This is a genomic window from Cedecea sp. (assembly GCF_036500665.1).
Taxonomy (GTDB): Bacteria; Pseudomonadota; Gammaproteobacteria; order Enterobacterales; family Enterobacteriaceae; genus Cedecea.
Genome location: NZ_DASYBS010000096.1, coordinates 1 through 115,343, shown reverse-complemented (window position 1 = coordinate 115,343; position 115,343 = coordinate 1). Strand labels below are relative to the sequence as shown.

Sequence of the window (115,343 nt, the reverse complement as noted above, 5' to 3'; positions counted from 1 at the left end):
GGCGAATGCATCGATGAACAGAACATCACCATCGACAGCTATGAATTCAACGCTGATTACCTGGAACATGCCGCAGGCGATCAAATCGTGGAAGAGACGCTGGTCAGCCACCTGCTGAAGTCCAACTGCCTGATTACCCATCAGCCGGACTGGGGTTCCGTGCAAATTCGCTATCGCGGCCCGAAAATCGATCGTGAAAAGCTGCTTCGCTATCTGGTTTCCTTCCGCCATCACAACGAGTTTCACGAGCAGTGCGTGGAGCGCATCTTTAATGACCTGCAGCGCTTCTGCCAACCGCAGACGCTCAGCGTCTATGCGCGCTATACGCGTCGTGGCGGCCTGGACATTAACCCTTGGCGCACCAATACCGATTTCCATCCCGCTTTTGGCCGCCTGGTTCGTCAATAAGTGCGAAATAGCTCCCAGCACCAAAAGTGAATACGGTTTACGGGTTGTTAAAGTGAACAAGCCAGGGCTATTGTAATCTGTGAGAACGGCACTTTTCGTTCCGTAAGGAGTTCACTTGATTACACATATTAGCCCGCTTGGCTCAATGGATATGTTGTCGCAGCTGGAAGTCGATATGCTTAAACGCACCGCCAGCAGCGACCTTTACCAACTGTTTCGTAACTGCTCACTGGCGGTCCTTAATTCCGGCAGTCAAACTGACAGCAGCAAAGAGCTACTGTCCCGCTATCAGAACTTTGACATCAATGTGTTACGTCGTGAACGTGGCGTAAAACTCGAACTGATTAATCCCCCTGAAGACGCCTTTGTCGACGGTCGCATCATTCGCGCGCTGCAGGCTAACCTGTTTGCCGTGCTACGCGATATTCTGTTTGTTAACGGCCAAATCGCTAACGCAGGCCGTTTCCAGCACTTAAATAAAGAAAACTCCATTCATATCACAAATATGGTGTTTTCTATTTTGCGAAATGCCCGTGCGCTGCACGTCGGTGAAGCGCCGAACCTGGTGGTTTGCTGGGGCGGCCATTCCATTAACGAAAATGAATACCTTTATGCTCGCCGCGTGGGCACTCAGCTTGGCCTGCGTGAGCTGAACATCTGTACCGGCTGTGGGCCAGGTGCGATGGAAGCCCCGATGAAAGGCGCCGCCGTTGGACACGCGCAGCAGCGCTACAAAGAGGGGCGTTTTATTGGCCTGACAGAACCCTCGATCATCGCCGCAGAGCCACCGAATCCGCTGGTCAACGAGCTGATCATCATGCCGGATATTGAAAAACGGCTTGAGGCATTTGTTCGCATTGCCCACGGCATCATTATCTTCCCTGGCGGCGTCGGCACCGCAGAAGAGTTGCTGTATCTGCTCGGCATCCTGATGAATCCGCACAACCACGATCAGGTTCTGCCGCTGATTCTGACCGGGCCGAAAGAAAGCGCCGACTACTTCCGCGTGCTGGATGAGTTTATCGTTAATACCCTGGGTGAGCAGGCGCGTCGTCACTATAAAATCATCATCGACGACGCGGCTGAAGTTGCACGCGTGATGAAAAAAGCCATGCCTCAGGTAAAAGAGAACCGCCGAGAAACCGGCGATGCTTACGGCTTTAACTGGTCGATTCGCATTTCGCCCGATCTGCAAATGCCGTTTGAACCGACTCACGAAAACATGGCTAACCTGCAGCTCTATCCGGATCAGCCTGCGGAAAAACTGGCGGCGTCACTGCGTCGGGCCTTCTCTGGCATTGTTGCGGGTAACGTTAAGGAGCCAGGCATTCACGCTATCGAGAAATACGGTCCGTACAAACTCCACGGAGACCCGGAGATGATGAAGCGCATGGACGTTCTGCTGCAGGGCTTTGTTGCTCAGCACCGCATGAAACTTCCCGGCAGCGCCTATATCCCCTGTTACGAAATTGTTCGCTAATCTTCCTGGGCGGCCATGCGTCGCCCTTATTTTTATCCCTTCCCAACGCCATTTAATCGATTGCGTTCACACTTAAACCCGCAAACATCACGTCCAGACATAAATATTCATCGAAAAATGCTGTTTTTGGCACTTTTTATGGTTAAACCCGAGCTATTTTCTCAGGTTTAATTTATTGCATCATCCGCAAGTGATAGGCTTTGCGCCCATAAATTTTACGATGATATCGATGAACAGATTGTTATGCGGAATTGTCTCGCCAATTACGTAGATTATCGCATTTGGGATCGCGATCACTGATACATAGACGGCATGAATGTATCTTTCCGCCCGCCGATAGTTACGGGACACAACTACTACAAAAATGCCCTCGGCCAGAATTTAGTTTCAGCAGTTAGGCCCCTGACGTCGTCTTAACTGCAAATTTTTCAACATTGCACGAAACATTCCTTTGGAGATGTAAATGGAAACCACTCAAACCGGCAGTATTGTCTCTGCTGAGAAAAAAGGCGCATGGCGCAAGACCGACACCATGTGGATGCTGGGCCTGTACGGCACGGCTATTGGTGCAGGCGTCCTGTTCCTGCCGATCAACGCCGGCGTTGGGGGCCTGATCCCGCTGTTCATTATGGCGATTCTGGCTTTCCCAATGACCTTCTTCGCACACCGCGGTATGACCCGCTTCGTGCTGTCCGGTAAAAACCCGGGCGAAGACATCACCGAAGTTGTAGAAGAACACTTTGGTACTGGCGCAGGTAAGCTGATTACCCTGCTGTACTTCTTCGCTATCTACCCAATCCTTCTGGTTTACAGCGTGGCAATCACCAATACTGTAGACAGCTTCATCACACACCAGCTGGGTATGACGTCTCCACCACGTGCGATTCTTTCTCTGATCCTGATTGTCGGCATGATGACCATCGTGCGCTTCGGTGAGCAGATGATCGTGAAGGCGATGAGCATTCTGGTATTCCCGTTTGTTGCGGCTCTGATGGTTCTGGCGCTGTATCTGATTCCTAACTGGAGCGGTGCGGCATTTGAAACGCTGTCCTTCAGCGCAACGCCGGCAACCGGCAGCGGCCTGTGGATGACCCTGTGGCTGGCTATTCCGGTGATGGTGTTCTCCTTCAACCACTCCCCGATCATCTCCTCCTTCGCGGTAGCGAAGCGTGAAGAGTACGGCGAAGGCGCCGAGAAAAAATGCTCCAGCATTCTGGCCCGTGCACACATCATGATGGTGCTGACCGTCATGTTCTTCGTCTTCAGCTGTGTGCTCAGCCTGAGCCCGGCTGACCTGGCGGCGGCAAAAGCGCAGAACATTTCTATCCTGTCTTACCTGGCTAACCACTTTAACGCACCGGTTATCGCCTGGATGGCGCCAATCATTGCGATGATTGCCATCACCAAATCCTTCCTCGGCCACTACCTGGGCGCACGTGAAGGCTTCAACGGTATGGTTATCAAATCTCTGCGCGGCAAAGGCAAGAGCATTGAAATCGGCAAACTGAACAAAATCACCGCGCTGTTCATGCTGGTGACGACCTGGGCTGTGGCGACGCTGAACCCAAGCATCCTGGGTATGATTGAAACTCTGGGCGGCCCGGTTATCGCGATGATCCTGTTCCTGATGCCGATGTATGCGATTCAGAAAGTCCCGGCAATGCGTAAATACAGCGGCCACATCAGCAACGTCTTCGTTGTGATTATGGGTCTGATTGCTATCTCCGCTATCTTCTACTCGCTGTTCAGCTAAGCATTTTAAAGCCGCCCGCTCGGGCGGCTTTCTCCTCTCAAGTCACTTACGCAGGGAAATCTTATGATCAGCGTATTCGACATTTTCAAAATCGGTATCGGCCCATCCAGTTCGCATACCGTCGGCCCGATGAAGGCTGGTAAACAATTTTCTGATGACCTGATTGAGCAAGGGATCCTGCACGATGTCACCCGCGTTGTCGTAGACGTCTATGGTTCATTATCCCTGACAGGTAAAGGCCACCACACCGATATCGCGATTATTATGGGTCTGGCGGGTAACCTGCCGGATAGCGTAGATATCGATGCTATTCCCCATTTCATCCAGGATGTGAATACCCATGGCCGCCTGATGCTGGCGAACGGTCAGCATGAAGTAGAGTTCCCTGTAGACGGCTGCATGAACTTCCATGCTGACAACCTGGCACTGCATGAAAACGGCATGCGTATTACCGCCCTGGCCAGTGACAGGGTTCTGTATTCCCAGACCTATTACTCTATCGGCGGCGGTTTCATCGTTGACGAAGCGAATTTTGGCGTGCAGAGCGAAAACCCGGTGAGCGTCCCGTATCCGTATAAAAACGCCGCAGACCTGCAGAAACACTGCCGCGAAACGGGACTGTCGCTTTCCGGACTGATGATGCAAAACGAACGCGCCCTACACAGCCAGGAAGAGATCGACGCCCACTTTGCGGCGGTCTGGGAAGTGATGCGCAGTGGCATTGAACGCGGCATCACCACCGAAGGCGTGCTGCCGGGCAAAATGCGCGTTCCACGACGTGCGGCCGCGCTGCGCCGCATGCTGGTTACCACCGATAAAAACAACTCAGATCCAATGGCCGTTGTGGACTGGATCAATATGTTCGCGCTGGCGGTAAACGAAGAAAACGCCGCCGGTGGCCGCGTAGTCACCGCCCCGACGAACGGCGCCTGCGGGATTGTTCCGGCGGTGCTGGCCTATTACGACAAGTTTATCCGTCAGGTAAACGCTAACTCCTGCGCGCGCTACTTCCTGGCCGCCGGCGCTATCGGTTCCCTGTACAAAATGAACGCCTCTATCTCCGGTGCGGAAGTGGGCTGTCAGGGCGAGGTCGGCGTGGCTTGCTCAATGGCTGCGGCGGGTCTTGCAGAACTGCTGGGCGGTAGCCCAACTCAGGTTTGCATCGCCGCTGAAATCGGCATGGAGCACAACCTGGGGCTGACCTGCGACCCGGTAGCCGGTCAGGTACAGGTTCCTTGCATCGAGCGTAACGCCATTGCGGCAGTTAAAGCCGTGAACGCTGCGCGTATGGCAATGCGCCGCACCAGCGAACCGCGCGTCTGCCTGGATAAGGTTATCGAGACGATGTATGAAACGGGTAAGGACATGAACGCCAAGTATCGCGAAACATCTCGCGGTGGCCTGGCGCTAAAAATTGTCGCCTGTGACTAAAAAATTAAGGCTCCCAATCGGGAGCCGGGACTGCTGACAAAGTTCATTGCTCTAAAAAGTCCGAACCTCGGTCTAATAAAAACAATGAATAATGTTCTCTGGTTTGCCCCAAACGGTCGAAAACCACGTTTTTCGGCTGTTTGTCATCAATCTTAAGGCTCCCAATTGGGAGCCTTTTTCTTAGAGTGCGGCTTTTAAACGCTTAACGGCTTCAACTAACTGCTCATCGGTGGCCGTAGCGTAAGAGAACCGCAGCGTGCGTTTATCCGCATGATCGCTAAAGAAGAATTCGCCCGGCACGTAAACCACGCCTTTCTCCAGCGTTTTTTGCAGCCACGCAGTGGTGTCGAAGTCATAGCGGAATGAGGCCCAAAGGAACATCCCGCCCTGCGGCTGGTTGAAGGTAATGTGCTCGCCCAGTTCCTCTTCCAGCAGACGCGAAAGCGTCAGACACTTCTGCTTGTAGGCTTCACGAATCAGCTCAATTTGCGGGTCCAGACGGCCCAGAGTCAGGTAAGCCGCCGTCAGCGCCTGGGTAAACGAGTTGGCGTGCAGATCGGTCGCCTGCTTAATGATAGCGACCTTTTGCTTCATCCATTCCGGCAGAATAATCCAGCCCACGCGCAGGCCTGGCGCCAGGATTTTAGAGAAAGTTGAGGTATAGACCACGTGGTCTTCATGCCCCAATTCTTTCGCTACCTGAATCAGGGTCTTCTCGCGGCGCTCGGTAAAGCTAATCGCCCCGTACGGATCGTCCTCAATAATCACAAAATCGTATTCCGCAGCCAGTTTTACCAGTTTCTCGCGGCGCTCGGCGCTCAGCGTTGTGCCGCTCGGGTTACCGAAGGTCGGCACCAGATAAACGCCTTTAATGCGCGTGTTTTTCAGCAGCGCTTCCAGCTCGTCGACAATCATGCCGTGCTCATCCCCGCCCACCGACTCGACTTTGGCGGCGGTCAAACTGAGGATTTGTAGCGTGGCAAGATAAGTCGGCCGCTCAACAACGAAAACATCGCCTTCGTCTACCAGCGCGCGAATCAGCAGATCCAGCGCCTGCTGCGAACCAGAAGTGATCAGCAGCTGGTCACTACGCGTGGTAATCCCGCGCGCTTTGCACAGCTCAACCAGCTGGTCGCGCAGCTCGGTATTGCCTTCTGTCAGGCCATACTGAAAAGCATCGTTAAAGTTCTCTTCCACGACCTTATGAGTCGCCAGCTCCAGCCCTTGCTTATCAAAAAGCTCGCTGGAAGGAATGCCGCCGGCCAGTGAAATAACACCGGGCATTTTGCTGTGCTTAAGAAGTTCACGGATGGCGGAAGGCTGCAGGTTTTGAATGCGTTGCGCGAGGTGTTTTGCGTTACTCATAAGATGTTCTCAATTTTTATATGCGCCAGAAATATACATAGCCCCTTAACGACCACGCAATGGGTTTCCACCTTCTACTAATAAGGTTTTTGCGAGGAGGGTTCCTGAATCCTGCGATGAGAATAGCTCATCACAGCAGGAAATGTTAGGGTAAGACCACTGGAGTGACAGGTAAATTTCTATGGCTATTCATTTACTTATCGTCGATGCATTGAACCTCATTCGCCGGATACACGCGGTGCAGGGCTCGCCCTGCGTCGAGACGTGCCTGCATGCGCTGGGCCAGCTTATTGGCCACAGCCAGCCGACCCACGCGGTGGCGGTGTTTGATGACGAAGAGCGCCGCGAAGGCTGGCGGCACCAGGTTATGCCCGACTACAAAGCAGGCCGCTCGCCGATGCCGGATGACCTGCATGCCGAAATGCCCGCCCTGCGGGAAGCGTTTACCCGCCGCGGCGTACAGTGCTGGCATTCAAAAGGTAACGAAGCCGACGATCTCGCGGCCACGCTGGCGGTTAAAGTGACCTCCGGCGGCCACCGGGCAACCATTGTCTCCACCGACAAGGGCTACTGCCAGCTTCTTGCGCCCACGCTACAGATTCGGGATTACTTCCAGAAACGCTGGCTGGATGCGCCGTTTATTGCCCAGGAGTACGGCGTACAGCCGGAACAGCTGGGCGATTTCTGGGGACTAGCAGGTATTAGCAGCAGCAAAATCCCCGGCGTTCCAGGCATTGGGCCAAAAAGCGCCACGCAGCTAATTAACCAGTTTTCCGATCTGGAAATGCTCTACCAGCGGCTGGATGAGGTTCCGGAAAAATGGCGGAAGAAGCTTGAACAGCACAGAGAAAGCGCGTTTGTCAGCCGCCAGGTGGCGAGGCTACAGACAGATTTACAGCTGGATGGGAATTTGCAGCAGCTCAGGCTACTCTAAGCCTGAATAAAAAGAGTATTCCCCTCACCGTGAATGGGCGAGGGGAAAATAATTAGCGTTCGTCGCGGCGTCCGCCCGCGGCAGCCCACCAGCGGCGAATATGCACCGTCACCTCTTCGCGGTCATGGTACAGCTGCCGGGCCTGAATCTGCACGTTAATGCCGTTTTCCTCCAGCTTCTCGCGGATCTGCGCCAGGTTCTGAGAGACTTCCTCATAGCGCTTTTTCATTGGCAGCTTGAGGTTGAAAATGGTCTCACGACACCAGCCATTTAACAGCCAGGTCGCCATCAAATTGGCCACTTTTGCTGGCTTCTCTACCATGTCGCAAACCATCCACGAGATATTGGATCGCGTTGGGCGGTATTTAAAACCATCTTCCCGCAGCCAGGTCACCTGTCCGGTATCCATCAGGCTTTGCGCCATCGGACCGTTGTCCACGGAGGAAACCCACATATTGCGCTTCACCAGCTGATAGGTCCAGCCACCAGGGCAGGCACCTAAATCAACGGCGTACATCCCGTTCCCCAGGCGCTCATCCCACTCATCGGCCGGAATAAACACATGAAATGCCTCTTCCAGCTTCAGGGTGGAACGGCTTGGCGCATCTGCCGGGAATTTAAGGCGCGGAATTCCCATGTAAAACGGCGAGTTATTAGTGGGATAGGAATACCCGGTGTAGCAGCAGCCCGGGGCGATAAAGAATACGTGAACAACCGGGCGTTTTGGCGTTTCATAATGCGTCAGCACCCCCGCCTCACGCAGGCTGACCCGCAACGGTACGGTAAATTTACGGCAGAACTTCATCAGCTCTTTGCTTTCATTCGTGTCCGCTACTTCAACCCGCAGGTCACCGCCCTTCTCTACCACGCCCTGCAACATGCCAACAACAGGTGTAATGCGGTCTTCAGGCGGTAAATCTTTTAGCAGTTCGCCCGCGACAAACATCTGGCGGGCGAAAATCAGATCGCTGAAAGGTAGCTCACGCACCAGTTTATCCGCCTCTTCGGGCTGATAGCACTCGAAAATCACATAACCACTGTGCTCTTTTACGCGGGCAAAGCCATAGACACCACGCTGGCCTGCTTTATCGGTTATCTCTGCCGCACACTCTTTTTCAAATCCCTGGCGGCAGTACAAAATGACTTTATTCATGGCTTACGCCCTTACGTTTCAGGCGCACAGCACCAATTAACATCAATATCCAACCGGCGAGGAAGCTAACGCCACCTACCGGGGTAACAAACGCCCATAGCCGCAGGTGCGACAGGGCAAGACAGTAAAGGCTACCGCTAAATAATACGGTGCCGAGTGCCATAAAGACGCTGCTCCAGTAGAACCAGATGCTAATGCGGCGCTGCATCGCCACAGCAAGGCCAAAGATAGCAAGCGTGTGAAACGCCTGATACTCAAGACCGGTCTGGATCCATCCCATCTCCACAACGCCCAGGGATTTGCTTAACACATGCGCCCCAAAGGCGCCCAGGGAAACAAAAACAAAACCGCTGATGGCGGCAAAAATCAGCATGAATCGGCTGGTCATGGTGTAACCCTAAAGTAGAGCGTGGACGGGCCACGCGAAGGTTGCTTATTGTTCGTAGCGAAAACGGAATTTTTCTTGCTCACTGGCCGCCTTTGCCAGGATCCACTGTCGAAACGCGGCTATTTTACCCAGTTCTGCCTGGCTGTCATGACAAACCAGATAAAAGGCATTTTTACTCACTAAAACATCATTAAACGGGCACACCAGGCGGCCCGCCTCGATTTCCGTCTGTGCCATAACGTTATTGGCCAGCGCAATGCCCTGCCCGTGGATAGCGGCCTGCAGTACCATTGCGCTGTGGCTGAAAATTGGCCCTTGCTGGACATTAATATGGCTAACGCCAAGCTGGCGGGTATAAGTCTGCCAGTCGCGGCGCGAAGCGTCATGCAATAAAGTGTGCTTTGCCAAATCTTCTGGTGTTTTAATCGGTCTATCACCGGTTAGCAGCATAGGTGAGCATACAGGAAGCAAATACTCAGCATAAAGTTTCTCCACTCTTAGCCCCGGCCAGTTTCCCCGCCCGTAGAAAATCGCCACGTCCACGTCATCAGACAATTTATCCTCCTGACGATCCACTGCCTGAATACGCACGTCAATTCCCGGATAAGCTGAGTTAAAGCTTGTTAAACGAGGCACCAGCCAATGAATCGCAAAGCTCGGTAATAAACTTACCGTCAGCGCACCTTTTGCACTGCGCGCCTGGAGTTTGCGCGTGGCTTCGGTTAGCTGGGAGAAAATCTCTTTAATATCCTGATAATAGCTCTGCCCCTCCTCCGTCAGTAGCAGTGAACGGTTACGGCGGCGGAACAGCTTCAGGCCGAGAAAATCCTCCAGCGACTTGATCTGGTGGCTTACCGCTGCCTGGGTAACGAACAGTTCCTCAGCCGCTTTAGTAAAACTCAAGTGACGAGCCGCTGCGTCAAAAACGCGCAACGCATTCAGAGGGGGTAATCGCTTAGACATGGGTTATTTGGCTTAAGTGTTAATAACGATTAACAAACAGCGAGCGTTTGTTTACCTATTAGTTTTTTTTATCTGAGCCATTATAAATTGTCCGTTGAGGATGCACCAGCAAATACCTATAGTGGCGGCACTTCCTGAGTCGGAACGAAAAGTTGTCTGGAATGCGTGTTCTGGAGGGCTTTTGGCTTACGGTTGTGATGTTGTGTTGTTGTGTTTGCAATTGGTCTGACATTTCGGACCACGGTAGCTGAGCTACCCCTTTTCACTTCCTGTACATTTACCCTGTCTGTCCATAGTGATTAATGTAGCACCGCCGAATGCGGTGCTTTTTTTTTGCCTGCAGTTTACTTCTTCAGCTCAACCATCTCTTTCACATCCGAGCGGTTAATCTGCTGCATATTTCCGTTAGCATCTTTGTACTTGATCATCCCGGTTTCGTCATCGGTCTTCGGCTTACCTTCAGAGACGATGGCCCGTCCGTCATTAGTATGCATGATGTAGTTAGGGCTGGAACAGGCTGCAAGTGCAAAAGTCATCATACAGGCAGAAACAATAGCGGCTGCTTTATTCATAATTCTTCTCCTTGTGCATAGAGTTTAATGCTACTTAAATCTCTTCTACTGATAGTCATAAACATCAGTCCAACAATAGTTAGCATAACCTGCTTTTCTGATTCTGCCACAAGAAGCGGACTATTCCGATGGTGACTGAAACCTTGTGCCGCGGCACAATTTGCGCGACGATCTACGCATTGAATTGAGGATCACCATGACAGCATATAATCCCGCCCATTTTCGTGCGCAGTTTCCGGCGCTGGCAGATGCCGGCGTCTATCTCGACAGTGCGGCCACAGCGCTTAAACCCCAGGCCGTAATCGCGGCGACTCAGCAGTTTTACAGTCTGAGCGCAGGTAACGTTCACCGTAGCCAGTTTCCCGAGGCACAGCGCCTTACCGCCCGCTACGAAGCCGCACGCGAACAGGTTGCGCGGTTGCTCAATGCGGAAAGCGGTAAATCCGTGGTCTGGACTCGCGGCACTACCGAAGCCATTAACCTGGTTGCGCAGTGCTATGCCTGCCACCGCCTGCAGGCTGGGGATGAAATCATCGTCAGTGAAGCCGAGCATCACGCCAACTTTGTGCCGTGGCTGATGGTGGCGGAACAGACAGATGCGAAAGTGGTGAAACTACCTCTGGATAGCCAGGCCCTGCCTGATGTTAGCCTGCTGCCGTCATTGCTTAACGACCGCACGCGTATCCTGGCTCTGGGGCAAATGTCTAACGTCACCGGCGGCTGCCCGGACCTGGCAAAAGCCATTAAGCTAGCCCATGATGCTGGTGCCATTGTGATGGTCGATGGCGCACAGGGCATTGTTCACTGCCCGCCGGATGTGCAGGCGCTGGATATCGACTTTTACGCCTTCTCGGCCCATAAACTGTATGGTCCAACCGGGATTGGCGCTCTCTACGGTAAGGCAGAGCTGCTGGAGCAGATGTCACCGTGGCTTGGTGGCGGAAAAATGATCACCCACGTGTCGTTCGACGGCTTTAAAACTCAGCCGGTTCCGTATCGCTTTGAAGCCGGCACGCCAAACGTCGCTGGCGTTATTGGTCTCAGCGCCGCACTCGAATGGCTTGAAGATATCGATCTGCAGCAGGCAGAGAGCTGGAGCCGTAGCCTGGCAACGCTCGCCGAGTCCGGGCTTGCTAAACGCCAGGGTTTTCGCAGTTTCCGCTGCCAGGACTCAAGCCTGCTGGCATTTGATTTTGCAGGCGTGCACCACAGCGATATGGTGACGCTCCTGGCGGAGTCAGGCATCGCGCTACGAGCTGGCCAGCATTGCGCTCAGCCTTTAATGGCGGCGTTAGGCGTCAGCGGCACGCTGCGCGCCTCTTTTGCGCCGTACAACACGCATCAGGACGTGAACGAACTGCTCGCAGCGGTCGACAGCGCCCTCAATATTCTGGTGGACTGAATGCTGTTTAATCATCCTTTTGGCTCATCCATTAGCGAAGAGTGCTTACGCGCCACGTTTTCTACGCAGCAGCAGTGGGAAGATAAATATCGCCAGCTTATTTTATTGGGTAAAAAGCTGCCCACTCTGCCGGAAGCGTTAAAAACCGAAAGCATTGAAATCAGCGGCTGCGAAAACCGCGTCTGGCTCGGCCACGAGCGCCAGCCGGACGGCACGCTGCATTTCTACGGCGACAGTGAAGGGCGTATCGTGCGAGGTTTATTAGCGGTGCTATTAACGGCAGTAGAAGGGAAAACCGCGGAGCAGCTGCTGGGAAACGATCCGCTTAGCCTGTTTGACGATCTGGGGCTCCGCCATCAGCTCAGCGCTTCCCGCAGCAGCGGTCTTACGGCACTGGCCGCGGCCGTTCAACAGGCCGCGCGCGAGGATTAATTAAGCGGCAGTACGCGCCGCCTTCGCCATCATTTTCTTCAGCACGTGGGATACCGCCACGAAACCAAAACTGGCGGTAACCATTGTTGCCGCGCCAAAACCTGAAGCACAGTCCATTCTTTTTGGGCCTTCAGCGGTGCCTTTCATTGCACAAACCGAACCGTCAGCCTGCGGGTACACCAGCGCCTCGGTAGAAAATACACAGTCCACGCCAAATTTCCCTTTGCTGTTCTTCACCACGCCAAAATCGCTTTTCAATCTTTCTCGCAGCTTGGCCGCCAGCGGATCCTGAATGGTTTTTGCCAGATCGCTGACCTGGATCTGCGTCGGATCGATCTGCCCGCCCGCACCGCCGGTGGTTACCAGCGGGATCTTGTAGCGGCGACAATAAGCAATCAGCGCCGCTTTTGGACGCACGCTATCAATCGCGTCAATCACATAGCTGAATCCCTGATTAAGCAGCTCAGCTGCGTTATCGACGGTAATAAAGTCATCCACCACCGTGACGCGGCACTCGGGGTTAATCTCCTGGATACGTGCGGCCATGACTTCCGTTTTGGCCTGCCCGACGTTATCTTTTAGCGCGTGGATTTGACGGTTCGTGTTGGTCACACAAACGTCGTCCATATCGATAAGTGTGATGGCACCAATACCGGTACGCGCCAGCGCCTCTGCCGCCCATGAACCCACGCCGCCGATGCCAATCACGCAAACGTGAGCCTCAGCGAAAAGCTGTAGCGCCGGCTGGCCATACAGACGAGCGGTTCCGCCAAAGCGTTGTAGCCAGGCATCAGAGAGAACGACAGACATCGGGGAAATCCTCAGAAATAAAAAACGGGCTGATTATACAGCCCGCTCATTCGGTGACAAACAACCGAAAAACGTGGTTTTCGGTTGTTTGGGGCAAACCAGAGAACATTATTCGTTATCTTTATCAGGTCATAACTCAAACCTTTAAGGACAATGAACTATGCCAGTTGCCTCTACGGGCTGATTATACAGCCCGCAGGAAAAGGTGGAAACGTTGCCGCATTAACCGCTAAAAACGTTACCGCTGCTGCCAGCCCCCGGTGCCGGCTTCAGCACCCAGACGCGACCATAGTGGTTATACCAACCCGCGCGATGCCCGGCATCCGGGCCAATGCCCTGATAGATATCGAAATGCTGGCCTTTAATCGCGCCGCCAACGTCCAGCGCTACCATCACGCGCAGCTCGTACTGGCCGGTGAATTTGCCGCTGTTATCCAACAGTGGGACTTCAGTCAGCAGCGTGGTGCCGGCAGGAATAATAGAGCGGTCAGACGCTACGGAGGCGCGGCCAATCAAAGGTACCGCGCTCGCGCCTTTCACCGGCGCATAGCTTGCGGGCTTGAAGAAGACAAAAGAAGGGTTCTGCTCAAGCAGCTCGCGCACTTGTGCTTCGCTGTGGGTTTCTCCCCAATGGCGAATGGCCTGCATCGACATATCTTCTTTCTTCACTTCACCACGGTCGATCAACACCTTGCCGATGCTGCGGTAGGCGTGACCATTTTTTCCGGCATAGCCGAAGAAGGTCAAAGGCTGGCCGTCGCCAAAATCGATGTAGCCGCTGCCCTGAACGTCCATAATGAAGTTATCCATCAGGGAGTTGCTGTAGGCCAGGACGTAGCTTTCGCTCAGCCCGCCGCTGTAGATTTCTGCACGGGATGGCAGCCGACCGCGTTTTGGCGGCATACGATAAATCGGGTACTGGAATTCACCCTGGCGGGTATGTCGAGCCTGAATGACCGGAGTGTAGTAGCCGGTAAACTGCACGTTACCGTAGTTGTCCGCCCCTTCCATCTGCCAGGCATCGAGGCCAAACTGTTTCAATTGACGAGTATCGCCGCCGGCACGCAGCCACTGCTGTACCGCATTATAGATATCGCTGCCATTACTATAGAGACGCGGAGACGCGGAACGAATCTGATTAATCTGCTCGGCATAGTCGCCGCCATTTATAGGCGCTCCTACCGCATCAGGCTGATTCACCAGTGAGAAAGGCTGGGAAAACTTCCCATCTTTATATTGTTGACCGCGATCGGTCGGTTTTGATGAACAGGCAGCCAGCATGGTTAACATGGCTCCCGCTGCTATGTACTTAATCCAACGTCCTTTCATTACTCTCTCGCCCTGCTGGTTGCCTCTGTATGCCTCGCCGAAGATAGCAAACGCGCCGCGAGAATTAAACGAGTTGAACGGCCTGCGTAGCAAAAACGTCTGTTCAGGGTCATTGTGCGGGTAAATTCAACAACCAATGGGAAATTCAGGCATTTCTGCCAAAAAAAGGTTGCAACAAAAAGCGAGCAGAGTATAGTGCGCATCCACGGACGCGGGGTGGAGCAGCCTGGTAGCTCGTCGGGCTCATAACCCGAAGGTCGTCGGTTCAAATCCGGCCCCCGCAACCAACTAAAAGTCGCTGGTTTAATAGCGCAATGATGAATAATCATTAAGAAAGTAGTATGACGGACGCGGGGTGGAGCAGCCTGGTAGCTCGTCGGGCTCATAACCCGAAGGTCGTCGGTTCAAATCCGGCCCCCGCAACCAACATTGAGAACACCCTTACGGGTGTTTTTTTGTTTCTGCAGCCTGAATCTCTTCCCACGACTTCCTTTTCTCACTCATTCTTCTTTAATCAACACTTTACGCACAACTGCGTCTTCCGGAAGCAAAACGCCGCCATCGGGTAAAACGGGCGTCATGAAGGGCACGGGTTGACCGCTATGTTTCTCAACAAGCACCGAGTGCGGCTCATTCTCCGCGAATAAATAGCACTCCCCCCACTGACGCAGCGCCACCACAACCGGGAACAAACTCATCCCCATCGGGGTTAAAACATATTCCTGATAAGCGGTACCGTCGGACGCGGCCTGCATATTCAGCACGCCAGCTTCAACAAGCTTACGTAATCGGTCAGAAAGAATATTTCTGGCGACTCCCAGACTACGCTGAAAATCCCCAAAGCGCCGGACGCCGTCAAACGCGTCGCGCACAATCAGCAGCGACCAGCGATCGCCAATGGCCTCGATACAGCGCGCTACCGGGCAAAACTGGTTGGCGCTATTTTGCTGTGACATTTTTTTCCCCTCAATCACCTGGTAAACAAGTTGCATTTTAAAACTCGATTATCTACGCTTCAATCAGTTTTGTTTTGCAACTAGATTATCCGGAGTGAGAGGATGCGGAAAACGTTATTTATCGAAGAGGCTGCCTGCTATGGGCAGCCTCAAAATGACACAATCAGGATGCCCACGAGTCTGGTGGCACTTTTTTCCATCGCCAGCGGCCTGAGCGTAGCGAATGTTTACTATGCCCAGCCTCTGCTGGATAACCTGGCGGAGGATTTTGGCATTAGCCATGCGGCCGTCGGCGGGCTTATTACGGCCACGCAGGTAGGCTGTGCCCTGGCTTTACTTCTCCTGGTGCCTCTGGGCGATTTACTGAATCGCCGTAGGTTAATGGCATTTCAGATTTTTGGCCTGATTGTCGCGCTCATCTCGGTGGCCGTTGCGCATTCTGCGCCAGCGCTGCTGATAAGCTTGCTCGCCGTGGGCCTACTGGGCACAGCCATGACCCAAGGGTTAATTGCCTATGCCGCCAGCGCGGCTGCGCCTCATGAGCGAGGGCATGTCGTGGGTTCCGCGCAAAGCGGCGTGTTCATTGGCCTGCTTCTGGCGCGCGTCTTTGCCGGAGGCATCAGCGATATTACTGGCTGGCGAGCGGTCTATATCTGTTCTGCTCTATTGATGCTGGTCATCGCTTTGCCCCTGTGGCGCAAGCTTCCAGAGCTGCCTGCGGCAACAGCAACCCGGCGCTATTTCACGCTGATAGGATCGATGTTTACCCTGCTCCGTCAGGACAAAGTGCTGCAAGTTCGTGGCGTCCTGGCGTTGCTAATGTTTGCGGCATTTAACGTTTTCTGGAGCGCACTGGTGCTGCCGCTCAGCGCCGCTCCCTACGGTTTCTCTCACACGGTGATTGGTGCTTTCGGGCTGGTTGGCGCAGTGGGGGCGTTAGCCGCCTCACGCGCCGGGAAGTGGTCAGATCGGGGGCTATCGCAGCGTACCAGCCTCGCGGCATTACTATTGCTGCTGCTGGCCTGGTGGCCGCTGTCATTGATGGCCTGGTCCCTGGGCGCGCTGGTGGTTGGGATTATTTTGCTCGATTTGGGCGGTCAGGCGCTGCACGTCACCAATCAGAGCATGATTTTCCGGGCGCCCCCAGAAGCCCACAGCCGGCTGGTAGGGCTGTATATGCTGTTCTATGCCGCCGGGAGCGGAGCCGGCGCGATGAGCACCACGCTAACTTTTGCTGAAGCTGGATGGCAAGGTGTATGCCTGCTGGGCGCGGGGATCAGTTTACTGGCGCTGATATTCTGGTGGTATACAAGAAAAGTAACGCGGTGATAATAATAAGGAGTGCCCGATACGTTGCGGCGCTCCTTGTTCATCTACCCTCTTCTCGCCAGCTTAGAACTGTCCGAGAAGTAGGCCTTGATGCCTGCGAGAATAGACTCTGCTACCTCCTGCTGGAATTTCGCCGTGCGCAGCTTGCGCTCTTCCGCGGGGTTACTGAGGAAGGCAGTTTCCACCAGAATAGACGGAATATCCGGCGCTTTTAGTACCGCAAACCCGGCCTGATCAACGCTGTTTTTATGCAGTTTGTTTACTCGCCCAAGCCGGTTAAGCACCTCTTTACCAAACTTCAGACTGTCGTTGATGGTCAGCGACTGCACCATGTCGAACATTGTGTGGTCAAGATAGCGATCCCCGCTTTTGCCAACGCCACCAATTAAGTCTGCGGCGTTCTGCGTTTGCGCCAGATATTTCGCCGCGGTACTGGTAGCGCCCTTGGTGGATAGCGCGAATACCGACGATCCGCGGGCGGCAGCCGTAGTAAACGCGTCAGCATGAATAGAAACAAACAGATCCGCCCGCTGCTTTTGAGCCTTAGCAACCCGTACCTTTAACGGAATAAACACGTCCTCGTTGCGCGTCATATAAGCCTTCATATTGGCCTCTTTATCGAGCAGCGCTTTCAGCTTGCGGGCGATGCTGAGCACAATATCTTTTTCGCGGGTCTTATTCGGACCAATGGCGCCAGGATCTTCGCCGCCATGCCCGGGATCGAGCATGATGACAATCGGGCGATCTCGCCCGGCTTTGCCAGGCTGCGGTCCTTTTTCCACCGGCATTTTCTTGTCCAGCTGGCCGTTATTGTAATCTTCAAGTAACGCGAGCAGCGGATCTTGTTCACTATTCATATTTGCCGGATAAAGATCCATCACCAGGCGTTCTTTAAATTCCGCTACCGGTGCCAACCCGAACAAATGTGGAGTAACGTTTTGTTTCAATTCAAAAACCATACGTACGGTCTTTGGGTCGAACTGGCCAACGCGCGCCGACTTAATAAAAGGATCGTCACCACGAACCTGGCTACCAATACCTTTTAAGACTGAATTTAAATGCGCCCCTTCTATATCCACCACAACTCGCTCAGGATTACTGAGCGCGAACTGGCGATATTTAAGCTGATGGTTCGACTCCAGCGTCACGCGGGTATAAGACGAGGCCGGCCAGACGCGCACGGCAATCACCTGGCTTGAGGCAGCAAAACCGACCTTGCTGACGCTCAACAGCCACATTGCTCCTGCACCCTGAAGTAAACGGCGGCGACTCATTAACGAACTGGAATCTGGCATGGCTCCCCTGAGCAATAATCATTAGTAGATGAATTTGTTTTTTGAGCCAAAAACTTTAGCGAAACACGCGGTTACTGTCATCTATAAAAGGGTAAACGTTCAGAAAAGGTCACACATCCCCATCGTTAAGGAATTTTATCCTGGATGAAAATTGGCGCTTGCACCCGGCACCATAAAAGAATAAAAATACATAAATTACGAATAAACATGCAATGAGGGTGTGCCGTGGTAAAGGAACGTAGAACCGAACTGGTCCAGGGATTCCGCCATTCTGTTCCCTATATTAATGCCCACCGGGGAAAAACGTTTGTCATCATGCTCGGCGGCGAAGCCATTGAACATGAAAACTTTTCCAGCATCGTCAACGACATTGGCCTGCTTCATAGCCTGGGTATTCGCCTTGTGGTGGTGTACGGAGCTCGTCCACAGATTGATGAAAATCTGGCAGAACACCATCATGAGCCTGTCTATCATAAGCATACCCGCGTCACTGATGCGAAAACGCTTGAACTGGTTAAGCAGGCGGCCGGGCTTTTGCAGCTGGACATCACCGCCCGGCTCTCGATGAGCCTCGGTAATACGCCGCTACAGGGCGCCCATATCAACGTGGTGAGCGGCAACTTCATCATTGCGCAACCTCTGGGTGTGGATGACGGCGTGGACTATTGCCACAGCGGGCGCGTTCGCCGCATTGATGAAGACGCAATTCACCGCCAGCTGGACAGCGGTGCTATCGTGCTGATGGGGCCAGTGGCGGTTTCGGTGACCGGTGAAAGCTTTAACCTCACCTCTGAAGAAGTCGCCACCCAGCTTGCGGTTAAGCTAAAGGCAGAAAAGATGATTGGGTTCTGCTCCGCTCAGGGCGTCACCGACGATCTGGGTAACGTCATCTCCGAGCTGTTTCCGAACGACGCACAGCAGCGGATTGAAGCGCTGGAAAGCACCGGCGATTACCACTCCGGTACCGTGCGCTTCCTGCGCGGTGCCGTTAAAGCCTGCCGCAGCGGCGTTCGCCGTAGCCACCTGCTGAGCTATCAGGAAGATGGCGCACTCCTGCAGGAACTGTTCTCACGCGACGGTATCGGCACGCAGATTGTGATGGAAAGCGCGGAGCAAATCCGCCGCGCTACCATCAATGACATCGGCGGTATTCTGGAATTAATTCGCCCGCTGGAACAGCAGGGTATTCTGGTTCGCCGCTCCCGCGAGCAGCTTGAAATGGAAATCGATAAATTCACCATTATTCAGCGCGATAACCTGACAATTGCCTGTGCGGCACTCTATCCGTTCCCGGAGGAAAGCATCGGTGAAATGGCCTGCGTGGCCGTGCATCCTGACTATCGCAGTTCGTCGCGAGGTGAAGAGCTGCTTAATCGCATCGCCAACCAGGCGCGGCAGATGGGGCTCAGCAAGCTGTTTGTATTGACCACCCGCAGTATCCACTGGTTCCAGGAGCGAGGCTTCCTACCGGTAGACGTGGAACTGCTGCCAGCGAGCAAAAAAGAGATGTACAACTATCAGCGTAAATCAAAAGTGCTGATGGCCGATCTGACCTGAAAAAAGGGAAGGCGTTTAGCCTTCCCCTTTCACTTTACTCCCCGGCGAAAATCGCCATTAGCCCGCTGCGGCGCTCCGTACGCGTGGCTATCGCTTTGTGTAGTACGCGCTCATCGGCATACAGCGACAGCCGCTTACGGGCGCGCGTTATCGCGGTGTACACCAGTTCACGCGTCACCACCGGTACAAACTGATTAGGCAGCACCAGCGCGGCATGGTCGAACTCAGACCCCTGAGATTTATGCACCGTCATGGCGAAAGCCGTATCGTGGGCAGGAAGGCGGCTTGGCTGAACTGATTTCACCGTCCCGTCCGGCATCGGGAACCAGACACGGAGCCCCTCTTCACGCTGCAACGCAATACCGATATCACCGTTAAATAAACCAAGAGAGCTGTCATTACGGGCAATCATCACCGGACGACCATCATACCAGCGCGAAAGAGCCTGAGATGGCCGCGGGATAAGCCGCGCCAGCACCAAAGCCTGTTCAATACGCTCGTTCAGGCCGCTCACGCCGAAGGGACCTTCACGCAATGCACACAGCAGCTGATAACGGCTGAAAGCGCTGAGGATTGTTGCAGGATCGGCCTGCTGACGCACCAGCTGCAAATAGGCACCATAGCCCCTCACCACCTCGGCTATCATTTCAGCGTAATCCTCAGGCTCAAGCAGCGGCTGCAGCGAGATATCCGTGAAACCCTGTCCAAAAGCGGCCTTCACCTGCCTGCTGTCACTGGCATTCACGGCAAACGCCAGCTGGCCGATACCCGACTGGCTGTCGAATCGGTAGCTCTTACGCAGCAGGCAAAGCCCGTCACGCAGCGCGCTTGCCCGGTTACTCTCACTTACGGGAACCGTACAGCCCGTGAGCCGCTGCAGTTGTTCCGCACGCTGCGCCGAATAACCGTCATTCACGTAATGGCAGATATCGCCCAGCACCGCCCCTGCTTCCACAGACGCCAGCTGATCTCTATCTCCCAGGAAGATAACCCTCGCCTGCTCTGGCAAAGCATCAATAAGCCGGGACATCATCGGTAAATCCACCATTGAAGCTTCATCCACCACCAGCACATCAAGGTGCAGAGGGTTACAAGAATGGTGGCGCAGGCGCTGGCTGTTTGGCTGCGCCCCCAACAGACGGTGCAACGTTGACGCCTCTTCCGGCAGGCGCTTTTTCTGCTCGTCGCTTAGCGGCAGCTGACGCAGCGCGCTCCCCAACGATTCCGTTAAGCGCGCAGCCGCCTTGCCCGTTGGGGCAGCAAGCTGAATACGCAGGGGCTGACCGTCAGAAAGCTGCACCAGCGCGGCCAGCAGTTTTGCCACCGTCGTGGTTTTTCCGGTGCCCGGCCCGCCTGAGATAACCGAGATACGGCGCGTCAGCGCGACCGCCGCGGCCACCTTCTGCCAGTCCGTCTGCTGGCTAAGGCCAAACAACTCGTCGAGACTGCGACGAAGCTGCGCCTCATCGAGCGCTATCGGTTGATTATGTTCGCCAAAAAATGCGGCTACCCGCTGCTCATTGCTCCACATGCGGTTGAGATAAAGCCGGTTGTCGATAAGCTTGAGTGGCGTGGGTTCATCGGCCGTGCTCACCGAATGCGCGGCCAGTAATGCACTTTTCCAGCCAGCCTCTGGCGCAGCTTCAGCAAAAAGTTGAGCCACCAGCTCAGGGTGTTTGCCCGCGAACACATATTCAGGTTTTATGCGTTCAAGCGGCAGGCACACATGCTCTTCGCCCGATTCGTGACTTAGCAATGCAGCCGCCAGCATAACGGCGGGCTGTTCATCGTTCGCAACCATCATCGCAAATTGCGAATCCAGCGGCCTGAGGGCTTTTAGCGTGACCGCCTGATTAAGTAGCTGCGACATGCTCACAGGTCCAACTCCTCTGTTTCCCCGGCAAAGAGCGCGTCCATCGCGTCAATCAGTGCTATATCTGGCCGGGTGGAAAAAATACCCTGCTCAGGTTTCCCCTGCTCCACGCCGCGCAGGAACAGATAAATCACCCCGCCAAAGTGCTGCTGGTAGTCATAACCTGCCATGCGATGGCGCAGGTAGCGATGCAGCGCCAGCGTATAAAGCTGGTACTGCAAGTCGTAGCGATGAGACTGCATTGCCTGAGCCATGGCTTGCTGGGTGTAGGCGCTGCTGTCCTCTCCCAGCCAGTTAGATTTATAGTCCAGCAGGTAGTAGCGTCCCTGCCAGCGGAAGACCAGATCGATAAACCCTTTAAGCATCCCCTTCACCTGACGGAAATCCAGAGGGGGGCAACCGGCAGAAAGCGGATCGTAACGGCGAATCAACGCGTCCAGCGCCGGAGCCTGTAGCTCATGCTCGATAGGTAAGTAGAACGCCAGCTCTACCTGTTTTTCCTTAGAAGAAAGTCGATTCAGGGCAACCCCGGCGGCATTGAGCGGTGCGGCAAGCACCTCCTCCAGCCAGCGGCTCACCACCGGCCCCCATTCGACGCTAAACCCGTTGGCAAGCAGGTGTTGTTCCGTTTTCTCGCTATCTACCGGCTGAGTAAAATCAACCTCTTCGAAAAGGCTGTGCAAGAAAGTGCCTGGCGAAGCGCCACGTGGGAAAGTATGCGGCGTAAGTAACGGCTCACTTTGCTCCGGGGCTTCCCCTACCGCGTCGACGTCAAGGCGCGGCACTAAATCCAGTACCCGGCTGCTGCCGTGCTGCTGCAGACCAGAATAACTGGTCACGCGCCAGTTATCCGAGATTCGACGCTTGAGCTGGCGGGCGGCAAGCTCTGGCAACACGCTGGAGACCGGCTGCCACGGAGAGTCATCACCGGGCGGTAGGGTTTCAACGTCAATGGCTTCGCTTTTGAGAGAATCCAGCGCCTGGCGCAGCCCTTCAGCATCAAGCGCTTCCCCTTTCTGCAGCAAATAGCCCAGCGCACTGAGGTGCAGGTCGCTGTTGCCTTTTTTTGCCCGGGAACCACGGAACAGCGGCGCCACGCCCAGGCTGCAGTGCCAGACGGAGCGGGTCAATGCTACATAAAGCAGACGTAAGTCTTCCGCCAGACGTTCTTCTTCGGCCAACCCCAGGCTTTCTGCATCGTTGCTTAAATCCAGAAGTGAGGTAAACGTTGTGCGATCGTGATACAGGCCGCTGCTCTGTGGGCGATAGTTGGCCACGAACGGCAGCCAGACCAGCGGGTACTCCAGCCCTTTGGATTTGTGAATAGTCACCACCTGCACCAGATGCTTATCGCTTTCCAGCCGCAGCTGTTGGCTTGACGCGTTACTGTCCGGCTCGGCAATGCGCTGCGCCAGCCAGCGCACCAGCGCGTGCTCGCTCTCCATTTCCACAGACGCTTCCTGCAGAAGCTCGCTGATATGCAGGATATCCGTCAGTCGGCGCTCTCCTCCCGGCGTTGCCAGCAGGTTTTCGGCAATATTTCTCGCTCGGATCAATGCTCTCAGCATCGGCATCACGCCGCGCTTGAGCCACAGCTCACGGTAATCAAAAAACTCTTCAACCAGGCTATCCCAGGCCAGCTCATCTTTGTTCAACGACTCGATAGTCAGTGCATCAAGGCCAAGCATGCTGGTAGCAATGGCGCTGCGCATCGCCGTTTCTATTTCCGGGGCCAGCACCGCCTGCAGAACCCACAGCAGCTCACGTGCTTCAGGGGTGGCAAATACGGAGTCACGATTAGAGAGATACACCGAAGGAATGTTTAACGCGCCGAGGGCATCACGCACGATGGCCGCTTCGCCCCGGCTGCGCACCAGAATCGTCATATCCGATGCCCTGAGCGGGCGAGATACATCCCCTTCCCAAAGCAGCGCTTCGCCGTGCTGACCGGCGGTTAGCCAGTCACGAATTTGCCGGGCACACTGCGTCGCCATAGCTTGTTGGTAATCACTTACACCTGTGCCATCGCCAGGCTGAAGCCACATTTTCACCGCCGCCTGGCGTTCGCCGCCGACGGTAAACCGCAGGCCACTATTGCGCGGGGCTGACTTCACCGGCAGGAAGGGGATCTGGCGGAATAAGAAAGGGTTTTCGACCTGCTGGAACAGCGTGTTTACGCCGTGGATCATCGCAGGCGCCGAGCGCCAGTTAGTGTCCAACGTGTAGTGGGCGCTCACCTCATGACGTGCTTTCATGTAGGTAAAAATATCAGCGCCGCGGAAAGCATAAATAGCCTGCTTCGGGTCACCAATCAGCAGCAGCGCGGTGTCTTGCTGCTGGATATACAGACGGCGGAAGATGCGGTACTGCTGGGGATCGGTATCCTGGAATTCATCGATCATCGCCACCGGAAAGCGCCCACGAATAGCCGCAGCTAAGGCATCGCCACCGGGCTGATGCAAAGATTCATCGAGCCGGCTCAGCATATCGTCAAAACCCAGTTCACCGCGGCGACGCTTCTCCTGCTGTACAATGTAGCGAATTTCCGCCATAGCCCTGGCTATCACCAGGTCGCGGAGCGTCAGCGGTTCCGCCAGCAAGGCATCTATCGCGCTGAACAGGCTGTGCCGCGGTACTTCGCCTTTTTTGGTTTTCTCTTCAAGCGTGCTTTGTGCAAACTTAGCCAGCGCGTCCGGGAGCTGATAGCTGGTCGTGTCCAGCTGCGCCCACTGGCCGACAATCTCCAGCCAGTTCGGTAAATGTTTGCTGCTGTAGCTGCGTTTATCTACGCCAGAATCGTTAATCAGGCTCGCCAGTTCATCCGCCGCCGCCCGCCACTGAGATTTGACGTCGTCGATGGCGGCGATAATCTTTTCATGTCGGGCCAGCAGCGTTTCGTCATCCGCCGGGGGCTGTTTCAGCTGCGGTTGCTCGCCCTGAAGCCAGCTATTGATATCCCGCAGAAGCGCCTCCGGACCGGACCATTCTTCACTCATCGCCTGCGCGACAGGTTTAGGCAACGGATAGCAGTGACGACGCCAGAAGTCAGCACAGGCGTGGCGGCGCAGCACGGACTCATCTTCGATAAGTTGCTGTTCAAACAACATTCCGGACTCAAAAGCATTGAGACTGAGCATCCGCTGGCAAAAACCGTGAATAGTGAAGATTGCCGCCTCATCCATTTGCTGTTCAGCTAACAGCAAGGTGCGCGCAGCGAGCTGCTTGTTCTCTATTCGGGCAAGCAGATTGTGTAGCAGGGGATTTTGAGTACGATTGCGAATGCAGGCGATGCGTAGTTCGTGGATATTTGCCCGAATACGGCCACGCAGTTCTTCCGTGGCCGCTTCGGTAAAAGTCACCACCAGCAGCTCTTCTACGCCGAGCGGGCGAGGAAAGGCATTCTCCTCCCCCAGCCCCAGCAGCAGCCGCAGGTAAAGCGCAGCGATGGTAAACGTCTTACCGGTGCCCGCGGAGGCTTCTATCAACCGTTCACCGAACAGCGGTAAACTTAAAGGATCAAGGGGCTGCGCGGCTACATCGGTCATTATTTCTCGCTTACTCGTGGTAACGTCTGTTGCAGACTGCTGGCCCCCTCCCAGGTTTTCCACCCTTTTGGTGCCGCATAGCCTGCTTTGCCGTTATGGCTACCGGAAATCTGTGACAGCACCGCCATCCCCTGGGGAGCTATCACTGCCTGATGGAAGAAATCAGCCAGCTTCTGCGGCGTTAATTTCTTAATTTCGGCTATCACTTTATCACGGGAATCAAACGCCATGTTTCGGCGATCGAAATCTTTGCTTAACTGCGCCGCCTCTTCCGCAAGGGTTTGTGGAGCCTGCTGCATCTGGGCAATCATCCCCTGCTGGATTTGGGCAAACTCGGCACCGCTCATACCGCGCAGCTTTTTCTCGATAACCGGGTAAAACGCCTTAAACCGTTTATACAGGTAAGCAGGCTGCTTATCGCTGCTTTGCAGCAGGAAGCCCACGCCCCACTGGCGGCCAATCGACATTGGGAAAGCAAATACCGCATAGCCAAGCTGCTCCTGCGTTCTCAGCTGATTATAGAACCACGGCTGAATAATCTGCCCTAACACAGAACCATAAGCGGTACTGGTAGCCTCGTCATAGCCTTTTGGCACATAGACCGCCGCCAGCGCTGAATCCGTGCTGCTTCCGGCCTTTTCAAACATTGCCAAATGCAGTTTATCAACCAGCACATCGTCATTACGGCACCACTCATTGCCCTTTGGCGCCAGCTGAGTTTTCACGTTTTCCGCGAGCCGTTTCGTCTGCTCCGGAGACATATTGCCAATGACCATAAACTCAGGACGCGCGTTGCTTTTCAAGCGCTCACGGTAATCAAGCACGTCTTTCAGCGTCAGTTCAGGCAGTAACGCTCGCCGGGTACTGCGCTCAAAATAAGGGACCTGAGAGAGCATCTGCACCGGTGAGATAGCCAGCTCAAAGGCTTTGCCTTTTTCCGCCGAGTCCATCATCTGTGCATACCAGGATTTGGCCTGATCCAGCTGCTCCTGAGTTGGGGTGTAGCTAAAATACCCCTTCAGCAGCGCCTCAAAAAGCTGCGGCAGGCGCTGAGTATAGCCGTTGGCGTTGATCATCAGCCCGCTATTGGCGTTAGAAGAAAAACCAATCCCGCCAACGGACGCCTGATTGCTTAATTCGTCAAGCGCGATGCCCGCCAGATAGTCGTTGATGGCAAACAGCACCTGATTTTTCGCGCTGTTCATCACCTGAGGATTACGCAGCACCAGCGTAACATCCGCTTTCGGCTCGTTGCCAAAATAGCGGCTCGGCATATACACCACGCGCAGATCCGGCTCGTGTATCAGCAGCTCAGGATGTTCGTACTGCTTCTCCGGCTTATAAAGCGTAAAGTCATCCGGAATGTAAGGGTTCAGCCGGGGCAGCTCAAGCTTGATGGCATCCGCTTTCTGCTGCCAGTCGGCGAAGGTCTGCGCAGGAATTTTGTTGACTTCATAAGGCGCATCCACAAAATAGGCAGTTTTATTATGCGGCTCCTGCGGGCTGATAAACCACACGCGGGCGTTTTGTGGCGTCATCATGTCCAGACGCGCTTTAATCGCCTCAGGATCGTACTGGTCGGCTATGTTAGCAGCATCCAGCGTATGGGCGACTGGCACACGCAGCATGGTATCCGCCAGCCATTCGATATAATCCATATCGCGGGTGATGGACGGGTAGCGGAAATCGAGATCCAGCACGTGGGCCAGCTCATCAAAATAACGCTTGTCGATTCCCTTAGAACGCAGCTGATTTAGATAGCTAAATACCGCGGCGACCACCTGGTCACGGTTGGCCAGCCCTTTATCCGTCAGGGAGACAGAGATGGCAAAGACCCCGCTATTGCCGGTAACCATCGGGTCAGAATCGGCCCGTACGCTCTCGGCCAGCCCCTGCTTTTGCAGCCAGTCTGACAGCGTATCGTGGCTGCGGTTACCGATCAGATAACCAATAAGTTCGTCGGTTTTGCTACGGAATTTATCGCTGTTGTTGTCGATACGAAATTCAATGCGTACCGCCTTACGCGGCATGGCCGGCACATAGTGGATAAATATCCCTTTTTGCGCGTCGGTCACCACCGGCACGTCTATCACCGGCTTTTCGATATTTTTATTGGGCACACGACCGTAGGTTTCGGCAGCTATTTTCGCCAGTTCCGGTAGCGGTTTATTGCTGTAGATAACCGCTTTCATCAGGTTCGCAGAATAGTATTTATCCCTGAATGCCACCAGTGCATCCAGCAGTTTGCTGCCGGGTTTGTCGCGTAGGGTTTCAAGGTTGCCGCCGGAAAAACGCGAGCCAGGATGAGCGGGGTTGATAGTTTCAGCGCTGACCTGCGCCATGCGCATACCGTCACGCGCACGTGCCATGGTCAGCTCGGCGTTCACCGCATTACGCTCACGCTCGGCGTATTGCGCCGCAAGATTAGGTTCAGCAATGGCGTCAGCCAGGCGGTCTACAGCACCATCGAGCGCGTCGTTTTCCACTTCCAGGTAAAACGCGGTGCGGTAGGTGGCGGTACTGGCGTTGTGGCTGCCGCCGTGTTTTTTGAGGAATTCGGACAGGCTATCCGGATCGGGGTATTTTTTGGAGCCCATCAGGGTCATATGTTCGAGGAAATGCGCGAGTCCGAGGTGCGCGTCAGGGTCTTCGAGCGATCCGACAGGCACCACCAGCGCAGAGAGCGACTTCACCGCCTGCGGATCGGAAACCAGCAGCACGGTCATACCGTTATCCAAACGAATAGCCTGATACTGACGAGGATCTTTTTCACTTTTACGAATGGTGTCCTGAACAGGTTGCCATCCGTTATCTGCCTGACTGAAGGGTGCCCAAAGAGCAACGAACAAGAAAAGCGCGGTAAACCAGGTGCTGCATTTAGGCATTAACAAACCTCGTCTTCACTAACTCACTCATCATTAACAACTTTTTGAAGCAATCCGTAGAACGCCGTTGTTGTATTTCGCCAGCCCTGAGCAAGAAGCGCATCATAAATGAACTCGCCGGGCTGTGCAATTTTTATACAATCCTTGTTCAGGATTGGTTGAAACGGAACAGCGGCAGAAGGTAACGCTCGGCTTCTCTGATAATGGCGTCGTAGTACTCCGCATCAAGCGTACGGTACAAACGTTGCAGCCAAATATCAGCGCCTTCACCTTCGACCATATGGTTTCCTTCCCAGGCAGCCAGCAGCTTATTGCGCGCTTTCTGCTGCGTCTCCTCATCCCATAAAATGGCATTATTTAGCGGGTCGTAACAGGTTTTTATCCATGCACCACCGCTGTTGTGTAATAAGAGCAGCGGCTGGCACAAACCTTCTTTATACCCCTCAAGCAGTTGCGTCAGATATTTATTGGCCTGCTCCCTCTCCATGTGCGGGAAACGCCACAGTGAATCTTTGCGTCCGTACATCCGGCTTTCGCCAGCGTAACCGCAGGCACAGTAGACGAGATGCTCAATCCAGAGCTGCATTCCGTGGGCGACATTCAGAACGGAGGGGCGCCAGCGTAATAATCCATCTTCCTGTACGTCCGACAGCCAGCCCGTCACTCTGGTTCCGTCGAGGTGAAGATCAACTTCACGACTCTCCCCTTTTTGTCGCTCAGACAACACTTTTTCAGCCAGTGAATTCATTTCATTGCGCTGATTTTCCCAAAGGATTTCACCAAAAGCACCGTACGGCAGAACACCTGCGGCCCTATAACGCACAAACAGCTGGTGCGGATCTTCTTGCTGGACAAGGGTATTAAGCAGGTGCTGGTTTAGCTGAAAACGATCGAGCACGTCGAGGGTAAAGGGCTCTTCATCCGGTAATTCCGTATCTTCAAGGCGGAAATTAATCCCCAGACGCATTTGGAAAAATGCCCGCACCGGGTGCCGCCAAAAGCGCTGTAGCTGCTCAAGGGATATTTCGTCGCAGGGCTCAGCAGTCAGAGGTTGAATAAAGTGAGCATGAGCCTGCCCGTTGCCGCTGGCCGCTGGCAGCCATTCCTCGGCGAAGCTCTGCTGCTCGCCTTCGGCCAGGTAGTTACTGCTGTCGAAAGGCGTGCGGGCATGAAGCGTCACCAGGTGCTTTCTCACCTGCTCGCTGCTGTCATCGGCATTGCATTCGGCATCACCGGGGAGGTAATGACTGCGGGCAACATAGTCCAGCAGCTCCTCCACCAATACCGATGGATAGCGCCTGCTGTTATCCTGAATAGAGCGACCGATGTAGCTAATGTAAAGCCGCTGCTGCGCCGAAATGAGCGCTTCCAGGAACAGGTAGCGGTCATCATCACGACGGCTACGGTCACCGCGCTGCGGGTGCTGGCTCATCAGGTCAAAACCCAGTGGCGCAAGCGTGCGCGGGTAGACGCCGTCATTCATGCCTAGCAGGCAAACGACCTTAAATGGAATGGCGCGCATCGGCATCAGCGTGCAGAAATTCACCGGCCCGGCGAGGAACCGCTGGCTGATACGCTCCTGATCAAGACGCTGAGCCAGCTCATCGCGCAGCAAGGTGAGTGGCACAGGCTGCTGGTAGGCAGCCTCGGTCCCTTTCTCTATCATCTCCTGCCACTGCTGCTCAATCAGCGCCAGCGCCGCTTCTGTTTCACTATCAGGCAGGAAGAAGCTGTTCAGCATTTCCCTGCAGAGCGGCAACCATTCATCTAAAGGGCGATCTTGGGTTAATAGCTGGCGCCAGCGGTTAAGCTGCATCAGCAGCTCCGCAAGCTGCCCCACCAGCTCGGCAATCAGGCCACTGGACTCATCGTAGGGCAGTACGGAATCCCAGACCCCGGCCTGGCTTTCCATCGCATAGCCAAGCAGCATGCGGGTCAGGCCAAACCGCCAGGTGTGCTGCCCGGTAGCCGGAAGCGCCAGCTCACGAACGTTGTCGTCATCAATGCCCCAGCGTATGCCGGACTCATTGACCCATTTACGCAGATAGCGTAGCCCTTCCTCGTCGATAGCAAAGCGCGCGGCCAGCGCGGGCACTTCCAGCAGTGCCAGCACATCTTCTGCCGCAAAGCGGCTTTCCGGTAACCCCAGAAGCAAAATAAACGCCTGAAGTGCAGGATGCGCCTGCCGAGCACGGCGGTCAGAAATGGCAAACGGCAGCCAGCGTTCATCGCGAGCGTTGCCAAACACGGCCTGAATAAACGGGCTGTAGCTATCGATGTCAGCCACCATCACGATGATGTCGCGTGGCGTCAGTTCAGGGTCGGCTTCCAGCATCGCCAGCAGCTGGTCATGCAATACTTCCACTTCCCGTTGCGGACTGTGGCATTCATGGAACGTCAGCGAACGATCTTTAGGATCTAACTGTCGTTTATGGTCGCTTTGCTCATACTCTTCCGCCGTCAGCCCCAGAACCTGCGAGTCTTTCAACTCCAGCAGATCATGCTGCAGCCCATGCAGGAGATTGTCAGGATCCAGATCGACAAAAACATCAACTTCTTCAAAACGTTCCAGCTCGGAAAGCAGGAACGAGTAGTCACGCCCCAATTTCCCCCAGGAAGCCAGTAGGGCATTCCCCACGTCCTGTTCACCCCGTTCGTTAAACAGCAAGGAAGCGCTGTCATTGTCTTTAAACAGCGCCAGCTCCCGGTCAGCCTGGTGTAAGCGGCGGCGGCGGCTAACGAGACGAGCAAGAAATGCAGGATCTTTAATATCGCCCCAGTAGTAGCGGCATGGGTTAGTAAACAGCACATGAACGTCAATATGTTTGCCCAACGCCTGAAGCGCCTGCAGGTAAACCGGCGGCAGCGCGGAAATACCGCAAATAAAGACGCGAGGCGGAAGTCCCGGAGGACAAACATCACTCTTCTCAAGGGCGGTAATGAAGCGCTGGTAAAGATTGGCACGGTGCCATTCAGGCTGCCCCAGCTGAGCCGTATAGCGCACAAGCTCTGCCCACAGCGGAGCCTGCCAGAGCTGAGACTCTCCCGCCCCGTCCACAAGCTCGCCTTTTTCCCAACGGCTGAGCCAGCCAGGGCGGTAAACAAGGTACTGGTCATAGAGGTCGGCAATACGGGAAGACAACTGGAACAGCTTACGGCTGCTGTCGTCCTCCTGCAGATAATGGTTAAGCAGCGTAAATTCCGGCTTCTCGAGCATGTTCGGGATAAGCGTCATCAGCTTCCAGCTCATGCTCTGCTTATTGAAGGCACTTTCTTTTGGAATACCCGGCAGCACACGGACAAACATGTCCCAGATAAAGCTGGCGGGCAGAGGGAATTCAATATTTGCCGCGATGCCAAACTTCTGCGCCAGCGTCATTTGCAGCCATTGCGCCATCCCGGTGCTTTGTACCAGCACCACCTCCGGCTCAAAAGGATCCGGCAGGGGCTGACGTTCCACAATGAACTCCATGATGGCTTCCAGCACATCGAGGCGGTTGGAATGGTAGACACGCAACATGAAATCGCTACTCCTGACGTTGTTCTGGCCGCGGACAATCCAGCCTCAAAAGCTGTGCGGTTCGGCCCTCTGGGCTTGTTACAGTAACGTCGATGCTGACACATCCCAGGGAAGATGTCTGCTGTTGACGCACATTCCATAATTCTGATGGCGCTGGCACATCCGGTTCAGTTTGTTCACGGGCCACACGCCAGAGCTGCCTGAGCTGCCATTGGCTTATAAAACCCTGCTGCAATTCGCGGTGGTAACCCAGTAGCGCAGTAATAACGATTGCAAAAAGCGCCAGTGCACATAGCACCTCTGGAAGGCTAAACCCGCCCTGACGGAGCATTAACGAGGAAGATGGCATAAGGCATCATCCAGCAACGGGCAAAAGTCCAGCCAACCGTGCGCCGACGCCACTAGCTTTCCTCCCTGCATAACGCCCCAGCGCCAAAGCGTAATGGGCAACGCATCCCCCGCAACAGAACCAGATGCGGCAAGCAGCGCCTCACCTTTTTCTGTTTGATGGAGGCATGCATGCCAGGCATGCTGTTGCTCATTGAGGCACTGCCACTCTTCCTGCGACTGCCAGCGTTGTCTTTCTCCCCACGCCAGTGCAGACCGGGCGGCAGCTTGATTTTTAATAAACTGAATTTCAGCGGCAACCTCGAAGCCCTGAACGCTGAGCTGCTGCGAAAGCCCTCGCAACATCAGGGACCCCACCGCCAGTAACATCAATACCATCAGTAGAGAGGTACCGCCTTTCTCATGCTCACAGTTCATAGGTTTTCCCCACTGACAGCGTAGCTTACTTCGACGGGGCGGCCGCCCTGAGTCAAACGGGACGCCAGTCTGATGATAAATAAAGGCCGGGCTGTTTTACGATTTTGGCGCGTAACAGAAAAATGCTGCACCACCAATCGCGCCGGGTCAGACATTTTTTCCCAGCCATTGCCTTCACAGTTTTCCACGCCTTTTTGGGTTTCCAGGCCACCGTCACGTAAACGATAGCCAATCTGTTCACTTTGGCTGCCTGCAGGGGCATCCCAGCGGCCATTACCGTTAGCATCCCACTGCACCAGGACGCAGCTTCCCTGGTTCATTAGCTTTATGCCCTCTCCCCGGCACTGGCCCCGGCAATAACCAGCACGCTGCAGATTCTTTCCAATACCAAATGCCATCTGCCACATTGCCTCCTGCTGTGCGACAAAAGTGTGTTCACGCATAATGTCCCTCTGCAAGGCAGGAAACAGGCGCGAAGTGCCTAACAGCACAGCGCTGCTCAATGCCATAGCGATAAGCGTTTCCAGTAACGTAAACCCGCTTTGAGGATTCAGCATGGCTTCTCTCCGGACAGCTCGCACAGGCGCGTACGCCCCCAAACCGATAGCGTCACCTTCCATCGTCCAGCCTGACTTCTGAGAATAATATGGCCGGGCCATGCGGTATTGTGCACGCCATAAAAGCCTAAGCCGCTGGTCATCTCCTCCACTGAGATACCTTCAAATTCAGGCATAAATACCAGGCGGCGGTTTGCCAAACAGCCTCCTTCAGCGGAACGGCTTGCCAGGCACCAACTTTCCCCCCTCTTATTCAGCGTTAAAAGATGGGTTCGGTTATGCCAGTTCGCGTCGTTGCGCAGCCGTAAAAGAAAGTGATTTAGCTGCTGGGCGGTTTGCCACAGCTGCGCTCTTTGCTGCCAGCGATGCCAGCCCTGAAGGCCAGAGGCGCTGAGTGCGGCAACAATAGCCATCACGACCATAACCTCAATGACGCTAAAACCTCGTTGATTTGTCTTCATGAACGCGAGTGTGGCAGCGGCGTTTAAATCTGCCAGAGGGAAAACGCAGGGATGGGGCAAATGCCGGAGCATAATTGAAGAGTTGCAGCATTTTTCACGGCCGCTGGAACCAACGCCGAAGAAGAGAAATCAGGATAAAAAAACCGGCGCACAAAGGCACCGGTTCTGTCACGCTGTAAGCTGTTACACGGCAACAGGCGCTTTGATCGCCGGATGCGGATCGTAGCCTTCAATGTCGAAGTCTTCGAAGCGGTAGTCGAACAGCGACTCAGGCTTGCGCTTAATGACAAGCTTAGGCAAAGCGCGTGGCTCGCGGGTCAGCTGCAGGCGAGTCTGTTCTAAGTGATTGCTGTACAGGTGCGTATCGCCCCCGGTCCAGACGAAGTCACCGACTTCCAGGTCGCACTGCTGCGCCATCATATGCACCAGCAGCGCATAGCTGGCGATGTTGAACGGCAGCCCAAGGAAGATATCGCAGGAGCGCTGATAAAGCTGGCAGGAGAGCTTGCCGTCGGCCACGTAGAACTGGAAGAACGCGTGGCAAGGCGCCAGCGCCATTTTATCCAGCTCGCCTACGTTCCATGCAGAAACGATGATGCGTCGGGAGTCCGGGTCATTTTTCAGCTGGTTCAACACGGTGGTCAGCTGGTCAATATAGCGCCCGTCAGGTGCTGCCCAGGAACGCCACTGCTTGCCGTAAACCGGGCCAAGGTCGCCATTTTCATCCGCCCACTCGTCCCAAATTGTGACCTTATTTTCTTTCAGGTACGCAATGTTGGTATCCCCGTTAAGGAACCACAGCAGCTCATGAATAATCGACCGCAAGTGACATTTTTTGGTGGTAACCAGCGGGAACCCTTCCTGCAGGTTGAAGCGCATTTGATGCCCAAAAATAGACAACGTGCCAGTACCGGTACGGTCCGCTTTCGGCGTGCCCTCTTCGAGCACTTTTTTCATCAAATCAAGATACTGTTTCATGTCACCTCACGAAAGTTGCTGCTGTGGACGGCGGTAAGCCCAGACCATCATGGCGATACCGGCAACAATCATCGGAATCGACAGAATCTGCCCCATGCTGATGTACTGCACCCAGGTGCCGGTGAACTGCGCGTCCGGCTGGCGGAAAAATTCCACGATGATGCGGAACGCGCCATAGCCGATCAGGAACAGGCCAGATACCGAGCCCATCGGGCGAGGCTTACGAATAAACAGGTTCAGAATGATGAACAGCACAACCCCTTCCAGCGCCAGCTCATAAAGCTGCGACGGATGGCGCGGCAGCACGCCGTAAGTATTGAACAGCGACTGCCATTCCGGATGCGTTGCCAGCAGACCAACGTCTTCACTGCGCGAGCCAGGGAACAGCATGGCGAAGCGGAAGTTAGGGTCGACGCGGCCCCACAGCTCACCGTTGATAAAGTTGCCGAGGCGACCCGCGCCAAGACCAAACGGGATAAGCGGAGCAATAAAGTCGGAGACCTGGAAGAAGGTACGTTTGGTGCGGCGTGCGAACCAAATCATGACGCAGATAACACCGATAAGCCCGCCGTGGAAGGACATACCGCCGTCCCAGACCTTGAACAGGTACAGGGGATCGGCAAGGAAGACCGGCAGGTTGTAGAAGAAGACATAGCCCAGACGGCCGCCCAGGAACACCCCGAGGAACCCTGCATACAGCAGATTTTCTACTTCATTTTTCGTCCAACCGCTGCCTGGACGGCTGGCACGACGTCCGGCAAGCCACATGGCAAACACGAACCCAACCAGGTACATGAGCCCGTACCAGTGCAGGGAAACCGGCCCGATGGAGAAAATCACCGGGTCAAATTCAGGGAAACGCAGATAGCCACTATTCATCTGTCACCACAAGCTATTGTTACCCCGCCAAAAAATCAAAGGCGGGTTGCAAGTACGCACCGCTATCGATGCGCTCCGAAAGCAGCGGATCATAGCACAAACGGCCTGAGTGATTGATTATGGAAGTTGTAAAAGATATGTAATGTCCCGATGATGCCGGGACACCTAAGGCAATGCACGACGTACGTGGGAAATTAAAACTACACAAGGCATCAAAGAAAACGAACAGGGAAAACCCTTTCAGGGTTTTCGGCTGATAAATCACAACAAGGGAAAAACCACGTTTTATCCCTTGTTGTCAGGTGAGGATAATGTCCCGATGGCACCGGGACATACTGAGTAACTTAACGGCCGCCGCGAATCAGGCCGCCCATTCCTCTCCGCTCCATAAAGGCCGCGATCTGGTGGCGAACTTCCGTCGCCATTTGCGCCTCGAGGCTGCGCTGGGCGAGTACCTCGGCCTCCTCAAGATTGATATGGCGCAGCAGGTATTTAATACGCGCGACAGAGCGGCCGTTCATCGATAGATGACGGTAGCCCATGCCCACCAGAATCGCCACACACATAGGATCACCCGCCATCTCTCCGCACAGACACAGGTCGATGCCGTAGCGTTCCGCCTCGCGGGCTATCAGATTCAGCGTGCGTAACATTGCCGGATGCAGGCTGTCGTAAAGGCTGGCTACCCGGGTGTTATTGCGGTCCACCGCCAGCAAATATTGAGTGAGATCGTTAGTGCCTACCGAGATAAAATCAATGCGCTCTGCGAGGTGACCCAGCATAAAGACCATTGAAGGCACCTCAACCATAACCCCAAGCCTTAACTTAGGCAGTTGATAACCTAACTCCTCTTCCACTTCTCGCCCGGCTCGATCGATCAATCTACGGGCATCGTCGATTTCATCAATACTGGTGATCATCGGCAGCAGAATGCTGAGATTGCCGGTAGCCGCGTTTGCCCGCAGCATCGCACGTACCTGGATCAGGAAGATCTCCGGCTGGTCGAGCGTGATACGAATGCCCCGCCAGCCAAGGCAAGGGTTCTCTTCACTGATAGGCATATACGGGAGCTGTTTATCGGCCCCAACGTCCAGCGTGCGTAGCGTAACAGGCTTGTCGTTAAACATCTGCAGCATCCCCTGATACTGTGCGACCTGCTCTTCTTCAGATGGGAAGCCGCTTTGCAGCATAAAAGGGATTTCGGTGCGGTACAGCCCGATGCCGTCGATACGACTTCCTAGCTGCTCTTCATGTTCCGGGCTAAGCCCTGCATTCAGCATGACCTGAACCCGCTCCCCGCTTTTTAGCGCGGCGGGCTGCTCAACGTCGTCTTCTGCAAGGCGGCTGAGTTCATTCTCTTCGCTAACCAGGCGCTGGTATTCCTGCAGCAGGACCGGCTCAGGATCAACCAGCAATTCACCGCGATAACCATCCACCACCAGCATACGGTGATGCAGCACCGAAGGCTGAATATCCGCCCCCATAACGGTTGGGATGCCGAGCGCACGCACCATGATGGCAGCATGAGAGTTTGCCGCACCGTCGCGCACGACTACGCCCGCAAGGCGCTTCTGCGGCAGCTCGGCAAGGGTGGTGGCAGAAAGCTCATCGGCAACCAGAACAAAGCGCTCGGGCCAGGTATTCGGGCTCTGGATAGTGTCGTCGAGGTGAAATAGCAGGCGCTGCCCCAGGGTTTTGAGGTCTCCCGCCCGCTCTTTCAGGTAGCTGTCAGAAAGGCTGGCAAACTGTTCGGCAAACTTTTCCACAACCGTTTTTACCGCCCATTCGGCTACCGAGCCTTTGTCCACCTCGGCAAAAAGCTCACGGCGAAGGCGCGCATCGGTTAACAGGTGAGAGTAAAGATCGAAGATAGCCGCGGTCTCTTTCTGAGCCCCGGCGGCAAAGCGTTTGCTGTAGCGGCGAAACTCCCCGGAAGCCTCTTCTAGCGCGGCGGTAAGACGCTCACGCTCCAGCGCGGTATCCAGAGTGGATGCCTCAAAGACCTGCTCCATCAGCGGGACGGTGGTGTCCATCCAGCCTTCAGCAATGGCCACGCCAGGCGAAGCGGGCAGTGCGCGAATACGGGTCTGTCGATATTGCCCGAACAGCGCAGCCAGCTGTGACTGGGATAAAATCCCGGCCATCTGCGTGGCCAGCGTAACGAGGAAAGACTCTTCGCTCTCATCGTATTGCCGGTGTTCACGCTGCTGGACAACCAGCACCCCCAAAAGCTGACGGCGCTGGATAATCGGTACCCCAAGAAACGCACGAAAACGCTCCTCTTTTACGGCAGGTACATATTTAAAGCTGGGGTGTTTTTGCGCATCGGCAAGGTTAATCGGCTCTGCGAGCCGACCAACCAGGCCGACAATACCTTCGTCAAAGGCAAGCGTAACGGTACGGCCACGCGGTTTTTTTAAACCACGCGTCGCCATTAAGTAAAAACAGCGGCGCTCATGATCGGCGAGATAAACCGAGCAAACCTCGGTATCCATCGCAAGGCAGATGTCGGTAACCAGGATATCCAGCGCCTCATTGAGGCGCGGGGCACTGGCGACCTTTTCGACTATTTCTCGCAGACGGGTGAGCATTTTTCGCGTGACTTAACCTCTTTTACGTCGCCAGGCCGGCGAGTTATTACGTGGTGGCGTAACTTCCTGCAGCGGCATAACCACGCTGGCAAACTCTTTCATTACCCGGCGATAAACATCGCGCTTGAATGAAACAACCTGACGAACCGGATACCAATAACTGACCCAGCGCCAGCCATCAAATTCCGGCGTGCTGCTGGTTTGCATATTGATCTCGCCGTCGCTGCTCAGCAACTGCAAAAGAAACCATTTTTGTTTTTGGCCGATACAAACCGGCTTTGTGTCCCAACGCACCAAACGTTTAGGTAATTTGTAACGCAACCAGTTTCGGGTCGAGGCAAGAATGCGAACATCTTTTCTCTGCAGACCGACTTCTTCGAAAAGCTCCCGGTACATTGCCTGTTCAGCGGACTCGCCAGGATTAATGCCCCCCTGAGGAAATTGCCAGGAATGTTGGCCAAAACGCCGTGCCCACATCACCTGTCCCTGCCGATTACATATTACGATCCCAACGTTGGGGCGGTAGCCATCATCATCGATCACCGGACTACCTCAAAACAAACTTAGATTGCATCGATTGTTTCATACAAGTGTCAGGCGGTAAACCACTCTCTCGGCGGCGTTTACGTGGAATAACATTTGAATAACTCACAAAAGATAGCTGGGTTATAAACAGGGGATGGTAAAAACCGGCGGCTTTATTCACTTTTTCTGTGGATATAACTGTGAAGAACTATCGAATTACATCGGGACAACTTGGGACAAGTAAAATCAGCAGCAATCCAATCACTAATTAAAATTGTTATTTTTCATAATGATAACACCAAAAAAATGACACGCGAAGTTCATAATGTGATGATCATCACACATGAGGATCGTCGACTGATGAAAGATCGAGCAATGTCGTTTTTATCCACAGATTGTGCAAACAAGTTAGTCACAAATCGGTGATAATTTGTATTTTACCGCCCCGTCAAGGCTGTAAATGGAACCAGTAGTCGAGCTATTTCCCAGTTATCCCACTTTTCTGTGGATAACTGGGTGTAAGATCCTGTTCATTGTCAGTGACCAGATTTGGAAAAGCGTTTTTAACGCCGCACTCGCTGGACGAAAGCCTAAAAAAACTCATTATAAATCATAATATTGTTAATCTTATACTCAGAGGGCTAAACTAACCTTTCGCTGTGAACAAATGGCGTTCATTTTTTAACCAAAAAACATCAACGAGTTATGCAACCAATACGTCCGTTAAGCACGCCCCCGAAATGTGAAGCCGACCTGCTTCGGCAGGCCAGATTAGTCGCAGGTTATACCCTGGGCGAGCTTGCGGCTTACGCCGGGCTAAAGGCACCGGCAGACTTAAAGCGAGATAAAGGCTGGATTGGTATTTTGCTGGAACAGTGGCTTGGCGCCAGCGCAGGCAGCAAACCCGAACAGGACTTTGCCGCCCTCGGCATCGAGCTGAAAACGATCCCGGTAGATAACCTTGGCCGGCCGCTGGAAACCACTTTTGTTTGCGTAGCCCCCCTGACCGGCAATAGCGGCGTGGTATGGGAAACCAGCCACGTGCGGCATAAACTCAAACGTGTACTGTGGATCCCGGTTGAAGGCGAAAGACAAATCCCATTAGCCGAGCGGCACGTGGGCTCGCCACTGCTTTGGAGCCCCTCAAAGGAAGAGGAGCAACAGTTGCGTCTGGACTGGGAAGAGCTGATGGATTTGATTGTTCTGGGCCAGGTTGAGCGTATTACCGCCCGCCACGGAGAGGTTCTTCAACTGCGGCCAAAAGCAGCGAACAGCCGGGCGCTAACGGAAGCCATCGGTGCTGACGGCTCCCCCATTCTTACTCTACCGCGTGGTTTCTATCTGAAGAAGAATTTCACCGCCGCGCTGCTGGCACGGCATTTCACGCTCTAACAATGGCGGGGGAAGCGAATCCAGGGTTATGTCAGCGTGGCCCGGATAATGTTACATTTCCCCTACGCCATTAAGAATTTGCCGCTTTATTTCCCCTATTCATCAGGTTATTACTAAACTTATTAACTGAATCCTTCCTGACGAGGAAAATAATGATGACTAAATGGGCAGTAGCAATTTCCGCCATTGGCCTTGCCTTCGCCGTTTCCGGCTGCAGCAGTGACTATGTGATGGCGACAAAAGATGGGCGAATGATTTTGACCGAAGGCAAACCTAAGGTTGATGAAGATACCGGTCTGGTAAGCTATCGCGATCAGCAAGGCAATGAAATGCAGATCAACCGTAACGACGTTTCCCAGATTATCGAGCGCTAGTCTCGCAGGGTCAGCCCGTCGGCTGGCCTGACGACTTTTCTTGCCTCCCCTCTTTCGCTTTGCCTCCTCCTCTGCCATGTTTATAGACCTTTTTGTCGGGTAGCGATACCTGACGTGGTCAAAAGAACAACAGGAAGCCGGCTATGCACTATCACCGTATCCCACACAGTTCACTTGAAGTCAGCACGCTGGGGCTGGGAACCATGACATTTGGTGAACAAAACAGCGAGGCCGATGCCCACCAGCAGCTCGACTACGCCGTGAGTCAGGGCGTCAATCTAATTGATGTCGCGGAAATGTACCCGGTGCCGCCGCGCCCGGAGACCCAGGGCCTAACGGAAAGCTATGTCGGAAGCTGGCTGAAAGCACGCGGTAACCGTGAGAAGTTGATCATCGCGTCTAAAGTTAGCGGCCCGGCCCGTAATAACGACGCGGGCATTCGCCCTAACCAGATCCTCGACCGCAAAAACATTCGTGAAGCGCTGGACGCCAGCCTCAAGCGTCTGCAAACCGATTACCTCGATCTCTACCAAGTGCACTGGCCGCAGCGCCAGACCAACACCTTCGGTAAACTCGGCTATACCTGGAGCGACACCACGTCACTGCCGGTAACGCTGCTGGAAACGCTTGAAGCCCTGACGGAATGTCAGAAAGCCGGGAAGATCCGCTATATTGGCGTCTCAAACGAAACCGCCTGGGGCGTGATGCGCTATCTCCAGCTTGCTGAGAGACACGATCTGCCGCGCATCGTCACGATTCAAAACCCGTACAGTCTGTTAAACCGTAGCTTTGAGGTTGGCCTGTCTGAAATAAGCCAGCACGAGGGCGTGGAGCTGCTCGCGTATTCTTGCCTCGCCTTTGGCGTACTGTCGGGCAAATACCTGAACGGGGCAAAACCGGCTGGCGCCCGCAACACGCTCTTTAGCCGTTTTACCCGCTACAGCAGCGAACAGTCCCAGAAAGCCGTTGCGGCATACGTCGAGATAGCCAAACGCCATAATCTGGATCCGGCGCAGATGGCGCTGGCCTTCGTTCGCCGTCAGCCGTTTGTCGCCAGCACGCTGCTCGGCGCAACCACGCTGGAACAGCTGAAAACCAACCTTGAAAGCCTGCATCTGACGCTAAGCGAAGAGGTGATTGAGGAAATTGAAGCGGCGCACCGTATTTATACCTACCCTGCACCGTAAAGAAATATGGCCCCAGGCTAAGCCGGGGGCCATTTTTTTAACTTTTTTGTCTAACCTGCCACAGCCACAGCGCGCTAATCGCCAGCGCGAAAACGACGCCAAATCCGATCCCTACGCCGACTATCGGCGCGCCAATTTTGACCGCCAGTGAGAACAAGCCAAGCATCAGTAACATGGCGGTGTTCTCCCCAAGATTCTGCACCGCAATAGCATTTCCCGCGCCGACAGTGTGCTTCCCGCGCTCCTGAAGCAGCGCATTAAGCGGCACCACGAAGAAACCGCCCAGAATACCAATTATCATCAATAGGGCATAAGAAGGCAGCAGGGCATGCTGGCAGGCAAAGATAGCCACTCCAACGCCAATCAATATCCCGGCGGGCATGCAGCGGGCGACCGTTTCCAGCGTCACCAGTTTGGCGGCAGCACCCGCACCAATCACAATCCCGACGGCAACCATTGCATTCAGATAAGTCGGCGTCGCGTTATCCGTGATCCCTAAAGCAACCGGTACCCACAGCACCAGCAGGAAACGCAGCGTAACACCCGCGCCCCAGAACAGGCTGGTGCCAACCAGCGAGAATCGCGTTTCTCCGCTGCGCCATAGACTGCGGCAGGCGGAAAAGAAGCTGTGCGTCATCGGCTTAAAGCGCCATGACTGCCCGGGACGCGCGGCGGCAAGTTTAGGGATAAAGACGTTGGCTATCACCGCCCCGCCATAAACCAGCGCACAGACCACTAGCGCCGCCGTCAGGTTCCAGTCTGCCAGCACGCCACCTGCCACCGACCCAAGCAGGATCGCGGCAATGGTAGAAGACTCCATCAGGCCGTTGGCTTTCACCAGCCTGTCCCCGGTAGTGAGCTCGCCGAGAATGCCGTATTTCGCCGGGGAATAGGCCGCGGCACCGATGCCCACCAGCGTGTAGCCGACAAAGGGATTCAGCCCCACCGCAATCACCGCCGCGCCAACAAGCTTTATACTGTTCGCCAGCATCATCACTCGTCCTTTGGCGAAGCTATCGGCCACCTGCCCCACAAAAGGTGCAAACAGAATGTAAGCCCCGACAAACACCATCTGCAGCACCGGCTGGCTCCAGTCCGGATAGAACTGCTGCTTGAGCACCGCAAGCGTGGCAAACAGCAGCGCATTGTCGCCAAAGGCCGATAAAAACTGCGCCGCGGTCACCGCCATCATGCCCCGGGACCACAAAGAACCGCTATTGCCAGCCTGTTCAGCCATGGGCCTTCTCCGCTTCATCAACCTGTGCTTTCAGGGTGACAAAATCTGGTTTTCCGCTGCCCAGCACCGGCAGCTGTTTGAGGAAGCGAATATCGCGCGGCACCGCCAGCTCGGGCACGCCGTGCTCACGCGCATAGCGCAGAAGTTTTTCGCGGTTAAGCTCGCTGTCGGTCGTAAACAATACTAAAGCTTCACCTTTAGCGGCGTCGTGCTTAACCACCGTGGCATGCAGTTTGTCAGGAGAAATACCCACTGCCACCTGTTCCACCATCTCAAGCGACACCATCTCCCCGGCGATTTTGGCAAAGCGCTTCGCACGCCCCTGAATCACGCAGTAGCCCTGCTCATCAAAGGTCACGATATCGCCGGTGTCGTACCAGCCAGGCTCCATTTCGCCGAGACTGTTCTCGGCTTCTGGCCGCTCCAGCACGCCTGGATTTTCAACGCGCAGATAGCCGTTCATGATGTTTGGCCCTTTGAGCTGCAGCCTTCCGCCCTGCTCAATGCCGGACACCGCCAGCAGGCGAGCGTCCATCGCCGGGAGAATACGCCCCACCGTCCCCGGCTTCGCCGCCATCGGCACGTTAATAGAAACCACCGGCGCGCATTCGGTCACGCCGTAGCCTTCCAGAACGCGCAGGCCAAACTTGTCCTGCCACAGCTGTTTGGTGCTTTCCTGCAGTTTTTCTGCTCCGGCGACCACATAGCGCAGGCGGAAGAAATCATAAGGATTAGCAAAGCGCGCATAGTTACCGAGGAACGTCGAGGTGCCAAACACGACCGTACAGTTACGGTCATAGATAAGTTCAGGCACCACGCGATAGTGCAGCGGGCTTGGATAGAGGAACACTTCCGCGCCGGTCAGCAACGGCGTGAACAGCCCCACCGTTAGCCCAAAAGAGTGGAACAGCGGCAGCGCGGACATAAAGCGATCGTCGGCGGTAAAGTCAGCGATGGTGCGAATCTGCTCGACGTTGGCCAGCAGGCTCTTATGGCTGTGCACCACGCCTTTCGGGTTGCCCTCCGAGCCGGAGGTAAACAGCACCATCGCCGCGTCTTCGGGCTGCTGTTTCACCTGCGCCAGATGCGGCGCAAGCAGATGGGCAAAGATCCAAACTTTGTCCTTCGTGGTGACCGTAGATTTCAAATCTTCCAGATATACCCAACGTACCTGCGTCAACTGCTCCGGCAGGTGCCACAGTTTGCCCTTATCCAGAAACTGGCGAGAGGTAAAGACAGTCTTGATTTGCGCCGCGGTAATGGCGCTGGTCAGCCCTTTTACGCCTGCCGTGTAGTTCATCATTGCCGGAATTCGGCCGCGCGACGAGGCGCCAAAAATTACCGCCGCGCTGATAGCCGCATTCGGCAGCATCAAACCAATGGTTTCGCCCTGTTCGCTGTATTTATCAAGGATTCGACCTACAAAGAGAGTTTTTGTCAGCAAAGAGCGGTAGGTGTCTGGCTTGAAGTTGATGTCTTCAATACAGTTTTTACGCGAGCCATAGCGGTCTTTCGCCGCCAGCAGCGCTTCGAAAAGCGTCTCGCGCGGGCGCACCGCCATCCGCGCTTCCATCATTATCTGGTGCAGCATTTCGCCGGCCATTTTGCGGCGATCTCGCGCCCGCGGTGCATCCGGCATAGGAATAGACGTTGGCGGTAACAGGCGCAGGCTAATGCGCGGGAACGGGCGCCGTTTCACCAGCCCCTTCAGGCGGCTAAAGAAAGTCAGCTCCGCGCCATCGATACGCAGCGGAACAACCGTTGCATTCGCTTTCGCCGCAACAAACCCGGCTCCGTCGTAGATTTTCATCAGTGAACCGGTCACGCTGATGCGCCCTTCCGGGAAAATCACCACCGGGCGGCCTTGCTCCACCAGGCGAACCAGGTGCTTAATCGACATCGGTTTTGTCGGATCGAGCGGGACAAAATCGATCAGCGGCCTCAGCCAGCGCATATACCACTGCTGGCTAATGGACGAGTAGACAGCGAATACAGGGCGAACAGGCAAGAACAGCGCGACCAGGATGCCATCAAGAAATGACACATGGTTCGGAACGATAAGTACCCGCTGTAAATTAAGAACCTGCGGATCGCCGGAAAGGGTTACCCGGAACAGAATGCGGAATAGCGCGCGGAAAAAAGCAAAATGCATAGCGACTCTCTTTGTCGTCTGTCGGCAAGCGTTAAGTGTAGAGTCGAAGAGTACACCAGTTGCGTTAAGTGAGGGAGGGGCTAAAAAAATGGCAAAAAAAAACCTGCGCATCTGCGCAGGTTGGTGCAAAAGAATTGTACTCAGCAGAGTACCAGGAATTCTCACCAATCAATACCTCTGGGATCTGAATTGTCTCGCGCCGCTCGCGGTGAAACCAGCGGCAAAAAGCAAGGGAATGAGCCCAAGTGCAACCAGGTGTTTAAATTCTCGATTCTTGTTACAGCCGGCGGGATTCAGGCAAAAAAAAACCTGCGCATCCGCGCAGGTTGGTGTAATTCATAGGATCAGCAAATAATCGCTGACTTCACCTATCAATACCTCTGGGACCACAAATGTAGCAGCGGCGTCTTCGATTCCGCTATGCCGAAATCGCAACAGCCGACTGCAAAATGTAAGCAAAGATTTGGGCAGAAACGTTTAAAAATCCGCAACATGCCAGGAAGAACCGGTTGCGGACCCCGGTGGTGTAACAGTTACATGCCTTCGCATTGATTTTGCTCCAGTTTGCGATACACACGTCAGTTGTTGCCTTGCAGTCATAAGGGTTTTCCGTAACACTAAACGCTGTGTAAACGATTACCCCTAACAGAAAGGTATTTCATGGCGACTATTAAGGATGTGGCTCGGCTTGCTGGTGTATCTGTCGCCACGGTATCCCGCGTAATTAATCACTCCCCGAAAGCCAGCGATGCATCGAAGCTGGCGGTGAACAGCGCCATGGAAGCGCTAAACTATCACCCTAATGCCAACGCGCGTGCGCTCGCCCAACAAGCCACTGAAACCATTGGCCTGATCGTGGGTGACGTTTCCGACCCTTTCTTTGGCGCGATGGTCAAAGCCGTTGAACAGGTGGCCTACCGCACCGGCAACTTCCTGCTGATCGGCAACGGCTACCACAGCGAACAAAAAGAGCGTCAGGCCATCGAACAGCTTATTCGCCACCGCAGCGCGGCGTTGGTCGTTCACGCCAAAAAACTCCCTGATGAGGAGCTCATTTCGCTGATGAAACAAATCCCCGGCATGGTGCTCATCAACCGCATTGTTCCAGGGTTTGAGCAGCGCTGCGTTGCGCTGGACGACCGCTACGGCGCCTGGCTTGCCACCCGTCATTTGATTCAGCAGGGCCATACCCGAATCGGCTACATTTGTTCGAACCATCAGATATCCGATGCGGAAGACCGCCTGCAGGGCTATTACGATGCGCTGCGCGAACACAACATTCCGCTTAACGAGCGTCTGGTCACCTTTGGTGAACCCGATGAAAGCGGTGGTGAACAGGCATTGACCGAGCTGCTGGGGCGCGGCAAAAACTTTACTGCCGTTGCCTGCTACAACGACTCGATGGCCGCCGGCGCAATGGGCGTGCTGAACGATAACGGTATCGATGTACCGGGTGAAATATCGCTGATTGGCTTTGATGACGTGCTGATTTCGCGCTATGTGCGCCCGAAGCTGACCACGGTACGCTACCCGATTGTCACCATGGCAACGCAGGCCGCCGAACTGGCGCTGGCGCTGGCTGAAAACCTGCCCCTGCCGGACATTACCCACATGTTCAGCCCAACGCTGGTGCGCCGCCACTCGGTGGTGTCTCCGGGCGAAAGCAGCTAAAGCATGAACCGGTAAAGATGAACGGGCTGTGCCGGATAGTCCAGCCCATCGCCGATATACTGCCAGCCAAATCGTTCATAATAAGCTTTACAGGTTGAATACAGGAATAAAGACTCAAAACCAAGGCCACGGGCGTAATCCACAACGTGCCGCTGGAGCCGCTCTCCCAGCCCTTTCCCGCGCTGGCCTTCATCAATATAGAGCGCCGCAAGCCAAGGCCAAAGATCCTGGCGGCTAATCAGGTCACAACGCCACAGGCCGACGGTGCCGAGCGGTTTCTCGTCCTCCAGCGCAATGAAGGTTAGAGGCATTTCACCTTCCCGCTGGCTGTTTGCGACAATAGCCGCAAAAAAGTCTCTACTTTCCGCACTACCAAATGCCTGCCACAGCCAATCCGTCACCTGTTCAGCGTGCTGAGATGCCTGGTATAACGGAACAATTTTCACCACGATATACTCCTAAAAATCCTCACCACATTCTGAAAGCGTGATCTGGTACGCCAATTTGCATGGCGAAACGGCAAGGCCGCTTGCGCGCCAAACACCTGTGATAAACTGCTGGGAAATCGCGACAGCGTCCAGATCGGGAAGGAAACAATGGTAACAATGTTAGATGTCTCGTTACGCGCAGGGGTTTCCAAAGCGACGGTATCTCGCGTGTTAAACGGCACCGGACAGGTTAAAGCAAGCACCCGTGAACAGGTGTTTAAGGCCATGGAAGAGCTGGGCTATAAGCCTAACTTTCTGGCACGATCGCTTGCCAACCGCAGCAGTAACAGTATCGGGCTGGTTGTCTCCACCTTCGATGGCTTTTACTTTGGGCGTCTCCTGCAGCAGGCTTCACGCCGCACAGAGTTCTACGGCAAGCAGCTAATTGTGACCGACGGCCACGATACGCCGGAAAAAGAGCTGGACGCCGTGCAGATGCTGGCGGACAGGCATTGCGACGCCATCGTTCTTTATACCCGCTTTATGAGCGAGCGGGCGCTAATGTCGCTGATGAACACCATCCAGGTGCCGCTGGTGGTGATTAACCGGGATGTTCCCCTGGCGCGTGAGCGCTGTGTCTTCTTTGAGCAGCAGGATGCCGCCTTCCAGGCAACCGAATATCTGATTCAGCAGGGGCACAGAGAGATAGCCTGCATTACCGTGCCTATCTCCACGCCTACCGGCAAGGCACGCCTGATGGGCTACCGAAAAGCGCTGCAAAAACATGGGATTGCGTGGGATGAAAACCGGGTGAAGTACGGCGATTCCAGCATGACCGAAGGGCACCATCTGTGCCAGGAGCTGCTTACCAGCGGCGTGACATTCAGCGCCCTGTTCTCCTGTAACGACGACATGGCGCTGGGTGCATCCAAGGCGCTGCACCAGGCCGGTATTCGCATTCCGCAGGATATTTCGCTGTTTGGCTTTGATGATGCGCCAAGCGCACAGTGGCTGGAGCCCGCGTTATCATCCGTCTATCTGCCCATCGACAACATGATTATTACCGCTATCGATCAGGCCATTAAGCTCGCCAGCGGCGAGCCGTTAGAGCCGATCCCGCCGTTTGTGGGTACCCTGGTGCTGAGGGATTCCGTCGCTCCCGGCCCCTGGTTTGAGGCCGGAAGAAAGGTATCAAAGTAGCTCGAGCGCCAGCAGCTCCTGAATCGTCTGGCGGCGGCGAATCAGACGTGCGCTGCCGTTGTCAAACAGCACTTCCGGCAGCAGCGGGCGGCTATTGTAGTTTGACGACATCGAAGCCCCATAAGCGCCGGTATCATGCAGCACCAGGTAGTCGCCCGGTTTAACCGGCGGCAGCAGCCGGGTTTCAACCTTGCCACCTTCCTGCTGGGTAAACACGTCCCCGGACTCGCAAAGCGGCCCGGCTACCACGGTTTCCACCGGCGGCAGCGATACAAGGTCGCGGCCATCTCCTGCCAGCGCGGAAATGTGATGGTAGCTGCCGTACATGGAAGGACGCATAAGATCGTTAAAACCGGCATCGATCAGCACAAAGTGACGGGATCCCATATCTTTCACCGCGCGCACCTGCGAAACCAGCACGCCGGCTTCAGCCACCAGGAAACGCCCTGGCTCTATCTCCAGCTTCACCGGGTGCCCGAGATGAGCAGCGATCTTTTCACGTGCAGCATTCCACAGCCCGTAGTAATGACCGGTGTCGATGGTTTCTTCACCTTCGCGATATGGGATAGACAACCCACCGCCGGCCGAAATAGCCTCAAGATCCTGACCGAAATCAACAACCTGCTGCACCATCGCGCCACATACCTGCTCAAGATGACCATAATCCACGCCTGAGCCAATATGCATATGAATACCCACCAGGTGGATGCCGTAACGCTGCATTGCTTCCAGCGCTTTTGGCATATCGCTCAGCCAGATACCGTGCTTGCTGTTTTCACCGCCGGTGTTGGTTTTCTGGCTGTGCCCGTGGCCGAAGCCCGGGTTAATGCGCAGCCAAACGCGGTGCCCCGGCGACACTTCACCGAGCTGATGAAGCATATCCACAGACCCGATGTTGACCGGAATTTTCTGCTCGGCCACCAGCGCCAGCGTGGCGTTATCAATCACGTCGGCGGTAAAGACGATATCGTCCGGATTTTCCAGCGGCTTATAGCCCGCCGCCAGCGCACGCTCGATTTCTCCCTGCGACACCGAATCCACTTTCACGCCCTGCTCACGCATCAGCGTTAAGATATGAATATTCGAGCACGCCTTCTGGGCGAAGCGGATCACATCAAACTGACGCAGCTGAGCAATCTGCTGGCGAATAATTTCAGCGTCATAGACCCATACCGGGCAGCCGAATTCGGCAGGCAGGGTCAGCAGGTTTTGCGCATTCAGCGCGGTGGTGGTCTCGTGCAGCGAGCGTGGCATAGTGAACTCCGGGCAACTTTCATTTTCCCTATTACGCCACAGAGACTAAGGGATAAAAAATATCGTTTTCTCGCGAGTCTATTCAAATATGATATGGTTTAGGCATTATCCCCTCACCCTAACCCTCTCCCCAGAGGGGAGAGGGGACAGTTCATACCCCCTCCTCCTCAACAGGGCTGGTTTCCCCCTCGCCCTTCCAGTGAGAGGGCCGGGGTGAGGGTTAAAACAATGCCAGCGGACAAAAACCATGCCAGCCATCAACCTGCGCCATATCGAAATTTTTCACGCCGTGATGACGGCTGGCAACCTCACTGAGGCCGCCGGGCTGCTGCACACCTCTCAGCCCACGGTCAGCCGGGAGCTGGCCCGTTTTGAAAAACTCATCGGCCTGCAGCTCTTCGAGCGCAGCCGCGGTCGGCTTTACCCCACGGTTCAGGGACTGCGTCTGTTTGAAGAGGTTCAGCGCTCATGGTACGGACTGGATCGCATTATTAATGCGGCAGAAAGTCTGCGCGAATTCCGCCAGGGAGAACTGTCCATCGCCTGCCTGCCGGTGTTTTCACAATCGTTTTTACCGCGCCTGATGCAGCCTTTTCTTGCCCGTTACCCGGATCTCAGCCTGAACATCGTGCCGCAGGAGTCACCGCTGCTGGAAGAGTGGCTCTCCGCCCAGCGCCACGACCTGGGACTAACGGAAAACGTGACCACGCCCGCCGGTACCGAACGTCAGACGCTGTTAACCCTGAATGAAGTGTGCGTGCTGCCCGCCGGACACCCGTTAGCCGAAAAGGCAGAGCTGACGCCGAAGGATTTTGCCGGAGAGAATTACATCAGCCTGTCGCGCACCGACAGCTATCGCCAGCTGCTGGACTCGCTGTTTCAGGAACACGATGTGAAGCGAAGAATGGTCGTTGAAACCCACAGCGCCGCCTCCGTCTGTGCGATGATTCAGGCGGGTGTCGGCGTGTCGATCGTTAACCCACTGACCGCGCTGGATTATCACGAGCGGGGCGTCGTGGTGCGCAGATTCAGCGTGGCGGTGCCTTTTACCGTAAGCTTGATCAGGCCTCTGCACCGCCCGGCTTCTGCGCTGGTCAGCGCGTTCAGCGACCACCTACAGCGCAGTATGCATCTGTATAGCGATCCACTGAGCGCGCTACTCAACCGCTAGCTTACTGCTCCGTCAACGGCTGCTGGTGACCGGAACCGCTGCTGAAGTTAATCAGGCAGATAATCAACCCGATAACCGCCAGGCCGGCGGCGGCCACCGGCACCGCCGTCAGGCCGTAACCACGTTCAATCACCGTGCCGCCAACCCAGGCGCCCAGCGCATTGCCCACGTTAAAGGCGGCGATATTGAGCGTGGAAACCAGGTTCGGCGCCTCTTTACCGTGCAGCACCACGTTGATTTGCAGCGCAGGCACGGTGGCGAACGCCGCCATCGCCCACAGGAACAGAGTGATTTCCGCGAGCCATGCTCCGTGGCTGGTCCAGCGGAACAGCAGCGAGAAGACGGCAATCAGGCTAAAACTAAGAATCAGGCTGAACGACACGCGCCAGTCCGCCAGCCGCCCGCCCAGGATATTACCCACCGTCAGCCCCGCGCCAATCAGGAACAGCGTCCAGCTCACGCCCCTCGGCGTGATCCCGGTGACCTGCAGCAGCATCGGCGCCACATAGCTGAACAGCGCAAACATCGCGGCGGAGAAGAACACCGTCATACTAAGGGATAGCCAAAGCTTGCCATGCACCAGCGCCTTGATTTCGCTTTTCAGGTCGGTGGCCTCTTCATCCTTCTGCGACGGCAGGCTGACTACCAGCGCGAGGAACGCAATAACCCCAATAACGGCCACGCCCCAGAAAGTCGCGCGCCAGCCATAAAGCTGCCCAAACCAGGTACCAATAGGCACGCCCAGCACATTAGCCAGGGTTAAGCCGGTGAACATCAGCGCCACCGCCGATGCTTTACGTCCGGCGGGTACGAGGCTTGCCGCCACTACCGCACCAATCCCGAAGAACGCACCGTGGCACAGCGCCGTAATAACGCGCGCGAGCATCAGGAAATGGTAGCTAAGCGCAAGGGCACATAGCAGGTTGCCAACGATAAAAATCACCATCAGCAGGATTAACGACAGCTTACGCGGCAAACGGGCCGTGAGCAGCGCCATAATCGGTGCACCAATGGCAACCCCCAGCGCATAGCCGCTGATGAGCCAGCCAGCGACGGGGATTGACACATTCAGGTCCCCCGCCACTTCAGGCAGCAGCCCCATAATGACGAACTCCGTCGTGCCGATGGCAAACGCACTCATCGCCAGCGCCAGTAAGGAAACAGGCATTGTATAACTCCGGTTGCAGATATGATGAAGGGCCATTGCGCGATGCAATCACCCGCAGTGTGAGGGTTTCAGAGGAGCAGCTTTTTAGAATAATGTGCGCTACATAACAAATTTATAACACATATCCGGCCGGACATGACCCGGCACGGTATGGGGACAAAGTGAGGATGTTCTTTAATTCATTGATGAAAAAAGAAAAATGATTATTCTTCACCGCACATAAAGCGAACTGCATCGGCGGCGTGAATCGCGGCGGTGTCGAACACCGGCAGCGGACAGTCCTGCTGACCAAGCAGCAGACCAATTTCGGTACAGCCGAAAATAACCCCTTCTGCGCCGAGCGCCTGTAGCGCCTGAATCACCTGCTGGTAGTAGCGCTTTGAGTCCGGGTTAATCACGCCGAGGCACAGCTCATCAAAAATAATCTGGTTAATACGCTGGCGCTGTGACTCATCGGGGATAATGGAACGGATACCGAACTGCTCCTGCAGGCGGCCACGATAAAAATCCTGCTCCATGGTGTAGCGCGTTCCCAACAGAGCGACCTGGTTTGCCCCCTGAGCTGCAATCACGCGCCCGGTCGCGTCGGCGATATGCAGAAACGGTAACGCACAGCGGGATTCAATGTGCTTCGCTACTTTATGCATGGTGTTAGTACACAGCACAATCCCTTCGGCTCCGGCCTTTTGTAACCCAAGCGCCGCGTCGGCCAGGATCTCACCGGCTTTGTCCCACTCGCCGGAGGACTGGCAGGCTTCTATCTCTTGAAAATCAACGCTGTGCAGCACGATTTTAGCCGAGTGCAGCCCGCCCAGGCGTTGCTTAATTCCTTCGTTGATTAACCGGTAGTAGGGAATGGTCGATTCCCAGCTCATGCCGCCCAGTAGCCCAATCGTTTTCATCATTATCCCCTTTTTCTGTTTCCCTCCGGTTATAACCCGTATTCTGGCAATAAAAAAGCCTCCATCAGGAGGCTTGAGTCTGCAGCATATCAGGTTTAAACAACTTCCAGTTTTCGCTTTCTGCCAGAAACGATATTACGCAGCAGTACAAAGCCGCAGGCGCCCATCAGGCCAACTAAGGCGGTCAGAACGATAATGGCAGATTTCCCCGGGCCTTCCTTTCTTAATGGCAAAGAAGGGGTCATTTGATAGCGGAAGGGCTGAAAGTCAACATCATTAACCTTAACCTGCGCCAGCTTAGTTAAATAGTACTCACGATTTTGAACGCTGGCGTTTAATTCCGACACGTCCTTAAGCGAAGACTCGATCTTCAGTTTTTCAGCGAGCCCGTCAGCGCCCAGTGCCACCGAATAATCAGGATCATCTTTAACAGCCTGACCATTGCTGTATACCGGTTTTTTAATTCCCGCAGCGTTGGCCACTTCCAGCGAGTACCCAAGACGTTGGATATTCACTTTATGCTGGTTTTCAAGATTTATCTTATCCAGCTGCAGTTTATCTTTCTCCACCGAACGCTTTAATTCAACCGCGTAGCGTAAATTCTGAACGGTGTCCTGATTGACTCGCTGAGTAATAAAGCGGATATAGCCGTCCAACACATCACGGGATTCCTCAGCATTTGGCCCGGTAAAGCTCAAAGACCATGAAGACCAGGAGGTCGCATTTGCAAGTTTTGGATCGGCATTATTCACCGCTTTGAATTTCGCGGAGGTTTCCTGAATAGCCCTGTGTAATTTTACTTTATCATCCGCATTTTCAGCACTAACCAGCTGTTTTACATAGTCAGAATTGGCCAAATATTCTTCACGCAGCGCCTGAGAATCAAAATCTTTGAGGAAATTTAGATAAACATGTTCTGCGTCAACATTCGTTGCAACATCCAGTACGGTCAGTTCAACCATTGCGCGACGAAGTTCAATCAGTTGAGACGCTTCCGGTGGAGTGACAACGGCCTGGCTTGACCACTTCTGAGGCAGCATGAAGCTAAATACCAGCCCAGCCAATGCGGCAGAGAGCGTGGAAATAATAATCGTTTTTTTTGCTGCGTATAACGTGCCCAGCAGATCGATCAAATCAATTTCCTGATTCGTTTCAGGAACCAGAGGGAAAGCACGTATACCTTCCGTGGGGGCGTTCTTTAATTCAATTGCTGACATGTTAACAAACTCATAATAGGTGCCAGGTGAAATAATTCCGTGATGGAATTAATGGATTGTACACAGAGCCAAAATAGCAACAATTTAATTACTGATATTTAATACCACACATCATCAGGCCGCGCGTGGCTTTCAAGAAACAGAACTTTTCCATCATTATTCCCAAGAATAATCCTAAAAACAACCGCTCAATATTGAGGTTTGCTTTTTTTCGAGAAATAGAAATGAGATCCAGCGCACCTTTCCTGCCGGGCGGGCCAGAGAATACGCGGGTTTAAACGATGTGCTCTCGCGGAAACGTTGAGAAAATTAAGCGAATTCTGGGTAAATGTTAATTATCATTGAGGGAAAAAGAGAGAACGCGTGATGGAGTCTCCTGAAGAGGAAAACGTGTTCACTCGTGAAGAAACCTGCGCCTCCTCACCTCAAAAACAAGCGATTTCCCCCTCAGCCTTGGGGTGTGCGTTCGGCGGGGATTGTCGTAGAGGTTTTCTCCCTCGCCACCGTGGGTAGAGGGCTGGGGGTGAGGGGCTTTCCCGGTCAATGGCGTTAACCCCGAATATAGCCCCGCCCTACGAGCATAATCCCCCCGGCGCAAGCCACCAGCGAGATCCCCAGCTGCTGGCCCCAGCCGGACAACATCAGCCCCGCACCTATCAGCAAATAATAAGCAAAGCCGAACAGCGCCCCGGCCGTTCCCCTGCAGTCGGCATATGCGCTAAGCGCAGTGCTGAGCACAACCGGGATAGCCATTGAGAATGCAACCATTACCATAAACATCGGAGCCAGGAACATGATGCTGTGCATCAGCAACCAAACGCCCACGCTTCCTGCCAGTCCCATGACGCTTGCCACGCGCAGCAGTATCCTGCCGCTCAGGCCCCGCTTCATCATGGCATGATTAAGCTGCGCCCCTGTCAGAGACCCCAGCGCCAGCACAATACCCGTCAGGCCAAAAGCGGCAGGGCCTACTTCTAAGGACTGAAACAGAAACGGCGCCTGGCTGTAGTAGCTGAAGAGGCTGATATTAAACAGCGCCACCAGCCCGGTCGCACGCCAGATTTTTAGGTCTTTCAGCATACGTTGAGCAACCGTGCTTAAAGCCTGCCGGGCGTGCTGCTGCGATCGGGTTTCTTCGAGCTGCCCCGCACTCCAGGCCAGCAGAACAAGCGCTAACCCGGTAAGCGCATAAAATACGCCGGTGTACCCCGCGGCGGAGACGATCGTCCCGCCCAGCCAGAGACCCAGCGCCGGGCTAACGGCCAGCGCGATGCCCATAAAAGAAAAAATTCTCGCCAGCTCACCGCCGCTAAAACGGTCACGTAGCACCGTCTGGGTCACCACCGAACCGGTGGCCGCGCCAAAGGCTGCCAGCATACGAGCCGCCAACAGCAGCATAAAATGCGACGTCAGCAAGGCAGCCACCGCACCTGCCGCGTAGCACAGCAGTCCAAGCAGCAGCGCCGGTTTGCGGCCTAATAGGTCGCAGATTCGCCCCCAAAACAGCACCCCCGCGGCAAAGCCAAAAAAGTACAGCGAGAGCGTCCAGCCCGCGTCCTGGGCGGTCACAGAGAAATGCCGGGCGATATCGGTCAGCGCCGGGCTATAAAGGGTTTCCACAATCTGGGGAAACATCAGTAACGCCGTCAATAGCGCCATACCGCGATGTGTATTCACCATCCGTCCTCCTGAAAAAGAGGCGCTATTGTAGGAGGGCATAAAATGCACCATTATAAATATCAGGTCATTTAATAGCGGAAATCGGACATTATGAGCTGGCTAAGCGCGGATGCGGAATTTAATCCCGATACGCTGGATAACAGCGTCATTGGCGTGCAGGCCGAACTTGGGAATCATGATTCCGGGCTGCATCTGCACCGCATGGGGCAATTGCTGTTTACCCGGGAGGGCTGCGTGAAGCTCACGCTGGATGAAGGCCGGATGCTTTCTTTACTGCCACCGGGAAAAGTCGCCTGGCTTCCGGGAGGCGTGAGCCACCGTGCTGAAATGAAAAATAGCGTCGCCTACCGCTCAATCTGGTTCGATACGGAACGTTACACCACGCTGCCTGGAGAGACGCTGGTACTCAACGTTACGCCGTTGCTCAATGAACTGCTGGAAAGCATCTCGGCAAGCCCGTGGCAAACAGACTGGGAACAGGGCGCGCCGATGCACATGGCGGCCTTGTGCGTAGCAGAACTGCAGGCCGCAAAAACAGAGCCGATGACGCTGCGCTTCCCGCAGGATAAACGGCTGCGCCACCTGACAGGCGACACGCTGCCGCCGCTACTTAACGAACTGGCCGCCGTGACCGGCGCCAGTGAGCGCACCATTGGCCGGATTTTCCGTCGGGAAACAGGCCTTTCCTACCAGCAATGGCGGCAGCAGTGGCGCTTGATGAAAGCCGTTGAAATGCTGGCAAGCCATGCAAGGATCACCGCCGTTGCAGGCGATCTTGGCTTTTCAAGCGACAGCGCCTTTATCTACTTTTACCGCAGCATGACCGGGCAAACGCCGGGCATGCTGACGGCGAAACGGACTTAGGCTTCAGCGATCTCGGGCAGGGCGTTCATCATTGCCATCTCTTCGCTGCTCAGCAGTTTTTCGATATTCATCAGGATCAACATTCGTTTTTCCAGCACGCCAATGCCCAGCAAATACTGGCTCGCAATTGAGGCTGAGACATCAGGCGTTGGTTTAATCTGATCTTCGCTCAGGGACAGCACGTCGGCCACGCCGTCGACGACGATCCCCACCACGCGATCTTTTAGATTCAGCACGATCACCACCGGGTTATCCCCCCCCGCGTGATGGCTGAAAGCAAACCGCACGCGCAGGTCGATAATCGGCACAATGACGCCGCGCAGGTTGGTCACCCCGGTGATAAAGCCCGGCGCGTTAGGGATGCGGGTCACGCGATCGCAGCCGCGAATCTCCTGAACCTTAAGAATATCAATACCGTACTCTTCCTCTCCGAGGCGGAAAATCAGGTACTCCTGGACCGCAACATCGGTACCAGGGTTTATCATCGCAGGTAAAGTCATTGTTTATTTCCTTATGCGCTTGCCAACAGGCCAGAGGTTTCTTGTGACCGACTGTTCATTGTTGCCAGAGCCACTACGTCAAGAATCAGCGCCACGCTGCCGTCACCAAGAATCGTGGCCGCCGACACGCCGGGAACCTTGCAGTAGTTGTGCTCGAGATTTTTCACCACCACCTGATGCTGACCAATGAGTTGGTCAACCCATAGCGCGTAGCGGCAGCCAGCGCTCTGGACAATAACGATGATGCCGTCGTCTTCACCGGCGGCTCCCGCCACATCAAACGACTCGCGTAACCGCATCAGCGGCAGGTATTCACCTCGCACCTGCAGCAGTTTCTTTTCTCCGGCAAAACTGTTCAGCATCTCATCCGTAGGCTTCAGGGATTCCATCACCACGTTCAGTGGCAGCACGTAAATTTCATCCCCCACTTTGACCGACATACCGTCGAGAATGGCGAGCGTGAGCGGCAGAATAATACGAATAGTGGTGCCCAAATCTTTGGCGGACTGCACTTCGACATGGCCGCCCATCGCCAGAATATTTCGCCGCACCACGTCCATACCCACCCCGCGCCCGGAGACGTCGGTCACGTTCTCGGCGGTGGAGAAACCGGCGGCAAAAATAAGCATCCACACTTCATCATCGCTGGCGGTATCGCTCAGTTGCGAGCCGCGTGAGCGAGCCTTAGCCAGCAGTTTCTCCCGGTTCAGGCCGGCGCCGTCATCTGTCACCTCAATGATAATGTTGCCGCCGTGGTGCTCGGCGGATAGCGTCAGGTTGCCCCTGGCCGTTTTCCCTTTGGCTACGCGCTCTTCCTTCGACTCAATGCCGTGGTCAAGGCTGTTGCGCACCAAATGTGTCAGCGGGTCAATAATGCGTTCAATCAGTCCCTTATCCAGCTCGGCCGACCCACCTTTAAGCGTCAGCTCAACCTCTTTATTCAGGCGCGTGCCCAAATCCCGCACCAGCCGAGGGAAGCGGCTGAAAACGTAATCCATCGGCATCATGCGGATAGACATCACCGATTCCTGCAGCTCGCGCGCGTTACGCTCAAGCTGGGCCACGCTGCTTAACAGCATGCCATACTGGGTGGGATCAAGCTGGCGGGTCAGCTGGGAGAACATCGCCTGAGTGATGATAAGCTCGCCCACCTGGTTAATGATCTGGTCAACCTTCTCTACCGCCACGCGAATATTCCCGGACTCCGTCGCTGCGGCCTTTTTCGGCGCGGCAGGTAACGTCGGGGCGACAGGGGGTTTAGCAGGCTCGGCGGCAACCATGTCAGGAACGCCCGGCGTTGCGTCCGCCGGGCGAATAATTATCTGGTCTTCATTCAGCACAAAGCACAGCACCGCGATAATGTCGTCGGCGGAAACGGTACTTTCAAGCTCCACCTTAAGTTCATCCGCACAGGATTCATGGCGGATGATGTCCCCCAGGTTCCCCAGCTCTTCGCGCATTTGGGCCTGTTCATCAGGCTTTAAGTCCCGGAGCAGCACGGTGAGCTTTTGGTTCGCGACAACAGGCTTAGGCAGTTGGGGAACCGGCGCAATCGCAATCGCCCTCGCTAACTGCTCAACCGGATCAAGCTCTTGTGGCTGTTCAATCTGCCTGAGCGCCGCGCTGATATAGCGAAACCGCTCTTCATCCGGCTCCTCAGAGGCCTCGTAGGCCGCCAGCTGCAGCTGCATAATGTCTTTGCTTTCGAGGAACAGGTTGATCATCTCGCTGGTCAGCTTCATTTCGCCATTGCGGGCGTTATCCAGCAGGTTTTCCAGCAGATGAGTGGTTTCTTGCAGCACGCTAAATCCAAACGTGCCCGCCCCACCTTTTAGAGAATGTGCGGCACGGAAAATGGCATTTAGCTCTTCCGGATCGGGTGATGAGATATCGAGGTCCAACAGATGCTGTTCCATTTCCTCAAGCAATTCCCCGGCCTCGGCAAAGAACACCTGGGAAAAATCATTCACGTCCATCGCTATCTTCCTCTACAACCCTTACCTCGGTTCCCTCCGGCAGCGGAACATCCGGCCGCTGGAGAACGGTATTTTCATCACGGATCTGCTGCTCTTTCGGCTTACTCAGCACCAGGAGACTAATGCGGCGGTTCATCGGATTATCCGGCGTAATATTGGCAAGCCCCATACGGCTGCCGGTGCCGATGACCCGCAGAAAGCGCTCGTCGTCCAACCCGGCTTTTACCAGCACGCGACGCGCTGCGTTGGCACGCCCGGCAGAAAGTTCCCAGTTGCTGTAGCCGCGGTTACCGCCCGCATAGGGCAGTGAATCGGTGTGCCCGGTCAGGCTGATTGGGTTAGGTAATTCGTTGAGCAGCGGCACCAGCGCTTGCAGAATACCGTTCATATACCCTTCCGGCAGCTCGCTGCCGACCTTGAACATCGGGCGCTCCTGGCTATCCGTTATCTGGATCATCAACCCGTCGTTCGTTAACGTCAGCAGCAAGTTCGATTTAAAATTGCTAAGCCGGGGATCGGTTTCAATCATCTGCTCCAGCCGCTCTTTGGCCCGCTTCAGACTCTGAATGTTTTTGTGCTTATCCAGCTGGTTTAGCTGGCGTTTCCACACTTCACCGTCCTGCTTCATAGCGTCATCGCCACCACCCGGGATCACGCTGTCGCTAAGGCTTGTTTTGTTCCCCTGGCTTAGGGCGGGTTTGAGCGGCATGCGGAAATAATCGGCAATCATTTCGCGCTTCATGTCGCTGGACGTCGACAGCAGCCACATCACCAGAAAGAAGGCCATCATCGCGGTCATAAAGTCCGCGTAGGCAATCTTCCACGTCCCGCCGTGATGGGCGTGCTTTTTCCGCTTTCGCTTACGCGAAATAATAACTGGCGCCGCGTCTTTCATTACGCCGCTTCCTGTCTGCTTTTGATGCTGGCACTGGATTTCACTTCACGGACGTGATTTTCCAGTTCGTCAAAGGATGGGCGCTCGCTGTTGTAGATAGTCTTACGGCCAAATTCAACGGCAATTTGCGGCGCATAGCCATTAAGGCTGGAGAGCAATGTCACCTTGATGCACTGCAAAATTTTCACCTGATCGCTGCTCTTCTGGCGCAGCAGCGTGGCCAGCGGCAACACGAAGCCGTAAGCAATTAAAATCCCGAGGAAGGTGCCGACCATTGCGTGGGCAATCAGCATACCCAGCTCCGCCGCAGGGCGATCGGCGGCGGCCAGGGCGTTCACAACGCCCATCACCGCCGCAACAATACCAAACGCGGGAAAAGCATCGCCCAGGGTATTGAGGCTGTTGGCCGGGACTTCCAGCTCTTCTTCACAGGTTTCAATCTCTTCGTCCATCAGCGCTTCGATTTCATGCACATTCATGCTGCCGCTTATCATTAAGCGGAAGTAGTCGAGAACGAAGTTGATCAGGCTCGGGTCAGAAAGCAGGCGTGGGTAAGCGGAAAAAATGTCGCTACTTGCGGGGTCTTCTATATCCTTTTCCAGCGACATCAGGCCATTCACGCGGCTTTTTGACAGCAGCAGAAAAAGCAACGCCATCAAATCCATGTACACCGCTTTGTTATAGCGTCTGCCGATGAATAATCTGACCACCGCCTTACCGGTTGCCTTCAGGGACTTTGCGTTGTTGCCGACGATAAATGCCCCAACGCCGGCACCGCCGATAATCAACAGCTCCACCGGCTGAAACAGCGAGGCAAGGTTCCCGCCGGAAATAACAAAGCCGCCAAAGACGGTTCCGATGACCACAAGATAGCCGATAATAACTAACACACTGACTCCTTCTTTACTCAATAACCGACCCCGGCGTCAGTGCCGGGGTCGCGTTGTGCCATCTCGTGGGCAATGCCGGTCCATCAGGCAGAGGCGGCAAGCGCCTCCTGCTGCTGGGAGAAAGCGTTAAAATAGTCCTGGCTGCTGACCTGGGATTTTTTAAACGCGCGCGAAGGCGGGCTACACAGGCTGCAGGTAAACGGGTTTTTGATGTATTCGGTGGTGATGACAAATCCGCCTTTACAGACGTTGCAGGTTTTCTGAGAAACAATGCCGCAATCAATAAAACGCAATAACGTCCAGGCGCGTGTTAATCCTAATACCGGCTTTTCATTGGAGCGCGGATAACATTGCTCCATATACAAGCGGTAGGCTTTCATCATTGTCTCTATCGTGCGCATCGGCTGCGTCTTCTTTAAATAGAGAAAAGTGTTATAGAACATTGACGAATGAATATTCTGTTCCCAGGACATAAACCAGTCCTCGGAAAAGGGCAGCATACCTTTTGGTGGCGGGCAACCACGCAGCTCTTTATATAAACGCAGCAGGCGACGACGGCTTAATGACGTTTCTGATTCTAATACCTGCATACGCGCGCCGAGCTTAATAAGCTCCATCGCAATATTAACTTCGTGAATTTCTTCCAACAGGCTTTTATCTTTATCGCACATATTAAGCCCCTCCCGCTGCGGCAGTATTTTGCTCGCACAGCGCATTGAGTAAATTTGTCGACAGGATGATGCCGGTATGAATTTGCTGCAGAGCTTCAATACGTGAATCTTTTGTCAGGCTTTCAATAACCACTTCATCGTCAACCCGCAGACGGCAAATTAACTGGTTGGTCGAAGCCAACTTCATTAACTGCGGCAATGATAAATCCTTCAGGTTCTCAATTGACCCTTCCGACAGCCCCAAGCGAAAACCTGCGGAAAATTTATCCTTACGAATAAGCTGCTGGGCCAGTAATAGATAAGACAGGTTGATATCGTGGATGCTTTGCAGATGCTCATCAAAATTTGACATAAAGATTCTCTCATTTTATCAGTCAAAATCAGGAATGTGGTGATGCGTTACCGCATTCATCACATTATTATGTATGAAGCCGATGCAGAGAACTTTTGGGATTGATATCGACCTTTCTCTCTCTTTTAACGGGCTGAGAAAGAACGCCTTACCATCCGACGTCAATGCCAAAAAATAGCTGCATCAAAATGTGCATAAAGCATAACCACAGGTTTTTTACGCCACAACCACTCGGACTTTCCCTTGCGGCACAAAAACCACCTATCTCATTGATTAAAATCAATATTAACGAAAGTTAAATATTCTTAAATGTCAATAATTTAATATTAAAGCAATCGGCAGAAATAATGTTAACTCTGCTGGTGTTTCAGACATTTGCCTTTGTTATTTTCTATAGGTTAATTTCAAAAACAAAATTAGCATTTTAAAAACATAGTTTATTCATCATCCATGCGCGCACGCAGACGTTTTATTGCCAGGCTATGTAACTGGCTTACGCGTGTTTCTGTCAAACCTAACACCAGACCAATTTCTTTCATATTCAGATCCTGCTGATAGTAGAGTTGCAGGATCCTTTGTTCACGCTCAGGGATATAAGCCACATGTTCGCTGATTTTATCGAGCAGATTTTCCTGCACCGTATCATTCAGTGGGTTTAGCCTTTCATGACTGTCATCGATATTTTCATAGGCGTCTGCATATTGTTCCTGCAGCTCATCCAGAGAGTAAATCTGGCTAACGTTGGTTTCTGCCAGTAAATGCTGAAACTCTTTCAACGAGACATCCATGCGCTCAGCAATATCGGCCTCAGACGCTGAACCATTTTTCTCCTGCTCTATTTTATGAATCACTCTGGCCATTTCACGCGCCTGGGTGCGAATTCGTCTGGGCACCCAGTCGCGCTCACGTAATTCATCCATTAGCGCCCAGCGCACTCGCTGGCTAATCCACGCGCTTAACGACACGCCTTTTTTGGGGTCAAACTGGTCTATGGCACTTAAAAATCCTAATGCGCCCGCCTGAATTAAATCATCAAGCTCAACGCTTGCCGGCAACCGTTTTTGCAGGCGAAGCGCTTCCTGGCGCACGATATACTTATACCTGGACCACAGACCCGTTTTATCCTCAATTCCTTCGGAAGTATAAATACCACTCACGATGCTCTTCCAGCCAACAATACCAACCAGAATTATCCGAGCAAAATGGCTATTCAAATAGTGCAATAAGCCGCTAAAAAAATGCGCAATCTATAACTTCAGCGGCCTCATCGCTCTCACTAATATTATTAACGACAATAAATAACGCTATTATTACCGGTAATACAGGCGATTAAAAAGTCTGCCACTCGTCATTATCAGCGGTGGCTTTTGCAGACGCCCAGTGGCGAGCCGTTCTTCCGACAACGCCCGGCTTTGCAGCAATCTTTGCCGACTCATCAAGCACAAACTTCGCCACCAGATTTTCCAGCACGTCGGACTGTCTTTCCAGTTCACTCGCCGCCGCGGCCGCCTCTTCGACCATCGCCGCGTTCTGCTGCGTAACCAGATCCATTTCATTCACGGCCTGGGAAATCTGATTAATCCCGGCGCTTTGCTCGTCAGAAGCGGAGGCAATTTCGCCCATAATTTCGGTCACCTGAGAGACCGAGCTGACAATGCCGTGCATTACCGCGCTGGTCTGCAGCACCTGGCGGGAACCGCTTTCCATCGTGGTAACACAGGTATTGATAAGCTGATTAATCTCTTTTGCCGCCTCGGCGCTACGCTTGGCCAGGCTACGAACTTCCTCTGCCACCACGGCAAAACCACGCCCCTGCTCCCCGGCACGCGCGGCTTCCACCGCGGCGTTAAGCGCCAGGATATTCGTTTGGTTAGCAATACTGTCGATGACGCCGTTGATTTCGGCTATTAGATGCGAGCTCACGGTGATTTGCTGCATGATCTGCTCAAGGCACTGCATCTGCTCGCCGCCTTCACGGGCGTTCGTGCTGGCGCTTTCTGCCAGCCCGCGGGCGGTGTGGGCGTTGTCCGCGTTTTGGCGTACCGTAGTTTTAATCTCTTCCATGCTGGCCGCCGTTTCCTGCAGCGCCGAAGCCTGCTGCTCGGTACGGGAAGAGAGGTCGCTATTCCCGCTGGAAATCTCACGGGCGTTTTTATGGATGGTCATTACCCCGCCGCTGATGCCGGATACCGTTGCGGTCAGCGCAACGCGCATCTGCTCCAGCTCTTTAAGCATCACGCCAATTTCATTCTCCGCGCCCACGGCCACCGGGCGGCTAAGGTCGCCATTGGCAATGGTTTTTAGCGAGGCGGTAGTCTCGTTCAGTCGCTTCACCAGCGTCTGTCGCAGCCAGTAACGCACGGCAAACAGCATCATCAGCCCTAAAATAAATACCGCGCTGCCAAACACAATCATTGCACGGTAGTCACGCTCCGCCTCTTCCACAAACAGCCCGTTGTTTTTCCCTGTGACGCTGGAGAACGCCTCAATGCTTTCCCTGACTAACTTGCGATGCGCCAGTTCGTCATCAATACCCGGGAAACCCGCCTCTGGGTTATTGAAGGCATCCAGTTTAGCGGCCGTTATCTTATAAAGATTTTCAAACGCAACGCTGGCGTTCTCCGCCGCCGCCTTTCCTTCCTGAGAGTTAAACGGCGTGGACATGAATTCACGCATCTCTTTACGCGCCATATTCAGAATGTTCCGGGTATTATCAAACATCTCCGGCGTCACCACGTGCCCAAGGTTACGCTCCAGCATCAGCGCATTAATACGGGCCAGGGCGGAGTTAATATTGTAAGCGGCATCGCGCAGCTGAATATTATTTTCACCGGCGACTAAAATACGGTTAAAGTTTTTATTATTCGAAGTGCTGTTATAAATGGAGTAAGCGCTGGTCACCAGCAGGGCGAAGGCAAAGCTGCCGATCACCAGCGAAATTGCGGTGTAGATCTTTAGGTTCTTAAACATAATTTACATGGGAAAACCTGACGATAAATAACGCATCGCCAGGCCTTAGCCGTCCTGAGTAATAGAAGAGAAACCGTTTTACCCGTGTATTAAAGACTTAGCGGGTAAAAATATTCATTTTCTGCATTGCCTGAAACACCATCATCGATGCGTTCAGCGAGAATTCCGCCATTTTCGAATCGGTGATGACGCCAATTTGGGTCCCGTAATCGGAGCCGACGGCGCTTTGCAGCTGCTGGATAATGGCAAGACGCTCATTGTCGCCTTTTGAATCCAGCTCAATCAGCTGCTGAAGATTGGTGCCCAACTCGGCCTGAACCTTCCCCAGACGATTAATGCCTTCGTCGACCGCAAGGCTTGCCGCGCTAAGCGCAGCACGAAGATCGTCATCTACCGGCCCGCCTCTGTTCAGTTCGGTGATAGCTTGATCCAGCGCGGCAAAGAGATCGGTCGCCGTAGCGCTGCCGAAAATCTCGCTACCCAGATGACCGGTTTGCATCACGTTGCCCTGTGCAACGGTTTGGGTAATGGCTTCGTTGCCGCCCTGATAGACGCCGTTTTCGTCAAACGGCGCGGTCCCGGATTTAAAACCGGAGAAGATATGGCGCCCGCTGCCGTCGCGGCTATTGGCCAGGTCGAGCAGGTTTTTACGGATGCCGTCCAGCTCCGTCGCCAGCGCCTTACGATCCTCTTCCGACATGGTTTCGGTCTTGGCCGCGACAATCTTCTGGCTAAGATTTTTGGTCATCAGGTTGCCCATTGAGCTGAGCGTGGAGTCCGCCATCTCCATTGAGCCGCGGGCGGCAGAGCGGGCGCTGGCGTACAGCTCCATCTTGGCCAGCGCATCCTGATACATCACCGCATTGGCGGCGGCGCCCGGATTGTCAGAGGCGGAGAGCAGGGTTTTTCCCGCCGACAGGCGCATGTAGGCGTCGTTATTTTCGCCAATTCGCCGGGACATGCTGTCAATGCTCTGTTTGAACATATATTGAGTACTTAAACGCATTTTTTATCCTCTCGTCGTCATCACGGACGTCTTATCGAAGTGACAGAAGGGTGTCGAACATTGTGTTTGCCACCTCTATAATTTGAGCATTTGCGTTGTAGTAGTTGCTAAACATCTGCAGGTTCATCACCTCTTCGTTAAGGTCAACGCCCGCGGTTGCCTGCCACTTAAACTCCAGTTCTTTGTGCACCGCGCTGGTTGCCTCAAAATCGACCTGCAGCGCATTCATTGATGAACCCACGCGGCTGACCAGCGTAGAATAGGCCTCGGTGAGCGTCGCGTTGCCAACAAGCTTCTCATTCTGAATATCCAGCAGCAGCAGCAGGTTTTTATTGTTCTTTTCTTCGGTCGGGTCATTACTGTCGGATGCCGCAATCGCCTCACCGCTGGTAATCACGGTGCTTAGCCCCTCCGCCACACCCGCGGTCGGGTTCATTTTGAAGCTGTCACCCGCCTGCGGATTGCCGCTGGTACGAACGGTAAGCCCATCAAATTCCAGCTCGCCCATTGGATTAACGGAGTGGGGAACTACGTGTCCGTCCGCGCCTTTGACTTCCCAGGTATTGCCGTTAAAGCTGATGGTGTAGTCTTGGGCTTTCACGTTGGAATACTGACCGCTGAAACGAGGCGATAAACTGCCATCACCGGCGTTATTGCGGTTGGCAATAGCCTGAGGGTCTGGAATTTTGAACAAATCGCCGCCGGGATTGCCATTCTGATCGAAACCTTTCTGGTTAACCTCGTTAAAGCGGGCGGCCATTTGCAACGCAATCTGGTTAACGTCGTTGCGCGCGTCCACCAGGTCTTCGTTACGGAACTTAAACAGCCCGCCCAGCGTACCGCCGGTGATACGATCTTCGTTTAACGGCGTGGCATTGCCGCTGGCGTCAACGTAAGACACGATGGTCTGGTTAGGGTCGGACGGGGAAACCGAGGCTTCCATTTTGTACGCCCGGTCGCCGCTAACCAACGGGCGACCGTCAGCCAGCGTCACATCCATGCGTCCGGTTTCAATATTTTCACTCACCCGAATGCCGATCTGGCCGCTCAGTTTCCCGACCAGTGCATCGCGGGTATCCAGCAAATCTAAAGGCGGTGTACCGCCCTGCGCGCTGATTTTCTCGATCTGCATGTTCAGTCGCGCCAGCTGCTCGGTACTGCTGTTGATGTCAGCCACGCTCTGTTCAATCTTGAGGTTTGTGCTCTTTTCAAGCCCTGTCAGGCGCTTGCTGCTGGTATTAAACTGATTAGTCAGAGAGCTAAGTTTGTTGTAGGCGGCCTGGCGCGCAGACGGCGCGCTTGGGTCGTCGCTAAGCCCTTTTAAGGCGCTGAAGAAGCCGTTCAGGGAAACCGACGGGTTCGACTCGCTGTCGCCCAGCATGTTGTCAATTTCGCTGAACAGCTCATAGCGGCTGCTCATCCCCGCAAGCGTGGTCGATGTGCCGCGCAGTTGGTTATTGATAAACGCGTCGTAGCCGCGCTGAACGCCGTTCACCTGTACGCCGTAGCCATAAAAACCGTTGTTGGTTACCAGCCCCCCGGCCTCTCTCAGAATGATATCGCGGCGGCTGTAGCCCGGCGTCATACCGTTGCTCAGGTTGCCACCAATCACGTTTATTGCCGCCTGCGCCGACGTCAGGCCCGATTTTGCTAAATTGTACAGGTTCATAATTTACCAACGCATAGTGTGAAATCCTGGCCGGCCTTTCCGGGCAGGAGAATAAAGCCTTCTGGTTACTTCATCGGTGGTTAAAAAATTCACTAAAATATTTTTGTCAGATCGGTCTGGTATGCCTGCACGCTCTGCTGAATATTGCCCTTCACCTTCTGAATGATGGTGATGAGCTTCTTCGCATACGCGGGATCGGTCGCGTAGCCGCCGGCCTGCAAAGCGTGAGCGCCCTGCTCAGGGGAGGCCGATTTCACTACGTGCTGGTAACGAGGGTTGTTTTTTAGCAGGCGGGTATAGTCGGCCAGCGCCTCACCGTAGGAGTCATAAACCCTGAATGCCGCCTTCACCTTGCGTTTCTCGCCGTTGATAAACTCGGTGGTGGTGATTTCGGTGGTTTTGCCCTGCCAGTCGCCGGTAGCCTTAATGCCGAACAGGTTGTGGCTGGGTTTCCCCTCGCCGGTAAGAATCTCCCGCTTGCCCCAGCCGGATTCCAGCGCCGCCTGCGCCAGAATCAAGTGTGGGTGAATGCCGCTTTGCTGAGCGGCCTGCAGCGCAGGGCGCAGCATACGGGTAATAAACGGGCTGGAACGGTCGCCGACCACCGGTGCCGTGCTGACCTCCGGAGGGCCGGGCTTCGGCTCGCTAAACCCCGTGGGCGGAGCGCTGTAAGCGCCCGCTAAGGCGTAAGGTGACGCTCCCGGCGCGGAAATCGATCCCCCGGTTTCAGCCGCCTCTCCGCCCATTTGCCTGACGATCATCTCCGCAAACCCCAGCTGCCCTTTTTGGGCAAACTCCTGGGAGATCTGCTGATCGTACATTGAGGTGTACATTTCCGACGCCTGGCTGTCGAACAGCCCGTCCTTGAAGCTGGCGTCGCGCATGCTTTTAACCATCATCTGCACGAAGATACCTTCCAGTTGCTGCGCCGCCTGTTTGAGAGCGTGGGGCGAATTCTGGGTGGCATCGCGTTTCAGTGTCTCCAACGAGCGAACATCAAACGCTGCGCTGCTCATCTTATCGAACGCGCCCATCAGTTGGTCTCCAGCTTCGCCCGCAGGCAGCCCGCGCTTTTCATCGCCTGCAAAATTGACATCAGCTCGTTCGGGGTCGCGCCAAGGTTATTCAGCGCATGCACCACGTTGTTGAGGTCCGCGCTACCGCGCACCTGCTGCAGCGAGCCGCCACGGTCGCGTACCGAAATATCCGTCTGCGGAACCACCACGGTTTCGCCGCCGCCGAAAGGCGTATCGGGCTGGCTGATAACGTTATTCTGCGTGACTTCTACGGTCAGCGAGCCGTGCGCTACCGCGCAGCTGTCCAGCGAAACGTGGCGGTTGATGACCACCGACCCGGTGCGGGAATTCACTACCACTTTTGCATCCTGCACGTTTACGCTAAGCGGGATGTCCTGAACATTGGCCAGGAAGCGCACGCGTGAGGGACCGTCTGCCGGGGCAAACAGGCGTACCGTACGGGCATCCTCCGGTACTGCCGCCCCGCCGCTGTAGCGGCTGTTGATGGCATCGCTAATCTGCTGCGCCAGCGAAAAATCACTTTCGTTGAGCTGCAAACGCATCACACTCTGGCTGGCAAAATCATTCGGGACCTCACGCTCAACCGTTGCGCCACCGCCGATGCGTCCGCCGTTAAGCTGGTTCACCTGCACCCGGCTGCCGCCGGCCTGCGCGCCCGCACCAGAAATCAGCACGTTGCCCTGAGCGAGCGCGTAGACCTGGTTATCCACACCCTTAAGCGGCGTCATCAGCAGCGTACCGCCGCGCAGGCTCTTCGCGTTGCCAAGCGAGGAGACCACAATGTCGATTTTGTCCCCGGAGCGGGCAAACGGCGGCAGCTCAGCGGTTACCATCACCGCCGCGATGTTTTTCAGCTGCATATTGGTGCCCTGCGGCACGGCGATACCAAGCTGCGACAGCATATTGCTCAGGCTCTGTCCGGTAAACGGCGCCTGCATCGTCTGGTCACCGGTACCGTCCAGCCCCACCACCAGGCCATAGCCCATCAGCGAGTTACCGCGCACGCCCTGTACGGTAGTCAGGTCGCGAATGCGCTCCGCATGGCTCACTTTCGGCAGCATCATGGCGTAGAGCGCGATGCTGAGGAAAAACAGAATAAATTCTTTTCTAAAAGTCATATTAAAAAGGTGCCAGATTCAGGAACAGACGCTGGAGCCAGCCCATGTTCTGCGCTTCATTGATGTAACCGTTGCCAACGTATTCAATACGTGCATCGGCGACCTGCGTGGAGGAGACGGTGTTACTGCCGCTGATCGTTCTGGGGTTAACCACCCCGGAAAAACGAATGAACTCGGTGCCCTGATTGATGGCGATTTGCTTCTCACCCACCACCTGCAGGTTGCCGTTTGGCAAAAGCGCATTCACCGTCACAGTAATGGTCCCGGTGAAGGTGTTACGCGCCGCCGCGCCGCCTTTGCCGGAAAAATCAGACTTGCCGCTGGCGTCAAAGTCAGCGCCACCGCTACCCAACCAGCCGCCTACCGGCATGGCATCCAGCCCCAGACCAGCCGATCCGTTGCGGTTGGCGCTGGCCGACGAGCTTTTGCTGGCGCTCACGTTCTCCTGCAGCAGAATGGTCAGCGTGTCGCCAATGTTGCGCGGGCGGCGGTCCTCAAACATCGGCTGATAGCCATAGTTCATGGCCTGCCCGGTTTGAAACAACGAACCGCTGGGGCCCGTGGCGGCCAGCGGTATGGGTGCCGCCGTGGTCGCCCCCTGCACCAGCGGCTGGTGCATTATCTGCGCGCAGCCGCTTAACAGAAGCGCCCCGCTCAGAAGGGTAAAGGCACGTAAAACGCGCGGTGTCATAGCCAAAGAGTTGTTCATGTTTTTTACGATCAAACTGTCAGTGGCCTGCCGGGCTGCCCCGGCAGGCTGGGAGGGTTACAGCTGGGAAAGTCGCTGCAGCATCTGGTCGGAAGTCGACACGGCCTTGCTGTTAATTTCGTAGGCTCGCTGCACCTGAATCATCGTCACCAGCTCCTCCGCCACGTTAACGTTGGAGGTTTCGATGTATCGGTGCTTCAGGCGCCCCGCGCCATCCATACCCGGCGTGGCTTCATTTGGCGCACCTGAGGCCTGAGTTTCGCGGTACAGGTTGCCGCCAATGCTTTCCAAACCGGAGTCATTGATAAAGGTCGCCAGCGTCAGCTGGCCAATTTGCTGAGGCAGCGCCTGCCCCGGCACGGTCACGCTGACGATACCGTCTTCACCGACGGTCACCGTCTGTGCGTCCGGTGGAATGGTCAGGCCCGGCTGCACAGGGTTGCCGCTTGAATCAACGATTTGCCCGTTTTCGTTAGGCTTGAACGAGCCGTCGCGGGTATAGGCCGTGGTGCCGTCCGGTAACTGGATCTGGAAGAAGCCTTTGCCCTGAATCGCCACGTTATATTCGTTGCCCGTTTCGTTCATCTGCCCCTGGGTATGCATGCGCTCGGTAGACACCGCGCTCACGCCGGTACCCAGCTGTAAACCGGTCGGCAGCGTGGTTTGCTCGGACGCCTGGGCACCCGGCTGACGCATGGTCTGGTAAAGCAGATCCTGGAATACCGCACGCTGGCGCTTAAAGCCGTTGGTGCTGACGTTCGCCAGGTTGTTGGAAATCACGTCCATGTTGGTCTGCTGCGCTTCCAGACCGGTTTTTGCAATCCATAAAGAGCGGATCATTCGTTTTCTCCTGCCGGGGCTTAGCCCAGGCTCAGTAGCTGATTAGCCTGCTTCGCGTTTTCATCCGCGGTGCGAACGACTTTCATGTTCATTTCGAACCCGCGGGCGTTGGCTATCATGTCGGCCATCGCTTTCACCGGGCTGACGTTGCTGCCTTCCAGCGCTTCCGGGCTCAGGCGCATATCCTGATCGACAGGCAGCACGCCGCCCAGCGCCGGGCGAAACAGCCCTTCGTCGCCGTGAACCAGATCCTGCATCGCGGCGTTAACCATTTTTAAGCGGCCCACCGCCACTACGGCGTCAGGCTCATCGCCCGCGCCCAGCGCCGTCAACGTGCCGTCCGGTGCAATGGTGATGCTGGACTGCGGTGGCACCACGATCTGCTCACCGTCGCCCATCACCGGGAAACCGTTGATGCTGAGCGCCCCTTCGCTGTCCACCTGTATCGCCCCGTTTCGGGTATAGGCTTCGCCACCGTCGGGCGTTGCCACGGCTAACCAGCCGTCCTGCGGCATCGCTACGTCCAGGCTGCGCCCGGTGTGGTTTACCGGCCCCATGGTGTTGTCGTGAAACGGCGTGGATTCGGCCACCAGGGCGCGTGTCGCATGGGTGTCCCCGGCAATCGGCACCGCACGGAATGCGGCCAGCTGCGAACGAAAACCGCTGGTAGAGCTGTTGGCGAGGTTATTGGAGGTCACAGCCTGGCGGTTAAGCGCCGCGTTGGCGGCGCTCATGGCGGTATAAATTGCGCGATCCATCATCTACCGCCGTTAACGCAGGTTAACCAGAGTCTGCAACAGCTCGGACTGGGTCTTGATGGTCTGAGAGTTGGACTGGTAGTTACGCTGGTAGACGATCATATTGACCATCTCACCGCCAAGGTCGACGTTGGAGTTTTCCAGCGCATAGCCGGTCAACGATCCCAGGCTACCGCTGCCCGGGGCTCCAACAACCGGGCTGCCGGACTGCGGGGTTTCAATCCAGGTGTTGCCGCCGTTCTGCTGCAGGCCACCGAGGCTGGCAAAATTCGCCAGCGCCACCTGGGCCAGCGTCTGCTTCTCGCCGTTATCGTAATTAGCCACGATCTCGCCCTTATCGCTGATGACGTAGCCAATAAACTGCCCTAACGCCTGGCCGTTGAGCTGAAACTTGTCAGTGGTGGATTCATCCGCGGCAACCTGAGTCATCTTAGAGAGATCCATCTCCAGCCTCAGCGCGTCAGCACCGTTATGGCGTGAACCTTCGAGGGAAAACTTACCGTCGCTGGTCATTTTGCCGTCCGCGCCAAAGACCAGGTCAATATCTTTGTATACCGGCTCAGGGTCAGGTGGTGCCGTCATCTGAGGCGCGGTGCTATCTATCGCCTTTGCGGTCCAATTGTTATCGGCGGTCTTGATAAAATAAACCGTGATAGTGTGCTTGTTGCCCTGGCTGTCATAGGCTTCGCTTTGGGTGCTGAAGCTGTAGGTTTCCGGCTTGGTCGCGTCGAATTCGTCTGGATCAAGATTCTCCGCGCCGGAGCGCAGGTTACCCCTCAACTCCCCGCTGGTAGAGGCCTGCGGCAACATCGGCGACTTATCAATTTTGATCGGGCCAAGCGGCGCGCCTGGCAACACAGTGCGTGGCGTGCCGGTCGCCTCATAGCCGGTCAGGAACAGGTTGTTCGTCGAGTTAAACAGGTTGCCGTCTTTATCTTCATCAAACTGGCCGTTACGGCTGTAGTAGGCCTGCCCGGCGGCGTCCACCAGACGGAAGAAGCCGTTACCGGTGATCCTCATATCCAGATTGCGCCCGGAGTTTGTCTGCCCACCGTCGCCGAAGTTCTGGTTGGTACCCGCAACCTGCACCCCCATCCCCTGCGCACCGGCAAAGATGTCGGCAAAGCCCACGGAGCCGGATTTAAAACCGTAGGTCTGGGAGTTGGCGATGTTGTGACCAACGGTATCTAACGCTTTTGCGGCAGCGTTCAGGCCGCTCAGGCCTTGTGAAAAGCTCATAATAGTTTTCCAGAAAGTAAGTAAGGGGTAAGAGAGTTACTGGATCAGATAGAGGTCGCGCAGCGTCACGGTTTTTCCACCCACCAGGTGCATCACGGCACCTTCCTCATTAAAGGAGACGCCCTCAACGCGGTTGCTAATCAACCCGGTGATGGTGGGAGCATCGCCGCTTGCCCGGCTGGCGGAGTAGGTGACTTTGTATTCCACGTCGGCGTCGGGTTCGGACGGCTGGAAGTTTTCCAGGTCATCAAGACTGAAGGTATTCACCCCGGCCTTAGCGCCTTTTAGTTCGGCGGTGTAGGCTTTACCGATTTCATCGGTAAAGGTGACGGTGACTTTGTCCGCCTCGCCCTTCAGGTTGAAGCTGAGTTCGTCATCCGCCTGAATCGTGTTCTGACTGCCCCATGTCACTTTGGCATCGCCTTCGGTATAGACATTGCGCCCTACCCAGGACGTGGCGCTCATTTCATTCATGTTTTGCAGCATCATGCCGACGGCATACACCGACTTGTTCAGCGTTTCGATACCGGCCGCGGTGTTGAACTGCGCTAGCTGGGAGGTCAGCTGGTTGTTATCCATCGGGTTAGTTGGATCCTGGTTTTGCATCTGCGCCACCAGCAGTTTCATAAAGCTTTCGCTCAGGTCCGCGGCGCTGTTGCCGTTGCCGCCCTGGTTGTTGCCGCTGGCGTTATTTACGGAAGAGACGGTCATTGGGCTGTCCTTATTGTCCCAGGCTTAAAGTTTTCAGCATCAGGGACTTGGCCGAGTTCATCACCTCGACGTTGGCCTGGTAGCTGCGGGAAGCGGAAATGGTGTTGACCATTTCGTTTACAACGTTAACGTTCGGCATCTTCACGTAGCCCTGCTCGTCCGCCAGCGGGTTACCCGGCTCATACACCAGCCGCGGTGGCGCACTGTTTTCCACCACATCGCTGACCTTCACGCCACCGATGTCGCCGCCTGCGGCGGGATCCACTTCAAACATCACCTGGCGCGCGCGGTACGGCTGGCCGTCCGGGCCAGCGGCGCTGTCGGCGTTGGCCATGTTGCTGGCACTAACGTTCAACCGCTTTGACTGGGCGGTCATCGCCGAGCCGGAAATATCAAAAACGCTAAATAACGACATCTGCTTAATTACCCTTGTGAAAGCACGCTCATCATTTTCTTAATATCCGCACCGAGGAACGTCAGGCTGGACTGATATTTGACGGCGTTGTCGGCAAAATTAATTCGTTCGCGATCCATATCTACCGTATTCCCGTCGGCGCTCGGCTGGTCCGGAATGCGGTATAAAAGCTGCGGGTCGTCAAACGGCGTCGCTTTCGCTTCAATATGCCGCGAAGAGGTTAATGACAGCGACACGGACGATTTTGCTAATGCCTGGTTTTCCGTGGCGTGCTTTAATTGCTGTGTAAAATCAATATCCCGCGCCATATACCCTGGGGTATCGGCGTTGGCGATATTTGATGCCAGAACTTCCTGCCGACGCGAAAGTAAGCCTAACGCCTCCTGCTGAAAGCGAAACGCATCATCAAGTTTATTGATCATGAAATTTGGCCTCGCGCCTGTAAAAATAACAGTCACATTTTAGTCAGCGCGGGTTAAATATTACACTGCAAAGACCTCGCAGAAATAAACGCTTTTAAGCTATTCAAGATAAAAAATCCGAAAATTAAAAAACCAACCTTTAAATTGGCGTCAATAATGAAGTTATTTAGCGCATTAAGTTAATGTTCTATTCGTTTATAATTTAAACATATTATTTATTCACGGCGTCTGCCCTTCCTTCTATTTAAGGCAGTTTTTCTATGCGTATTCTTTCCCGATTCTGCCTGCTTGCGCTTTGCCTCAGTGCGCCCCTTTATGCCGGCACCCATTCCCAGTCCGCCGGGCTCCAAAAGCTGCAGGTGGACATTGATGCGCTGCTGCAAAAACGCAGCCCGCGAAGTGAAGAGGCGGATCTGGTGCTCACCGGCCGCCTGCTTACGCCCGTAAGTCAGCTGGCCTCTCTCTGCGCAAACCCGGCGCTGTCTCTGCCGGGGAATGATTCGCGCCTGACAGGTAAACGCAGCGTGATAGCCCAGTGTGGATCCCGCAAATTTTTTATCCAGGTTCAGGTGAAAGCGCAGGGAACCTGGTGGGTGGCGAAGCGCCCTTTATCCGCGGGTACCGTGGTTCATCCCGGAGATATTGAGGCCCGCAGCGGGGTGGTAGAGCGTTCGCTGAAGGGGTTAATTTTCACCCCCAACGAGATTATCGGCCAGACGCTGACCCGTGCCGTGCCCGCCGGGCAGCCGCTGTTAGCCAGCCAGCTTCGCCAGCGATGGCAACTCCGGGCTGGCCAGCAGGTCGACGTGGTCACAACGGGCGATGGCTTCAGGATCCGCAGCAGCGCAAAGGCCCTCGGCAACGCGGCCGTCGACGACACGCTCAGGGTACAAACGCGTAACGGGCAGATTTTGAGCGGAAAAGTCAACGCCGCCGGTCAGGTGATGGTTTTTTTACGCGAATAAATTTCAGTTTTTTTTCCCGGCACCGATGAAACAGGTATACGCAAGTCGCAAGACGTTTTAACCGGCGAGGATAATTATGAGCATCGAACGCACAACAGCAGCCGCATCCGTAAGCAGCATTCAGCCAGCCCAGGAGATGCGTACCCGTCAGGCAGAGCAGGAGCAACAGCCTGGCACACCGGCCGCGGGCAGCGAGAGCAAAACCCAGGTCAGACTCAGCAGCCTGGCGCAACAGATCAAAACCGACGACACCCAGGACGTAGATTTTGAGCGTGTGGCAGCCATTCGAGCCGCACTGGAAGCCGGAGAATTACCGCTTGAACCGCGGAAAATTGCCGAGTCTCTGGTGCAGGAAATTTATCACTTTAGTTAAGAGTTGGGCCTCAGGATTTATGGATAAGCTATTCCCGATATTGTCGCAGATGAAATCGTCTCTGGATGAACTGGAGGCGATCATGATTGAAGAGATTAATCAGCTTAATCGCCCCAAAATTAATCCCGTCTCGCTGCAGGTGCTGACGGATAATAAAAGCCAACTGCTGTCGACGATTCAGTATTACGACGAACTGCGGCATCGGGAAGAGCGGGGGCCTGGGCTGCAGGCTCCTTACCGCCAGCAGGCAAAACTCTTTGCGCTCTGGCAACAGGTCACCGAACAAGTGCAGCAGACCAAAAGCCTCAATGACAAAGTGGAAGAGCTGCTATCGATGCACATGAAAAGAAATCAGCAGCTACAAAAAGTGGTGGAAAACGTCGGGGCCAGCCAGAGCCTTTACGGCGCAGATGGCGAAGCCACCAGCGCCACTACCGGGCGGGTTTACAATATTTCGGTATAGCGTCTTTTATCATTCATCATCTGTTGCCAGCTTATTCGCTGGCTTTTTTTTACCCAAAAGCCAGCGAATAAAGCAGAACAAAAGCAACAGCACTAGCGGGGAACGGAGGTAAACGGTGAAAGGTAGGCGTGGCTCGCGGCTTTGCCTTTATTAATGGAGGACATTTCTTTACGCAGAATATCAAGACGGCCACGCATGCGCTCCACCATCAGCGCCTCGTTTTCCAACAGGAGAGCAAGGTGTTGCTTAAGTTTTTCGTGCTCAGACGAAGATAGCGCCCCGGTATCAAGCGTGGTCAACGCTTCAACCTGAACAACGTACTCCGTCATCGTCTCGATAAACGCGTCCCACTCTCCCCGATGGGTAAATTCCAGCAGCGCGCGGTTTAATTCACTAATTTGCTGCAGCTTGCTCGCAATAACGTCAGCCATAATGTCCCGGTTTCCTTGTTGGCTCAATCTCTTTCCAGGTCGTGGAAAGGGTGGTCATGATCTCAATCAGGTGCGGCAGCTGCTCGGGCTGTTTTTGCAGGTTTAACAGCAGCAGATTACGCGAGACATATTCATAGAGGCTTTCCATCTCTTCCGTCACCGCGCCGCCAACCTCATGGTTTAGCGAGGCACGCAGGCCGTTGTCGATAATGTTAATCGCTCTGGAGATCATCTCCCCGCGCTTGGCGATATTACCGCTTTCAAAATAGATTTTTGCCCGCATCATGGCGCTGATTGCGCCGTCCATCAGCAGCGTGATCAGCTGGTGCGGCGTGGCACCTGCCACCTGGCTTTCTAAAGAGACCTGAGCGTAGGCGCTCTGGCCGGTTTTCGCGTACATAGTGAAGTCCTGCCGGGCGTCTTCCGCCCGGCGTAGAAGAGAATTAGAGGCTGCTTAACAGGCTATTAAGCTGGTTTTGGGTGTTGGTCATCTGGCTCATCGCCAGATCGAGACGTTCAAAGTCTTTACGGTTACGCTCGACGGTTTTCTCGATCATCTTTTCCAGCTGGGCAATACGCTCACTTACCTGCTTACCCTGCTCTTCCAGACCTTTGGTGGTCTGCTTGATGATGCCATCCACCTTCGGTTTGGCCTCGTCGTCGCCGATATAGGTCTTGATCACCGACTGCATTTTGTCGGCAATCCCTTCCTTGCCCGCTTTACCGAGGAACAGCGCTTCCATCGCGTCCGGGTTTTCCTTGATGGCCTCATCCAGCTTCTTGCTGTCGATGGTGAGTTTGCCGGTAGAGGCATCCTCGACCTTCACCTCGATCCCCATTTCGGCAAGCGACCCGAACACATCGCTGAGCTCGCTAAAGTTGCCGCCGGCAATTTCACGCATTTCGGTGGTCAGGCGGCGAAGGGTGCCGTTGCCCATCAGCGCACCGTTGCCCGGGTTAGGAGCATATGTCCCCTCAACGGGCGCCTTCCACGCGCTGGCGGAACTGGACTCGCTGATAAAGGCGTTATAAAGCTTTACAAATTCTTCAATGGCGCCTTTGAGCTTATTATTGTCTTTGGTGACGGAGAGGGTTTCGGCGATAAAACCGGTATCGTCTTTTTCAGAAAGCTGCTGCAGCTCTAACGTCATCCCGTCGATGGCGTCGGTAATGGTGTTGCTGCTGTGGCGCGTTACCACGCCATCTACCTCAATGATGGCGTTTTGCGCGGCGGCAATTTGCTTCATTGGAGCAGGACCCGGTCCAGGCATTGCGGGTACGTCCGGATCATAATTCAGCACACCTGCCAGCTTATCGTCACCCTCGACCTCAACCTTCATTTCACCGTCTTCGCCGGTTTTATTGGAGGTCAGGACCAGGGTAAAACCGCCGTTTTCTCCGGCACGAACCGACGCGGTCACGTCACCGCGCTGGGCGTTGATTTTTTTCTGGATCTGCTCCAGCGAGGTTTCATCCTTCGCCAGCTCAATTTCCATGGTTTCGCCGTCGCCAACGGTAATTTTTAGCGTGCGCGTACCTGCACTCTGGTCGCCCAGCTGGTCGGTTTTGCTGGTTTGCTCTGCGGTACCGATTTTGTGCTTGGTGGCCAACTGGTGTACGGCAATACTGTAGCTGTCGGGCAGTGCGCCGGCGCCGGCCGTGGCTTTAAACGCTTTATTGGTGCCGACGTTCACGCCATTGAAGCCGTCCGAGTCCAGCTTGCCGAGGTTGTTTTTTAACTCAGAAAGCGAGCTGGAAATCTTGCCCCAGGAAGACACCTGGTTGCTGTAGCTGGTTTTTTTGGTCTGATAAGGCACCAGCTTGGTTTGCTCCGCCTTTTTTATTTCTGCCAGCATCGCGGTGATATCCAGCGCCCCGCCCGAGCCAATTCCTGGCATTGAAAATCCGGCCATAATCTTCTCCTGTCTGTTAAATGAATGGCAGTGTCATAATTAGCTATCGGGGCATAATGATTTAAGTTTAATTTTTTCGCTGGCGGGGAACAATTCACCAGCCGCGGAGAAACACAATAGCGCGTTTATTTCGCCTTTAAATAGAGAAGGAAATAGCCCTCCGCATTTTATTCAGTGAATTACCGCCAATAGTGACGCTATTTATTCGATTGGTAAAAATATTCAAAAAAATATTTCAGTGTTATTTCCTCGTCACCGATAGCTAAGTTATGCGCAGCAATCGCCGCATATCCATAATTGCTTTAAACGGCAGCAACACTCAAAGAGGAATTGATAATGGCACAGGTCATTAATACCAACGCGCTGAGCCTGATGGCTCAAAACAACCTGAACAAATCCCAGGCGCAGCTGGGCACCGCTATCCAGCGCCTGTCTTCCGGCCTGCGTATCAACAGCGCGAAAGACGACGCTGCGGGCCAGGCTATCACCGGCCGCTTTACCGCTAACATCGAAGGCATGACCCAGGCCGCACGTAACGCCAACGACGGTATCTCCCTGGCGCAGACCACCGAAGGCGCGCTGAACGAAATCTACGACAACGTACTGAACATTCGTCGTCTGACTTCTCAGGCCCTGAACGGCACCAACTCCGAGTCTGATAAAAAGTCTATCCAGGAAGAGATCGATGCGCGTCTGTCCGAAATTGGCCGTATCGCCAAAGAGACCGAGTTCAACGGCGTGAACGTGCTGGACGGCTCCACCTCCCAGCTGAAAATTCAGATCGGCGCCAAAGATGGCCAGACCATTGATATCGACCTGCCGTCTATGGACCTGGAAAAACTGGGCCTCGACGGCTTCAGCATCACCAACGCCATCGGTAAAGGCTTTGAAGGTCCAACGCTGACGGGGCCTGGTCAGGAAGTCGCTGCTGGAGCAACGGTGGATTTCGGCGGTACTACTGCCGTCATGAATGACGCCAATATGAGCTTCATTGCTACAAATGTGTTTGGTACCGGTAAAACAGCTGCCGATCTCTCCCTCTATACCTCGACCGACGAAGACGGCGCTACGCATATTTATGCTATCGACGCAACGGACGGCGGCGAAGCCGTAGAAATTACCGGCATTACTGCTACTGGCGGGGCTATCGATGGTGTCAATACGGGTGACAAACTGTCCAAAGTCGACACTGACGTACTGCAAAATGGCCTGAGCAAAATTAAAAGCAGCGATCAGTTTACCGTTGGCCAATCCTTTACCGTGAAGACTACGGGTGGTGATGACATCAAACTGACGCTTGATGCGGCGATGCTTGATGACATTGCAGCTGAAGTCAATATGAATGTTGAAGACATGTCCCTCTACGGCGTCAACAACAATGGCACCATGGAGTACTATGCCATTGATAAAGACGGCAACGGCATGCAAGTTCCTCTCACCTATGACGGTAACAACTTGGCTGTCGGCACCGCAACCGCGGCCGGCGCAGCCGATATTGCTGCAATCGTTAACAACTCTAACGACAAACTGACCAAACTGGATGACGCGCTGGCGCAGGTTGATAGCTTCCGTTCCGGCCTGGGTGCGGTTCAGAACCGTTTCGGCTCCATTATCAGCAACCTGAACACCACCATCAACAACATGACCGAAGCCCGCTCCCGTATCCTGGACGCAGACTTCTCTTCTGAAGTGTCCGCCATGAGCCGCGCGAACATTCTGCAGCAGGCTGGCGTGACCGTACTGGGTCAGGCCAACCAGGTGCCGCAGAACGTGCTGAGCCTGCTGCGTTAATCGTCGGTCTGACTTAACCCCTACTACGCTCGGCGTCTCTCCGACCAGAGCCTTTGCCCTCCCTTACGGGAGGGCTTTTTTATGGGATTAAAACAGCCGAAAACACGGTTTTCGGCTGTTTGAGGCAGACCAGAGAACATTATTCGTTGTTTTTATGAGAGTGAAGTTCAGCCTTTGTAAAGACAACGAACGTTGTCAGCAGTCTTAGCCCTCCCGTGCGGAGGGCTTTTTTATGGCTAATTAAAAGAACCTCTTCAGCAGCCAGCCATCAACGCTATAGCCTAACCCTCCGCGCACCATCAGCATCAGGCAAATCAGCATATACAGCGGCTCCGGCAAATAAAGCAACCAGCTGTACCAGGTCAGAAAATTAATCCCCTCAGGAATGTAGTTCACACCGACGGTAATTAATGCGACCAGGCTGATAATAAACAGCACCGCGGCGCTAATGCGCGTAAGCAGGCCAGCGGCCAGCGAAAGCCCTAACGCGCATTCGCAGAACGAAACAAACACCGCCATCACCTCCGGGAAAGGAATACCGGCAGAGGTAATGGTTTCCAGCATCAGGTGCTGGTTGTCAGGCACAAATAGCTTGTTATAGCCGGTGGCAAAGAAAAACACCCCAATAGCCACGCGGGAAATCACCAGGGGATAATCAGACGAGGCCATTGAGGTATTCAATAACCGTTTAAAATCGTAGCCGTACATACCTTTCCTTAGTATTCAGCGTTTTTAAGGCGAGTTTATCCCGCCGTCCAAAACGAATAAGGGTTTAGAAAAAATAAACTATTTACTGCGGAATTACTCTGCGAGTATAGCGTTCAGCACCCGGGGTGCAACCCGGTAGCACCCGAATAAGCCTTTCTTCCGGCAACTTTAATATTATTACCGTTGCCCCACCGTTGACTTATTCATGAAGAAAATTCCCTGCATGAGCGCCGCCCCGGATTTAACCACACAAATTAAGTGGAAACATTTAAACGTGCTCGCCTGCCGCTAACCTGGTGCCGGGTAACGCAATTATCAGCACGCCGTCCCGCGTGCCGGGTAAAGCACGCCATCTCCAGAAGCCCGGGCCAGCATTAATCAGGATGAATAGACAAAAGCCCCGCCACGCCCAATAATTAATAATATTAAATTTGTTAAAGAGGCCGCGGAAAGCACTTGAAAAACAGCGTAATAAAACATAAAAAAGCTCACCGCAAACCTGCGGCACCGCGCGCACAGGACAACATCATTAAAAAAAACATTAAGCCGCTGAAAGCCTTTAGTTATCCACCTGGAAGATGCCCTTAACTATGCTTAACATCATTACCATCGGATCTTCAGCCACGCTCGACATGCAAACGCGAACGCTGACTCGCGTCGAGGATGGAGCAAGCATTACGCTGCCCGTCTCCGCCTGCCACTGTCTGAAAGCACTGGTTGAGGCCAAAGAAGACGTGCTGTCCCAGGAACAGCTTATGGACGTTGGCTGGCGCAACGCCGGCGTGGAAGTCACCGAAAACAGCGTACGGGTGATGATCAATAAGATTCGTCGCGCCATCCTGACGCTTGAAATGCAGAACAGCATGACGCTGCTTGCCGTTACGCGCAGCGGCTATCGGCTGATTATTCGTGATATTAGCGAAGAACCCGAGCCTGAGGCGGTTATCGCCCCGCAAAAGCCAGAGGCCCCCACGCCCGAGAAAACCATCACGTCTTCAGCCCCTTCCCCGGCAGCCGGCGTCAAAAAAACCTCACGCTGGCCACGCCGCGCGCTCATCGCGCTGGCCGGGGCTGCCGCAGGAAGTCTTGCCGCCGTATTAGCCATTAGTCTGGTAAAAGTCGAACCCGATGACGTCCATTTCGTGCACTGGAGCGGAGACAATATCCCGCCGCAAACGGAGGTTTGGGTGCCCGCGGAGCGGCAGCACCAGACAGCGGCTATTCGCAAAACGCTGCAGCTCTACCGCGACTACGCGCTTAAGCGCGAGGCAAAAAGCGAACAGGCCCGGCATCTTTATATTACGATCGGCGACAACCCCCAGTTTGTAGGCCTGATAGCCTGCGTTGACCCGCTTCAGGCTTCGGAGAATAACTGTGAATCGTACTATTTTAAAGACCGTTAAATCCCCCGGCGTGCTGCTGTTTGCGGCAGGGTTTGCCGTCGCCGTACTGGGGTTTGCGATGAAAGAGTTCTTCTTCTATCCGGTAAAAGCGGTGTGCGTGGCGCCGGTTTCTTATTATTCGATTGACGAAGACGAAAACTGGACGCTAACGAGAGGGGTTTACCGTTTTTACCGTGAAGGGTTAACCCATGGCCGCACGGTGTATATCGGCACCATTAGCCACTTTGTCGGCGACCTGCCGAAGCAAAGCCCAATCCCGGTCCTGCGTGAGGTTCGCTTCACTGGCATCCTGGAAAAGAATATTATGCGCACCACCGTAGCCTCCCAAAGCCGCCGCCTGGGCGACCAGAGCACCGATGCAGAAGTGGTGAAATATGTCTTCCCGCATATTACGCCGGGGGAAACCAGTACCAGCTCGCTCTATCTGCTGAATGGCAAAGTGATAGCCTCTGGAACCGAAACCGTACCGCGTATACTGTGCATCAACTGACGCGCTTTGGCGTCATAGCCGCCGCACCAACGGGCAAATGATGCCCAGCGCGATACCTTAATTAACGTCTCAGGACATCTTATGATGGAAAGATTCAACCCCGGTTACTACAACGAACAGCAGCTTTCAGAGGCAGGGCTCCAGTCCGTCGGTAAGAACGTGCTGGTGGCAAAAAACTGTACCATCGTTGGGCTTGAGAACATGTCCATTGGTGATAATGTGCGCATTGACGGGTTCACCACCCTGATTGCCGCCGGTGAAGGCTATTTGCACATTGGCTCATACGTGCATATCGGCGGTTATAGCGCTATTTTCGCCGGGGCTGGCGTAACGATGGATGATTTTTCCGGACTTTCGCAGGGCGTGAAAATCTACTCGAAAAGCGATGACTACAGCGGCGCATTTATGACTAACCCTACCGTACCGGCGCATCTTACCAACGTGCAAAGTGGAGCCGTGGTCATTGGGCGTCACGCTATTGTCGGTTCACAATCGATTATTATGCCGTCGGTATCTCTTAATGAAGGCACCGCCGTTGGGGCGAATTCTTTAGTCATGAAATCTACCGAGGAATGGTCAATTTATTTTGGCTCCCCGGCAAAAAAAATAAAAAACCGCAAACGCAATCCGCTTTTACTGGAACAGCAAATTTATCAAGCGGGCCTGGCCTGACCCGCAACAATATTGACTATTTTGCTTACCACACCGGACTCCAGCCCCGGGTAAAACGGCAGGCAAATTACCCTGTCGGCAACAAAATGCGCATTGGGCAATGCCTCTGGCTCTGCGCCCCGGGCGTGCCTATACATATGAAAGCTGGTAATCAGCGGGTAGAAATAGCGGCGGGGGATAATATTGCGTGCCACTAACGCATCAAAAAGCTCATCGCGCGTTAATGGATAGTTATCTTCGACCACGACCGGAAAATAGGCGTAATTCCAGCCCAGCCCTTCAGGGACAGAAGGTAGGGTAATTCCGTCGATGCCTTCCAGCCCCTGCCTGAACTGCGTATAAAGCGCCGTACGCTGTTCAATAGCGCTATCTATATGCTGGAGCTGCAATAGCCCCCAAGCCGCCTGCAGCTCGTTCATTTTGCCGTTAATGCCCGCGGCAACCACGGTGTTTTCATCGGCTATGCCGAAGTTTTTCAGCAGATCGATACGCCGCTTCATGCTGGCGTCGTGGCAAATTATCGCCCCACCCTCAATGGTATTAAACACCTTGGTGGCGTGGAAACTCAGTACGGAGAGGTCGCCCTCCAGCAATACACTGCGGCCCTGCTGGCGCACACCAAAGGCATGGGCGGCATCGTAAATCACCTTCAGGCCATAGAGGTCGGCAATCTGCTGAATACGTGCCGTGTTGCAGGGCAACCCGTAGCAGTGCACCGGCATAATGGCCGTGGTATGGCTTGTAATGGCCTGCTCTATTTGCTCAGCATCGAGATTAAAGCCACCGGGTTCGGTATCAACAAACACCGGCGTCAGACCGTTCCAGAGCAGGGAGTGTGCGGTAGCCACAAACGAGTATGGTGTGGTAATCACCTCCCCGGTCACGCGCAGCGCCTGTAAAGCGGTCAGCAATGCCATTGTGCCATTGGAAAACAGGCACAGATGCTCCACGCCAAGGTAGTCCGCCAGCGCCTCTTCCAGTTGCTGATGGCAGGGGCCGTTATTGGTGAGCTGCTGGTTATCCCAAATCTGTTCAAGGTAAGGGATAAACGCCTCCAGCGGCGGCATCAGAGGGCGAGTAACATAGGTCTTTTTCTCACTCTGCATCGCCGTCGCTCCAGCGGTGTTCATCTTCAATCACCAGCGCCGACGGCGGCTCACCGCTCAGATGGCGCTGCCAGACGGCTTCCAGCATTTTTTCAAAATAATACGCATTGTGACTGTGACTTTGTTCACGCCGGATAATACGCTGCCGCATTCCCTGACGCAGCGCATTCAGATAATCACGGCGACCATCCAACTCAATAACCTTACGGGCATAATCTTCAAGACTGGTGGTAACAAATGCTTCCAGGCCTATAAGTCGCATGGCCAGCGCCGACGTACGCGAAACCGCAGAGGTTTCAATGGTCGTCACCAGAGGCACCCCCATCCAGATCGCATGCTGCGCGGTGGTACCCGCTGAGTACGGATGAGAGTCGAGCAGGATATCCACTTCATGGTGCAGCGCCATATAGTCTGCAAAGTTTTGCTTAGTGCGGAACTCAAGCTGCTCACGGGCCACACCGCGCCGGGTCATCTGCTGCGCATAGTGTTCCATCATCGCTTCATCGGCCATAAAGCCCATCAGCATACGCGCATGAGGTAATTCACGCAGAATACTTGCCCAGCAGTCGAGGAGCGTCGGGGTCAGCTTTTGCGGCCGGTTGAAGCTGCCGAGGGTCAGATAGCCGTTTTTCAGCGCCGGGAGCGCATTTACCGCCGGGGCTCTGGCGCTGTATTCAAACAGCTTCGCCGAAGGCAGTGAGATAAGCTTTTCGCAAAATACGCCGTCCAGCTCACCGGGCTGCGCCAGGCCGTCCGGCATCAGGTAGTAATCCATCTGCGGCAGGCCGGTGGACCCCACAAAGCCAATCCACGACATTTGCACTGGCGCAGGCTTCAGGGCGAAGACCGGCAGCCTGTGACCGGCGGTAAACCCGGAAAGATCGACAAGAATATCAATTTCATCGGCGGCAATCCGCGCCGCGGTTTCCTGTTCCCCCATTCCCCCAACGTGAAGGTAGCTTGTCGCGCTCTCCCGGTAGAGCTCGCTAATGGCATCTTCCCTGCCGGTGGCGTAAGCATAAAGCTCGTAGCGCTGGCGGTTGAGGGACTTCCAGACCGGATAAATAAAGGAATGTACCGGGTGGTTATTGAGATCGCCCGAAACAAACCCTACGCGCAGCGTTTTTCGCTGCGGATTCTGGCGTGCAGAAGGCGTGGGATAACTTAGCTTTTGCCCCCATTCGGTCACCAGTCTGCCGTATTCCCGGTGCTGCTGGAACTTCTCAGCCGCCGGCATTTTATCATCATGGGACAGTAAGAAGACGTACATTCCCTGCGCGGTAACCAGAGAAACTGCGCTGTCAGGCTGGGCCAATACTTGACGACAAAGGCTTATTGCCTCAGAAAAACGCCCGGTATGGCTAAACAGAATGGCCAGGCTTAACAAACTGGTGCTGTTCTTCTCATCCAGTTCGATAGACCGTCTCAGACAATGCTCTTCAAGCTTTAACTCATCCATTACCTTGTAGTAGCCAGATAAGCATTGCCAGCCACGGCTGCGGCCAGGGGTTCGCTTAATCAGATACTGGCTCAGCAGTTTTGCGCTTTGAGAGCGGCTTTCCTGCTGGCCAAAAATTTGTGCAATCAGCCATAGCGCCTGCGGATAATCCCCCCCCAAACCAAGGCGCTTGCCCTGGAGCATTAGCGCCATATCGAAATCGCCGCCGTGGCGGCAGGCGTTGGCGGCCAGCATCAGGAAGCGCCCGTCCCGCCCGTGAGCGGGCAGCAGCTCGCTAATTTGTGCTTTGGCCTGCTGAATCATGCCTGATTTAAGCAGAGCTTCAAGCGCGTGCCCTTGCTTAACCGGCAGCGTTTCCCGGGGCTTTTGATTGACGATGGCGCGCTCTTCCGCCGCCGTCAGCTGCCCGCCGAGCGACGGTGGACCGATCGTCACCAGGTACGTTTTCAGGCAGGCTTCCAGCTGCGGCCTGTCGCCATTTGCCATCACCGCCTGCCACAGCGTCACCCATGCCGGTGCGCTGCCGCTAATCAGCCCTTTTCCTGCCAGTTCAATCGCCGTTCGGACATCCTGCGTGGAACGAAGGGCAAAACCGTTTTTACAAAGCGCCCACTCCGGCTGCCTGAAGGTCACGCGCTCGCCCCACCAGTTACTGCGCAGGCAGTACTCTCCGCTGGCTACTTCGCTCTCGCTGAAAGAGCAGACAGCTCGCAGCGGCTTGTTACGCTGAAGATTGTACGGAGAAGGTGCCGAGGCAACGTACAGCATCGGCGGCTTACTCAGATACAGCTCTCGTAACGCCCGCAGCATCTTCTCCCGGTGCTGCTCCGGCTTTTCCGGCTCCAGCGTCAGTTGAATAAGCTGTTCCGTACTGAGTGAACGCGGCCACGCTGCGCCCATCCAGTCCAGCAGGCTGCGCACCTCCGGCGTGGCGGTCACCACTTTATCTCCACCGCGTGTCAGCCGCTGGTTTTCATCATCCGTTAGCCCGTAATAGGCCGCCCAGTGCAGGGTGTCGATTTTTTCCAGCTCAGGATTATCGCATACCGGCTGCGGCGACAACGCCGAGATCAGCAGACTAAAGCGTTCGCTGCGCTGCACGGCAAAGTCCAGATACTGCTGGGCTTCCAGCCGGCTTTTCCCTGGGTTTATCACGCGCTGTAGCTGATGGACGTGTTCACTATAATGGCGGGCAATTTCATACTGCGGCACAACGTCGCCAATCAGGCGCAGCCCGCTGGCCTCCACGCGCGCGGTAAACTCGCTGAGCAGACAGGCATCGTTGCTTTGCTCAAGGTATTGAGCCATCAGTTCAGCGTCGCTCATTTGCAGCGCCTGCTGGGCCTGGCGCTTGATTTCCCCTTCGCCGTCGACCATTTCCATAAAGGTCAGGATCGCTCTGGCGCTGGACAGCCACCCCTGCTCGGTTTGCGCGTCACGGGTATGAAAAGCGATAGCCTGATGAAACAACGTGTTTGCCCTGGCGCCGGGTAAGACGTTCCACTTTACGGCAATCAAGCCGCTTTCACTTAATTGGTTGCTGCACCAGCTCAGCAAGGCTTCTCTGGTTTCTTCATCCAGTAAAGAATAAAGCCGAGGCAGAATAATATAATCAAATTTACCCACGTCGAGGGAAAGCAGGTCGCCTATCCCCAGACAGTAAAAATGAATATTATGTCCGCGGCGGTCATGGCGGCATTGATACGCTCCGGATCGATATCCACGCCCACGCAGGTGCTTTCAGGATACGCCGAGGCGTGACACAGTAGGCTTTCTCCGCTGCCGCAGCCAATATCCAGCACGGTGGCGCGTGCCTGTTCCGCACAGGTGAAATTATACAGCCAGGCCGCCGAGGCGATGGCTGCCGGAGAATAATGCCAGCTGGAATAGAGAGGGTTCACGTAAATAGACCATTAATAGCGATTTTATTACCGCTGATTTTATCATCAGGGGTAATGGGCCTATTTTGAAATAAGCTGACAGAAGTGCAGAGAGTTATCGCTTCGGTTATTTAGCTAAATGCCATAATAAGCGTCGAGAGGTTTTCAAAACCGCTAGCCATTAATCTTTCAAAGAACGGAGCCAGCGTCTGGGCAATCAGTGAAAGCGCCACCATGCCCGCGGTTAATGTCAGCGGGAAGCCCACCACAAAGATCGACAGCTGCGGCGTCAGGCGATTCAGCAGGCCAAGCGTGAAGTTAATACACAGCAGGACGGAGATAATCGGCAGGCCAAGCATCAGTCCCTGTCGGAAAATGATGCCCGCCTGCTGCACCAGATAGAGGAAACCGCCCGCGTGCAGCGGCGCGTCGTTCACCGGCAACTGATGGAAGCTTTCGGCCAGAAAAGCGATCAACCACAGGTGGCCGTTAAAAACCAGAAACAGCAGCGTCACCAGCAGGTTAAGAAAGCGAGCGATCACCGGGGAGTTCCCCGCGGCCGGGTCAAAGAAAGTGGCAAAAGAGAGCCCCATCTGCATACCGATGATCTCACCGGCCATTCGCACGGTAGCGAACAGCAGCTGCATCGCCAGGCCGATAGATGCGCCAATAATGACCTGTTTAGCTATCACCCATACGCCTTGCCAGGAGTAGACGCCGATACCGCTCTCCGGCAGGTGGCCGCCAATCAACACCGCAGCCAGTACCGCCAGCCCAATACGCACGCGTTTTGGCACGCCGTTTTCACCAAATACCGGGGCAGCAGTCAGCAGCGCCGCCAGCCGCACGGTAATGAAAAAATAGTGGCTCAGTAGAGCGTAGAGCTGCTCAAGCGGAAGGGAGAATGCCATTAGCCAATCACGGAGGGAATACTGATGATGAGCAAGCGGGTGTATTCAATAAAGTTGCGCATCATCCACGGCCCAAGCATCACCGCAATGCCGACGATCACCAAAATTTTAGGGATAAACGTCATGGTCATTTCGTTGATCTGTGTCGCCGCCTGCAAAATGCTGATGATAAGACCGGTCACCAGCGCCGCCAGCAGCAGCGGCCCCGCGACCATCAGGCCAACTTTAATGGCCTGGATACCAATACCCATTACGCTTTCAGGAGTCATTGCTCTACCTAACTGTAAAAACTTTGCGCCAGCGAGCCCATCATCAGCTGCCAGCCGTCAACCAGCACGAACAGCATCAGCTTAAACGGCAGCGCGATAGTCGCGGGCGGCACCATCATCATCCCTAGCGCCATTAAAATACTGGCGACGACCAGGTCGATTATCAGGAACGGAATAAAGATCGTGAAGCCTATCTGGAAGGCGGTTTTCAGCTCGCTGGTGATAAACGCCGGTACCAGAATGCCGAGCGGTACCGCCTCTGGCCCTTCGATATCGCCGGACTTAGCGATCTGCGCAAACATTGCCAGATCGTTTTCCCGCGTCTGCTCGAGCATAAACGCCCGTAGCGGCTGTACCCCTTTTTCCAGCGCCACTTCCATGGTGATTTTGTTTTCCTGCAGCGGCACCCAGGCCTCTTTGTGGATCTGGTTGAAGACCGGTGACATCACGTAAAACGTCAGGAACAGCGCCAGCCCGACCACCACCTGATTTGGCGGCGCCGTGGGCGTACCCAGCGCATTACGCAGCAGGCCAAGCACGATAATGATGCGGGTAAACCCGGTCATCATCAGCATCAGCGCGGGCAGGAAAGTTATCGAGCTAAGCAAAACCAGCGTTTGCACCGGCAGCGTCCAGCCGCCGTCCCCTGCGGGCTTCATCAGCGTAATATCGCCGTTCGCCGCCAGCGCACCGGCTGCGGGCAACAGTAACCCTGCCCCCAGCGTCAGGAGGCGGAACGGAAGACGGAGAGTCATAAATTAATCCTTGCGGTATTTCTGGCGCAGCGCGGTCAGTACGGAAGAAAAATCGAGGCAGGGCTTAGCGTCATGTGTCTGCGGAGACGGTTCATCGGCCTCAAGCGTCGCCAGGCAGGAGATCTGCCCGGCGGTGACGCCGAGCACAAGGCGGCAACCCTGCACGTCCACCACCACCACGCGCTCGCGGTTGCCGAGGGATTTGCTGGCAACCAGGTTGATCGCGCCTTTACCGTCGTTGAGTCGACCGGCAATCCCGCTGCGGCGAGCCAGCCAAGCCAGCGCCACCATCGTCAGGACGATCAGCGCCAGCGCACCGGAGACGGTCATCAGCAGCGAGTCGCCCGCCAGCACATCGCCAGACGCGGCCGGTAGTGTGGATGCATTCATTAGCGGCTCAGGCGGTGCATACGCTCAGACGGCGTGATGATATCGGTAATGCGGATACCGAACTTATCGGAAACCACCACCACTTCCCCCTGGGCAATCAGATAGCCGTTGATCAGAATATCCAGCGGTTCACCCGCCAGGCCATCCAACGACACCACGGACCCCTGGCTCAGGCGCAGTAGCTCCTTGATGGTCATCTTGGTTCGCCCCAGCTCTACCGTCATCTTGACCGGAATGTCGAGGATCATATTCATCTCTTCGCCCAGCGGGGACGAGGCCATATTTTTACCCACGCCCTCTGACTGCTGCTCGCTCATCGCCTCACCCCAGAGGTCGTCCATCGCGGCGCCCGGCGCGTGATTATTGTCGCTCATGGGAAATTACTCCTTATCTAACGAAGGTAATGCGGATCGAATCATCTGCTCGACCTTCAGCGCATATTGATTATTGACCGAGCCATACTTCGCCGTGAACACCGGCACGCCGCCGACGCTGGCCTCTATTAACTCTTGTTTTTCCAGCGGAATAACATCCCCTTTCTTGAGCTTCATGACTCTTGAAAGGCGGGTATCCGCATCGCCGAAGCGGGCAACGACCTCCAGCTCCGTCTGGCGCATATGGTGGGTTAACAGCCCCCGCCACTGGGTATCATCCTGCCCCGCGCTGTCCATTGGCGGATTACTTAGCAGCTCACGTAATGGCTCGATGGTGCTAAACGGAATACAAATGTTGAATTCACCCTGATGCGAACCGATTTCCACAGAAAACGGCGTGGTTACCACCACGTCATTCGGCGACGAGGTGATGTTGGTAAATTTCACCTGCACTTCAGAGCGAATGTATTCAGTTTTAATTTTGAAAATGGAGCTCCAGGCAAACTCATAGGCCTCCTGCGCCATCGCCAGCATGCGGTGGATAACGCGCTGCTCGGTGGGCGTAAATTCCCGCCCGTCGGCTTTGGTCGGAAAGCGCCCGTCGCCGCCAAACAGGTTGTCCACCGCCATAAACACCAGCCCCGGCGAAAACGCCATCAGCGACGTGCCGCGCAGCGGGTTGAGATGCAACAAGTTCAGGTTGGTCGGCACCGGTAAATTACGGGCAAACTCGTGGTACGGCTGGATCTTAATATTGCCAGCGGTAATATCCGGGCTGCGTCGCAGCAGGTTAAACAGCCCCATGCGGAACTGACGGGCAAAACGTTCATTAATAATTTCAAGCGAATGCAGACGCTCGCGGATCACCCTTCGCTGGGTATTCGGATCGTAAGGCCGCGCCTCATTATCCAGCGGCGGCGGCTGATGCCGCTCTGCGCTCTCATCAGAGGCGGAATCGGCATTCAGCAGGCGATCGATTTCGGCCTGAGATAAAAAGCTGTCGGACATAGTCGTTACCGCAGAATAAATTCGTTAAACAGAACGTCGCTCACTTTTACCGACTGGTTCATCGCCAGAGGTTTACTGATTTCCTGGCTGATACGGGTAATGAGTTGCGATTTACCTTCATTGCTGACCAAATCTTCATACGTTAACCCGGAGAGCAGAAGAAAAATTCTGCTGCGGTATTCCGGTAAATGTTTTTCCAGCGTTTGCTGAGATTTTTGGTCTGCCAGATTCAACGACAGCCCAATAAATAACACGCGATCGGATTCATTGTTCGTCGGCTTCAGGCTGACGGTAAACGTATTTAGCGGTACGTACAGCGGGTCTTTATTTAGCACTACCGTTTCGGCAGCAAACGCTTCCTGCACGCCAGAATTTTTCAGCTTATTCACTTCCAGAAATAAATAGCCGGCTGCCGCACAGGCGGCCAGCGTTAAAATCAGCATGAAGATCACCAGCAAAGAGCGGGATGAGCTGCCGCCAGCAGATTTTTTATTTTTGTTACGCATTGAACATTAAACTCTGTAATTTTATTAACACATCAGCCAGCGGACTGATTAAATATGGCCGCCATTGTAGACCATTTAACCAGCAGCATAATTAAGGGATAAAATTTCATTCCTGCTGGCTTTTCAGAAAATTAAGCGAAGGTGTTTATTCCATAACGCGTTAATTGCGACGGCGGCAGTGGCTGCATACCGTGCTCATCTGTCATCGTGGTTTCCGCTTCCCCCTGCGCTTGTTTTCCCTGCCCGTGCTGCTGCCCACCGCTTTGGGCAGAGGCAGACTGGGCGCTATCGCCGCTGACGTTGGTCTGCCCAAGCTGAACGCCGGACTCGGCCAGCGCGGCACGGAGCTGAGGAAGCGCAGCCTCAAGCGCCTGGCGTACATGCGGGTGATCGCTGACGATATGCAGCTGAGCGTGCTCCTGCTGCATGCGCACGTTAATTTGCAGCGCCCCAAGCTCCTCCGGGTGCAGCCTGATTTCCGCGTGGTGAATACCGTTGCGGGTAAAGGTGGCTAAGTGTTGGCTCAGGGACTGCTGCCACTCAGGAGACCCGACGCTTTGCGGGAGGGAAGCGGCCACCGGCTGAGGACGTACGGCAGCCTCAGCCGGCAGCATGTCCCGCACTTGCTGCAGTGCGCCCACTAGCGGCGTGCTCTCTACCGTTTCAGCACCCTGTCCCCCCGGCGCAGTGCCGACGTTCTGTACCGGCGCATTGACCGCCAGTACCGGCGTACCGCCTTCTGCTAATGCTGGTTTAAACGCCGGCGCAAGCGCCAATTTCGGGTCTGACATTGTCGCCGAGCCATCACGCGCTACCGGTACCTGGCCCGGACCGGGACGTAGCCCCGGGGTAAGCGGGCCGATGACCGTAGCCTCTGCCTCTTCCACGCTCTCTGCTACCTTGCCCGCGACCACCTGCTGAAGCTGCCAACCAGGATGGGCCTCAGCCTCTACCGGCATCAGCGGCATCACGCCCGGCATGGCGCTTTCGTCCTCTTTCTTTGCCCCAGGCTCTTCCGGCTCCACGCGCTCCGGCAGTCCGTCACGCTCCGGCGAGTGAGGCTCTTCGCTCAGCATCGGAAGGGAAAATATCAGCTGCGCCTGCGCCTCCTCCATCAGTTCGTCAAAAGAGTGGCTCATCAGCCCCGCGGATTTTCCCGGCGTTTTAACAGGCTGCCCGTGCAGCATAGCCTGAAGATCAATATTCATAGCATTTCCCGTTTCTGCCCCGAACGCTGGGCAAATTCATCCATCATTTTCTGTTCATAGCGGCTCTCTGCCTGAGCGGCTGCGGTGGCTCTGCGGGTGAGCAGCGTTTCAAACGCGTTCAGTCGCTGCTTGTCTTCCCCCCAGTTTGCTTTCGCCTCCGTGACCGCCTGCTCGCACTGCGCGACGTGCTGACTGTGCTGCTTCACGACCCTGTTGAGAGACAAAATAAACGACTGGTGGTTGGCAAGGTCGGCCACGCTCATGCCGCGTTCCATCATGCTGCTGCGCAGCGACTGCTGGTACTCCTGCTCATAACCCTGAAGCTGGTCGCGCTGGCTTACCGCCTGCTGCCAGTTTTGCAGTGCGCTACCCAGCGCCTGGGTGGTATCCGTTAGCTTCTCTTCCGCCATATCACGCAGCATCGCCATAGGATTTTTCACTTTCATTACGCCACTCCCGGTCAGGACTTCACGTCAGGAAACAGCGCGCCCAGCGCGCTGACAGCCTCTTCATAGCCACAGCTTTCATGGATAGTCTGGTGCAGCCAGGCTTCCATTTGCGGATAACTGCGAATCGCTCTATCCAGCAGGGGATCGCTCCCGGCAACATAGGCGCCCACGCTCACCAGGTCGCGGTTGCGCTGATAGGCAGAGAGCAGCTGTTTAAAAGTTTGCACCTTGCGGTACTGGGCGTGGCTAATCAGTTCGGTCATCGCACGGCTGATAGACGCCTCAATATCAATCGCCGGATAGTGTCCGGCTTCCGCCAGGCGGCGCGACAGCACAATGTGGCCGTCAAGAATGGCTCGCGCAGAGTCGGCTATCGGATCCTGCTGATCGTCACCTTCGGTCAGCACGGTATAGAATGCAGTAATCGAGCCTCCCCCCGGCATCCCGTTTCCGGCTCGCTCAACCAGCGCAGGCAAACGGGCAAAGACCGATGGTGGGTAGCCCTTAGTGGCGGGCGGCTCGCCAATGGCCAGCGCCACTTCGCGCTGTGCCATGGCGTAACGCGTCAGGGAATCCATAATCAGCAGCACGTTCAGGCCGCGATCGCGGAAGTCTTCCGCCACCCGCGTGGCGTATACCGCCCCCTGCATACGCAGTACCGGTGAAACGTCGGCCGGCGCCGCAATCACGACGGCGCGTTCGATCCCCTGTTCACCCAAAATATTTTCAATAAAATCTTTTACTTCTCGCCCACGCTCGCCGATGAGACCGACCACGATGACGTCCGCATCGGTAAAGCGAGCCATCATGCCGAGCAGCACGCTTTTGCCCACGCCGGAGCCTGCAAACAGCCCCATGCGCTGGCCTCGCCCAACGGTGAGCAGGCCGTTAATCGCCCTGACGCCAACGTCCAGCACTTTCTTGATAGGGTCGCGGTGCAGCGGGTTTAGCGAAGCGGTAAACAGGCTGGCTGACTGACCTTTTGCCGGGGCGGGAAGCCCGTCCAGCGGCCGCCCTTGCGCATCCAACACGCGACCCAGCAGCTGCGGCCCAACCGGTAGCTGTTTTCCCGCATCGCTGTCTGCGTTGGGGGCGTAAACGCGCGCGCCCGGCAGGATGCCGTCAACGTGCTCAAGGGGCATCAGGTAAAGCGTCGCCCCCTTAAAGCCCACCACTTCGCTTTCAACGGCCATAATGCCGTGGCTGGTTTGCCGCTCAACGATGCACAGAGCACCGATCGGCAACCGCAGGCCGACCGCTTCCATCACCAGACCGGTTGCGCGGACCAGCTTGCCGTACTGACGAAACTCAGGAATACCCCGTAACAGAGCTTCGCTGCGGTCAATGGCCTCCAGCCAGCCTTTCAGGCGCTGACTCATGACGATGTTCCTTCGCTGGCACGTTCGCAAAGCGCCTGCCAACGGGTTTCGAGGCTGGCGTCAAACTCCACTTCATCGCTAACGATTCGGCAGCCACCCGCTGCCAGCTGCGGGTCAGCCTGGATCTCCCAGCCCATCGTCCTTAGCGTGTCGCCAAGGGCTTCCTGAACCAGGGCCGAGTCAGCCGGGCTAATCATCAGGCGGGCTTTGCCCTGCAGCAGTTCATCCCGCTTCATCAGGCGTTTAATTTGTTCCAGCAGCCTGCTGCTGCTGCTGGACGCCTCTTCACCTTGTAGCTGCTGTAGTGCGGCTAGCGCCAGCTGTACTAAGCGACCGGGGATCAGGCTATCGAGGTTGTCCAGCGACAGCTTAAAGGCACTGACCCATTCCCGGGCCTGGCGCAGGGTAGCCTGCTGTGCCGCTTCGGCATCCGCTTTCCCCTGTGCCTCACCGGCTTCCCGCCCGGCCAGGAAACCCGCGTCGTAGCCCTGCTTTCGCCCTTCTTCCTGGCCTTTTGCTATCCCCTGACTCAGTCCTTGCTGCTCTGCCTGCTGGCGCAGGCGCGCCAGCTCTGCTTTGAGCTGCACGTCAGATTGCGCGCTGTCCAGTTTTGGCACGAATGCTTCCGGCTCGGCCTCAGGCTCCAGCAGGTTTTCCGGCTGCCAGCTGCGCCACTGTGGGGCGCTAAATTCATTAGACGTAGGCATCGTCGCCGCTCCCGATCAAAATCTCGCCGGTCTCGGCAAGACGACGAACAATCAGCAGAATCGTCTTCTGCTCCGCCTCCACCTGCGAGAGCCGCACCGGCCCACGGGAGGCCAAATCTTCGGTCATCAGTTCCGACTGACGACGAGACATATTGCGGAAGAACTTGTCGCGCAGCTTCTCGTCCGATCCCTTGAGGGCGATGATAAGCGTTTCGCTTTCGATCTCCTGCAGCAAGCGCTGAATGCTGCGATCGTCGACGGTGACCAGGTTTTCGAACAGGAACATCTCGTCGATAATTTTCTGCGCCAGCTCGTGGTCGAAGTCGCGTACAGCTTCGATGGCCTGCTCCTCTTGCTGGGATTTCATCAGGTTGAGGATCTCTGCCGCCGGACGCACACCGCCCATTTTGCTGCGTTTGAGGTTTTGGCCGTGCAACAGGTTGTTCAGCACTTCGGTCAACTCCTGCAACGCCGCAGGCTGCACGCCGCCGAAGGTGGCAATACGCAGCATGATGTCGTTACGCTCACGGTCGTCGAACTGACCAAGAATATCGGCCGCCTGGTTACGCTTCAGGTGAACCAGAATAGTGGCGATAATCTGCGGATGTTCGTCACGGATCAGGTCATAAACTGCCTGCGGCTCCATGAAGTTCAGGGTTTCGATGCCGTTCGATCCGTGATGGCTGTCCAGCAGATCTTCCAGCAGAGAAGACGCTCGCTCTTCGCCCAGCGCCTTGACCAGCACGCTGCGCAGGTAGTCGTTGGTGTTCAGGCTAAGCGCAGCGTATTCGCTGGAATCACGGCTGAACTCCTCCAGTACCGATGACATCTGATCGTGGGTAAACCCGGCCATGTTGACCATCGAGCTACTGATTTGCTTAACCTCGTGGGCGTTTAAATGTTTAAACACTTCCGCCGCCAGCTCGTCTCCGAGCGTCAGCATCACGATGGCGCTTTTTTCACTGGCATTCATGATTTCTGTTGTTCCTTACTCATCCACTGGCGGATAACCAGAGCAATCACGCGCGGCTCCTGCTCCGCCAGCTCACGCAGCTGCTGACCATTCATCTCAGAGTCCACACGGCGCTGCGCTTTAGCATTGGCCTGCATTTCGGCCGCTTTCTTCTTCTCGTCAATTTCGGCCTGACGTACCTGCTGCTCCATTTCCAGCCGCTTGATGGTGGTTTCCTGCTGGCGAGCCCAGGCTGGCTGCACCAGTTTGCGCCACATAATCCAGGCGATAATGGCTATCAGCAGGTAGCGGGCCATCGACATCAGCATTTCGCGGAAACTTTGCTGCTGCCAGAGCGGCGGCATAGGTTCTTCGACAACGCCGTTAAAGGCGGAGTTAACAATGTTCACGCTGTCGCCGCGCTCCGCGCTAAAGCCGATGGTTTCTTTCACCAGCGTGTTAATACGCTCCAGCTCTTCCGGCTTCAGCGGTTCTATTTTTCCGTCTTCCCCGGTAGGGAGATGGTTAATGACTACCGCCACCGACAGGCGCTGGATGCTGCCAACGCTGTTTTTGATATGCGTCAGGGTGCGGTCTACTTCGAAGTTGGTGGTTTCGTCGTTGCGGTTGTTATACGGCTGGTTTGTTGCCCCGGTGTTCTGCGCGGAACCGGCTGCGGTCTGCCTGGCGGCAGGTGCAGGTGTCGGCGTATTCAGCGGCTGGGTCAGCGGCGCGGTGGCCGGCGCAGGCGGCTGATTGCTTAACGCTCCCGGCACGCCGCCGGTGGTACGGCCGTTGCCCTGCTCCGACTGGCTGGACTGACGGCTGCGAACCGCCATTTTGTCCGGGCTACCGTTGGGCTGGTACTGCTCTTGCGTTTGCTCTTGCTGGGTGAAGTCGACCTGCGCCGTCACCTGGGTACGTACGTTACTGTCCCCTACCAGCGGCGCAAGAATGCGCTGAATTCGCTGCTGGTAGTCAGCTTCAATTTCGTTGGTGTATTTGAGCTGCGAGGTTTGCAGCCCGCGCACGCCGCTTTGTGTTAGCAGGTTGCCGCGCTGATCTACGATGGTCACGTTTTCAGCCGGCAGCCCGGAAACGGCACTGGAGATCAAGTGGGTGATGGCCATAACCTGACCATCGTCCAGGGTACGTCCCTGAATCAGGTTGACGGTTACCGAGGCACTTGGCTGCTTTTGTTCACGAACAAACATTGACGGCTTAGGCACCGCAAGATGCACACGAGCCTGCTGAATTGGCCCCAGGTTTTCGATAGTTCGCGCCAGCTCGCCCTCAAGCGCACGCTGGAAGTTCACCTGCTCGCTAAACTGGCTGATACCAAATTTTTCTTTATCGAGCAGCTCAAAGCCAACAGCGCCCCCCTTCGGCAACCCTTGCTGAGCCAGGCGCATACGGACTTCGTGTACCTGGGCGTCCGGCACCATAATGGCGCCGCCGGGGGTATCAATACGGTAAGGCACGTTCATCTGCGTGAGCTGGGAAACAATCGCCCCGCCGTCTTCATCGCTAATGTTGCTGAACAACACGCGGTAGCCCGGCTCTTTTGCCCAAAAGATAAGCGCAATCAAAATAGAGATTGTCGCAGCCGCACCGGCGGCCAGCGCTAATTTCGGGCTGGCACGTAACCAGGTCACTGCCGCCTTAACGCCGTCCGCCGGATTGTTTTTTAACTCATTTAATGTGGCACTCATGCCGTAATCCTGTAAGAAATAAGCGAGCAGTAAGTCAACTGCAAGGTAGCCTGCGGATGATGCCAGGCAACAACCGAGTCAATAACGTTTCGGAGAGATTTTTCAGGCGGGCATTATGTCCGTTATCGCATTATTTTTAAGCAACAATAAGGTTCAACTTCTGTCGGCTTATCGGATTTTTCCGACAATTTAAGCACATGCTAAGATGCCTTCCGTTTAAAAGCTGCGCAATTCTGATGCAGTATTTCTTCATTACTTATCCGGAAATAAAATAATGTCAGCAGCAATTCACGGCGTGCTTGAAAAAATACATGCGCAGGCTCAGGCAATATCGGGAAGCACCAATGTATTCCCGCACAACGCCGTTAAAAACGAGAGTAAAGGGGCAAGTTTTTCAGATGCTTTGCTTAATAGCATTAATGAAATAAATAAAACGCAGCAGACATCAAAGCAGCAAACGCAAGACTGGATGTCAGGTAAAAGCGATATCGGCCTTAATGACGTGATGCTGTCGATGCAGAAATCTTCCGTGGCATTTACCTTCGGCGTACAGCTGCGAAATAAAATGGTCAGTGCTTATCAGGAAATCATGAGCACGCCGGTTTAACGGCGCGCCTGATAATCATGAATGATATTTTGCGCCTGCCGCCTCGTTTGTCACAGCTGTCGGATGCATTGTCCGACCGTGAATTACATAAAATTAGCCAGCTGATTTACCGTCGCGCGGGAATAGTGCTTAGTCAGCAAAAGCGCGACATGGTATTTAACCGGCTTTCACGGCGTCTGCGGGAATTATCGCTGACCAGTTTTAGCGAGTATATCGCGATTCTGGAAACACAGCCCGAGAGCCCGGAATGGCAGCTATTTATTAATTCGCTGACCACGAATTTGACCTCATTTTTTCGTGAGGCCTATCACTTCCCGGTCCTGGCTCAGCACGCTCAAAGCCGCCGCTCGGGCTATCGGGTTTGGTGTACCGCGGCGTCAACGGGCGAAGAGCCCTGCTCCATTGCCATGACGCTGGATGAATACCTGGGAGCGACCGTTTCTGGCCCCAGAGTCTGGGCGTCAGATATTGACACCAGCGTGCTGGAGAAAGCCACATCAGGCGTTTATCGACTGGAGGATATTCACGCGTTAAGCCTTACGCAGAAGCGAAACTATTTCCTGCGCGGCACCGGGGAAAACAGTGACAAAGTGCGGGTAAAACCAGAGCTGCTGTCGACCATCCATTACCAGCAGCTCAACCTGCTGGACAGCAAGTGGGCGGCGCCAGGCCCCTTTGACGCCATTTTTTGCCGCAACGTGATGATCTATTTCGATGCCGCGACGCAGGCCAGATTAATGCAGCGCTTCGCGCAGATGCTGAAACCTGGCGGGCTGCTGTTTGTTGGCCATTCGGAACATTTCAATCATCTGAAAGGACGGCTACGGCTGCGCGGCCAGTCAGTGTATGAGCTCGTGGAGGCCTGATGATACGTAAGATACGCGTGCTGTGCGTCGACGACTCCAGCCTGATGCGCAACATGATAAGCGCCGCGGTTAATCAACAGCCGGACATGCAAATCGTCGGTACCGCTGCCGACCCGCTGGCGGCCAGGGAGCTGATTAAACAGCTTAATCCGGATGTGTTGACGCTGGATATCGAGATGCCGCGTATGAATGGCCTGGAGTTCTTATCGCGCCTGATGCGCCTGCGGCCGATGCCGGTGGTCATGGTTTCTTCTCTGACGGCCAAAGGCTCTGAAGCCACGCTGAACTCGCTGGAGCTGGGGGCAGTGGATTTTATTGCCAAGCCATCGGCCTGGGAAAATAGCGTGCTGGCAAACTGGGCCGGGCAACTGGCGGAAAAAATACGCCACGCGGCAAAGGCTTCGCTGCCGGTACGTGCCGCCGTACCGGCCAGGTTCCCGCAATTGCAGGCCGCAAAAGTCGGTGAAGAGAAGCTGATTGCCATCGGCTCTTCCACCGGCGGCACGGAAGCATTACGCCGCGTACTGATTCCGATGCCGCCCCAGTGCCCGGCTATCGTTATCGCCCAGCATATGCCGCCAGGTTTCACCCGCTCGTTTGCACAGCGCCTGAACTCACTGTGCACTATAACGGTTAAAGAGGCTGAAGACGGCGAACCGGTAATGCCCGGCAGCGCGTATATCGCCCCCGGCGATCGCCATATGGAGATTCAGCGCCACGGCAAAGGCTATCAAATTCGCCTCAATAGCCATGAAGCCGTGAACCGCCATCGTCCTTCCGTAGACGTGCTGTTTCACTCGGTTTCCCGGCAGGCCGGAAAGCACGCCAGCGGCGCCATCCTTACCGGTATGGGCAGCGACGGCGCAAAAGGGCTGCTGGAGATGCGCCAGGCGGGCAGTTTCACCCTGGCACAGAGCGAACAAAGTTGTGTGGTCTTTGGCATGCCGCGCGAAGCCATCGCCCTGCAGGCCGCGGTTGAGATCGTAGACCTGTCGAACATCAGCCAGCGGCTGCTGGAAAGCTTCGGCCCCCTGCAAAGAAAAGCGACCCAATAACAAGCGGGAAACCTCCCCCGACGACAGGAGGCATTATTTCAGGATAAGAACATGTTGGATAAAAACTTGCGTTTTCTGGTCGTTGACGACTTCGCCACCATGCGCCGTATTGTGCGCAACCTGCTGCAGGACCTCGGCTACAAGAATATTGAAGAAGCCGAAGACGGCCAGGATGCCCTGCTGAAACTGCGCGCGGCCACCTTTGATTTTGTGGTTAGCGACTGGAATATGCCGAACATTGACGGACTCGAGCTGCTGAAAACCATTCGCCAGGACGCGCAAATGGCCAAAATGCCGGTGCTGATGGTGACCGCTGAAGCCAAGCGAGAAAACATTATCGCCGCCGCACAGGCCGGGGCTAACGGCTACATCGTCAAGCCTTTCACCGCTGCCACGCTTGAAGAGAAGCTGGGCAAAATCTTTGAAAAACTCGGGTGAAGACGATGAGATCACAAGCAAACGGCGTGAGCGAAAACAATTTTAAAGACATTTTTTCTCGTATTGGGCAACTGACCCGCCTGCTGCGGGACAGCATGGCTAACCTCGGCCTTGAACAGGCGATCATGGAAGTTGCCGATGCCTTCCCAAATACCCGTGACCGCCTGGACTACGTTGTCGATAGAACATCTCAGGCCGCCAACCGGGCGCTGACCGCCGTCGAGGTCGCCCGCCCGCTGCAGGAAACGTTGAGCGAAAACGCGGACGCGCTATCCAGCCGCTGGGACGAATGGTTTGCCGACCCGCAGCCGCTTGAGGTGGCACGCGAGCTGGTAAAAGACACCCGTGCCTATCTGCAGCAGGTGCCGGAAGTGACGCGCAACACTAACCAGCAGCTAACCGAAATCATGATGGCGCAGGACTTCCAGGACTTGACCGGTCAGGTGCTGCAAAGCCTGATGGCGCTGATTGAGTCAATCGAGAAAGAGCTTATCAGCGTGCTGCTGGAAAATATGCAGGATATTGAAACCTCCGCCAGCGACGGTGATGCGAAGCTGAAGAACGGCCCGCAGATCAACGCCACCGCCGCCGGAATCGTCGCTTCTCAGGAGCAGGTTGACGATTTGCTGGAGTCCCTCGGCTTCTGAGTAAGCTGACGCCGCACCATGTCTGAATCCAGCGATAACGAAAAAACCGAAGACCCCACACCCCATAAAAAGGCCAAGGCGCGAGAAGAGGGGCAGGTTCCCCGTTCAAAGGAGCTGACTACGCTGTTGATGCTGCTGGTGGGCTGGGGGCTGATGGTGGGCGCAGGAGAGCACCTGGTGCGCAGCCTGCTGCATCTGATGCACAACGGCCTGACTTTCGATCGCCTGCTGATCGCGGAGCCGGTAATGATGCAGCATCGCGCGTCTTCGTTACTGGGGCAGGGTTTTCTGGCGCTGCTGCCGTTCGTCGCCGGGCTGTTTATTACCGCCATCGCCGCGCCGCCGCTGATCGGTGGCCTGAACCTGAGTGGCAAATCACTCAAACTGAACCTGAAAAAGCTGAACCCGCTTAGCGGGATTAAGCGCATGTTTTCCGGGCAGATGGTTTCCGAACTGGTAAAGGCCATCCTGAAGGTGCTGCTCGCCGCCACCGGCGGAGGCATTTATTTACTGTTGAATAAAGAGAAGTTTATCCGCCTGATTTTCCAGCCTCTTGGGCTGGCGCTGGGTGACTTTACCACGCTGATGATCGGCTGCCTGCTGGCCGTCATTTTGTCACTCATCCCGATGGTGGCGTTCGACGTGGTGTACCAAATCTGGAGCAACCTGAAAAAACTGCGCATGAGCCGTCAGGAGATCAAAGACGAATTCAAGCAGCAGGAGGGTGATCCACAGCTTAAAGGCCGCATTCGCCAGATGCAGCGTGCAGCCGCTCAGAACCGAATGATGGCCGACGTGCCTGCCGCCGACGTGGTGGTGAACAACCCGACCCACTATTCCGTCGCCCTGAAGTATCAGGAAGGCAGTATGGGTGCCCCCAAAGTGGTGGCCAAAGGCAGCGGCCTGATTGCCCTGCGCATCCGTGAACTGGCCGAAGAGCACAAAGTGCCGATGCTGGAGGTGCCGCCGCTGGCGCGTGCGCTCTACCGCCACTGTGAAATTGGTCAGGCCATTCCGGCGGACTTGTACAACGCGGTGGCCGAAGTACTGGCCTGGGTATACGGCCTTAGGCGCTGGCGCAAAGGCTTTGGTGTACGCCCGCAAACCCCTGATAACCTTCCGGTGCCTGAGGCGCTGGATTTTGCCCAAGAGAGTAAAGAGTAATGGCCAATATCGCCACCCGGTTACGTTTACCGAACATGAAAGAGACCCAGTGGCAGGTACTGGCCGGCCCAGTGCTGATCCTGACGATTCTGGCGATGATGATCCTACCGCTGCCGACCTTCGTGCTGGACCTTCTGTTCACTTTTAACATCGTCCTGTCGATCATGATCCTGCTGGTGGCGATGTTCACCCAGAATACGCTGGAGTTTTCCGCCTTCCCAACGGTGCTGCTGTTCTCCACCCTGCTGCGCCTTGCGCTCAATGTCGCCTCCACGCGCGTGATCCTGATGCACGGGCACACCGGCGGCGATGCGGCAGGCCAGGTGGTGGAAGCCTTTGGCAACTTCCTGGTGGGCGGTAACTTCGCCATCGGGATCATCGTTTTTATCATTCTGATCATTATTAACTTTATGGTGATCACCAAAGGTGCCGGACGCATCGCCGAGGTGGGCGCGCGCTTCACCCTGGACGGGATGCCAGGTAAGCAGATGGCGATTGACGCCGATCTGAACGCCGGGCTGATTGGCGAAGAAGAAGCCAAGCGCCGCCGTAAAGAAGTGACCCAGGAAGCGGATTTCTACGGATCGATGGACGGTGCCAGCAAGTTTGTTCGCGGCGACGCCATCGCCGGGCTGATGATCATGGTTATCAACGTGCTTGGTGGGTTGATGATCGGCGTAATGCAGCACGATATGTCGATGGGCATGGCCGCCGAAACTTACACCCTGCTGACCATCGGTGATGGCCTCGTCGCACAGATCCCAGGGCTGGTGATTTCCACCGCTGCAGGCGTGGTCGTCACCCGCGTGGTGAACGAGCAGGACGTGGGCGAGCAGATGGTCAGCCAGCTGTTTACCTCTTCCCGCGTGCTGTTCCTGGCCGCCAGCGTGATTGGCCTGCTTGGCCTGATCCCGGGAATGCCGAACTTTGTGTTCCTGTTGTTTACCGCCATACTGCTGGGCGTCGCCTGGTGGCTTCGCGGAAAAGAGACCCAGCTCGCCGCCCAGGGCGGTTCCATCAGTGGTGAGAACAAAGACAGGGCGATGGCTGAGGCCGAAGCGGCGCAGGTTAACGAAGCCACCTGGTCTGACGTTCAGATGGAAGACACGCTTGGGCTGGAAGTGGGTTACCGACTCATCCCAATGGTGGATCGTGACCAGCAGGGGCAGCTGCTGACCCGCGTGCGCGGCATCCGCAAAAAGTTTGCCCAGCATATGGGCTTCCTCCCACCGCCGGTACATATTCGCGATAACCTTGATTTATCGCCAACCGCCTACCGTATTCTGCTGAAAGGGGTGGAAATTGGCAAAGGCGATACCATGCCGGAACGCTGGATGGCGATTAACCCCGGCTGTGCGGAAGGAGATGTGCCCGGCATTGCCTGTATTGAGCCAACGTTTGGCCTGCCTGCGCTGTGGATAGAGGAAGCTCACCGCGAACTGGCGCAAACCCTGGGCTACACCGTGGTTGACCCCAGCTCGGTGATCGCCACCCATATTAACCACCTGATAAGCCTGCATACCGAAGAGCTGTTTGGTCGCCAGGAGGCACAGCAGTTACTCGATCAGATAACCAAACAGTCGCCGAAGCTGATAGAGGATTTGATCCCCGGCGTGATAACCCTGACCACGCTGCATAAGGTGCTGCAAAATCTGCTGGCTGAGCGTATCTCCATCCGCGATATGCGCACCATCATCGACACGCTGGCGGAGTTCGCCACTGCCCAAAGCGATGCCGATGAGCTCACGGCTCGCGTCCGTGCTCGTTTAGCCCGCGCCATCACTCACCAGTGGTTCCCCGGCGATGATGATATTCAGGTTATCGGGCTGGATCTGTCGCTGGAACAGCTGCTGGTGCAGGCGACACAAAACGGAAGCGCTATCGAACCGGGCATTGCTGAGAACCTGATGAAACAGACCGAAAGCGCCCTGATGCATCAGGAAAGCATCGGTGCGCCGCCGGTGCTGCTGGTTAATCCGGCGCTGCGCCTGATGCTTTCGCGCTACCTGCGCCGTATCTTCCCGCAGCTGGTGGTGCTCTCAAGTCAGGAGATCAGCAGCCAGCGCAACGTGCGTATGACCTTTATGATAGGTGGACGCTGATGCGAAGGTTCGCCATTGCCGCGCTAATTTTTCTACCGTCATTCGCCCTGGCCCAAAGTGGCGCCTGGAGTAGCCAGAGCCAGGGGCCTGTCATTAGTCGCGGGCAGCAACGCTTTAAAAGCCAGCCGATTAACGCCCCCGCCCCCCTGCCCACGGGCGCGGTAGCCTCCCGCGTGCAGTGGCGGGTCGTTACCGCTACGCCACCGCCTGGCTATCTCGAACTAAAACTGTGTGGCGGCGGGAGCTGCATAACGCTTCCCTCGCTTTCAGGTAGCCGAACCCTGCCCGCGTCGTTTCCGGCAAACGGCCCGTGGTATTTTCACTACGAGTTTACCACCCGCGGCGCACTCACTCCGCCGATCACCGTTCTCAGCAATCAGGTTACGGTTAACTACCGCGTTCGCTAAGCGGATTAACGTCGGCTTATGCCAAGCTTTGCCGCAAACAACAGAAACGCGCAGCCCGTTACGCGGTCCATCCACTTCACTACGCCAGGTTTTCTGAGCACGCCGGAGGCAGAGCGCGTTGCCAGAATAAGGGTAAGCGTGAGCAGCGTGAAAGCCAGAAGTGCATCGGTGACGGACCGTTTCTGACTCCGAAAACGATGAATCTACTGAAATTCATGCCGCCGGCAACGACTTTATGCCGCTATCTTTCGCCGTAAACCGTCCCGCTCATTGCCGCTATTACCCCCATCGTTCCTCTGTCGATCAGATTAAGAAACACGTCAGCTGCGGCGGCGTTATCCCGCGTTTTGCTGAAGGTTCGGTGAGCCTGAATCAGGGCGGCGCTCCACGTCGCCAGCACTAATGTCGCCGCCAGTTGCGTTTCCGGGGCGTCGTTTTCAAAACCGGAATCGACGGCCAGCGCCTGCGCCAGTGCCAGGGTGAACTCATCCCGTATCGCTCTGGCTCGCGCCTTAAGCGCTTCGCTCTTCTCAATGGTCGAAACAAAGCCCTGCCCGGCCACGGAAAAAGCCACCAGCGGGCTGTTTTGCGCCACCAGCTGGTGAGCAAAGCGGCGCAGCGCTTCCAGCGGGCCGGTGTTTTTATCGCGCAGGTTCAGGGCATTACGCAGCATCTCCAGCCCCTCTTCTTCGCGGTCAAAAAACATGTCTTCTTTACGCGGGAAGTGGTTAAACACCGTCATCCGCCCCACCTGTGCCGCCGCAGCAATCTCATCAACGGTCACCTGCTCAAACCCCTTTTCCAGAAACAGCCGGGTTGCAACGTTCGAGATCTTTTGGCGGGTAGCAAGGCGATTAAGCGTTCGACGATCGGATGGCATTGACAGGATCCTGTTGAATGGATGATTATGTACTGAGTATATATTGGTACTTAGTACAGGTAAACATGAACAAAGCGTTGGTTGTTATTTTCTCCGCCATTTGCCTGGATGCCGTCGGCATCGGCCTGGTTTTTCCCATCCTGCCGCACCTGCTGGAAGAGGTGATGCATACGCCGGATATCGCTCACTGGATAGGCATCATGACCGCGCTGTATGCCCTGATGCAGTTTATCTTTGCGCCACTGCTGGGGGCGTTGAGCGACAGCTATGGTCGCCGGCCGGTCCTGTTGATCTCACTTGCCGGTGCCGCAGTGAACTACCTGATCATGGCCTTCGCACCGCAGCTGTGGATGCTGCTGCTGGGGCGCGCCATCGCCGGGCTCACCAGCGCTAACGTCTCGGTGGCAATGGCCTACATTACCGACGTTACTCCGGCGGAAAAGCGCGCCCGTCGCTTTGGGCTATTTAACGCCATGTTTGGTGCCGGGTTTATTATCGGCCCGGTCCTGGGCGGCCTGCTTGGAGACTATTGGGTCAGGCTACCGTTTATCGCCGCTGCGGTGCTCAACACCTGCAACCTGCTGATGGCGCTGTTTATGCTGCCGGAGTCACGCACGCCGGAGCGCCAGCCGTTTATGCTCGCAATGCTCAATCCGCTAAGGCCGCTGCGTCGAATTTTTACGATGAAGGGACTTATCCCGATTGCGGTGGTCTTTTTTATCCTCAGCGCGACGGGCGAGGTGTACGGGACCTGCTGGGCGCTGTGGGGGTCTGATGCTTTCGGCTGGAACGGCCTGTGGATTGGGCTTTCTCTGGGTGCCTACGGCATTTGCCAGACGCTCACGCAGGCGCTGCTTCCCGGTCCGATTACCCGCTGGCTGGGTGAACGTGGCGCGGTGCTGTTTGGCATCTTTAGCTCGTGCATTGCGCTGACGATGCTGGCCTTCGTGCAGCAGGGCTGGCAGGTGTTTGTGGTGATGCCGCTGTTCGCGCTGGGCGGCGTAGGAACGCCTGCTCTGCAGGCGTTAGCCACCCACAAGGTGGACGCCGCAAGCCAGGGGCAGCTGCAGGGGATTCTGGCGTCTGCCGTCAGCCTGGCGTCTATCATTGCCCCGCTGGGATTCTCAAGCGTCTACTTTGTGGTACAGAAAGCGTGGCCGGGCGCTATCTGGCTGTCGGTGATTGTGGTGTACGCCATCGCCGTACCGCTGGTGTTATTAAGCACCCGCGGCGCAAAAGAGGAGCCGCGGCTAAGCCCATAACCCGGTTTAACTCCGGCGGTCGGCACAGGCCACGATGTCCGGCTTGGCCATGATGGCTTTCTTCACGCCAAAGCGCGTGATATTCAGCATCGCGTTACCGATGTCGATAATCGAGAGAAAACGCTTCCCGGTGGTGGCGCTGATAAGCCGCATTATTGGGGCGATGACGGTATATAAAAGTCGGTAAGACGCGGTACGGGACTGCACGTCCGCCGTCGGCAGAATAAACGCCGGGCGGAAAATAGCGGCATTGCCGGGAAACAGCGCCAGCAATTTGTTTTCCACTTCGCCGCGCACGCGAGCCCACATCTGTGAACTTTTCCCGCTGCTGTCTGCGCCCGCGCCGGAGACATACACAAACGTCAGCTGCGGGCTGCGGGCGTTAAGCTGCTCTGCAACCTGCAGCGTCATGTCGTAAGTCACGCGCCTGTACGCGGCCTCGCTGAGGCCGGATGAGCTTATCCCGGCGCAGAAGAAGCATGCATCAACGCCGCTGAACAGCGGGTCGGATCCATCAAAATCCATCAGATCGCCGTTCACAACATAGCGAATGCGGGGATCGTGTTCGCCTTCTGGCCGTTTCCTGACGAGCAGAATAATTTCGCTCACGTCTTTCGCTTTCAGGCTTGCCAGCAGCACGCCCTGCCCGACCATCCCGCCGGAACCTACAATCACAACTCTCATCGGTTATATCCTGAAAACATAGTGGGTTAAGCCGTAATCGCGTTCCACATCATGCGAAAGCCCAGCTGCAGCAGCGCTTCTTTTTCCGCCGGCTGTTTTTCAATTTGCTCACTGGTGGCATCAGAAATGTTTTGAATCACGGCATAGATAAACGCTTTAGCATCCGTAACGAAAACAGACTGCTGAATGGCCTCATCAAACATTTTATCCGCCTGACTCAGCGCCTCCGGCGTGCTGGCGAGCGTTTCCGGCGTCAGCAGATCCGAAACCACCAGCAGCCTGAGTACCCGCTTCCCATCAGGGTTTTTCAGCGACCATTCTGTGTAACCTCGCCAGATGTGCATGATCTGAGTGCGGAAGTCGGCATCCCTGGGGTAGCCGGTCACCAGCAGGTCTGACATATCCTGCTTCAGCATCAAATAAACTTCGTTTAATAGCTGCTCTTTGGTGGGGAAATAGGTAAACAACGTGCCTACCGCCACCTCCGCGCGTTTTGCAATACTGGCCGTTGTGGCCGACAAACCGCTTTCCGCAACAATAGCCACCGCGGCATCCAGAAGTGCCGCATGTTTTTGCGGGCTTAGTGGTCGTGCCATAACAACGTCTCCGGGGTCGGTAAATTATTGCCGAACAGTGTAATAGATTTAGCCGCCAGGATTTTAGCTTTACGCCCTCCCGCCACCGGCGGGAGGGGACTGTTACTACTCGGGAATAAACCCGGTTTTGCCTTCGATTGCCACAGAGACAGAAATATCCTGCTGCTGCGCCAGCGACTGCAGGCTCTTTTGGTAGCCGCCTTGAAGGATGTGGAAAGCATCCGCGCCCAGTACGGTACGCAGCTCTGGCTCAGCCTGTTGGCTCAGGGTATAGATAGCATTGGCCATTTTGACCGGATCGCCAGCGTTACTTTCCTCCCCGTGCTCGGCAATCCAGCGACGCAGCTGCCCTACGGTACCGTCTCTGTATGCATCGGTTTCCTCGGTCCAGCGTACGTTGGCCTGGAAATTGGTTTTAATCGAACCCGGCTCGATAATCTGTACCTTAATGTTGAATTCGGCAACTTCCTGCGCAACCGTTTCGGCAAACCCTTCCAGGCCATATTTTGCCGCGTGGTAGAACGCTCCCCCCGGGAATGCGATTCGCCCCCCCATGCTGGTGATGTAAATCAAACGCCCCTGCTTTTTAGCCCGCAGAGCGGGAAGGAAGGCACGAGTAATATGCACCGGGGACAGTAGGTTTAACGCAAACTGGTGCTCAATTTCCTGCTCGGTGAACTCTTCCATAGCACCGATGATGGCCCCACCGGCATTATTGACAATGACATCGCTATCGCCGTGTTTTTTCGCGATGTCGGGCAGGCTGGCAAAGTCGGTCACGTCCAGTTTTTCAACGATAAGTTGCCCGGAGAACTGCGGCTGTAGCTCCGCAAGCGCGGCAGGGTTACGTACGGCCGCCACGACGGTATTACCCGCCTCCAGAACGCGACGGGTCAGCGCCAGGCCCAGGCCGCCGGAAGCCCCGGTGATAAACCACTTTTCAGTTTTAGACGTCATCTTTGTATCCTCGGTTGATAAGCACGGCGCGTAGCCAGGCGGTGATATGGTACGAATAGTGTGGCCAACGATTAAATGACTGACCACTCACTCAATTATAAAACTGACGATTTTTTTTGCAACAGGGATGACGAAGATTTATTGATGAGGTGAAGGGATTAATGAACAAAGAAAATGATTATCAGTAAGTTACTGCGATTTTTTTATTATGGGCACAGCGTACAAGGACCGCGCGCTTTCTGCTCCCCAGGCTACGTACCGCTCGTCGCGCGGGAGCAGAAAAAAACCGTTAAATACCGGAGTATTGCGGCGGGCCTTAAGGCAAGCAGATTAAAATGCCTGCCAATGTCCCTCTTCTTCACGCTTTAGCAGCCGGCGCGGCGCGGGCTGGGGCGATAGCTGGACTTTAGCCTCATCGCTGTCGCCCAGACGTAAACCGCTGGTTCTTTTTTCCAGCTCGAAGACTTGCTTATTCAGAATCTCCGAAGAACCAGCCAGCTCTTCTACCACCGCAACGTTCCCCTGGGTCACTTTCTCCAGCTCGGATAATGCCGTGGTAATTTGCTGAATGCCTTTTTCCTGTTCATTGGTCGAGATAAAAATATGCCCCATCAGGGTATCAATATTTTCTGAGCCGGAAACAATGTCCTTCATATTTTTTTCCGCTTCTGAGACCAGGCTGGCACCCTGCAATACATTTTGGTTGGTAATATCAATCAATGACTTAATATTTTTGGCTGATTCTGAACTTTTATGCGCGAGGTTTCTGACTTCGCCCGCAACCACCGCAAACCCTTTACCATGCTCACCGGCACGCGCGGCCTCAACGGCGGCATTCAGCGCCAGAATATTCGTCTGGAAGGCAATGCTGTCGATGATGGTAATGATTTCCGTCATCTTATTTGCGCAGTCGGTTATCGAGGTCATATTGCTGGTCAGCTTCTGCATCAGATCGCTGCCGTGATTAGCCGAACGGTGAGCCCCGCTGGTGATACCGCTCAGCTGGCGGGTGCTGTCAGCGTTATTTTTGGTTCCGGCGGAGATCTGTTCCATGCTGGAGGCGGTCTGGATAAGCATCGCCGACTGCTGCTCGGTTTTGACCGACAGCGTTGCGCTTTGATGTGCCAGGCTTTCCGACAGCGATTTTGCTGATTGCGAAGATTTACGGATATCCATTACCAGGGTAGTAGTTTCTGCCGAAAGCGTATTTATGCCGGGAATTAATCTTCCTGCGCAATTATTACCAAACTCAGGAATATGTACCGATAAATTACCTGAGTTGATTTCATCAATGCTTCGCTTAACATTATTAATTGGCCGTACAAGATATATCGTCATATACGTCCAGAGTGAGGAAAGCAATATCACCCAGGCGACGTTAAGCATTAATAACACGGTGAAACTTGCTGATAAAGCGAACGCCAACAGATCAATAACTAAAAAGGATATAGCCAGGAAAAGGGCAATAACGCTTCGAACGCTTGCATTCTTAAGCATAGGTAATCCTGTCACTCACTCGGGCGGGTATATTATTTATTACCTGGATTTATGGAAAAGCCATCTTACAAAAAAATATGGAGCTATATCTCGCCATAAGCCAATTAAAAGGATTTTAAGTCCGCACTTTTCGTTTAAGGACGACGTCTTTCTGAATATATCCGGGAGGTTACGGCAACAGCAATGTCGCACAGCGGTCATATCTACAGTAACTTGCATTTTGATAGTTACTATGCCAATTTGTGCCCAGACGATAACCCGCAACCGGATAGCTCCATGAAAAACGAACCTCTTTGCAGCGCCCCCTGCCCCATCGCCCGCAGCCTCGGCCGCATCGGTGACAGCTGGAGCATCATGATCCTTCGGGATGCGCTGGCCGGTTTTACCCGCTTTGACGAATTCCAGAAGAGCAGCAACATGGCACCCAATATTCTCTCGCGCCGCCTGAAAGAACTGGTCGATGACGGGTTACTGGATAAGGTCTGCTACAGCAGCGCGCCGCCACGCTATGAGTACCACCTCACCCAGCGCGGCCGCGATTTCCGCATGGTACTGCTGGCGCTGGCTGAATGGGGTAACCGCCACTTCGCTCCAGAAGGACGGCAAATGCAGCTGGTTGAAAGCGAAACCCAGCGTCCCGTGGAGCCAATCCTTGCCGATAAACAGACCGGGGAGCCGATTGTTTCCGGTAAATACACCATGGTGCCAGGACCTGCGGCCTCGCCCATGATGAAGTACCGCCATGAATATCTGCGGCGTAAGCAGGCCGGTGATGCCGGGCTAAAATTCCAGCCAGAACAGTACAGAGAAGCCCCTCATGAATCCGGCCAGTAAGAAAAAGTTAATCACGCTGGCCATCCTTTGTGCGACCGTGTTAGCGGCGGCGGGCTACGGCGCCTGGTGGTGGCATAGCGGGCGCTTTATACAGTCCACCGATGACGCCTATATTGGTGGCGACATCAGCGCGATTTCGACCAAAGTGTCCGGCTACATTCAACAGATTGCGGTGCAGGACAATATGGCGGTAAAAAAAGGCGAGCTGCTGATCCGTATTGATGACCGCGATTACCAGGCTGCGCTGGCAAAAGCCCAGGGCGAAGTTGCCGCTCAGCAGGCGGCGCTGGCGGATATTGCCGCTACCCGGCAGCTGCAGCAGGCCACGATAGAAGGTTCGTCCGCCTCAGTCGCTGCGGCAGCGGCAGCAACGGAAAAAACGGCCAACGATAATCGCCGCTACAGCGCGCTGGAGGCCTCAAGCGCCATTTCGGCCCAGATTCGCGACAACGCTTCTGCGGATTATCGCCGGGCGCGAGCCGAACAGGGCAAGGCGCAGGCGGATAAAGCTGTCGCTGAACGCCAGTTAGCCGTGCTGGATGCCCGCCAAAAGCAAACGCAGGCCGCGCTTGAACAGGCGCAGGCTAATTTAGCCATGGCTAAACTGAATCTCAGCTATACCGAAATTCGCGCGCCGTTCGACGGTGTTATCGGCAACCGCCGCGCGTGGTCGGGCTCTTTCGTCACCAGCGGCACACAGCTGCTTTCACTCGTGCCTTCACACGGGCTGTGGGTTGACGCTAATTTTAAAGAGAATCAGCTGGCACATATGCGCGCCGGTTTACCGGTCACCGTCGTCGCCGACGTGCTGCCGAATCGTACTTTTAAAGGCCATATCGCCAGCGTCTCTCCGGCCACCGGCTCCCGCTTTAGCATTCTCCCGGCGGAAAATGCGACGGGTAACTTCACCAAAATCGTCCAGCGCGTGCCGGTTCGCATCGCGCTGGAAGGCGACGGAGCAAAACTGGATGTCCTGCGTCCTGGGCTTTCGGTCATCGTCACCGTTAATCAAAAGAGCGCACGATGAGCAACGCCCAGGCCGCACCGATGCCGCAGGGCATCTCTATGCCGATGGCAAAAAAGATCTTCGCGTTTGCCAGTATGTGCGTGGGGATGTTTATTGCGCTGATTGATATCCAGATCGTTTCCGCCTCGCTGCGGGACATCGGCGGCGGCCTTTCAGCGGGGGATGATGAAACCGTTTGGGTGCAGACCAGCTACCTGATCGCCGAGATCATTATTATTCCGCTGTCCGGCTGGCTCTCCAGGGTGATGTCAACGCGCTGGCTGTTTGCCGCCTCGGCGGCAGGTTTTACGCTGATGAGCCTGCTGTGCGGCTGGGCGTGGAATATTCAAAGTATGATCGCTTTCCGCGCCCTGCAGGGGCTGGCGGGCGGATCAATGATCCCTCTGGTGTTTACCACCGCCTTCGCCTTTTTCCAGGGTAAGCAGCGGGTCATTGCCGCCGCGACCATCGGCGGCCTTGCTTCTCTGGCACCGACGCTTGGCCCAACCGTTGGCGGCTGGATCACCGAAAACTTTAACTGGCACTGGCTGTTCTTTATCAACGTGATCCCGGGGATTTACATCGCCGTCGCCGTTCCGCTGCTGGTAAAGGTAGATACCCCTGATTTCTCCCTGCTTCGCGGTGCGGACTATTTCAGTATTTTGCTGCTGGCGGCTTCGCTGGGCTGTCTGGAATATACGCTGGAAGAAGGCCCGCGCTGGGGCTGGTTTGACGACAGCACAATCGCCACCACAGGCTGGATAGCGCTGCTGTGCGGCATCGCTTTTATCATTCGCACTCTGCGCCATGCCCAGCCGGTGATGGATCTGCGGGCGCTGAAGGACAGAACCTTTAGCCTGGGCTGCTACTTTTCGTTTATGGCCGGGGTAGGCATCTTCGCCACCATCTATTTAACGCCGCTGTACCTCGGCACGGTGCGCGGGTTTAGCGCCCTGGAAATCGGCCTGGCCGTATTTTCGACCGGCCTATTCCAGGTGATGTCGATCCCGTTTTATTCCTGGCTGGCGAACCGCGTGGACCTGCGCTGGCTGTTGATGGCCGGGCTCATCGGCTTTGCTATTTCCATGTACAGCTTTGTGCCCATCACCCACGACTGGGGCGGCGATCAGCTGCTGCTTCCGCAGGCGTTTCGCGGCCTTGCACAGCAGTTTGCCGTCGCACCGACCGTAACGCTTACGCTGGGCAGTCTGCCGCCCGCGCGGCTTAAGCTTGCCTCTGGCCTGTTCAACTTGATGCGTAACCTGGGCGGGGCTATCGGCATCGCCCTGTGTGGCACGGTACTGAATGACAGAACCAATCTGCATTACAGCCGCCTGGCCGACCATCTCAATACCGCCAATCTGGCGATGACGGATTTCGTCCAGCGCAGCGCCGCTAACCTCACCGCGCAGGGTTTATCGCCTGATGCCGCCGCCAGCGGGGCGCTAAAAAACCTTTCTACCCTGGCGCTACGCGAGGCGCGAACCCAGGCCTTTTCGGATGCTTTTTACCTGATCATGATAGGTTTTTTGATTGCCGCGATGCTGGTCCCGTTAATGAAAAAGCCGCAGGCACACTGATGTTTAGGAGAGATGGTTCCTCTCCCAGTGAGCTTTCTCTTGGTCACAAATAATCATTCTGAAAGATCGGCTAAGGTTCCGTTCACCTCCAGTCCTGCTTCACATGTCACCCCCGAACCGGTGAACGTCTCGGGAGAATCACCGTCATTCCCCCGAGACCCCGGACTCCCGGCCAAATAAATCGACCGCTGAAGCGGCAGACCTCCGTTTTATCTCCCAGTCCTGGGTCGGCTGAGATGCGTTCCCGACGCTCTCAGCCTCCGGCCGTTCCCGACG

108 protein-coding genes, 2 tRNA genes and 1 pseudogene (1 of these 111 running past the window's edge) are annotated in these 115,343 nt (G+C 55.2%); 37 read left to right on the top strand and 74 right to left on the bottom strand.

The window, feature by feature from the left end:
- From queF to VGM55_RS15415, 4 genes are all read left to right on the top strand, one after another.
- Nucleotides 1-408 carry the end of an NADPH-dependent 7-cyano-7-deazaguanine reductase QueF gene (queF, locus tag VGM55_RS15430; protein WP_154188252.1) on the top strand. Its footprint begins 435 nt before the window's first position, so 408 of the gene's 843 nt are visible here — the last part of the coding sequence; its start codon lies beyond the left edge, outside the window; its stop codon occupies nt 406-408.
- A 115-nt stretch (nt 409-523) separates the two neighbouring features.
- Complete coding sequence (gene ppnN, locus VGM55_RS15425) at nt 524-1,888, top strand: nucleotide 5'-monophosphate nucleosidase PpnN (protein ID WP_154188251.1); 1,365 nt, start codon at nt 524-526, stop codon at nt 1,886-1,888.
- A 463-nt stretch (nt 1,889-2,351) separates the two neighbouring features.
- Nucleotides 2,352-3,641, top strand: coding sequence for an HAAAP family serine/threonine permease (locus VGM55_RS15420; RefSeq protein WP_154188250.1), 1,290 nt, complete (start codon nt 2,352-2,354; stop codon nt 3,639-3,641).
- 63 nt (nt 3,642-3,704) lie between these two features.
- Nucleotides 3,705-5,072, top strand: coding sequence for an L-serine ammonia-lyase (locus tag VGM55_RS15415; protein WP_331635947.1), 1,368 nt, complete (start codon nt 3,705-3,707; stop codon nt 5,070-5,072).
- Between the two features lie 180 nt (nt 5,073-5,252).
- Here VGM55_RS15415 and VGM55_RS15410 read toward each other — a convergent pair whose 3' ends face one another.
- Nucleotides 5,253-6,437 (bottom strand): PLP-dependent aminotransferase family protein, encoded by a 1,185-nt coding sequence (locus tag VGM55_RS15410; protein ID WP_154188248.1) that lies wholly within the window; start codon nt 6,435-6,437, stop codon nt 5,253-5,255.
- A 181-nt stretch (nt 6,438-6,618) separates the two neighbouring features.
- Between VGM55_RS15410 and xni the strand changes: the two genes are divergently transcribed.
- Nucleotides 6,619-7,371 (top strand): flap endonuclease Xni, encoded by a 753-nt coding sequence (gene xni / locus VGM55_RS15405; RefSeq protein ID WP_154188247.1) that lies wholly within the window; start codon nt 6,619-6,621, stop codon nt 7,369-7,371.
- A gap of 52 nt (nt 7,372-7,423) precedes the next feature.
- Here xni and rlmM read toward each other — a convergent pair whose 3' ends face one another.
- The 4 genes from rlmM to VGM55_RS15385 all read right to left on the bottom strand — a co-directional run bounded on the left by rlmM (nt 7,424) and on the right by VGM55_RS15385 (nt 10,447).
- Nucleotides 7,424-8,524: a 23S rRNA (cytidine(2498)-2'-O)-methyltransferase RlmM gene (gene rlmM / locus VGM55_RS15400; RefSeq protein WP_331635946.1), complete on the bottom strand. Its 1,101-nt coding sequence runs from the start codon at nt 8,522-8,524 to the stop codon at nt 7,424-7,426.
- Nucleotides 8,517-8,912 (bottom strand): DUF423 domain-containing protein, encoded by a 396-nt coding sequence (locus tag VGM55_RS15395; protein WP_154188245.1) that lies wholly within the window; start codon nt 8,910-8,912, stop codon nt 8,517-8,519. Before VGM55_RS15395 ends, rlmM begins: the two co-directional genes overlap by 8 nt.
- Before the next feature lie 45 nt (nt 8,913-8,957).
- A complete protein-coding gene (gene gcvA / locus VGM55_RS15390) occupies nt 8,958-9,875 on the bottom strand; it encodes a glycine cleavage system transcriptional regulator GcvA (RefSeq protein ID WP_061274822.1) in 918 nt (305 codons plus the stop codon).
- 344 nt (nt 9,876-10,219) lie between these two features.
- Nucleotides 10,220-10,447 (bottom strand): YgdI/YgdR family lipoprotein, encoded by a 228-nt coding sequence (locus VGM55_RS15385; protein WP_016538029.1) that lies wholly within the window; start codon nt 10,445-10,447, stop codon nt 10,220-10,222.
- Between the two features lie 196 nt (nt 10,448-10,643).
- Here VGM55_RS15385 and csdA point away from each other — a divergent pair, with 196 nt between their 5' ends.
- Nucleotides 10,644-11,849 carry a cysteine desulfurase CsdA gene (csdA, locus tag VGM55_RS15380; RefSeq protein ID WP_331635945.1) on the top strand — a complete coding sequence of 402 codons (1,206 nt, stop codon included), beginning with the start codon at nt 10,644-10,646 and terminating at the stop codon, nt 11,847-11,849.
- Nucleotides 11,850-12,281, top strand: coding sequence for a cysteine desulfurase sulfur acceptor subunit CsdE (gene csdE, locus VGM55_RS15375; RefSeq protein WP_331635944.1), 432 nt, complete (start codon nt 11,850-11,852; stop codon nt 12,279-12,281). It abuts the gene before it with no gap.
- Here csdE and tcdA read toward each other — a convergent pair whose 3' ends face one another.
- Complete coding sequence (gene tcdA, locus VGM55_RS15370; RefSeq protein WP_331635943.1) at nt 12,282-13,091, bottom strand: tRNA cyclic N6-threonylcarbamoyladenosine(37) synthase TcdA; 810 nt, start codon at nt 13,089-13,091, stop codon at nt 12,282-12,284.
- A gap of 222 nt (nt 13,092-13,313) precedes the next feature.
- A complete protein-coding gene (mltA, locus tag VGM55_RS15365) occupies nt 13,314-14,420 on the bottom strand; it encodes a murein transglycosylase A (RefSeq protein WP_154188241.1) in 1,107 nt (368 codons plus the stop codon).
- A gap of 210 nt (nt 14,421-14,630) precedes the next feature.
- Here mltA and VGM55_RS15360 point away from each other — a divergent pair.
- Nucleotides 14,631-14,707, top strand: a tRNA-Met gene (locus tag VGM55_RS15360).
- Between the two features lie 62 nt (nt 14,708-14,769).
- Nucleotides 14,770-14,846 (top strand) — tRNA-Met (locus VGM55_RS15355).
- A gap of 74 nt (nt 14,847-14,920) precedes the next feature.
- Here VGM55_RS15355 and VGM55_RS15350 read toward each other — a convergent pair.
- A complete protein-coding gene (locus tag VGM55_RS15350; RefSeq protein ID WP_154188240.1) occupies nt 14,921-15,376 on the bottom strand; it encodes a winged helix-turn-helix transcriptional regulator in 456 nt (151 codons plus the stop codon).
- A 168-nt stretch (nt 15,377-15,544) separates the two neighbouring features.
- Between VGM55_RS15350 and VGM55_RS15345 the strand changes: the two genes are divergently transcribed.
- Nucleotides 15,545-16,705 carry an MFS transporter gene (locus VGM55_RS15345; protein ID WP_331635987.1) on the top strand — a complete coding sequence of 387 codons (1,161 nt, stop codon included), beginning with the start codon at nt 15,545-15,547 and terminating at the stop codon, nt 16,703-16,705.
- Between the two features lie 44 nt (nt 16,706-16,749).
- On the opposite strand, the gene amiC is transcribed toward VGM55_RS15345, so the two are convergent.
- The gene (gene amiC / locus VGM55_RS15340; protein ID WP_154188238.1) at nt 16,750-18,000 is read right to left on the bottom strand and encodes an N-acetylmuramoyl-L-alanine amidase AmiC; all 1,251 of its coding nucleotides are present in this window, start codon (nt 17,998-18,000) and stop codon (nt 16,750-16,752) included.
- 225 nt (nt 18,001-18,225) lie between these two features.
- Here amiC and argA point away from each other — a divergent pair, with 225 nt between their 5' ends.
- The gene (gene argA / locus VGM55_RS15335; protein WP_331635942.1) at nt 18,226-19,557 is read left to right on the top strand and encodes an amino-acid N-acetyltransferase; all 1,332 of its coding nucleotides are present in this window, start codon (nt 18,226-18,228) and stop codon (nt 19,555-19,557) included.
- 34 nt (nt 19,558-19,591) lie between these two features.
- Here argA and recD read toward each other — a convergent pair whose 3' ends face one another.
- From recD to rppH, 12 genes are all read right to left on the bottom strand, one after another.
- Nucleotides 19,592-21,433, bottom strand: coding sequence for an exodeoxyribonuclease V subunit alpha (gene recD, locus VGM55_RS15330; RefSeq protein ID WP_331635941.1), 1,842 nt, complete (start codon nt 21,431-21,433; stop codon nt 19,592-19,594).
- On the bottom strand, nt 21,430-24,975 hold the full coding sequence (gene recB, locus VGM55_RS15325; RefSeq protein ID WP_331635940.1) for an exodeoxyribonuclease V subunit beta: 3,546 nt from the start codon (nt 24,973-24,975) through the stop codon (nt 21,430-21,432). Before recB ends, recD begins: the two co-directional genes overlap by 4 nt.
- On the bottom strand, nt 24,975-27,860 hold the full coding sequence (gene ptrA, locus VGM55_RS15320; RefSeq protein WP_331635939.1) for a pitrilysin: 2,886 nt from the start codon (nt 27,858-27,860) through the stop codon (nt 24,975-24,977). The genes recB and ptrA overlap by 1 nt, the downstream gene beginning before the upstream one ends.
- Nucleotides 27,861-28,008: 148 nt before the next feature.
- On the bottom strand, nt 28,009-31,380 hold the full coding sequence (gene recC / locus VGM55_RS15315; protein WP_331635938.1) for an exodeoxyribonuclease V subunit gamma: 3,372 nt from the start codon (nt 31,378-31,380) through the stop codon (nt 28,009-28,011).
- 7 nt (nt 31,381-31,387) lie between these two features.
- On the bottom strand, nt 31,388-31,711 hold the full coding sequence (locus VGM55_RS15310) for a prepilin-type N-terminal cleavage/methylation domain-containing protein (protein ID WP_331635986.1): 324 nt from the start codon (nt 31,709-31,711) through the stop codon (nt 31,388-31,390).
- On the bottom strand, nt 31,711-32,145 hold the full coding sequence (locus tag VGM55_RS15305) for a DUF2509 family protein (protein WP_154188233.1): 435 nt from the start codon (nt 32,143-32,145) through the stop codon (nt 31,711-31,713). Before VGM55_RS15305 ends, VGM55_RS15310 begins: the two co-directional genes overlap by 1 nt.
- Nucleotides 32,142-32,702 (bottom strand): prepilin peptidase-dependent protein, encoded by a 561-nt coding sequence (locus tag VGM55_RS15300; protein WP_154188232.1) that lies wholly within the window; start codon nt 32,700-32,702, stop codon nt 32,142-32,144. The genes VGM55_RS15305 and VGM55_RS15300 overlap by 4 nt, the downstream gene beginning before the upstream one ends.
- A complete protein-coding gene (locus VGM55_RS15295; RefSeq protein WP_154188231.1) occupies nt 32,696-33,163 on the bottom strand; it encodes a prepilin peptidase-dependent protein in 468 nt (155 codons plus the stop codon). The genes VGM55_RS15300 and VGM55_RS15295 overlap by 7 nt, the downstream gene beginning before the upstream one ends.
- A gap of 183 nt (nt 33,164-33,346) precedes the next feature.
- Nucleotides 33,347-34,141, bottom strand: a complete 795-nt coding sequence (gene thyA / locus VGM55_RS15290; RefSeq protein ID WP_154188230.1) for a thymidylate synthase — start codon at nt 34,139-34,141, stop codon at nt 33,347-33,349.
- 6 nt (nt 34,142-34,147) lie between these two features.
- Nucleotides 34,148-35,020: a prolipoprotein diacylglyceryl transferase gene (gene lgt / locus VGM55_RS15285; protein ID WP_154188229.1), complete on the bottom strand. Its 873-nt coding sequence runs from the start codon at nt 35,018-35,020 to the stop codon at nt 34,148-34,150.
- Between the two features lie 344 nt (nt 35,021-35,364).
- Nucleotides 35,365-37,611, bottom strand: coding sequence for a phosphoenolpyruvate--protein phosphotransferase (gene ptsP, locus VGM55_RS15280; RefSeq protein ID WP_154188228.1), 2,247 nt, complete (start codon nt 37,609-37,611; stop codon nt 35,365-35,367).
- Between the two features lie 12 nt (nt 37,612-37,623).
- Nucleotides 37,624-38,154 (bottom strand): RNA pyrophosphohydrolase, encoded by a 531-nt coding sequence (rppH, locus tag VGM55_RS15275; protein ID WP_008458467.1) that lies wholly within the window; start codon nt 38,152-38,154, stop codon nt 37,624-37,626.
- A 687-nt stretch (nt 38,155-38,841) separates the two neighbouring features.
- Here rppH and mutH point away from each other — a divergent pair.
- The 3 genes from mutH (at nt 38,842) to VGM55_RS15260 (ending at nt 41,089) form a co-directional block, all read left to right on the top strand.
- Nucleotides 38,842-39,528: a DNA mismatch repair endonuclease MutH gene (mutH, locus tag VGM55_RS15270; protein ID WP_154188227.1), complete on the top strand. Its 687-nt coding sequence runs from the start codon at nt 38,842-38,844 to the stop codon at nt 39,526-39,528.
- 155 nt (nt 39,529-39,683) lie between these two features.
- Nucleotides 39,684-39,902, top strand: coding sequence for a YgdI/YgdR family lipoprotein (locus tag VGM55_RS15265; protein ID WP_008458470.1), 219 nt, complete (start codon nt 39,684-39,686; stop codon nt 39,900-39,902).
- A 143-nt stretch (nt 39,903-40,045) separates the two neighbouring features.
- Nucleotides 40,046-41,089, top strand: a complete 1,044-nt coding sequence (locus tag VGM55_RS15260) for an NADP(H)-dependent aldo-keto reductase (protein WP_154188226.1) — start codon at nt 40,046-40,048, stop codon at nt 41,087-41,089.
- Nucleotides 41,090-41,126: 37 nt separating this feature from the next.
- On the opposite strand, the gene lplT is transcribed toward VGM55_RS15260, so the two are convergent.
- Complete coding sequence (gene lplT / locus VGM55_RS15255; RefSeq protein WP_331635936.1) at nt 41,127-42,326, bottom strand: lysophospholipid transporter LplT; 1,200 nt, start codon at nt 42,324-42,326, stop codon at nt 41,127-41,129.
- Nucleotides 42,319-44,478, bottom strand: a complete 2,160-nt coding sequence (aas, locus tag VGM55_RS15250) for a bifunctional acyl-ACP--phospholipid O-acyltransferase/long-chain-fatty-acid--ACP ligase (protein ID WP_331635935.1) — start codon at nt 44,476-44,478, stop codon at nt 42,319-42,321. Before aas ends, lplT begins: the two co-directional genes overlap by 8 nt.
- Nucleotides 44,479-45,138: 660 nt before the next feature.
- Here aas and galR point away from each other — a divergent pair.
- Complete coding sequence (gene galR / locus VGM55_RS15245) at nt 45,139-46,149, top strand: HTH-type transcriptional regulator GalR (RefSeq protein ID WP_331635934.1); 1,011 nt, start codon at nt 45,139-45,141, stop codon at nt 46,147-46,149.
- Here galR and VGM55_RS15240 read toward each other — a convergent pair.
- Entirely contained in the window at nt 46,146-46,595 is a 450-nt protein-coding gene (locus VGM55_RS15240) for a GNAT family N-acetyltransferase (protein WP_331635985.1), read from the bottom strand. The two genes, galR and VGM55_RS15240, sit on opposite strands and share 4 nt — an antisense overlap.
- Nucleotides 46,596-46,745: 150 nt before the next feature.
- Here VGM55_RS15240 and VGM55_RS15235 point away from each other — a divergent pair, with 150 nt between their 5' ends.
- Complete coding sequence (locus tag VGM55_RS15235; protein ID WP_154188222.1) at nt 46,746-47,777, top strand: LacI family DNA-binding transcriptional regulator; 1,032 nt, start codon at nt 46,746-46,748, stop codon at nt 47,775-47,777.
- Here the strand turns inward: VGM55_RS15235 and lysA are convergent.
- Nucleotides 47,769-49,031 (bottom strand): diaminopimelate decarboxylase, encoded by a 1,263-nt coding sequence (gene lysA, locus VGM55_RS15230; protein ID WP_154188221.1) that lies wholly within the window; start codon nt 49,029-49,031, stop codon nt 47,769-47,771. The genes VGM55_RS15235 and lysA overlap by 9 nt on opposite strands.
- Before the next feature lie 247 nt (nt 49,032-49,278).
- Here lysA and VGM55_RS15225 point away from each other — a divergent pair, with 247 nt between their 5' ends.
- On the top strand, nt 49,279-50,202 hold the full coding sequence (locus tag VGM55_RS15225; protein ID WP_331635933.1) for a LysR family transcriptional regulator: 924 nt from the start codon (nt 49,279-49,281) through the stop codon (nt 50,200-50,202).
- Between the two features lies 1 nt (nt 50,203).
- Here the strand turns inward: VGM55_RS15225 and VGM55_RS15220 are convergent, their stop codons facing one another.
- From VGM55_RS15220 to VGM55_RS15205, 4 genes are all read right to left on the bottom strand, one after another.
- Nucleotides 50,204-51,370 carry an MFS transporter gene (locus VGM55_RS15220; protein WP_331635932.1) on the bottom strand — a complete coding sequence of 389 codons (1,167 nt, stop codon included), beginning with the start codon at nt 51,368-51,370 and terminating at the stop codon, nt 50,204-50,206.
- A 203-nt stretch (nt 51,371-51,573) separates the two neighbouring features.
- A complete protein-coding gene (locus VGM55_RS15215) occupies nt 51,574-52,272 on the bottom strand; it encodes an aspartate/glutamate racemase (protein ID WP_154188327.1) in 699 nt (232 codons plus the stop codon).
- Nucleotides 52,273-52,367: 95 nt separating this feature from the next.
- Nucleotides 52,368-53,489 carry an LPS O-antigen length regulator Wzz(fepE) gene (gene wzz(fepE) / locus VGM55_RS15210; protein ID WP_331635931.1) on the bottom strand — a complete coding sequence of 374 codons (1,122 nt, stop codon included), beginning with the start codon at nt 53,487-53,489 and terminating at the stop codon, nt 52,368-52,370.
- A gap of 549 nt (nt 53,490-54,038) precedes the next feature.
- Nucleotides 54,039-55,169, bottom strand: coding sequence for an MFS transporter (locus VGM55_RS15205; RefSeq protein ID WP_154188217.1), 1,131 nt, complete (start codon nt 55,167-55,169; stop codon nt 54,039-54,041).
- Nucleotides 55,170-55,259: 90 nt separating this feature from the next.
- Here VGM55_RS15205 and VGM55_RS15200 point away from each other — a divergent pair, with 90 nt between their 5' ends.
- Nucleotides 55,260-56,033 carry an AraC family transcriptional regulator gene (locus tag VGM55_RS15200; RefSeq protein WP_154188216.1) on the top strand — a complete coding sequence of 258 codons (774 nt, stop codon included), beginning with the start codon at nt 55,260-55,262 and terminating at the stop codon, nt 56,031-56,033.
- Here the strand turns inward: VGM55_RS15200 and VGM55_RS15195 are convergent.
- The 19 genes from VGM55_RS15195 to flgB all read right to left on the bottom strand — a co-directional run bounded on the left by VGM55_RS15195 (nt 56,030) and on the right by flgB (nt 74,211).
- Nucleotides 56,030-56,533, bottom strand: a complete 504-nt coding sequence (locus VGM55_RS15195; protein WP_154188215.1) for a chemotaxis protein CheW — start codon at nt 56,531-56,533, stop codon at nt 56,030-56,032. The two genes, VGM55_RS15200 and VGM55_RS15195, sit on opposite strands and share 4 nt — an antisense overlap.
- 11 nt (nt 56,534-56,544) lie before the next feature.
- Nucleotides 56,545-58,509: a chemotaxis protein CheA gene (cheA, locus tag VGM55_RS15190; protein ID WP_154188214.1), complete on the bottom strand. Its 1,965-nt coding sequence runs from the start codon at nt 58,507-58,509 to the stop codon at nt 56,545-56,547.
- The gene (motB, locus tag VGM55_RS15185; protein ID WP_154188213.1) at nt 58,496-59,404 is read right to left on the bottom strand and encodes a flagellar motor protein MotB; all 909 of its coding nucleotides are present in this window, start codon (nt 59,402-59,404) and stop codon (nt 58,496-58,498) included. The genes cheA and motB overlap by 14 nt, the downstream gene beginning before the upstream one ends.
- Nucleotides 59,404-60,294 (bottom strand): flagellar motor stator protein MotA, encoded by an 891-nt coding sequence (motA, locus tag VGM55_RS15180; RefSeq protein WP_331635930.1) that lies wholly within the window; start codon nt 60,292-60,294, stop codon nt 59,404-59,406. Before motA ends, motB begins: the two co-directional genes overlap by 1 nt.
- Before the next feature lie 83 nt (nt 60,295-60,377).
- Nucleotides 60,378-60,965: a flagellar transcriptional regulator FlhC gene (gene flhC, locus VGM55_RS15175; protein ID WP_154188211.1), complete on the bottom strand. Its 588-nt coding sequence runs from the start codon at nt 60,963-60,965 to the stop codon at nt 60,378-60,380.
- 1 nt (nt 60,966) lies between these two features.
- On the bottom strand, nt 60,967-61,317 hold the full coding sequence (flhD, locus tag VGM55_RS15170) for a flagellar transcriptional regulator FlhD (RefSeq protein ID WP_331635929.1): 351 nt from the start codon (nt 61,315-61,317) through the stop codon (nt 60,967-60,969).
- A gap of 437 nt (nt 61,318-61,754) precedes the next feature.
- On the bottom strand, nt 61,755-62,474 hold the full coding sequence (fliA, locus tag VGM55_RS15165; protein WP_331635927.1) for an RNA polymerase sigma factor FliA: 720 nt from the start codon (nt 62,472-62,474) through the stop codon (nt 61,755-61,757).
- 172 nt (nt 62,475-62,646) lie between these two features.
- Nucleotides 62,647-64,287 carry a methyl-accepting chemotaxis protein gene (locus VGM55_RS15160; protein ID WP_331635926.1) on the bottom strand — a complete coding sequence of 547 codons (1,641 nt, stop codon included), beginning with the start codon at nt 64,285-64,287 and terminating at the stop codon, nt 62,647-62,649.
- Nucleotides 64,288-64,384: 97 nt separating this feature from the next.
- The gene (gene flgL, locus VGM55_RS15155; RefSeq protein WP_154188208.1) at nt 64,385-65,293 is read right to left on the bottom strand and encodes a flagellar hook-associated protein FlgL; all 909 of its coding nucleotides are present in this window, start codon (nt 65,291-65,293) and stop codon (nt 64,385-64,387) included.
- Nucleotides 65,294-65,324: 31 nt separating this feature from the next.
- Nucleotides 65,325-66,962: a flagellar hook-associated protein FlgK gene (gene flgK / locus VGM55_RS15150; RefSeq protein WP_154188207.1), complete on the bottom strand. Its 1,638-nt coding sequence runs from the start codon at nt 66,960-66,962 to the stop codon at nt 65,325-65,327.
- Between the two features lie 92 nt (nt 66,963-67,054).
- Entirely contained in the window at nt 67,055-67,996 is a 942-nt protein-coding gene (flgJ, locus tag VGM55_RS15145; RefSeq protein WP_331635925.1) for a flagellar assembly peptidoglycan hydrolase FlgJ, read from the bottom strand.
- Nucleotides 67,996-69,063, bottom strand: a complete 1,068-nt coding sequence (locus VGM55_RS15140; protein WP_414648280.1) for a flagellar basal body P-ring protein FlgI — start codon at nt 69,061-69,063, stop codon at nt 67,996-67,998. The genes flgJ and VGM55_RS15140 overlap by 1 nt, the downstream gene beginning before the upstream one ends.
- A 55-nt stretch (nt 69,064-69,118) precedes the next feature.
- The gene (locus VGM55_RS15135) at nt 69,119-69,826 is read right to left on the bottom strand and encodes a flagellar basal body L-ring protein FlgH (protein WP_154188204.1); all 708 of its coding nucleotides are present in this window, start codon (nt 69,824-69,826) and stop codon (nt 69,119-69,121) included.
- 57 nt (nt 69,827-69,883) lie between these two features.
- Nucleotides 69,884-70,666, bottom strand: a complete 783-nt coding sequence (gene flgG / locus VGM55_RS15130; RefSeq protein ID WP_154188203.1) for a flagellar basal-body rod protein FlgG — start codon at nt 70,664-70,666, stop codon at nt 69,884-69,886.
- Nucleotides 70,667-70,686: 20 nt separating this feature from the next.
- Complete coding sequence (locus VGM55_RS15125) at nt 70,687-71,424, bottom strand: flagellar basal body rod protein FlgF (protein WP_154188325.1); 738 nt, start codon at nt 71,422-71,424, stop codon at nt 70,687-70,689.
- A 12-nt stretch (nt 71,425-71,436) separates the two neighbouring features.
- A complete protein-coding gene (gene flgE / locus VGM55_RS15120) occupies nt 71,437-72,663 on the bottom strand; it encodes a flagellar hook protein FlgE (protein WP_154188202.1) in 1,227 nt (408 codons plus the stop codon).
- 36 nt (nt 72,664-72,699) lie between these two features.
- Nucleotides 72,700-73,374 carry a flagellar hook assembly protein FlgD gene (locus VGM55_RS15115; RefSeq protein ID WP_331635924.1) on the bottom strand — a complete coding sequence of 225 codons (675 nt, stop codon included), beginning with the start codon at nt 73,372-73,374 and terminating at the stop codon, nt 72,700-72,702.
- Nucleotides 73,375-73,384: 10 nt separating this feature from the next.
- Complete coding sequence (gene flgC, locus VGM55_RS15110; protein WP_154188200.1) at nt 73,385-73,789, bottom strand: flagellar basal body rod protein FlgC; 405 nt, start codon at nt 73,787-73,789, stop codon at nt 73,385-73,387.
- An 8-nt stretch (nt 73,790-73,797) separates the two neighbouring features.
- Nucleotides 73,798-74,211, bottom strand: a complete 414-nt coding sequence (gene flgB / locus VGM55_RS15105; protein ID WP_154188199.1) for a flagellar basal body rod protein FlgB — start codon at nt 74,209-74,211, stop codon at nt 73,798-73,800.
- Between the two features lie 260 nt (nt 74,212-74,471).
- Here flgB and flgA point away from each other — a divergent pair, with 260 nt between their 5' ends.
- The 3 genes from flgA to VGM55_RS15090 all read left to right on the top strand — a co-directional run bounded on the left by flgA (nt 74,472) and on the right by VGM55_RS15090 (nt 76,012).
- Nucleotides 74,472-75,176 carry a flagellar basal body P-ring formation chaperone FlgA gene (gene flgA, locus VGM55_RS15100; protein ID WP_331635923.1) on the top strand — a complete coding sequence of 235 codons (705 nt, stop codon included), beginning with the start codon at nt 74,472-74,474 and terminating at the stop codon, nt 75,174-75,176.
- A 76-nt stretch (nt 75,177-75,252) separates the two neighbouring features.
- Nucleotides 75,253-75,549, top strand: a complete 297-nt coding sequence (flgM, locus tag VGM55_RS15095; RefSeq protein WP_331635922.1) for a flagellar biosynthesis anti-sigma factor FlgM — start codon at nt 75,253-75,255, stop codon at nt 75,547-75,549.
- A 19-nt stretch (nt 75,550-75,568) separates the two neighbouring features.
- Nucleotides 75,569-76,012, top strand: coding sequence for a flagella synthesis protein FlgN (locus tag VGM55_RS15090; RefSeq protein ID WP_154188196.1), 444 nt, complete (start codon nt 75,569-75,571; stop codon nt 76,010-76,012).
- A gap of 92 nt (nt 76,013-76,104) precedes the next feature.
- Here the strand turns inward: VGM55_RS15090 and fliT are convergent, their stop codons facing one another.
- From fliT to fliD, 3 genes are read right to left on the bottom strand one after another with little or no spacing between them, the layout of a single operon-like run.
- Nucleotides 76,105-76,443 carry a flagellar protein FliT gene (gene fliT / locus VGM55_RS15085; protein WP_154188195.1) on the bottom strand — a complete coding sequence of 113 codons (339 nt, stop codon included), beginning with the start codon at nt 76,441-76,443 and terminating at the stop codon, nt 76,105-76,107.
- Complete coding sequence (gene fliS, locus VGM55_RS15080; RefSeq protein ID WP_154188194.1) at nt 76,436-76,843, bottom strand: flagellar export chaperone FliS; 408 nt, start codon at nt 76,841-76,843, stop codon at nt 76,436-76,438. The genes fliT and fliS overlap by 8 nt, the downstream gene beginning before the upstream one ends.
- Before the next feature lie 43 nt (nt 76,844-76,886).
- Nucleotides 76,887-78,356: a flagellar filament capping protein FliD gene (gene fliD, locus VGM55_RS15075; protein WP_331635920.1), complete on the bottom strand. Its 1,470-nt coding sequence runs from the start codon at nt 78,354-78,356 to the stop codon at nt 76,887-76,889.
- Nucleotides 78,357-78,692: 336 nt separating this feature from the next.
- Here fliD and VGM55_RS15070 point away from each other — a divergent pair, with 336 nt between their 5' ends.
- The gene (locus VGM55_RS15070; protein WP_331635919.1) at nt 78,693-80,147 is read left to right on the top strand and encodes a flagellin; all 1,455 of its coding nucleotides are present in this window, start codon (nt 78,693-78,695) and stop codon (nt 80,145-80,147) included.
- A 240-nt stretch (nt 80,148-80,387) separates the two neighbouring features.
- Here the strand turns inward: VGM55_RS15070 and VGM55_RS15065 are convergent, their stop codons facing one another.
- Nucleotides 80,388-80,855 (bottom strand): DoxX family protein, encoded by a 468-nt coding sequence (locus tag VGM55_RS15065; RefSeq protein WP_331635918.1) that lies wholly within the window; start codon nt 80,853-80,855, stop codon nt 80,388-80,390.
- Between the two features lie 590 nt (nt 80,856-81,445).
- Between VGM55_RS15065 and VGM55_RS15060 the strand changes: the two genes are divergently transcribed.
- From VGM55_RS15060 to VGM55_RS15050, 3 genes are all read left to right on the top strand, one after another.
- Complete coding sequence (locus VGM55_RS15060) at nt 81,446-82,258, top strand: winged helix-turn-helix domain-containing protein (protein ID WP_154188191.1); 813 nt, start codon at nt 81,446-81,448, stop codon at nt 82,256-82,258.
- Nucleotides 82,230-82,748: a hypothetical protein gene (locus VGM55_RS15055; RefSeq protein WP_331635916.1), complete on the top strand. Its 519-nt coding sequence runs from the start codon at nt 82,230-82,232 to the stop codon at nt 82,746-82,748. Before VGM55_RS15060 ends, VGM55_RS15055 begins: the two co-directional genes overlap by 29 nt.
- An 84-nt stretch (nt 82,749-82,832) precedes the next feature.
- On the top strand, nt 82,833-83,420 hold the full coding sequence (locus VGM55_RS15050; protein WP_331635983.1) for an acyltransferase: 588 nt from the start codon (nt 82,833-82,835) through the stop codon (nt 83,418-83,420).
- On the opposite strand, the gene VGM55_RS15045 is transcribed toward VGM55_RS15050, so the two are convergent.
- From VGM55_RS15045 to fliF, 16 genes are all read right to left on the bottom strand, one after another.
- Nucleotides 83,402-84,526 carry a DegT/DnrJ/EryC1/StrS family aminotransferase gene (locus VGM55_RS15045; protein ID WP_154188322.1) on the bottom strand — a complete coding sequence of 375 codons (1,125 nt, stop codon included), beginning with the start codon at nt 84,524-84,526 and terminating at the stop codon, nt 83,402-83,404. The genes VGM55_RS15050 and VGM55_RS15045 overlap by 19 nt on opposite strands.
- Nucleotides 84,516-87,611, bottom strand: a complete 3,096-nt coding sequence (locus tag VGM55_RS15040) for a methyltransferase regulatory domain-containing protein (protein WP_331635915.1) — start codon at nt 87,609-87,611, stop codon at nt 84,516-84,518. Before VGM55_RS15040 ends, VGM55_RS15045 begins: the two co-directional genes overlap by 11 nt.
- Nucleotides 87,612-87,631: 20 nt before the next feature.
- Nucleotides 87,632-87,886: a class I SAM-dependent methyltransferase gene (locus VGM55_RS15035; RefSeq protein ID WP_331635914.1), complete on the bottom strand. Its 255-nt coding sequence runs from the start codon at nt 87,884-87,886 to the stop codon at nt 87,632-87,634.
- Nucleotides 87,887-87,996: 110 nt separating this feature from the next.
- The gene (gene fliR / locus VGM55_RS15030) at nt 87,997-88,776 is read right to left on the bottom strand and encodes a flagellar biosynthetic protein FliR (protein ID WP_154188189.1); all 780 of its coding nucleotides are present in this window, start codon (nt 88,774-88,776) and stop codon (nt 87,997-87,999) included.
- Nucleotides 88,776-89,045 (bottom strand): flagellar biosynthesis protein FliQ, encoded by a 270-nt coding sequence (fliQ, locus tag VGM55_RS15025; protein WP_154188188.1) that lies wholly within the window; start codon nt 89,043-89,045, stop codon nt 88,776-88,778. Before fliQ ends, fliR begins: the two co-directional genes overlap by 1 nt.
- Nucleotides 89,046-89,053: 8 nt before the next feature.
- Nucleotides 89,054-89,800, bottom strand: coding sequence for a flagellar type III secretion system pore protein FliP (gene fliP, locus VGM55_RS15020; RefSeq protein WP_154188187.1), 747 nt, complete (start codon nt 89,798-89,800; stop codon nt 89,054-89,056).
- 3 nt (nt 89,801-89,803) lie between these two features.
- A complete protein-coding gene (fliO, locus tag VGM55_RS15015; RefSeq protein WP_154188186.1) occupies nt 89,804-90,190 on the bottom strand; it encodes a flagellar biosynthetic protein FliO in 387 nt (128 codons plus the stop codon).
- Nucleotides 90,190-90,564 carry a flagellar motor switch protein FliN gene (gene fliN / locus VGM55_RS15010; protein WP_154188185.1) on the bottom strand — a complete coding sequence of 125 codons (375 nt, stop codon included), beginning with the start codon at nt 90,562-90,564 and terminating at the stop codon, nt 90,190-90,192. The genes fliO and fliN overlap by 1 nt, the downstream gene beginning before the upstream one ends.
- Nucleotides 90,565-90,570: 6 nt before the next feature.
- Complete coding sequence (gene fliM / locus VGM55_RS15005) at nt 90,571-91,572, bottom strand: flagellar motor switch protein FliM (protein ID WP_154188184.1); 1,002 nt, start codon at nt 91,570-91,572, stop codon at nt 90,571-90,573.
- Between the two features lie 5 nt (nt 91,573-91,577).
- Complete coding sequence (fliL, locus tag VGM55_RS15000) at nt 91,578-92,078, bottom strand: flagellar basal body-associated protein FliL (RefSeq protein ID WP_154188183.1); 501 nt, start codon at nt 92,076-92,078, stop codon at nt 91,578-91,580.
- A gap of 131 nt (nt 92,079-92,209) precedes the next feature.
- Nucleotides 92,210-93,286 carry a flagellar hook-length control protein FliK gene (locus VGM55_RS14995; protein WP_331635913.1) on the bottom strand — a complete coding sequence of 359 codons (1,077 nt, stop codon included), beginning with the start codon at nt 93,284-93,286 and terminating at the stop codon, nt 92,210-92,212.
- Complete coding sequence (gene fliJ, locus VGM55_RS14990; protein ID WP_154188181.1) at nt 93,283-93,732, bottom strand: flagellar export protein FliJ; 450 nt, start codon at nt 93,730-93,732, stop codon at nt 93,283-93,285. The genes VGM55_RS14995 and fliJ overlap by 4 nt, the downstream gene beginning before the upstream one ends.
- Before the next feature lie 14 nt (nt 93,733-93,746).
- Entirely contained in the window at nt 93,747-95,114 is a 1,368-nt protein-coding gene (gene fliI, locus VGM55_RS14985; protein WP_154188180.1) for a flagellar protein export ATPase FliI, read from the bottom strand.
- A complete protein-coding gene (locus VGM55_RS14980) occupies nt 95,111-95,821 on the bottom strand; it encodes a flagellar assembly protein FliH (protein WP_154188179.1) in 711 nt (236 codons plus the stop codon). Before VGM55_RS14980 ends, fliI begins: the two co-directional genes overlap by 4 nt.
- A complete protein-coding gene (gene fliG / locus VGM55_RS14975; RefSeq protein ID WP_154188178.1) occupies nt 95,808-96,794 on the bottom strand; it encodes a flagellar motor switch protein FliG in 987 nt (328 codons plus the stop codon). The genes VGM55_RS14980 and fliG overlap by 14 nt, the downstream gene beginning before the upstream one ends.
- Nucleotides 96,791-98,485: a flagellar basal-body MS-ring/collar protein FliF gene (fliF, locus tag VGM55_RS14970; RefSeq protein ID WP_331635912.1), complete on the bottom strand. Its 1,695-nt coding sequence runs from the start codon at nt 98,483-98,485 to the stop codon at nt 96,791-96,793. The genes fliG and fliF overlap by 4 nt, the downstream gene beginning before the upstream one ends.
- 274 nt (nt 98,486-98,759) lie before the next feature.
- Here fliF and fliE point away from each other — a divergent pair, with 274 nt between their 5' ends.
- From fliE to VGM55_RS14930, 8 genes are read left to right on the top strand one after another with little or no spacing between them, the layout of a single operon-like run.
- Nucleotides 98,760-99,092 (top strand): flagellar hook-basal body complex protein FliE, encoded by a 333-nt coding sequence (gene fliE / locus VGM55_RS14965; protein WP_154188176.1) that lies wholly within the window; start codon nt 98,760-98,762, stop codon nt 99,090-99,092.
- A 17-nt stretch (nt 99,093-99,109) separates the two neighbouring features.
- Nucleotides 99,110-99,958 carry a CheR family methyltransferase gene (locus tag VGM55_RS14960; RefSeq protein WP_154188175.1) on the top strand — a complete coding sequence of 283 codons (849 nt, stop codon included), beginning with the start codon at nt 99,110-99,112 and terminating at the stop codon, nt 99,956-99,958.
- Between the two features lie 2 nt (nt 99,959-99,960).
- Nucleotides 99,961-101,013 carry a chemotaxis response regulator protein-glutamate methylesterase gene (locus VGM55_RS14955; protein WP_331635982.1) on the top strand — a complete coding sequence of 351 codons (1,053 nt, stop codon included), beginning with the start codon at nt 99,961-99,963 and terminating at the stop codon, nt 101,011-101,013.
- A 51-nt stretch (nt 101,014-101,064) separates the two neighbouring features.
- Complete coding sequence (gene cheY, locus VGM55_RS14950) at nt 101,065-101,451, top strand: chemotaxis response regulator CheY (protein WP_154188173.1); 387 nt, start codon at nt 101,065-101,067, stop codon at nt 101,449-101,451.
- A 5-nt stretch (nt 101,452-101,456) separates the two neighbouring features.
- On the top strand, nt 101,457-102,098 hold the full coding sequence (gene cheZ / locus VGM55_RS14945; protein WP_154188172.1) for a protein phosphatase CheZ: 642 nt from the start codon (nt 101,457-101,459) through the stop codon (nt 102,096-102,098).
- An 18-nt stretch (nt 102,099-102,116) separates the two neighbouring features.
- Nucleotides 102,117-103,262 carry a flagellar biosynthesis protein FlhB gene (gene flhB / locus VGM55_RS14940; protein ID WP_331635911.1) on the top strand — a complete coding sequence of 382 codons (1,146 nt, stop codon included), beginning with the start codon at nt 102,117-102,119 and terminating at the stop codon, nt 103,260-103,262.
- A complete protein-coding gene (flhA, locus tag VGM55_RS14935; protein WP_154188170.1) occupies nt 103,262-105,364 on the top strand; it encodes a flagellar biosynthesis protein FlhA in 2,103 nt (700 codons plus the stop codon). Before flhB ends, flhA begins: the two co-directional genes overlap by 1 nt.
- Complete coding sequence (locus VGM55_RS14930; protein WP_154188169.1) at nt 105,364-105,771, top strand: flagellar protein FlhE; 408 nt, start codon at nt 105,364-105,366, stop codon at nt 105,769-105,771. The genes flhA and VGM55_RS14930 overlap by 1 nt, the downstream gene beginning before the upstream one ends.
- 5 nt (nt 105,772-105,776) lie before the next feature.
- Here the strand turns inward: VGM55_RS14930 and VGM55_RS14925 are convergent.
- Nucleotides 105,777-105,944, bottom strand: a pseudogene (locus VGM55_RS14925) (LysE family translocator); the annotation flags it as partial.
- A 68-nt stretch (nt 105,945-106,012) separates the two neighbouring features.
- On the bottom strand, nt 106,013-106,651 hold the full coding sequence (locus tag VGM55_RS14920; protein WP_154188168.1) for a TetR/AcrR family transcriptional regulator: 639 nt from the start codon (nt 106,649-106,651) through the stop codon (nt 106,013-106,015).
- 65 nt (nt 106,652-106,716) lie between these two features.
- On the opposite strand from VGM55_RS14920, the gene VGM55_RS14915 reads away from it, so the two are divergent.
- Complete coding sequence (locus VGM55_RS14915) at nt 106,717-107,913, top strand: TCR/Tet family MFS transporter (protein WP_154188167.1); 1,197 nt, start codon at nt 106,717-106,719, stop codon at nt 107,911-107,913.
- Between the two features lie 6 nt (nt 107,914-107,919).
- On the opposite strand, the gene VGM55_RS14910 is transcribed toward VGM55_RS14915, so the two are convergent.
- The 4 genes from VGM55_RS14910 to VGM55_RS14895 form a co-directional block, all read right to left on the bottom strand.
- Nucleotides 107,920-108,597: a semialdehyde dehydrogenase gene (locus VGM55_RS14910; RefSeq protein WP_154188166.1), complete on the bottom strand. Its 678-nt coding sequence runs from the start codon at nt 108,595-108,597 to the stop codon at nt 107,920-107,922.
- 26 nt (nt 108,598-108,623) lie between these two features.
- A complete protein-coding gene (locus VGM55_RS14905) occupies nt 108,624-109,193 on the bottom strand; it encodes a TetR/AcrR family transcriptional regulator (protein ID WP_154188165.1) in 570 nt (189 codons plus the stop codon).
- A gap of 105 nt (nt 109,194-109,298) precedes the next feature.
- Nucleotides 109,299-110,150: an SDR family NAD(P)-dependent oxidoreductase gene (locus tag VGM55_RS14900; protein ID WP_154188164.1), complete on the bottom strand. Its 852-nt coding sequence runs from the start codon at nt 110,148-110,150 to the stop codon at nt 109,299-109,301.
- Nucleotides 110,151-110,480: 330 nt separating this feature from the next.
- Nucleotides 110,481-111,647, bottom strand: a complete 1,167-nt coding sequence (locus tag VGM55_RS14895; protein ID WP_331635910.1) for a methyl-accepting chemotaxis protein — start codon at nt 111,645-111,647, stop codon at nt 110,481-110,483.
- A gap of 276 nt (nt 111,648-111,923) precedes the next feature.
- Between VGM55_RS14895 and VGM55_RS14890 the strand changes: the two genes are divergently transcribed.
- The 3 genes from VGM55_RS14890 to VGM55_RS14880 are packed head-to-tail and all read left to right on the top strand — an operon-like array spanning nt 111,924 to nt 115,067.
- Entirely contained in the window at nt 111,924-112,481 is a 558-nt protein-coding gene (locus VGM55_RS14890) for a winged helix-turn-helix transcriptional regulator (protein ID WP_154188162.1), read from the top strand.
- Nucleotides 112,465-113,508, top strand: coding sequence for an HlyD family secretion protein (locus tag VGM55_RS14885; protein ID WP_331635909.1), 1,044 nt, complete (start codon nt 112,465-112,467; stop codon nt 113,506-113,508). The genes VGM55_RS14890 and VGM55_RS14885 overlap by 17 nt, the downstream gene beginning before the upstream one ends.
- Entirely contained in the window at nt 113,505-115,067 is a 1,563-nt protein-coding gene (locus VGM55_RS14880; RefSeq protein ID WP_331635908.1) for a DHA2 family efflux MFS transporter permease subunit, read from the top strand. Before VGM55_RS14885 ends, VGM55_RS14880 begins: the two co-directional genes overlap by 4 nt.
- Nucleotides 115,068-115,343: the final 276 nt, after the last annotated feature.

Coding starts and splice junctions, on each gene's coding strand:
- VGM55_RS15420 (WP_154188250.1), top strand. CDS start 2,352: ATGGAAACCACTCAAACCGGCAGTATTGTCTCTGCTGAGAAAAAAGGC.
- VGM55_RS15415 (WP_331635947.1), top strand. CDS start 3,705: ATGATCAGCGTATTCGACATTTTCAAAATCGGTATCGGCCCATCCAGT.
- VGM55_RS15410 (WP_154188248.1), bottom strand. CDS start 6,437: ATGAGTAACGCAAAACACCTCGCGCAACGCATTCAAAACCTGCAGCCT.
- xni (WP_154188247.1), top strand. CDS start 6,619: ATGGCTATTCATTTACTTATCGTCGATGCATTGAACCTCATTCGCCGG.
- rlmM (WP_331635946.1), bottom strand. CDS start 8,524: ATGAATAAAGTCATTTTGTACTGCCGCCAGGGATTTGAAAAAGAGTGT.
- VGM55_RS15395 (WP_154188245.1), bottom strand. CDS start 8,912: ATGACCAGCCGATTCATGCTGATTTTTGCCGCCATCAGCGGTTTTGTT.
- gcvA (WP_061274822.1), bottom strand. CDS start 9,875: ATGTCTAAGCGATTACCCCCTCTGAATGCGTTGCGCGTTTTTGACGCA.
- VGM55_RS15385 (WP_016538029.1), bottom strand. CDS start 10,447: ATGAATAAAGCAGCCGCTATTGTTTCTGCCTGTATGATGACTTTTGCA.
- csdA (WP_331635945.1), top strand. CDS start 10,644: ATGACAGCATATAATCCCGCCCATTTTCGTGCGCAGTTTCCGGCGCTG.
- csdE (WP_331635944.1), top strand. CDS start 11,850: ATGCTGTTTAATCATCCTTTTGGCTCATCCATTAGCGAAGAGTGCTTA.
- tcdA (WP_331635943.1), bottom strand. CDS start 13,091: ATGTCTGTCGTTCTCTCTGATGCCTGGCTACAACGCTTTGGCGGAACC.
- mltA (WP_154188241.1), bottom strand. CDS start 14,420: ATGAAAGGACGTTGGATTAAGTACATAGCAGCGGGAGCCATGTTAACC.
- VGM55_RS15350 (WP_154188240.1), bottom strand. CDS start 15,376: ATGTCACAGCAAAATAGCGCCAACCAGTTTTGCCCGGTAGCGCGCTGT.
- VGM55_RS15345 (WP_331635987.1), top strand. CDS start 15,545: ATGCCCACGAGTCTGGTGGCACTTTTTTCCATCGCCAGCGGCCTGAGC.
- amiC (WP_154188238.1), bottom strand. CDS start 18,000: ATGCCAGATTCCAGTTCGTTAATGAGTCGCCGCCGTTTACTTCAGGGT.
- recB (WP_331635940.1), bottom strand. CDS start 24,975: ATGACCGATGTAGCCGCGCAGCCCCTTGATCCTTTAAGTTTACCGCTG.
- ptrA (WP_331635939.1), bottom strand. CDS start 27,860: ATGCCTAAATGCAGCACCTGGTTTACCGCGCTTTTCTTGTTCGTTGCT.
- recC (WP_331635938.1), bottom strand. CDS start 31,380: ATGTTGCGTGTCTACCATTCCAACCGCCTCGATGTGCTGGAAGCCATC.
- VGM55_RS15310 (WP_331635986.1), bottom strand. CDS start 31,711: ATGCTCCGTCAGGGCGGGTTTAGCCTTCCAGAGGTGCTATGTGCACTG.
- VGM55_RS15305 (WP_154188233.1), bottom strand. CDS start 32,145: ATGAACTGTGAGCATGAGAAAGGCGGTACCTCTCTACTGATGGTATTG.
- VGM55_RS15300 (WP_154188232.1), bottom strand. CDS start 32,702: ATGCTGAATCCTCAAAGCGGGTTTACGTTACTGGAAACGCTTATCGCT.
- VGM55_RS15295 (WP_154188231.1), bottom strand. CDS start 33,163: ATGAAGACAAATCAACGAGGTTTTAGCGTCATTGAGGTTATGGTCGTG.
- thyA (WP_154188230.1), bottom strand. CDS start 34,141: ATGAAACAGTATCTTGATTTGATGAAAAAAGTGCTCGAAGAGGGCACG.
- lgt (WP_154188229.1), bottom strand. CDS start 35,020: ATGAATAGTGGCTATCTGCGTTTCCCTGAATTTGACCCGGTGATTTTC.
- ptsP (WP_154188228.1), bottom strand. CDS start 37,611: ATGCTCACCCGTCTGCGAGAAATAGTCGAAAAGGTCGCCAGTGCCCCG.
- mutH (WP_154188227.1), top strand. CDS start 38,842: ATGCAACCAATACGTCCGTTAAGCACGCCCCCGAAATGTGAAGCCGAC.
- VGM55_RS15265 (WP_008458470.1), top strand. CDS start 39,684: ATGACTAAATGGGCAGTAGCAATTTCCGCCATTGGCCTTGCCTTCGCC.
- VGM55_RS15260 (WP_154188226.1), top strand. CDS start 40,046: ATGCACTATCACCGTATCCCACACAGTTCACTTGAAGTCAGCACGCTG.
- lplT (WP_331635936.1), bottom strand. CDS start 42,326: ATGGCTGAACAGGCTGGCAATAGCGGTTCTTTGTGGTCCCGGGGCATG.
- aas (WP_331635935.1), bottom strand. CDS start 44,478: ATGCATTTTGCTTTTTTCCGCGCGCTATTCCGCATTCTGTTCCGGGTA.
- galR (WP_331635934.1), top strand. CDS start 45,139: ATGGCGACTATTAAGGATGTGGCTCGGCTTGCTGGTGTATCTGTCGCC.
- VGM55_RS15235 (WP_154188222.1), top strand. CDS start 46,746: ATGGTAACAATGTTAGATGTCTCGTTACGCGCAGGGGTTTCCAAAGCG.
- lysA (WP_154188221.1), bottom strand. CDS start 49,031: ATGCCACGCTCGCTGCACGAGACCACCACCGCGCTGAATGCGCAAAAC.
- VGM55_RS15225 (WP_331635933.1), top strand. CDS start 49,279: ATGCCAGCCATCAACCTGCGCCATATCGAAATTTTTCACGCCGTGATG.
- VGM55_RS15220 (WP_331635932.1), bottom strand. CDS start 51,370: ATGCCTGTTTCCTTACTGGCGCTGGCGATGAGTGCGTTTGCCATCGGC.
- VGM55_RS15215 (WP_154188327.1), bottom strand. CDS start 52,272: ATGAAAACGATTGGGCTACTGGGCGGCATGAGCTGGGAATCGACCATT.
- VGM55_RS15205 (WP_154188217.1), bottom strand. CDS start 55,169: ATGGTGAATACACATCGCGGTATGGCGCTATTGACGGCGTTACTGATG.
- VGM55_RS15200 (WP_154188216.1), top strand. CDS start 55,260: ATGAGCTGGCTAAGCGCGGATGCGGAATTTAATCCCGATACGCTGGAT.
- VGM55_RS15195 (WP_154188215.1), bottom strand. CDS start 56,533: ATGACTTTACCTGCGATGATAAACCCTGGTACCGATGTTGCGGTCCAG.
- cheA (WP_154188214.1), bottom strand. CDS start 58,509: ATGGACGTGAATGATTTTTCCCAGGTGTTCTTTGCCGAGGCCGGGGAA.
- motB (WP_154188213.1), bottom strand. CDS start 59,404: ATGAAAGACGCGGCGCCAGTTATTATTTCGCGTAAGCGAAAGCGGAAA.
- flhC (WP_154188211.1), bottom strand. CDS start 60,965: ATGTGCGATAAAGATAAAAGCCTGTTGGAAGAAATTCACGAAGTTAAT.
- flhD (WP_331635929.1), bottom strand. CDS start 61,317: ATGTCAAATTTTGATGAGCATCTGCAAAGCATCCACGATATCAACCTG.
- VGM55_RS15160 (WP_331635926.1), bottom strand. CDS start 64,287: ATGTTTAAGAACCTAAAGATCTACACCGCAATTTCGCTGGTGATCGGC.
- flgL (WP_154188208.1), bottom strand. CDS start 65,293: ATGCGTTTAAGTACTCAATATATGTTCAAACAGAGCATTGACAGCATG.
- flgK (WP_154188207.1), bottom strand. CDS start 66,962: ATGAACCTGTACAATTTAGCAAAATCGGGCCTGACGTCGGCGCAGGCG.
- flgJ (WP_331635925.1), bottom strand. CDS start 67,996: ATGGGCGCGTTCGATAAGATGAGCAGCGCAGCGTTTGATGTTCGCTCG.
- VGM55_RS15140 (WP_414648280.1), bottom strand. CDS start 69,063: ATGATGCTGCCGAAAGTGAGCCATGCGGAGCGCATTCGCGACCTGACT.
- VGM55_RS15135 (WP_154188204.1), bottom strand. CDS start 69,826: ATGAACAACTCTTTGGCTATGACACCGCGCGTTTTACGTGCCTTTACC.
- flgG (WP_154188203.1), bottom strand. CDS start 70,666: ATGATCCGCTCTTTATGGATTGCAAAAACCGGTCTGGAAGCGCAGCAG.
- VGM55_RS15125 (WP_154188325.1), bottom strand. CDS start 71,424: ATGGATCGCGCAATTTATACCGCCATGAGCGCCGCCAACGCGGCGCTT.
- flgE (WP_154188202.1), bottom strand. CDS start 72,663: ATGAGCTTTTCACAAGGCCTGAGCGGCCTGAACGCTGCCGCAAAAGCG.
- VGM55_RS15115 (WP_331635924.1), bottom strand. CDS start 73,374: ATGACCGTCTCTTCCGTAAATAACGCCAGCGGCAACAACCAGGGCGGC.
- flgC (WP_154188200.1), bottom strand. CDS start 73,789: ATGTCGTTATTTAGCGTTTTTGATATTTCCGGCTCGGCGATGACCGCC.
- flgB (WP_154188199.1), bottom strand. CDS start 74,211: ATGATCAATAAACTTGATGATGCGTTTCGCTTTCAGCAGGAGGCGTTA.
- flgA (WP_331635923.1), top strand. CDS start 74,472: ATGCGTATTCTTTCCCGATTCTGCCTGCTTGCGCTTTGCCTCAGTGCG.
- flgM (WP_331635922.1), top strand. CDS start 75,253: ATGAGCATCGAACGCACAACAGCAGCCGCATCCGTAAGCAGCATTCAG.
- VGM55_RS15090 (WP_154188196.1), top strand. CDS start 75,569: ATGGATAAGCTATTCCCGATATTGTCGCAGATGAAATCGTCTCTGGAT.
- fliT (WP_154188195.1), bottom strand. CDS start 76,443: ATGGCTGACGTTATTGCGAGCAAGCTGCAGCAAATTAGTGAATTAAAC.
- fliS (WP_154188194.1), bottom strand. CDS start 76,843: ATGTACGCGAAAACCGGCCAGAGCGCCTACGCTCAGGTCTCTTTAGAA.
- fliD (WP_331635920.1), bottom strand. CDS start 78,356: ATGGCCGGATTTTCAATGCCAGGAATTGGCTCGGGCGGGGCGCTGGAT.
- VGM55_RS15070 (WP_331635919.1), top strand. CDS start 78,693: ATGGCACAGGTCATTAATACCAACGCGCTGAGCCTGATGGCTCAAAAC.
- VGM55_RS15065 (WP_331635918.1), bottom strand. CDS start 80,855: ATGTACGGCTACGATTTTAAACGGTTATTGAATACCTCAATGGCCTCG.
- VGM55_RS15060 (WP_154188191.1), top strand. CDS start 81,446: ATGCTTAACATCATTACCATCGGATCTTCAGCCACGCTCGACATGCAA.
- VGM55_RS15050 (WP_331635983.1), top strand. CDS start 82,833: ATGGAAAGATTCAACCCCGGTTACTACAACGAACAGCAGCTTTCAGAG.
- VGM55_RS15045 (WP_154188322.1), bottom strand. CDS start 84,526: ATGCAGAGTGAGAAAAAGACCTATGTTACTCGCCCTCTGATGCCGCCG.
- fliR (WP_154188189.1), bottom strand. CDS start 88,776: ATGGCATTCTCCCTTCCGCTTGAGCAGCTCTACGCTCTACTGAGCCAC.
- fliQ (WP_154188188.1), bottom strand. CDS start 89,045: ATGACTCCTGAAAGCGTAATGGGTATTGGTATCCAGGCCATTAAAGTT.
- fliP (WP_154188187.1), bottom strand. CDS start 89,800: ATGACTCTCCGTCTTCCGTTCCGCCTCCTGACGCTGGGGGCAGGGTTA.
- fliO (WP_154188186.1), bottom strand. CDS start 90,190: ATGAATGCATCCACACTACCGGCCGCGTCTGGCGATGTGCTGGCGGGC.
- fliN (WP_154188185.1), bottom strand. CDS start 90,564: ATGAGCGACAATAATCACGCGCCGGGCGCCGCGATGGACGACCTCTGG.
- fliM (WP_154188184.1), bottom strand. CDS start 91,572: ATGTCCGACAGCTTTTTATCTCAGGCCGAAATCGATCGCCTGCTGAAT.
- fliL (WP_154188183.1), bottom strand. CDS start 92,078: ATGCGTAACAAAAATAAAAAATCTGCTGGCGGCAGCTCATCCCGCTCT.
- VGM55_RS14995 (WP_331635913.1), bottom strand. CDS start 93,286: ATGAATATTGATCTTCAGGCTATGCTGCACGGGCAGCCTGTTAAAACG.
- fliJ (WP_154188181.1), bottom strand. CDS start 93,732: ATGAAAGTGAAAAATCCTATGGCGATGCTGCGTGATATGGCGGAAGAG.
- fliI (WP_154188180.1), bottom strand. CDS start 95,114: ATGAGTCAGCGCCTGAAAGGCTGGCTGGAGGCCATTGACCGCAGCGAA.
- VGM55_RS14980 (WP_154188179.1), bottom strand. CDS start 95,821: ATGCCTACGTCTAATGAATTTAGCGCCCCACAGTGGCGCAGCTGGCAG.
- fliG (WP_154188178.1), bottom strand. CDS start 96,794: ATGAATGCCAGTGAAAAAAGCGCCATCGTGATGCTGACGCTCGGAGAC.
- fliF (WP_331635912.1), bottom strand. CDS start 98,485: ATGAGTGCCACATTAAATGAGTTAAAAAACAATCCGGCGGACGGCGTT.
- fliE (WP_154188176.1), top strand. CDS start 98,760: ATGTCAGCAGCAATTCACGGCGTGCTTGAAAAAATACATGCGCAGGCT.
- VGM55_RS14960 (WP_154188175.1), top strand. CDS start 99,110: ATGAATGATATTTTGCGCCTGCCGCCTCGTTTGTCACAGCTGTCGGAT.
- cheY (WP_154188173.1), top strand. CDS start 101,065: ATGTTGGATAAAAACTTGCGTTTTCTGGTCGTTGACGACTTCGCCACC.
- cheZ (WP_154188172.1), top strand. CDS start 101,457: ATGAGATCACAAGCAAACGGCGTGAGCGAAAACAATTTTAAAGACATT.
- flhB (WP_331635911.1), top strand. CDS start 102,117: ATGTCTGAATCCAGCGATAACGAAAAAACCGAAGACCCCACACCCCAT.
- flhA (WP_154188170.1), top strand. CDS start 103,262: ATGGCCAATATCGCCACCCGGTTACGTTTACCGAACATGAAAGAGACC.
- VGM55_RS14930 (WP_154188169.1), top strand. CDS start 105,364: ATGCGAAGGTTCGCCATTGCCGCGCTAATTTTTCTACCGTCATTCGCC.
- VGM55_RS14920 (WP_154188168.1), bottom strand. CDS start 106,651: ATGCCATCCGATCGTCGAACGCTTAATCGCCTTGCTACCCGCCAAAAG.
- VGM55_RS14915 (WP_154188167.1), top strand. CDS start 106,717: ATGAACAAAGCGTTGGTTGTTATTTTCTCCGCCATTTGCCTGGATGCC.
- VGM55_RS14910 (WP_154188166.1), bottom strand. CDS start 108,597: ATGAGAGTTGTGATTGTAGGTTCCGGCGGGATGGTCGGGCAGGGCGTG.
- VGM55_RS14905 (WP_154188165.1), bottom strand. CDS start 109,193: ATGGCACGACCACTAAGCCCGCAAAAACATGCGGCACTTCTGGATGCC.
- VGM55_RS14900 (WP_154188164.1), bottom strand. CDS start 110,150: ATGACGTCTAAAACTGAAAAGTGGTTTATCACCGGGGCTTCCGGCGGC.
- VGM55_RS14895 (WP_331635910.1), bottom strand. CDS start 111,647: ATGCTTAAGAATGCAAGCGTTCGAAGCGTTATTGCCCTTTTCCTGGCT.
- VGM55_RS14890 (WP_154188162.1), top strand. CDS start 111,924: ATGAAAAACGAACCTCTTTGCAGCGCCCCCTGCCCCATCGCCCGCAGC.
- VGM55_RS14885 (WP_331635909.1), top strand. CDS start 112,465: ATGAATCCGGCCAGTAAGAAAAAGTTAATCACGCTGGCCATCCTTTGT.
- VGM55_RS14880 (WP_331635908.1), top strand. CDS start 113,505: ATGAGCAACGCCCAGGCCGCACCGATGCCGCAGGGCATCTCTATGCCG.